The 115,343-nt window shown below is 47.8% G+C and carries 99 protein-coding genes, 4 tRNA genes and 1 pseudogene (2 of these 104 cut by a window edge); 43 read left to right on the top strand and 61 right to left on the bottom strand.

Annotated elements, in window-relative coordinates:
- The 20 genes from MHM94_RS04190 to MHM94_RS04095 all read right to left on the bottom strand — a co-directional run.
- Window positions 1-1,076 carry the 5' portion of an ABC transporter ATP-binding protein gene (locus MHM94_RS04190; protein WP_235419068.1) on the bottom strand. It extends 841 nt beyond the left edge of the window, so 1,076 of the gene's 1,917 nt are visible here — the first part of the coding sequence; the start codon lies at window positions 1,074-1,076; the stop codon falls past the left edge of the window.
- The gene (locus MHM94_RS04185; protein WP_235419069.1) at window positions 1,063-1,329 is read right to left on the bottom strand and encodes a glutaredoxin family protein; all 267 of its coding nucleotides are present in this window, start codon (window positions 1,327-1,329) and stop codon (window positions 1,063-1,065) included. Before MHM94_RS04185 ends, MHM94_RS04190 begins: the two co-directional genes overlap by 14 nt.
- The gene (rlmKL, locus tag MHM94_RS04180; protein ID WP_235419070.1) at window positions 1,304-3,424 is read right to left on the bottom strand and encodes a bifunctional 23S rRNA (guanine(2069)-N(7))-methyltransferase RlmK/23S rRNA (guanine(2445)-N(2))-methyltransferase RlmL; all 2,121 of its coding nucleotides are present in this window, start codon (window positions 3,422-3,424) and stop codon (window positions 1,304-1,306) included. Before rlmKL ends, MHM94_RS04185 begins: the two co-directional genes overlap by 26 nt.
- Window positions 3,425-3,477: 53 nt before the next feature.
- Window positions 3,478-4,005 carry a cell division protein ZapC domain-containing protein gene (locus MHM94_RS04175; RefSeq protein ID WP_022943964.1) on the bottom strand — a complete coding sequence of 176 codons (528 nt, stop codon included), beginning with the start codon at window positions 4,003-4,005 and terminating at the stop codon, window positions 3,478-3,480.
- 130 nt (window positions 4,006-4,135) lie between these two features.
- Window positions 4,136-5,146 (bottom strand): quinone-dependent dihydroorotate dehydrogenase, encoded by a 1,011-nt coding sequence (gene pyrD / locus MHM94_RS04170; RefSeq protein ID WP_235419071.1) that lies wholly within the window; start codon window positions 5,144-5,146, stop codon window positions 4,136-4,138.
- A gap of 74 nt (window positions 5,147-5,220) precedes the next feature.
- Window positions 5,221-10,059, bottom strand: coding sequence for an NAD-glutamate dehydrogenase (locus MHM94_RS04165; protein ID WP_022943966.1), 4,839 nt, complete (start codon window positions 10,057-10,059; stop codon window positions 5,221-5,223).
- A gap of 197 nt (window positions 10,060-10,256) precedes the next feature.
- Complete coding sequence (locus MHM94_RS04160) at window positions 10,257-12,575, bottom strand: MMPL family transporter (RefSeq protein WP_022943967.1); 2,319 nt, start codon at window positions 12,573-12,575, stop codon at window positions 10,257-10,259.
- A 2-nt stretch (window positions 12,576-12,577) separates the two neighbouring features.
- Entirely contained in the window at window positions 12,578-13,576 is a 999-nt protein-coding gene (locus tag MHM94_RS04155) for a YCF48-related protein (protein WP_152440677.1), read from the bottom strand.
- Window positions 13,577-13,651: 75 nt separating this feature from the next.
- A complete protein-coding gene (locus tag MHM94_RS04150; protein WP_022943969.1) occupies window positions 13,652-15,019 on the bottom strand; it encodes a DUF1329 domain-containing protein in 1,368 nt (455 codons plus the stop codon).
- A gap of 12 nt (window positions 15,020-15,031) precedes the next feature.
- Window positions 15,032-17,119 (bottom strand): DUF1302 domain-containing protein, encoded by a 2,088-nt coding sequence (locus MHM94_RS04145; RefSeq protein ID WP_022943970.1) that lies wholly within the window; start codon window positions 17,117-17,119, stop codon window positions 15,032-15,034.
- Between the two features lie 243 nt (window positions 17,120-17,362).
- Window positions 17,363-17,584, bottom strand: coding sequence for a DUF2835 domain-containing protein (locus tag MHM94_RS04140; protein WP_026110974.1), 222 nt, complete (start codon window positions 17,582-17,584; stop codon window positions 17,363-17,365).
- 1 nt (window position 17,585) lies between these two features.
- Window positions 17,586-20,195, bottom strand: coding sequence for an aminopeptidase N (pepN, locus tag MHM94_RS04135; protein WP_235419072.1), 2,610 nt, complete (start codon window positions 20,193-20,195; stop codon window positions 17,586-17,588).
- A 55-nt stretch (window positions 20,196-20,250) separates the two neighbouring features.
- Window positions 20,251-21,726 (bottom strand): Na+/H+ antiporter NhaC, encoded by a 1,476-nt coding sequence (nhaC, locus tag MHM94_RS04130; RefSeq protein ID WP_045978717.1) that lies wholly within the window; start codon window positions 21,724-21,726, stop codon window positions 20,251-20,253.
- A 142-nt stretch (window positions 21,727-21,868) separates the two neighbouring features.
- Window positions 21,869-23,899, bottom strand: a complete 2,031-nt coding sequence (prc, locus tag MHM94_RS04125; RefSeq protein ID WP_022943974.1) for a carboxy terminal-processing peptidase — start codon at window positions 23,897-23,899, stop codon at window positions 21,869-21,871.
- A gap of 16 nt (window positions 23,900-23,915) precedes the next feature.
- Window positions 23,916-24,560, bottom strand: coding sequence for an RNA chaperone ProQ (gene proQ / locus MHM94_RS04120; RefSeq protein ID WP_022943975.1), 645 nt, complete (start codon window positions 24,558-24,560; stop codon window positions 23,916-23,918).
- 15 nt (window positions 24,561-24,575) lie between these two features.
- Window positions 24,576-24,854: a hypothetical protein gene (locus MHM94_RS04115; protein WP_235419073.1), complete on the bottom strand. Its 279-nt coding sequence runs from the start codon at window positions 24,852-24,854 to the stop codon at window positions 24,576-24,578.
- Window positions 24,854-25,312, bottom strand: a complete 459-nt coding sequence (locus MHM94_RS04110) for a GAF domain-containing protein (protein ID WP_022943977.1) — start codon at window positions 25,310-25,312, stop codon at window positions 24,854-24,856. The genes MHM94_RS04115 and MHM94_RS04110 overlap by 1 nt, the downstream gene beginning before the upstream one ends.
- Before the next feature lie 143 nt (window positions 25,313-25,455).
- Complete coding sequence (locus tag MHM94_RS04105; RefSeq protein ID WP_022943978.1) at window positions 25,456-25,842, bottom strand: hypothetical protein; 387 nt, start codon at window positions 25,840-25,842, stop codon at window positions 25,456-25,458.
- A gap of 116 nt (window positions 25,843-25,958) precedes the next feature.
- Window positions 25,959-26,049: transfer RNA gene (locus MHM94_RS04100), tRNA-Ser, on the bottom strand.
- A gap of 44 nt (window positions 26,050-26,093) precedes the next feature.
- A tRNA-Ser gene (locus MHM94_RS04095) sits at window positions 26,094-26,184 on the bottom strand.
- A 226-nt stretch (window positions 26,185-26,410) separates the two neighbouring features.
- Here MHM94_RS04095 and MHM94_RS04090 point away from each other — a divergent pair.
- The 5 genes from MHM94_RS04090 to MHM94_RS04070 are packed head-to-tail and all read left to right on the top strand — an operon-like array spanning window position 26,411 to window position 28,448.
- Complete coding sequence (locus MHM94_RS04090) at window positions 26,411-27,076, top strand: Bax inhibitor-1/YccA family protein (RefSeq protein ID WP_022943979.1); 666 nt, start codon at window positions 26,411-26,413, stop codon at window positions 27,074-27,076.
- Window positions 27,077-27,132: 56 nt separating this feature from the next.
- Window positions 27,133-27,486 (top strand): sulfurtransferase complex subunit TusD, encoded by a 354-nt coding sequence (tusD, locus tag MHM94_RS04085; protein WP_130145235.1) that lies wholly within the window; start codon window positions 27,133-27,135, stop codon window positions 27,484-27,486.
- Complete coding sequence (tusC, locus tag MHM94_RS04080) at window positions 27,483-27,839, top strand: sulfurtransferase complex subunit TusC (protein WP_138508381.1); 357 nt, start codon at window positions 27,483-27,485, stop codon at window positions 27,837-27,839. Before tusD ends, tusC begins: the two co-directional genes overlap by 4 nt.
- On the top strand, window positions 27,836-28,105 hold the full coding sequence (locus MHM94_RS04075; RefSeq protein ID WP_022943982.1) for a DsrH/TusB family sulfur metabolism protein: 270 nt from the start codon (window positions 27,836-27,838) through the stop codon (window positions 28,103-28,105). The genes tusC and MHM94_RS04075 overlap by 4 nt, the downstream gene beginning before the upstream one ends.
- Window positions 28,106-28,118: 13 nt before the next feature.
- The gene (locus MHM94_RS04070; RefSeq protein ID WP_138508472.1) at window positions 28,119-28,448 is read left to right on the top strand and encodes a TusE/DsrC/DsvC family sulfur relay protein; all 330 of its coding nucleotides are present in this window, start codon (window positions 28,119-28,121) and stop codon (window positions 28,446-28,448) included.
- A 35-nt stretch (window positions 28,449-28,483) separates the two neighbouring features.
- On the opposite strand, the gene MHM94_RS04065 is transcribed toward MHM94_RS04070, so the two are convergent.
- From MHM94_RS04065 to MHM94_RS04050, 4 genes are all read right to left on the bottom strand, one after another.
- Window positions 28,484-29,650: a lipase family protein gene (locus MHM94_RS04065; protein ID WP_045978711.1), complete on the bottom strand. Its 1,167-nt coding sequence runs from the start codon at window positions 29,648-29,650 to the stop codon at window positions 28,484-28,486.
- Between the two features lie 51 nt (window positions 29,651-29,701).
- Window positions 29,702-30,133 (bottom strand): DUF6795 domain-containing protein, encoded by a 432-nt coding sequence (locus tag MHM94_RS04060; RefSeq protein WP_022943985.1) that lies wholly within the window; start codon window positions 30,131-30,133, stop codon window positions 29,702-29,704.
- A 336-nt stretch (window positions 30,134-30,469) separates the two neighbouring features.
- Complete coding sequence (locus MHM94_RS04055) at window positions 30,470-31,690, bottom strand: amidohydrolase family protein (RefSeq protein ID WP_235419074.1); 1,221 nt, start codon at window positions 31,688-31,690, stop codon at window positions 30,470-30,472.
- An 8-nt stretch (window positions 31,691-31,698) separates the two neighbouring features.
- Entirely contained in the window at window positions 31,699-33,084 is a 1,386-nt protein-coding gene (locus tag MHM94_RS04050; RefSeq protein WP_151172850.1) for an amidohydrolase, read from the bottom strand.
- 441 nt (window positions 33,085-33,525) lie between these two features.
- Between MHM94_RS04050 and MHM94_RS04045 the strand changes: the two genes are divergently transcribed.
- Window positions 33,526-33,885 carry a DUF3718 domain-containing protein gene (locus tag MHM94_RS04045; RefSeq protein ID WP_022943988.1) on the top strand — a complete coding sequence of 120 codons (360 nt, stop codon included), beginning with the start codon at window positions 33,526-33,528 and terminating at the stop codon, window positions 33,883-33,885.
- 52 nt (window positions 33,886-33,937) lie between these two features.
- On the opposite strand, the gene MHM94_RS04040 is transcribed toward MHM94_RS04045, so the two are convergent.
- Window positions 33,938-34,618 (bottom strand): hypothetical protein, encoded by a 681-nt coding sequence (locus MHM94_RS04040; protein ID WP_045978707.1) that lies wholly within the window; start codon window positions 34,616-34,618, stop codon window positions 33,938-33,940.
- A 126-nt stretch (window positions 34,619-34,744) separates the two neighbouring features.
- Between MHM94_RS04040 and MHM94_RS04035 the strand changes: the two genes are divergently transcribed.
- Both MHM94_RS04035 and MHM94_RS04030 read left to right on the top strand, forming a co-directional pair.
- Entirely contained in the window at window positions 34,745-35,623 is an 879-nt protein-coding gene (locus MHM94_RS04035) for a fructosamine kinase family protein (protein ID WP_138508373.1), read from the top strand.
- A gap of 100 nt (window positions 35,624-35,723) precedes the next feature.
- Window positions 35,724-35,927: a CPXCG motif-containing cysteine-rich protein gene (locus MHM94_RS04030; RefSeq protein ID WP_022943991.1), complete on the top strand. Its 204-nt coding sequence runs from the start codon at window positions 35,724-35,726 to the stop codon at window positions 35,925-35,927.
- Window positions 35,928-35,938: 11 nt separating this feature from the next.
- Here the strand turns inward: MHM94_RS04030 and MHM94_RS04025 are convergent, their stop codons facing one another.
- Window positions 35,939-36,568 (bottom strand): riboflavin synthase, encoded by a 630-nt coding sequence (locus MHM94_RS04025; RefSeq protein ID WP_022943992.1) that lies wholly within the window; start codon window positions 36,566-36,568, stop codon window positions 35,939-35,941.
- A 70-nt stretch (window positions 36,569-36,638) separates the two neighbouring features.
- On the opposite strand from MHM94_RS04025, the gene MHM94_RS04020 reads away from it, so the two are divergent.
- The 4 genes from MHM94_RS04020 to MHM94_RS04005 all read left to right on the top strand — a co-directional run bounded on the left by MHM94_RS04020 (window position 36,639) and on the right by MHM94_RS04005 (window position 39,286).
- A complete protein-coding gene (locus MHM94_RS04020) occupies window positions 36,639-37,991 on the top strand; it encodes an MATE family efflux transporter (RefSeq protein ID WP_235419075.1) in 1,353 nt (450 codons plus the stop codon).
- On the top strand, window positions 37,966-38,988 hold the full coding sequence (locus MHM94_RS04015) for a DUF3080 family protein (protein ID WP_235419076.1): 1,023 nt from the start codon (window positions 37,966-37,968) through the stop codon (window positions 38,986-38,988). Before MHM94_RS04020 ends, MHM94_RS04015 begins: the two co-directional genes overlap by 26 nt.
- 115 nt (window positions 38,989-39,103) lie before the next feature.
- Window positions 39,104-39,180 (top strand) — tRNA-Val (locus tag MHM94_RS04010).
- A 29-nt stretch (window positions 39,181-39,209) separates the two neighbouring features.
- Window positions 39,210-39,286: transfer RNA gene (locus MHM94_RS04005), tRNA-Val, on the top strand.
- Between the two features lie 91 nt (window positions 39,287-39,377).
- On the opposite strand, the gene MHM94_RS04000 is transcribed toward MHM94_RS04005, so the two are convergent.
- From MHM94_RS04000 to MHM94_RS03985, 4 genes are all read right to left on the bottom strand, one after another.
- The gene (locus MHM94_RS04000) at window positions 39,378-39,869 is read right to left on the bottom strand and encodes an arsinothricin resistance N-acetyltransferase ArsN1 family B (protein ID WP_235419077.1); all 492 of its coding nucleotides are present in this window, start codon (window positions 39,867-39,869) and stop codon (window positions 39,378-39,380) included.
- Between the two features lie 50 nt (window positions 39,870-39,919).
- Entirely contained in the window at window positions 39,920-41,947 is a 2,028-nt protein-coding gene (locus MHM94_RS03995) for a methyl-accepting chemotaxis protein (protein WP_151172853.1), read from the bottom strand.
- 171 nt (window positions 41,948-42,118) lie between these two features.
- Window positions 42,119-42,526, bottom strand: coding sequence for a VOC family protein (locus MHM94_RS03990; RefSeq protein WP_235419078.1), 408 nt, complete (start codon window positions 42,524-42,526; stop codon window positions 42,119-42,121).
- 204 nt (window positions 42,527-42,730) lie between these two features.
- Complete coding sequence (locus tag MHM94_RS03985; protein ID WP_235419079.1) at window positions 42,731-42,937, bottom strand: hypothetical protein; 207 nt, start codon at window positions 42,935-42,937, stop codon at window positions 42,731-42,733.
- A 213-nt stretch (window positions 42,938-43,150) separates the two neighbouring features.
- Here MHM94_RS03985 and MHM94_RS03980 point away from each other — a divergent pair.
- Window positions 43,151-43,405: pseudogene (locus tag MHM94_RS03980) on the top strand (transposase); the annotation flags it as partial.
- 482 nt (window positions 43,406-43,887) lie between these two features.
- On the opposite strand, the gene MHM94_RS03975 reads toward MHM94_RS03980, so the two are convergent.
- The 5 genes from MHM94_RS03975 to MHM94_RS03955 form a co-directional block, all read right to left on the bottom strand.
- The gene (locus MHM94_RS03975) at window positions 43,888-44,562 is read right to left on the bottom strand and encodes an alpha/beta hydrolase (protein WP_235419080.1); all 675 of its coding nucleotides are present in this window, start codon (window positions 44,560-44,562) and stop codon (window positions 43,888-43,890) included.
- 38 nt (window positions 44,563-44,600) lie between these two features.
- On the bottom strand, window positions 44,601-47,228 hold the full coding sequence (locus MHM94_RS03970; RefSeq protein ID WP_235419081.1) for a DEAD/DEAH box helicase: 2,628 nt from the start codon (window positions 47,226-47,228) through the stop codon (window positions 44,601-44,603).
- Window positions 47,229-47,236: 8 nt separating this feature from the next.
- Window positions 47,237-48,181: a DUF1837 domain-containing protein gene (locus tag MHM94_RS03965; RefSeq protein ID WP_235419082.1), complete on the bottom strand. Its 945-nt coding sequence runs from the start codon at window positions 48,179-48,181 to the stop codon at window positions 47,237-47,239.
- Between the two features lie 169 nt (window positions 48,182-48,350).
- Window positions 48,351-48,671: a hypothetical protein gene (locus MHM94_RS03960; protein ID WP_235419083.1), complete on the bottom strand. Its 321-nt coding sequence runs from the start codon at window positions 48,669-48,671 to the stop codon at window positions 48,351-48,353.
- 114 nt (window positions 48,672-48,785) lie between these two features.
- Window positions 48,786-49,436 (bottom strand): hypothetical protein, encoded by a 651-nt coding sequence (locus MHM94_RS03955; protein WP_235419084.1) that lies wholly within the window; start codon window positions 49,434-49,436, stop codon window positions 48,786-48,788.
- 584 nt (window positions 49,437-50,020) lie between these two features.
- On the opposite strand from MHM94_RS03955, the gene MHM94_RS03950 reads away from it, so the two are divergent.
- Entirely contained in the window at window positions 50,021-50,836 is an 816-nt protein-coding gene (locus MHM94_RS03950; protein ID WP_235419085.1) for an MliC family protein, read from the top strand.
- Here the strand turns inward: MHM94_RS03950 and MHM94_RS03945 are convergent.
- The 3 genes from MHM94_RS03945 to MHM94_RS03935 form a co-directional block, all read right to left on the bottom strand.
- On the bottom strand, window positions 50,833-51,192 hold the full coding sequence (locus MHM94_RS03945; protein ID WP_022944011.1) for a VOC family protein: 360 nt from the start codon (window positions 51,190-51,192) through the stop codon (window positions 50,833-50,835). The two genes, MHM94_RS03950 and MHM94_RS03945, sit on opposite strands and share 4 nt — an antisense overlap.
- Window positions 51,193-51,285: 93 nt before the next feature.
- Complete coding sequence (gene glnS / locus MHM94_RS03940; protein ID WP_045978694.1) at window positions 51,286-52,962, bottom strand: glutamine--tRNA ligase; 1,677 nt, start codon at window positions 52,960-52,962, stop codon at window positions 51,286-51,288.
- Window positions 52,963-53,047: 85 nt separating this feature from the next.
- Window positions 53,048-53,440, bottom strand: a complete 393-nt coding sequence (locus MHM94_RS03935; protein ID WP_235419086.1) for a VOC family protein — start codon at window positions 53,438-53,440, stop codon at window positions 53,048-53,050.
- A gap of 92 nt (window positions 53,441-53,532) precedes the next feature.
- Here MHM94_RS03935 and MHM94_RS03930 point away from each other — a divergent pair, with 92 nt between their 5' ends.
- The 4 genes from MHM94_RS03930 to MHM94_RS03915 all read left to right on the top strand — a co-directional run bounded on the left by MHM94_RS03930 (window position 53,533) and on the right by MHM94_RS03915 (window position 59,561).
- Window positions 53,533-53,958, top strand: a complete 426-nt coding sequence (locus MHM94_RS03930; protein WP_138588228.1) for a CBS domain-containing protein — start codon at window positions 53,533-53,535, stop codon at window positions 53,956-53,958.
- Window positions 53,959-54,042: 84 nt separating this feature from the next.
- Entirely contained in the window at window positions 54,043-55,107 is a 1,065-nt protein-coding gene (locus tag MHM94_RS03925) for a DUF3083 family protein (protein ID WP_235419087.1), read from the top strand.
- A gap of 230 nt (window positions 55,108-55,337) precedes the next feature.
- Window positions 55,338-56,468: an efflux RND transporter periplasmic adaptor subunit gene (locus MHM94_RS03920; RefSeq protein WP_022944016.1), complete on the top strand. Its 1,131-nt coding sequence runs from the start codon at window positions 55,338-55,340 to the stop codon at window positions 56,466-56,468.
- A 3-nt stretch (window positions 56,469-56,471) separates the two neighbouring features.
- Window positions 56,472-59,561, top strand: coding sequence for an efflux RND transporter permease subunit (locus MHM94_RS03915; RefSeq protein WP_045978691.1), 3,090 nt, complete (start codon window positions 56,472-56,474; stop codon window positions 59,559-59,561).
- A gap of 27 nt (window positions 59,562-59,588) precedes the next feature.
- Here the strand turns inward: MHM94_RS03915 and MHM94_RS03910 are convergent, their stop codons facing one another.
- The 10 genes from MHM94_RS03910 to recC all read right to left on the bottom strand — a co-directional run bounded on the left by MHM94_RS03910 (window position 59,589) and on the right by recC (window position 72,258).
- Entirely contained in the window at window positions 59,589-60,209 is a 621-nt protein-coding gene (locus MHM94_RS03910) for a TetR family transcriptional regulator (RefSeq protein WP_045978690.1), read from the bottom strand.
- 73 nt (window positions 60,210-60,282) lie between these two features.
- Window positions 60,283-61,074 (bottom strand): SDR family oxidoreductase, encoded by a 792-nt coding sequence (locus MHM94_RS03905; protein WP_235419088.1) that lies wholly within the window; start codon window positions 61,072-61,074, stop codon window positions 60,283-60,285.
- The gene (locus MHM94_RS03900) at window positions 61,071-61,571 is read right to left on the bottom strand and encodes an Mpo1-like protein (protein ID WP_235419089.1); all 501 of its coding nucleotides are present in this window, start codon (window positions 61,569-61,571) and stop codon (window positions 61,071-61,073) included. The genes MHM94_RS03905 and MHM94_RS03900 overlap by 4 nt, the downstream gene beginning before the upstream one ends.
- Window positions 61,572-61,633: 62 nt before the next feature.
- The gene (locus MHM94_RS03895; protein WP_081604450.1) at window positions 61,634-62,278 is read right to left on the bottom strand and encodes a DUF2589 domain-containing protein; all 645 of its coding nucleotides are present in this window, start codon (window positions 62,276-62,278) and stop codon (window positions 61,634-61,636) included.
- Window positions 62,275-62,541, bottom strand: a complete 267-nt coding sequence (locus MHM94_RS03890) for a hypothetical protein (protein WP_235419090.1) — start codon at window positions 62,539-62,541, stop codon at window positions 62,275-62,277. Before MHM94_RS03890 ends, MHM94_RS03895 begins: the two co-directional genes overlap by 4 nt.
- Window positions 62,531-63,187, bottom strand: a complete 657-nt coding sequence (locus MHM94_RS03885; protein ID WP_235419091.1) for a DUF2589 domain-containing protein — start codon at window positions 63,185-63,187, stop codon at window positions 62,531-62,533. Before MHM94_RS03885 ends, MHM94_RS03890 begins: the two co-directional genes overlap by 11 nt.
- A 58-nt stretch (window positions 63,188-63,245) precedes the next feature.
- Window positions 63,246-63,611 carry a hypothetical protein gene (locus MHM94_RS03880; protein ID WP_235419092.1) on the bottom strand — a complete coding sequence of 122 codons (366 nt, stop codon included), beginning with the start codon at window positions 63,609-63,611 and terminating at the stop codon, window positions 63,246-63,248.
- A 2-nt stretch (window positions 63,612-63,613) separates the two neighbouring features.
- Window positions 63,614-65,446: an exodeoxyribonuclease V subunit alpha gene (gene recD / locus MHM94_RS03875; protein WP_235419093.1), complete on the bottom strand. Its 1,833-nt coding sequence runs from the start codon at window positions 65,444-65,446 to the stop codon at window positions 63,614-63,616.
- Window positions 65,439-69,008, bottom strand: a complete 3,570-nt coding sequence (gene recB / locus MHM94_RS03870; RefSeq protein WP_235419094.1) for an exodeoxyribonuclease V subunit beta — start codon at window positions 69,006-69,008, stop codon at window positions 65,439-65,441. The genes recD and recB overlap by 8 nt, the downstream gene beginning before the upstream one ends.
- Window positions 68,995-72,258 carry an exodeoxyribonuclease V subunit gamma gene (recC, locus tag MHM94_RS03865; protein ID WP_235419095.1) on the bottom strand — a complete coding sequence of 1,088 codons (3,264 nt, stop codon included), beginning with the start codon at window positions 72,256-72,258 and terminating at the stop codon, window positions 68,995-68,997. Before recC ends, recB begins: the two co-directional genes overlap by 14 nt.
- Before the next feature lie 230 nt (window positions 72,259-72,488).
- On the opposite strand from recC, the gene MHM94_RS03860 reads away from it, so the two are divergent.
- On the top strand, window positions 72,489-73,046 hold the full coding sequence (locus MHM94_RS03860) for a DUF6795 domain-containing protein (RefSeq protein WP_022943770.1): 558 nt from the start codon (window positions 72,489-72,491) through the stop codon (window positions 73,044-73,046).
- Window positions 73,047-73,202: 156 nt separating this feature from the next.
- Here the strand turns inward: MHM94_RS03860 and MHM94_RS03855 are convergent, their stop codons facing one another.
- Window positions 73,203-74,252 carry an alkene reductase gene (locus MHM94_RS03855; RefSeq protein ID WP_235419096.1) on the bottom strand — a complete coding sequence of 350 codons (1,050 nt, stop codon included), beginning with the start codon at window positions 74,250-74,252 and terminating at the stop codon, window positions 73,203-73,205.
- 125 nt (window positions 74,253-74,377) lie between these two features.
- On the opposite strand from MHM94_RS03855, the gene MHM94_RS03850 reads away from it, so the two are divergent.
- Both MHM94_RS03850 and MHM94_RS03845 read left to right on the top strand, forming a co-directional pair.
- On the top strand, window positions 74,378-74,962 hold the full coding sequence (locus tag MHM94_RS03850; RefSeq protein ID WP_235419097.1) for a TetR/AcrR family transcriptional regulator: 585 nt from the start codon (window positions 74,378-74,380) through the stop codon (window positions 74,960-74,962).
- Window positions 74,963-75,123: 161 nt separating this feature from the next.
- Window positions 75,124-76,008: a patatin family protein gene (locus MHM94_RS03845; protein WP_138590220.1), complete on the top strand. Its 885-nt coding sequence runs from the start codon at window positions 75,124-75,126 to the stop codon at window positions 76,006-76,008.
- 33 nt (window positions 76,009-76,041) lie between these two features.
- Here the strand turns inward: MHM94_RS03845 and MHM94_RS03840 are convergent, their stop codons facing one another.
- The 6 genes from MHM94_RS03840 to MHM94_RS03815 all read right to left on the bottom strand — a co-directional run bounded on the left by MHM94_RS03840 (window position 76,042) and on the right by MHM94_RS03815 (window position 81,926).
- Window positions 76,042-76,482 carry a nuclear transport factor 2 family protein gene (locus MHM94_RS03840; RefSeq protein ID WP_138590222.1) on the bottom strand — a complete coding sequence of 147 codons (441 nt, stop codon included), beginning with the start codon at window positions 76,480-76,482 and terminating at the stop codon, window positions 76,042-76,044.
- Window positions 76,483-76,749: 267 nt separating this feature from the next.
- Complete coding sequence (locus MHM94_RS03835; RefSeq protein WP_235419098.1) at window positions 76,750-77,067, bottom strand: hypothetical protein; 318 nt, start codon at window positions 77,065-77,067, stop codon at window positions 76,750-76,752.
- Between the two features lie 86 nt (window positions 77,068-77,153).
- The gene (locus tag MHM94_RS03830) at window positions 77,154-78,578 is read right to left on the bottom strand and encodes an alanine/glycine:cation symporter family protein (RefSeq protein ID WP_235419099.1); all 1,425 of its coding nucleotides are present in this window, start codon (window positions 78,576-78,578) and stop codon (window positions 77,154-77,156) included.
- 124 nt (window positions 78,579-78,702) lie between these two features.
- A complete protein-coding gene (secF, locus tag MHM94_RS03825) occupies window positions 78,703-79,602 on the bottom strand; it encodes a protein translocase subunit SecF (protein ID WP_235419100.1) in 900 nt (299 codons plus the stop codon).
- A complete protein-coding gene (secD, locus tag MHM94_RS03820) occupies window positions 79,595-81,424 on the bottom strand; it encodes a protein translocase subunit SecD (protein WP_235419101.1) in 1,830 nt (609 codons plus the stop codon). The genes secF and secD overlap by 8 nt, the downstream gene beginning before the upstream one ends.
- 76 nt (window positions 81,425-81,500) lie before the next feature.
- On the bottom strand, window positions 81,501-81,926 hold the full coding sequence (locus MHM94_RS03815; protein WP_235419102.1) for a hypothetical protein: 426 nt from the start codon (window positions 81,924-81,926) through the stop codon (window positions 81,501-81,503).
- A gap of 236 nt (window positions 81,927-82,162) precedes the next feature.
- On the opposite strand from MHM94_RS03815, the gene MHM94_RS03810 reads away from it, so the two are divergent.
- Window positions 82,163-83,449, top strand: coding sequence for a Glu/Leu/Phe/Val dehydrogenase (locus MHM94_RS03810; protein WP_235419103.1), 1,287 nt, complete (start codon window positions 82,163-82,165; stop codon window positions 83,447-83,449).
- Here MHM94_RS03810 and MHM94_RS03805 read toward each other — a convergent pair.
- Window positions 83,436-84,017, bottom strand: coding sequence for a TetR/AcrR family transcriptional regulator (locus tag MHM94_RS03805; protein WP_022943758.1), 582 nt, complete (start codon window positions 84,015-84,017; stop codon window positions 83,436-83,438). The genes MHM94_RS03810 and MHM94_RS03805 overlap by 14 nt on opposite strands.
- A 387-nt stretch (window positions 84,018-84,404) precedes the next feature.
- On the opposite strand from MHM94_RS03805, the gene MHM94_RS03800 reads away from it, so the two are divergent.
- From MHM94_RS03800 to MHM94_RS03765, 8 genes are all read left to right on the top strand, one after another.
- Entirely contained in the window at window positions 84,405-85,595 is a 1,191-nt protein-coding gene (locus MHM94_RS03800) for an efflux RND transporter periplasmic adaptor subunit (RefSeq protein ID WP_045978677.1), read from the top strand.
- Window positions 85,596-85,603: 8 nt separating this feature from the next.
- Window positions 85,604-88,777: a multidrug efflux RND transporter permease subunit gene (locus tag MHM94_RS03795; RefSeq protein WP_235419104.1), complete on the top strand. Its 3,174-nt coding sequence runs from the start codon at window positions 85,604-85,606 to the stop codon at window positions 88,775-88,777.
- A gap of 207 nt (window positions 88,778-88,984) precedes the next feature.
- Window positions 88,985-89,569, top strand: a complete 585-nt coding sequence (locus MHM94_RS03790) for a PilZ domain-containing protein (protein WP_235419105.1) — start codon at window positions 88,985-88,987, stop codon at window positions 89,567-89,569.
- Window positions 89,570-89,687: 118 nt separating this feature from the next.
- Window positions 89,688-90,728 carry an agmatine deiminase family protein gene (locus tag MHM94_RS03785; RefSeq protein WP_235419106.1) on the top strand — a complete coding sequence of 347 codons (1,041 nt, stop codon included), beginning with the start codon at window positions 89,688-89,690 and terminating at the stop codon, window positions 90,726-90,728.
- Window positions 90,725-91,624 carry a carbon-nitrogen hydrolase gene (locus tag MHM94_RS03780; protein WP_235419107.1) on the top strand — a complete coding sequence of 300 codons (900 nt, stop codon included), beginning with the start codon at window positions 90,725-90,727 and terminating at the stop codon, window positions 91,622-91,624. The genes MHM94_RS03785 and MHM94_RS03780 overlap by 4 nt, the downstream gene beginning before the upstream one ends.
- Before the next feature lie 13 nt (window positions 91,625-91,637).
- Window positions 91,638-95,111 (top strand): transcription-repair coupling factor, encoded by a 3,474-nt coding sequence (mfd, locus tag MHM94_RS03775; RefSeq protein ID WP_235419108.1) that lies wholly within the window; start codon window positions 91,638-91,640, stop codon window positions 95,109-95,111.
- On the top strand, window positions 95,108-95,914 hold the full coding sequence (locus tag MHM94_RS03770; RefSeq protein WP_235419109.1) for a CsiV family protein: 807 nt from the start codon (window positions 95,108-95,110) through the stop codon (window positions 95,912-95,914). The genes mfd and MHM94_RS03770 overlap by 4 nt, the downstream gene beginning before the upstream one ends.
- A gap of 19 nt (window positions 95,915-95,933) precedes the next feature.
- On the top strand, window positions 95,934-96,185 hold the full coding sequence (locus tag MHM94_RS03765; protein WP_022943670.1) for a hypothetical protein: 252 nt from the start codon (window positions 95,934-95,936) through the stop codon (window positions 96,183-96,185).
- Window positions 96,186-96,197: 12 nt separating this feature from the next.
- On the opposite strand, the gene MHM94_RS03760 is transcribed toward MHM94_RS03765, so the two are convergent.
- The 3 genes from MHM94_RS03760 to MHM94_RS03750 form a co-directional block, all read right to left on the bottom strand.
- Window positions 96,198-97,571: a hypothetical protein gene (locus tag MHM94_RS03760; protein WP_235419110.1), complete on the bottom strand. Its 1,374-nt coding sequence runs from the start codon at window positions 97,569-97,571 to the stop codon at window positions 96,198-96,200.
- A 112-nt stretch (window positions 97,572-97,683) separates the two neighbouring features.
- Entirely contained in the window at window positions 97,684-100,386 is a 2,703-nt protein-coding gene (locus tag MHM94_RS03755; protein WP_022943668.1) for a TonB-dependent receptor, read from the bottom strand.
- A 576-nt stretch (window positions 100,387-100,962) separates the two neighbouring features.
- Window positions 100,963-101,454: a hypothetical protein gene (locus tag MHM94_RS03750; protein WP_235419111.1), complete on the bottom strand. Its 492-nt coding sequence runs from the start codon at window positions 101,452-101,454 to the stop codon at window positions 100,963-100,965.
- 310 nt (window positions 101,455-101,764) lie between these two features.
- Between MHM94_RS03750 and ccoN the strand changes: the two genes are divergently transcribed.
- From ccoN to ttcA, 11 genes are all read left to right on the top strand, one after another.
- Window positions 101,765-103,198: a cytochrome-c oxidase, cbb3-type subunit I gene (ccoN, locus tag MHM94_RS03745; RefSeq protein WP_022943666.1), complete on the top strand. Its 1,434-nt coding sequence runs from the start codon at window positions 101,765-101,767 to the stop codon at window positions 103,196-103,198.
- A gap of 10 nt (window positions 103,199-103,208) precedes the next feature.
- The gene (gene ccoO, locus MHM94_RS03740; RefSeq protein WP_022943665.1) at window positions 103,209-103,829 is read left to right on the top strand and encodes a cytochrome-c oxidase, cbb3-type subunit II; all 621 of its coding nucleotides are present in this window, start codon (window positions 103,209-103,211) and stop codon (window positions 103,827-103,829) included.
- Between the two features lie 5 nt (window positions 103,830-103,834).
- On the top strand, window positions 103,835-104,020 hold the full coding sequence (locus MHM94_RS03735; RefSeq protein ID WP_045978669.1) for a CcoQ/FixQ family Cbb3-type cytochrome c oxidase assembly chaperone: 186 nt from the start codon (window positions 103,835-103,837) through the stop codon (window positions 104,018-104,020).
- Complete coding sequence (gene ccoP / locus MHM94_RS03730; protein ID WP_022943663.1) at window positions 104,017-104,985, top strand: cytochrome-c oxidase, cbb3-type subunit III; 969 nt, start codon at window positions 104,017-104,019, stop codon at window positions 104,983-104,985. The genes MHM94_RS03735 and ccoP overlap by 4 nt, the downstream gene beginning before the upstream one ends.
- 122 nt (window positions 104,986-105,107) lie before the next feature.
- The gene (locus tag MHM94_RS03725) at window positions 105,108-105,599 is read left to right on the top strand and encodes a FixH family protein (RefSeq protein ID WP_026110935.1); all 492 of its coding nucleotides are present in this window, start codon (window positions 105,108-105,110) and stop codon (window positions 105,597-105,599) included.
- Complete coding sequence (locus MHM94_RS03720) at window positions 105,600-107,984, top strand: heavy metal translocating P-type ATPase (RefSeq protein WP_235419112.1); 2,385 nt, start codon at window positions 105,600-105,602, stop codon at window positions 107,982-107,984.
- Entirely contained in the window at window positions 107,981-108,154 is a 174-nt protein-coding gene (ccoS, locus tag MHM94_RS03715) for a cbb3-type cytochrome oxidase assembly protein CcoS (protein WP_022943660.1), read from the top strand. Before MHM94_RS03720 ends, ccoS begins: the two co-directional genes overlap by 4 nt.
- The gene (locus MHM94_RS03710; protein ID WP_022943659.1) at window positions 108,141-108,812 is read left to right on the top strand and encodes a sulfite exporter TauE/SafE family protein; all 672 of its coding nucleotides are present in this window, start codon (window positions 108,141-108,143) and stop codon (window positions 108,810-108,812) included. Before ccoS ends, MHM94_RS03710 begins: the two co-directional genes overlap by 14 nt.
- 37 nt (window positions 108,813-108,849) lie before the next feature.
- Window positions 108,850-109,605 (top strand): FNR family transcription factor, encoded by a 756-nt coding sequence (locus MHM94_RS03705; RefSeq protein ID WP_022943658.1) that lies wholly within the window; start codon window positions 108,850-108,852, stop codon window positions 109,603-109,605.
- Between the two features lie 103 nt (window positions 109,606-109,708).
- Complete coding sequence (gene uspE / locus MHM94_RS03700) at window positions 109,709-110,632, top strand: universal stress protein UspE (RefSeq protein WP_045978667.1); 924 nt, start codon at window positions 109,709-109,711, stop codon at window positions 110,630-110,632.
- A 121-nt stretch (window positions 110,633-110,753) separates the two neighbouring features.
- Window positions 110,754-111,665 carry a tRNA 2-thiocytidine(32) synthetase TtcA gene (gene ttcA / locus MHM94_RS03695; protein WP_022943656.1) on the top strand — a complete coding sequence of 304 codons (912 nt, stop codon included), beginning with the start codon at window positions 110,754-110,756 and terminating at the stop codon, window positions 111,663-111,665.
- 42 nt (window positions 111,666-111,707) lie between these two features.
- Here the strand turns inward: ttcA and MHM94_RS03690 are convergent, their stop codons facing one another.
- Both MHM94_RS03690 and MHM94_RS03685 read right to left on the bottom strand, forming a co-directional pair.
- Entirely contained in the window at window positions 111,708-112,358 is a 651-nt protein-coding gene (locus tag MHM94_RS03690) for a DUF2987 domain-containing protein (protein WP_022943655.1), read from the bottom strand.
- Window positions 112,351-113,166, bottom strand: coding sequence for a glucosaminidase domain-containing protein (locus MHM94_RS03685; RefSeq protein ID WP_235419113.1), 816 nt, complete (start codon window positions 113,164-113,166; stop codon window positions 112,351-112,353). Before MHM94_RS03685 ends, MHM94_RS03690 begins: the two co-directional genes overlap by 8 nt.
- Window positions 113,167-113,327: 161 nt before the next feature.
- Here MHM94_RS03685 and MHM94_RS03680 point away from each other — a divergent pair, with 161 nt between their 5' ends.
- Together MHM94_RS03680 and MHM94_RS03675 are read left to right on the top strand one after the other, a co-directional pair.
- Window positions 113,328-114,623: an anti-phage deoxyguanosine triphosphatase gene (locus tag MHM94_RS03680; RefSeq protein WP_045978663.1), complete on the top strand. Its 1,296-nt coding sequence runs from the start codon at window positions 113,328-113,330 to the stop codon at window positions 114,621-114,623.
- A 90-nt stretch (window positions 114,624-114,713) separates the two neighbouring features.
- On the top strand, window positions 114,714-115,343 hold the 5' portion of the coding sequence (locus tag MHM94_RS03675) for a DUF481 domain-containing protein (RefSeq protein ID WP_022943652.1). Its footprint extends 462 nt past the window's final position; the window shows 630 of its 1,092 coding nt (coding positions 1-630); the start codon lies at window positions 114,714-114,716; its stop codon lies beyond the right edge, outside the window.

Here is a 115,343-nt window from a genome sequence, read left to right as displayed (position 1 = left end):
TTGCCGACCCCATTAGGGCCGACGAGGCCAACACGGTCACCACGCATCAATAACGTGGAAAAGTCATCAACTATCACTTTATCACCAAAGGCATGGCATAAATGCTTGGCCTCGGCAACTAACTTGCCTGAACGTGCTGCGGTTTCAATATTTAAATCAACTTTGCCGACTTGCTCTACCCGTTGTTTACGCTCTTGTCGCAGTGCTTTCAGTGCGCGTACGCGGCCTTCATTACGCGTGCGTCGCGCCTTAATGCCTTGGCGGATCCACGCCTCTTCTTCTGCCAGCTTTTTATCAAACTCGGCGTTTTGTTGTTCTTGCACCTTTAAATCGTGGGCTTTGCGCTCTAGGTAAGTTGCATAATCCCCTGGATATGAGACCAACTGGCCACGATCCAAATCGAGAATTCGGGTTGCTAAGGCGCGGATAAAGGCACGGTCATGCGAAATAAAGATAATCGCGCCTTTAAACTCTTTCAAAAATTGCTCTAACCACTTAACCGATGCGACATCCAGGTGGTTGGTGGGCTCATCCAATAGCAGTAAATCGGGTTCACCAACCAGGGCCTTCGCCAATGCCACTTTACGCAACCACCCTCCTGAAAGAGTGGCTAATTGCGCGTCTGCATCTAATTCTAATTGCCCCAGTACGAGCTTAATTTTGGAATCAAATCGCCAGCCATCTTGGGCTTCGATCTCGGCAGAAATACTTGCCAGACGCGACAATGCTTTTTCATCATCGGCATGCTCAGCAAGCTGTGCGTTTAAGGCATGAAACTCTTTAAGTAATTTAGCAACGGTGGGCAGGCCATCGGCCACATAGTCGAATACGCTGCCCTCACTATCACGGGGCGGATCTTGCTCTAGGCGCGCGATTTTAAGCTCACCTACTTGATTAATGTCACCATCATCAAGAATGACATCACCGCTAAGGACTTTTAAAAAAGTCGATTTTCCGGCGCCGTTACGGCCAACGACACACACACGCTCGCCCTGCTCAATAACGGCATTGGCACCGTCAAGTAACGGATGAGTTCCATAGGCCAACTGGCCGTTTGTTATTCTAATAAGGTCCATACTGCTCTATCAATTTATTGATTGCCTGCTGGTCAAAAGGCCATCCCAGCTCGGCCTCGGGTCGATGTGCCAACGCCATAACGGGAATACGCACTTGGTAAGCGCTAAGCCACTCGGGATCATCGATGATGTCACGCAATTCAATAGTACTCACTTGTGGATGCTGCACCAACATTGCTTGCGCTTGCTCGCACAGGTGACACCCTTCGGTGTGATATAACACCACCTTAGCCACGGCGAATGACCCAGGCATTGTGAATATGTTTGTTACGGGCAAAATCTGCAGACTGCGTCTGCTCAGTGATATTTTCAACAACCAAGCCTTGTAAAGCCAATGCGTCTTCGTCCATCTTAAAACCACGTTTATTGTTCGAAAACACTAAGGTGCCATTTTTTGCCAATAACTTAGCTGTGTCTACCAATAGGCTGACATGGTCACGCTGTACATCAAAGCTTTCCTTCATGCGTTTTGAGTTTGAAAAGGTTGGCGGGTCGAGAAAAATAACATCGTACTCACCGCGCGTACGTTTTACCCACTCTAAACAATTGCCATGCTCAAAACGATAGCGCGGGCTCTTTAATTTATTCAATGCGAAGTTACGCTGCGCCCATTGCAGATAGGTTTTCGACATATCCACGGTGGTCACTGATTTAGCTCCGCCCAGCGCCGCTTGCACCGAGGCTGTGCCTGTATAGGCAAATAGGTTCAGCACCCGTTGATCTTTGGCGATATCGCGAATGTATTTACGTGCTAAACGGTGATCGAGGAAAATACCGGTATCAAGATAGTCATATAAATTCACCTCAAACAGCGCGCCATACTCGCTAATCACTTGGGTGCGACCTTGATTCGCTTGCGCTTGGTATTGACTGTCACCTTTTTGCCGCTGTCGCACTTTCAAGGCAACATTAGCTGGCGCCAGCGACAGCGTCTCACAGGTTAACATTAATACATCCTGCAGACGTTTCTGGGCGACGCTCTCATCGATGTTCTTTGGCGCAGCATACTCGTAGATCACCGCACTATCTGGATAGACATCCACGGCGACATTGTATTCAGGAATATCGGCATCATAAATACGATAAGCGGTGATTTGCTCTTGCTTGAGCCACTTTTTCAAACCTTGGCGGTTCTTTTTCAGGCGATTGGCAAAGGCCACCGACTGCTCAAAATGCAGTGGTGTTTTATCCCCTTTATGCCCTTGGGTCTGCTCTTCGGTAATGTCGTACAGTGCCAATACCGTATCGATGGGGCCATTTTTAAACTTGTATTGCTTGTGCTTAACTAATTTAAACAGCTTTAATAGTTCTGCATCACTTACTAGCAAAGCGCTGCGCCAGTGACAAAAGCCCTGTTTGAGTTGATGCCCCAGCTGGCGATACAGGGCCAAAATTTCGGCCATCGATCCCAAGCGCTCACCGTAAGGTAAGTTCGCAATGACCACACCTGGGCGTTTACACGGCGCCTTCATATTGGCCAAATCACCGGTGTCAAAATCGATATACTCGGCGGCTTCGGCGCGCGCGGCATTGTCTTTAGCCTTGGCAATGACGTTGGGATTAATATCATGACCAATGAGCCAAGGTTTAGCGCTGTCGTTAATCTCATCGCGCAGAGACTGCTTTAATTCTTTAAATTTGACCGCTCGGTGACTGGGTAAACGTTCAAAGGCAAACTGCTCACGTTGCAAACCCGGAGCAATGTTTTTTGCCATTAGCGCCGCTTCAATGAGTAAGGTGCCAGAGCCACAGGTGGGATCAAACAGCGGTTGCGTGGTGTCATCTAGCCAGCCACTGCGCATAATCAACGCGGCCGCTAGGTTTTCCTTTAAGGGAGCTTTACCCTGAGCGCTACGGTATCCACGCTGTGAAAGACGAGGACCTGAATAATCAATGTACAGCGTCAGCTTATCACGATTCAGCTTTGCCACCACCCGTACGTCAGGGTGCTCTTTGCTAACATTTGGGCGGCGCTCATATAAGTCGTGGAAGTAATCACAAATTGCGTCTTTGATAACAAGGCCACCAAACTGACTGTTTTTCAGCTGGCGGTTAGTGCCATTAAACTCCACGGCAAAAGACTGATCCGGCCCAAAATACTCTTGCCAAGGCTGAAAGCGAGCAAAATTATATAACGCGGTTTTGTCTTCAACACCACTGCCCTGTTGCAATTGCAGCATGACCCGAGTAGCAAGGCGCGTCGTTAAACAAATGCGTTGAGCAGTAAGGCTATCAGCACTGAACTCCACCGCGCCGACACGCTGTTTTTGTACTTCGGCGCCAAGCGCGCTGAGCTCTTGCTCGAGTAACTGTTCAATGCCTATGGAAGTAAGGGCAACAAATTGCAAAGTGACTATCCTATCTCGTAAATTCGCCGAGATTGTATCATAGCCGAGGAAGGTTAAGCGCGCTTTTGTTGGTTCTGAGCGGATAAAATAGGATGAATTCGGTTGTTCAGTACCTTGATAACCTCAAACTGTTTTAAGCTAAGATTTTCATCAAGTGCGAAGTGTGGTTCCAAGCACAAACAAACACTGGCGCCATCGGCACAATCAACAATGAGAAACTGGCCGCTTTGGCACTGTGAAGTAAGGCTAACAATGGCTTCTTGGTTGATATCTCGGCCGGTGTATGGCGCAAAAAACCAACTTTTAGCGAGCACAGGCTTGAGGTAGTGTTTTACCGCTGTGGCGTTAAGTGCTATTTGACAAATCTGCGCATCACTCCACAGATTAAAGGTACTTAGATACTCACCCACTTGCTTATAAAAGTCGGCGTCAAGGAGGTTAAATTGGGGCTCACTCAAGGCTTCATCTGTCAGCTGGCGCAGCTTATAGGGCGTGCAAAACTGCATCTCTCCCATATCGAGCACTAAGCGATTTTGCTCACTCGAAATTTGCCATTGCCAATGTCGTTGTGCCTGTAACATGTTGCCCTCTAAATCCGTAAAAGCCTTTGTACACCTACCTTATAACTTTGGATTATAGCGTTAGTTGATCCCATGTAAAATAGATTCTAAGAATATTTTATGAGGGATCAAACACTAACATAACTGATCCTTATAAGGCGCGAACGATCCTTTTCACTAAAGCCGGACCTTCATAGATAAAGCCGGTATACACTTGCAGTAGATCAGCACCGCCATCAAGCTTTTCCTTGGCGGCTTCGGCACTGTCAATGCCACCGACACCGATAATAGGTAAACGCCCTTGCGATAACCGTTTGATCTCTTTAATAACCTCTAGAGACTTAGCCCGCACCGGACGTCCTGATAGTCCGCCAGCCTCATCGGCATATTGCAAACCCGCGACAGCGCTGCGCTCTAAGGTGGTATTAGTCGCAATCACCCCGTCAATGCGGTTGTTCAATAACGATTGGGTGACCTGCTCGACTTGAACACTGTCTAAATCCGGTGCAACTTTAACCAGCATCGGGACTTGTTTATGGTGTTTGGCTGCCAAGTTTAGCTGTTCATTTTTCAAACTCGACAACAAGTCATCGAGCGCTTCGCCGTATTGCAAGTCACGCAGCCCTGGGGTATTTGGCGAAGAAATGTTAACGGTTATATACGAGGCATGTTCAAAGACTTTGCGCATGCAATGGATATAGTCGTCCTTGCCCTGCTCATTAGGCGTGTCTTTGTTTTTACCTATGTTGATCCCTAAGATGCCATCATAATTGGCGGCTTTGACATTCGCCACTAAGTTATCAACGCCTTTATTGTTGAACCCCATACGGTTGATCACCGCATGTTGCTCTGGCAAACGGAAAATGCGCGGCTTGTCATTTCCTTGCTGAGGTCGCGGAGTCACCGTACCCACCTCAATAAAACCAAATCCCATCTGGGCGAAGGCTTCAATGCATTCGGCGTTTTTATCTAATCCAGCCGCCAACCCCACGGGGTTTTTAAATTCAAGGCCAAGGAAATTAACCGGTTTGTCTGGAACTGACTGGGACCACGCCATGGATAAGGGCGTGTTGGCATAGCGGCTTAAATTAGACAATGCGAAGTCATGCGCCCACTCAGCGTCTTTAGTGAACATAAACCGACGCGCTAAATCATAAAACATGGAACCCCCAAAAAAATACCCCAGACAAAAGCTGGGGTATTCTACAGAGTTTTACTGCTTTTTAACAGCGGCGCTTACGCCCGTTGATCACAGTTGTGTGCAAGCAACATCAATTCCCGCAGTGCTACTGAGAACTTGGCAAAGTCATGGCTTTGCGAAGTCTTAAATTCGCTAAGCATTTGTTGCCAGCGATGCAATACAGCATTATTTGCTTCCATCCACGCGTCAATTTGCGCATCCACATCTTGCTCTTTGTCATCGAAGCTGCGCAGTACCACATCGGTTAATGTGCGTTGCTGCCAATCGAGCTCTTCGCGATAAGATGCACGCGCCAAGGCTTGCCAATGGTTTTGCACTGGCTGATGAGTGATTTGCGTTAAGAACCAGTGCAAGCCCATGCGCGCACCCAGCTTGAAGTAGGTGTTTGACACCAAGGCTGTGTTGCGCTCGGTTTGCGCGGCCACTTCGGCCAAGTCCATGGTGGAGAACAAGCTCGATAGTGACACAATACGCATCGCCAATTGAGCAGGTACGCCTTGATCGGCTAGGCTCTTGGCGTTTTCGCGGATTTGCTCGCTCTCATCACTTACCATGTAGCTGTGTAAGTTATCCGTCAAGTCTTTAAAACAAGGCGCAAAATGAGCGATGGTTTGCTCAATAGTCCATGCTTTATTACGGTGACGTAAGAACCAACGTGTTACTCGGCGTACAGTACGACGTAGCTGATACAGCATTTCTGTTTGCACTTCAGCATCTATCTTATTGTCGAGCGCTTCGATTTCCGACCAAGTCTGCGGCATATCGAAAATCTCGCGAGCAATGGAGTAACATAAGGCGATTTCAGCGTCTGATGCGCCCGTTTCTTCGTGCATACGCACCATGAAGTTTAAGCCCATGTCGTTGACGATGTTATTGGCCAACTTAGTAGCAATAATTTCGCCACGCAACGGGTGGTTATCCATGGCTGAATTGAACCGCTCACGCAGTGGTACAGGGAACGACTGGACCAGCAGCTGACGATAGTACGGGTTCTCAGTGATCTCATCGGTGACTAAGGTTTCTTTAAGCACCATTTTCGCATAAGACACCAACACTGACAGCTCTGGACGAGTCAAATCTTTACCCGCAGCAGCGCGCTCAGCAAGCTCTTCGTCAGTAGGTAAGAACTCAATAGCACGATCGAGCTTACCGTCTTTTTCAAGCGCGTGGATAAAGCGGATCTTCTCTTTTAATGTCGATGCGCCCTTAGATTGCGTCACGGAGATAGTGTGAGTCTGACGGTAGCAATCCTGTAGTACTAGCTCTGACACCTCATCGGTCATTGCGTACAACAGCTCGTCACGTTGCTTCTTAGTGAGCTCTCCTTCACCCACTAAGGAGTTCAGTAGGATCTTGATGTTCACTTCATTATCAGAACACGCCACACCGCCCACGTTATCGATAAAGTCGGTATTAATACGTCCACCTTTGGCCGCAAATTCAATACGACCAAGTTGAGTAGCGCCTAAGTTACCGCCCTCACCGAAGATTTTCGCGCCTAGTTCACCGCCGTTGATACGCAATGCATCATTTGCACGGTCGCCAACATCTGAGTCTGTCTCAGACTTAGCCTTCACATAGGTGCCAATGCCGCCGTTCCACAACAAGTCGACTGGCATCTTCAGGAGCGCTTTGATTAGCTCATTAGGCGTCATCGCCGCTTTCTTAGTGCCCACCATCTTCTTGATTTCAGGCGTTAAGGTAATCGACTTAGCACTGCGGGCAAAGATACCACCGCCTTTGGAGATGAGTTCACTGTTATAGTCTTCCCAGCTCGAGCGCGGTAATTCAAACAAGCGCTTACGCTCGTCCCAAGATGTTGCAGCATCGGGGTTCGGGTCGATGAAAATATGCATGTGGTTAAAAGCCGCCTGCAGACGGGTATGCTTCGAGAGCAACATGCCGTTGCCGAATACGTCGCCGGCCATATCACCGATGGCAACCGCTGTGAAATCGTTGTTCTGGCAATCAATACCAATTTCGCGGAAATGACGTTTAACAGACTCCCACGCGCCTTTTGCGGTAATCCCCATCTTCTTGTGGTCATAACCAATCGAGCCACCGGAAGCAAAGGCATCACCTAGCCAGAAGTCATATTCGCCAGCGATCCCGTTGGCAATATCAGAGAAGGTGGCGGTGCCTTTATCGGCGGCGACCACTAAGTACGGGTCATCTTCGTCATGACGTGTGACATTCTCTGGCGGAACAATGTCGCCATGTACGATGTTATCAGTGATATCGAGCAAACCACGGATAAAGATTTTGTAGCACTCTTGCCCTTCTTTAAAGAAGGCTTCACGCTCACTTGGCAGTTGCTTACAAACAAAACCACCTTTTGAGCCAACAGGCACAATAACGGTGTTCTTAACCTGCTGCGCTTTTACAAGGCCCAAAACCTCGGTACGGAAGTCTTCACGACGGTCTGACCAACGCAATCCGCCGCGCGCTACTTTACCGCCGCGAAGGTGAACACCTTCAACACGTGGTGAGTAGACAAAAATTTCAAACGCCGGCAGTGGCAATGGCATCTCTGGAATCAAGCTTGGCTTGACCTTGAAAGAGATATACGACTTGAATACGCCGGTGTCATCTTTCTGGTAATAGTTAGTGCGCAGTGTGGCGTTGATCATATCAACGTACAAGCGAATGATGCGGTCATCATCAAGGTTGGCAACGTTCTCGAGCGATTCATACACCTGAGCAACGAGCTTCTCCAAGGCTTTTTCGCTGCCTGGTGCTTTCACTGAGAACTTTTTCGCAAACAGCTTCACGATTTGTGTCGCAATATCTGGGTAGTTAGCGAAGGTGCTTTCAATGTAAGTCTGCGAGAACGTCACTCCGATTTGGCGCATGTACTTGGCATAAGCACGCAAAATCGAGGCTTCGCGGCCCGTTAAGCCACCATTGAGCACTAAACGGTTAAAGCCGTCGTTTTCCAGGCGGTTATTCCATACATCGGTGAGCGCTTTTTGGAAACGCGCAGATACTTTGTCAAAGTCAGCGATCTCTTTGTTGTCGAGCAACATTGAGAAGTCCATAATCCAGTTCACTTGGCCGTCTGAGGTTTTTACTGCATACGGCGTTTCACCGATAACGCGTAAGCCAAAGTTTTCTAACATCGGCATCACGTCAGACAAATGGATAGGCTCGTCTTTGTGGAACAACGACAAACGAACAATATTCGAGCTCACTTCTTCTTGTGGGCGGTAGAACAACATCTCTAGTTTGTTGTCGTCATTGAGCAGCTCAAGCTTTTCAATATCAACCACTGCGGCACTTGGCAACACTTGGTCTTTATACGAGCTGGCGAAGGCGTTGGCATATTTACGGTTTAATTCGTTACCGCGCGCTTCGCCGTTGCTGCCTAATAGCGCTGATTGTAGTTTGTCTTCCCAAGTACGGGCTGCTTCTACTAAATTATTTTCGATTTCTTTCACGTCGTAATCTACGTCACTGTTGTTAACTCGCACAATATAGTGGGTACGAGCAAGGCTGGACTCGGAGAAATAGGTGGTAAAGCTGACTTTCTCATCGGAGCCAAAGGCATCAGCAAGAATTTGCTGCGTTTCACGGCGCAGTGCAGTGTTATAACGCTCACGTGGTACATACACCATGCACGAGAAAAAGCGTCCGTAAGTGTCTTTGCGCACAAACAGGCGACACATGTCGCGCTCTTGAATATGTAAAACCCCCATGGCTACATCCAGTAGCTCTTGTTCGCGGGCTTGTACTAGCTCATCACGAGGATAGGTTTCGAGAATATTAAGGACCGCTTTGTAGGCGTGGGTGCCCTCGGCAAAGTCGCTCATCTCTAGAACACGACGAATTTTCGACTTTAACACGGGTACATCGGCCGCACTGTTGTTGTAGAAACTGGATGAGAACAAGCCAATAAAGCGGTCCTCGCCAATGACGTTGCCGTCTTTATCAAAGCGCTTCACACCGATGTAATCGATGTGTGCAGGGCGATGCACTCGCGATACCGAATTGGTTTTCGTTAATACCAACAAATTATTGCTGCGTGCTTCTTTGCGTGCGATTTCTGGCATATTAGAAAGTAACCGCACTTGCTCTTCGTCAGAGTTCTTCATTAACCCTAGACTTGTGCCTTTCACACCGCTGAGCTGATGATCACCTTTTACCGGCTTAAGTTCGTATTGACGATAGCCCATCAAGGTAAAGTTATCGCTGGCCAGCCACTCTAGAAATTCAACCGTTTCGTTTAATTCGGTTTTATCGACATTGTGTGGACGCTTAGGGAGATCGTTAATCACATCCAGCAACTGCTGACGAATGGGTTGCCAGTCTTCAACAGCCACCGACACATCATTAAGCACAGAATCAAGCTCTTCTTTAAACGCTTTAATTTCCGCGTCATCGGTCTGGCGATCGATTTCAATAAAGAACACGGTTTTGGTCGAGCTCGACTCTTGTTCCGCTTTTAAGTTTGAGAGATTAGTAATAGTGCCATCTTTATCGCGCTGAATTTTCAATGGCGTATGCAGTAATAAGTGAGAAGCGATGTTCGCGCGGTTAAGTGCCATGCGAACTGAGTCAACGAGAAACGGCATATCTTTAGCAATGATCTCGACAATGGTATGCGAGGACTGCCAGCCGTGCTTAGCAACTTCGGGATTGAATACGCGGATAACAGCATCATCGCCTTTTTTACTCTCTAACGAGTTCCAAAGGCTCAACGCTGCGCCGTAGAGGTCACTGTCGTTTCGGTGTGTCAGATCTTCATTCGACATGTTGCGATAAAGCGCCTTGGCGAATTTGTCGACCAGTGACACTTTGTCTGCGTGAACTTTGCTTTGAATAAGCTTGCTGACGTTATTAAGAATAACGGAAGCGTGACCATCATTTTGTGTCATTGTGTGTTCCTTAATCTATACCGCCTTGTGAACGGGTGACTGAATAGCGTGGAGTCAGTTAAATTCTAACGCTTTTGCAGCTAATAAAAAGCCTTTTCGATGAAATCAGACCAATGATTTCAGCATGTTGGCATTCTATTCACAAAATATAGATAGAAATGGCCGGTTAAGGCCATTTCTGTACACAAGTATTCACATTATTTTTTCTGGTCAGACCAGAGGAAGGCACCAATTGCTGGCAAAATGAGCACTGCACCGAGCATATTCACTAAGAACATGAAGGTCAGCAAGATGCCCATATCCACTTGGAACTTCAATGCAGAGAAGATCCAAGTGCTCACTCCCACCGCCAAGGTAATACCAGTAAAGAGCACGGCACTGCCTCGCTCAGCTAGGGCATTTCGATACGCTTCACTTAAGTGCACGCCTTGTTTGAGCTGAGTCATCATTGACGAGAGAATATAAATACCATAGTCGACACCGATACCCACCCCCAGTGCAATGACGGGTAAGGTCGACACCGTTAGGCCTATTTCCAGCCCCACCATCAGCGCCTGCGCCAACGTTGAAACAATGTATAGCGGCAACACCACGGCGATAGTGGCGCGCAGTGAGCGGAAGCTCAATAAACACAATACGATCACCGCACCGTAGACGTACAGCATCATCGGCGTTTGCGCTTTCGATACCGATTCATTCGTTGCCGCCATCACCCCAATTGGTCCGGATGCCAGTCGGAATGACACTTTGTCTGTGCCAAATTCAGCACCGTATTCTTTCACTGCAGCCACTACGCGCTCTATGCTCTCGGCCTTGTGATCTTCCATAAAGATGATCACTGGCATCACCGAGCAATCGCCATTGAGAAGACCTGAACTGGTTTCCACCCGTGAAGTTGCTTGCACGAGAGAAGCGCTATTGCGTGGTAGCGTTTGCCACTTCAAATTGCCTTCGTTGTAACCGGCATTCACGGCTTTAGCGACACTGGCTAGAGAAACACTGCTTTGCACCCCAGGGATATTATCCATACGCCATTGGAATTGGCTGATACGGTCCATCACTTCGTGCTCGGTACAAGCTGCTGGGTAGGCTTCGACAATCACTTTCAAGATATCGACAGATATACTGTAGCGATCAGAGATGAGGAAGGTGTCTTGGTTGTAACGCGCCTCCTCGTGTAGCGCCGGTGCCCCAGCGTGTAAATCGCCTATGCGCATGTTTTGTGACTGCCAGTAGCCAAATGCAAACAACACAGCGGTGCAAATTAAAATAGCCGTCGCATTTTTCTTGTTAGTGGTGGCAACCAACAATTCACGGAGCTTAAATAGCGCGTTCTTATTGGCATTATCGGCTTCTAGTACCGCGAGCTTTGAAAAGGTCAGATAAGACGCTATCACAGGCAACAGAAGCAGGTTAGTGAAGATGATCACCGCCACACCTAAACTGGCTGTAATCGCCAACTCGCGAATAATACCGATGTCTATCGCCAGCAAGGTTAAGAAGCCCACCGTATCCGATAGCAAAGCAATGCCGCCGGGGATCAGTAAGGCTTTAAAGCTTGATTGCGCAGCGGTTTTGGCATCACTGCCTAACTGCACTTTCTTGGCAATGCCGTTGATCATCTGCACACCGTGGCTCACGCCAATAGCAAATACCAAGAACGGCACTAAAATCGACATTGGATCAAGGCCAAAGCCAAGTGTTGATAGCAGCCCCATTTGCCAAACCACAGCAATAATCGAGCAGCCTATTGGCAGCAGTGTGAGCTTGAAGCTTTTACAAAACAGCCAGACCATCACTAAGGTAATTGCGATGGCGATAGCGAAGAAAAGAACCACGTCTTTGGCACCCTCAGCAATATCACCGGCCATTTTTGCAAAGCCGATAATATGGATGCTGACGTTGTCAGTGCTTAAAGGAGTGCGAATTTTACTCTCTAATTGCTCTGCAATATCAAGAGTGTCGAGCTTTTCACCGGTTTGTGGGTCAAACTCCATGAGCTGAGCGCTGACCATGGCACAGGAATAGTCCGAGGCCACCATGCGCCCTACAACTTTGGCCTTTTCAATATTTTCTTTTACTCGTGCAAGGCCTGCTTTGTCGGCACTGAAGTTTGCAGGAATAATAGGGCCACCGCTGAATCCATCTTCAACCACCTCAACAAAGCGCGCGCTTGGAGAGTAAATTGAATTAACCAGTGGGCGGTTAACCCCAGGGATGAAATACAGTTGGTCGTGTACCGCTTTTAATTGGGTAAAAAATTCCGGGTTAAAAATATCGCCACGCGCATCACACACGGAAATGAGAATGCCGTTGGCGCCACCAAACTGCTTCTCGTGTTTGGTATACACCTTCATGTATTGGTGATTAAGCGGGATATTCTTATTGAACGACGCATCTAATTGCAGTTTAGTTGCCTGCCACGCCAAGGCCACGGTGGCGATAATAAAGGCCAAGATCACCCACATGCGATGGCGGAATAAACTGCGCTCTAATAATTCCACTAAAGTTTGCATGATTAGTTTAACTCCTTGGTTTGAATGCCCGCTTCCGTTGCTAGAATCAACTTACCAGCAAACTCCGCACCATCCATCACGGCTTTACCATCAGCGCGTTGACGCGCCTTGAGCTGGTTCTGTTGCATGTTTTCTAAGCGGTAAATCACAGCGGAGTTACCAAAAATATACACCCCACCCTTGTTGCTTTCGACGATGCTGTTCATGGTTGCTTGCTCTTGCGTACGCAGTGCTTGCCACTGGCCGCTTTCGCCTCGTTTAAATGCATTACCGCGTAACCCAGCAACCAGTATTTCGCCTTCGACCTCGGCAATATCGAAAAAGGAGCCATGATATATCTCCTGTTCCCGTTGCCAGCTTTGACCCTGGCTGGTGCTATGCGCTATCAGTCCCATTTCACCTGCAATGTAAAGCCCTTTGGAAGTCTCAGCAATGCGGTTAAAGTGCGGCAAGATGGAGCTAGTTTCTATCTCATAACCTTCTGGATCGTTGACCTTCAAATCATTGAGGTAATCCCTGTCTTCGGGGTAAAGAAGGCTATCTAAAAAGCGTTTAGTCCAGTTTTGGCCACCATCTTTGGTCTCAAAGTACATTCCATAGGCACCCACAGCAACGCCGTTTTGCTTATCGAAAAAGTGAATATCCAAGCACGGTTTATCAAGATCAGGACGATACTGCAGCAACTGCCAGCTGGCGCCGCCATCGGTGGTGCCTAAGATGCTGGCATCGTGACCACATGCCCAGCCTTGTTGATTATCAATAAAGAACACCGCTGTCAGCAGAGTATCAATAGGACTGGTGGCCTGCTGCCATTGCTCGCCATCATCGCTGTATACAATGGTGCCATGTTGGCCAACGGCGATAACGCGTGATTCTGTGGTGGTGATATCGGTAAATAACGTGCGCGTGGCACTGTCAGCCTGATAAGCCGGTTGTGGTGTCTCTTGTTGCGCGCTGACGCCAAGAGGCAAAAGCAACACCGCCCAAAGCAAGTACTTCATATCTAATTGAGCCTATAGAGGGTTAACGTGAGAGCCTCAGGCCTGCAGCAGCAGACCTGAGGAGTTCCGAGGAGATTAACGGCGCCCTTCGCGACGAAGTGCATTAGATGTAAACTCGTTGTCTTGGAACGACTCAGAGAAGTCGTACATTTTCTCTTGGTTATCTAAGCCAATAGCCAAGTAACGACGTGAGTTTAGGTCGTGATAAACATCCAACGTACTCCAGTGCGTTGGTACTTCGTAATAGTTCACACCGTGGGCCATGGCTACACGATACATTTGGTCGCGGTTATCGTATAAATCGGCGACCGAAATCTGCCAGCTGTCCTCATCGATGTAAAACACGCGTTTCTTGTAAATGTGGCGAGTGCCTTCTTTAAGCGTCGCTTCAACCACCCAGACGCGGTGTTTTTCGTAACGCACATGTTCTGGATTAACGTGACCAGGCTTAAGAATGTCATCGTACTCTAGCTCATCGCTATGCAATTTATAGCTGTTATACGGAATGTACATTTCTTTTTTACCTTTGAGTTCCCAGTTATAACGGTTCGGTGAGCCGTTGAACATGTCGAAGTCATCGGTAGTACGCAAGTTATCAGACGCTGTTCCCGGTGCATCGTATGCAACATTAGGGGCACGGCGAACACGGCGTTGACCGGTGTTATACGTCCATGCTTGGCGTGGTGTTAGGATTTGGTCCATGGTTTCGTGCACTAACAACGCGGTGCCTGCAAGGCGCGCTGGCTCGGTGACACGCTGTTTAAATTTAAACAGAATATTCGACTCTTGCAGCTGCTCCGGTGTGGCCTCTGGATCCGAGTACTTCACTAACAACTGCTCATCAAAACCAATCAGGTTGTACGAACCCGAGGCTGTTGGCATGGCTTGACCACCATAACGAGCAATCGATAAACCACGGTAGCGCAACAAGTGGTTCCACACCGCCTCTAAGCCGTTTTCCGGAATTGGAAATGGCACACCGATAGCGGTGTTTTTGATGCCGTTACCGCCTTCAATCAACTCCGCTTCAGTGGCATACTTCTTCGTTGCATCGTAATAAAACTGCGGGAAAGATGCACTACGGCGAGTCGGATAGATATGCATTTTGAAGGTGTCAGGGTACGCCTCAAATAAGGCTATCTGACCCGGGCTCAAGAATTCCTTGTGCTGTTCCAAGTTTGACTTATCAATGGTGACAAGGACCTGGTCATCTGCATAAGGGTCAGGGTGATGCATCCCTTGCTCATAATTCTCTGGAGCTTTAGTAATACCACCATCCCAAGCAGGGATAGAGCCATCTTCATTACCTGCTTTAAGTGCACCAATAGGTGTCAAATCCGCGCCCAGGCGTTCAGCCTGCTCGGGTGTTATTTTTGCCTGTACTGCAGAAGTGGCAAAGATGCCACAAAAGGCTGCTGCAATGAGGGTAGGTTTAGTTAACATGCGTGTACCCTTTTAAATTGAATATTTAATATTAAACGACACAAAGTCTCGGTCTGAGAAGTTATTCGTCGCACCACCGCCCCAAAAAGAGCTATAGCCTACGTCGAAAGACCAAGTATTTTGATAATTAAAGTTCAGGTTAATCCCCAACGATTTTCTATCTTCAATAAACAAGTACATTGGGTCAGGTGTAATGCCATTGACGTCGTGGGAGAATACGAACTTAGGTGAAAAGTTTACGCCTGAGAAGAGATTGAAGTAATCCCCCTTGGCAATAAGACGATATCCCCACGCCGAAGCCGTTGGGAATGGATTTGTTTCTGGGCCATTGGATAGCGCCATTTGCAACGCGGTGTAGTCAGCCGCAGGTCCTTGAATGACGCCACTGCGTCCAGTCCCCGCCACATTCAAACGCAGCTCATCGTACTCTGGCATGTTATTAACACGCACCCCGCCGACTTCACCAACAACGGCCCAGCTGTCAGCACCTAGATAAGGGCCAAACAGGTGTGTGGCGGTGAATTGTAGCTGTGCCGTGTTGCGCAAGATATAACCCTGTGCCGTTTCACCTGGGCCTACAACCGACGTCGCATCGCCTGGGCTCAACTGTGAAATACCCGCAAATTCTGGACGTAACCCGGCAACAGCGAGTTGCTCAGGCATACCGGCATATAGAAGCTCTACGTCATCCACTTGCAGTGGTTCATCCTGACGAAACGCAAATTCGCCTGAGAATGCTGTCTCGCCTAACGCCGTGTTAAAGCTCAAGCCATACAGTTTAATGTCTTCTGGATAAGCTAATACCGCTTTGGTAAACGCTTGCAGATCGGTGACGTTGTCTTCTGTGATTTCCGTCGTCGCCAACATGGCTAAATCATCGCCAATGGCGGTAAAGTCCGATACTTGTCCAGAGATAACTGGGCGGCGGCTATGATAATTGATGTAGTAAAGCGCTACTTCAGTATCATTAAAGTCAGGCATAAACATACCTAGGCGCAAACCATACTGGCCGCCATCATCGGGCTCAGTCTTACCTTTGTGACCTTTGCCTTTTAGTGCCACCTTAGTGGGGTATGCCAAGTACATATTAGCCAGTAACTGTTGCCCCGCTGCTGAATTAGGGTCAATACCCTGCGCCGCTGCGGCCATCTGCCAATCACTGCCAAGGTTGTTGAGGCTCTCGGTTAAAAAGGCAAGGTCAATATCTGGGTTGGAGGTGAAACCTAACTGTACGTTTTGGTTAAAACCGTTTTCCGAGGCAAAATCGTTGGTCGAGAAATAACTTCCCGATGCTGGTAGACGAGTTTCATGCCACTCGTACTGATAGAAACCTTCCAGATAGATGTTATCGGTAATACCTAGTGACGCCCATAACATGCCGACGGGAATAAAGGCTTCTTTTACTTCAGCACCCGGTGCCTTCAGACGGTCGATATCTACAGGGTTAACATTGATACCATGTGATATCAGGGTACTTTCACCCCAGTTTACAACTTGTTGACCTAAACGCACAGAGAGCGGGTTGCGACCTTCATTGAAATCGAAATCGGCCCAAATGAAGGCATCAAGCAAACGAAAATCAGCACAGACTTGCTCTTTGGTTTCGTCATAGTCACAGGGATCAACCTGCTCCCCTGAGGTAGGGTTGGTGTAAGCAAAGTCACCATCCATCAAAGCGAAATCATAAAAATACATGAAGCGCGAGAAGAAACCGTACATGTCGCCATTGATGGCTAACTCATGTGTGCCCTTTAGCTGCTGTGAAAAGGTATCGCCACTATCAAAGTTTAAGTTACCCGCATCACCATTATTAGAGTAAGCGCCAGGTTGGGCCCACACATCTGCAGATGAATAGATTGGATTCAAAGCGGCGTTATAACCGGTCCAGTCAAAGCGTGGATGGTTACTTTTACCTATGTTGGCGTCGAAGTTTCTATCTTCCGTACGAATGCTTTGTCCGTATGAAAATGTCGAGTCGAAGTTAACATCGAAGTCCCCGACTGTAAAACTGGCACTGTGTGCGGCGCTACTCATGCCGAGCATCGCTCCCCCTACACAGAGCGCTAAACGATGCTTAGCAAATAGTGGCTGTCTTATCATTGTTGCTTCCCCCCTTTGCGCGGGTAATTAAGATCAAGTTATTGTTTTTAGTGTAGTCTTATACATTAGAAAGGATACGCGAAATTTACAAACAATCTAGATTAATGGCCTGTAATAAGCGTTAATTTTCCTTTATCTGCGCTAATGGTATGACATCCTACCACTATTTTTATACATGACAATAACGTTAACGACAAATGCAATTTACAACTGTTTAAAAATAGCGCACATAAGCAGGTTGAATTAGTGAACGCGCTCTAAGCGAATAAACTTATTATTCGCATCCAATAACAAGCGAAAACGCCCACGGATGCCGATTTGTGACATATAGGGAAGCAGTTTGTTAGCCGGGAAACGAATTTTTCGCCCGGCGTCATCAATGACTTGTACAGCAGAAATCCGGCCTTTGTAATAGGCCAGACACTGGCTGTAACTCATAGATAGCGTGAAATAAAATTCTTTAATCTCATTCACTGAGGGCTTTATCTACCTTTTCAAATAAATCTTTGCTGAGTTTTGGTAATACCTTTAAACGCTCTAGTTGCTCTTTCATCAACTGCTGACGCGTACTATCAAAACGTCGCCATGCCAACAACGGCGTGATCAGGCGCGAAGCGTTCTGTGGATTAATATCATTGAGCTTCACTAAGGCATCACCCAATAGCGCGTAGCCCTGCCCATCTTTGGCATGAAATTGCGTTGGGTTACTCATCGCAAAGGCACCAATAAGAGCACGTACTCGATTGGGGTTACGCCAACTAAAGTGAGGGTGTTGGTATAAACGAGTCAGATTGGCGAAGCTGTCCGAGCCTTTGCGCAGGGCCTGAAGATTAAACCATTTATCCATCACAAGAGTATCATGCTGCCAACGCGCCGCGAACTCGTCTAACATAGCGCCACTGCGAGGGTGTTGAGCAAGGATCAACGCTTTTATCGCCGCCAAAGATAAAGTCATTGAGCCCTGATGTGCCTGAGTCTCAATAAATTCGAGCTGCGTATCTACGCGCGCTAAATACCCCATACAGGTCGCAAGTAACGCTCGCTTGGCAACGCTTTGTTGCGATTGCTGCTTATCGTCGCTGAGTTGGGTCACTACTTCGCTCAGCGGCACTTGCAAGTGCTCGGCAATTTGTTGCGCAAATGCCTCAGTCACCGCAGTGATGGCATCAACAGGAACTTGCTCAAAATTAGCACTCAAGGTATCAAAGCTAGGTAGCTGTAATAGCTCTGCGACTAACGCCAGATCATGTTCTTGACCGGCTAGTGCGGCATTAAGTAAGTCACTCAACGTGGCTAACACTGCCTCATCAAGCTGGGCTTTTTCGCCCCGCCCAAGCTCGTCTAGGATACACCCGCTTAATGCACTTTGCTGCGCATCCCAGCGGGAGAAGTCGCTGCTAGCATGGCGCACTATATGCAATTGATCGCTAAGGCTCTGCTCAAACTGAACTTTAACCGGCGCGGAGAAATCCTCAAACAGCACCGCTACGGGTCGCTCGGTGATGTTATCAAACACGAACTGCTGTTCACTTTGGTGTAACTGCAATACGTTATCAGCGACGCCATGCGCATTTAAGCTCAATGCCTTACCTTGGCTATCAAGCAGTTCAATCGCCACAGGGATGAGCAAATTATCTTTGCTTGGTTGATCTGCTGTCGGGCTATGATGCTGACTCAGGGTGAGTACATATTGCTGCTGTTGCGCGTCGAACTGTTCCTGAACATGCACTTGTGGGGTACCCGATTGGCTGTACCAGCGTTTAAACTGAGAGGCATCAAAGCCATTCGCATCACTCATAGCGCTAATGAAATCATCACAAGTCACCGCTTGGCCGTCATGACGCTCAATGTAGCACTGCATGCCTTTTTGGAAGCCTTGCTCACCCAGCAATGTATGCAGCATACGGATCACTTCGGCGCCCTTATCATACACCGTCACGGTATAAAAATTATTCATTTCTAATACCTTCTCAGGGCGAATAGGATGAGCCATTGGCCCCGCATCTTCAGCGAACTGATGTGTGCGCATCACCTTAACCGCATCAATTCGGTTGAGGGCTCGTGAGCCTAGATCACTGCTAAACTCCTGATCTCGAAACACCGTCAATCCCTCTTTCAAAGAGAGCTGAAACCAATCCCGACAAGTCACACGGTTACCCGTCCAATTATGGAAATATTCGTGACCGACAATAGATTCAATCAAATGGAAATCGCGATCCGTTGAGGTTTCTGCATTGGCGAGCACACATTTCGAGTTAAAGACATTTAACCCTTTGTTTTCCATCGCTCCCATATTGAAAAAGTCGACCGCCACTATCATGTACACATCGAGGTCGTATTCAAGATTAAAGCGCTGTTCATCCCATTGCATTGCCCGCTTGAGCGACGCCATCGCATGCGGGGCTTTACTTAAATTCCCCTTATCTACATAGAGCTCTAATGCCACTTCACGACCAGAGACGGTTGTGTAGCTATCGCGTAATACGTCGAAGTCCCCGGCTACCAAGGCAAATAAGTAGCTTGGCTTTTTAAAGGGGTCTTGCCAAGTTGCAAAATGGCGACCATCAGCCAAGTCACCGCTGGCAATCTTGTTGCCATTTGACAGTAGGTAGGGGAACTGGGCTTTATCCGCTTTGATGGTGACCTCATACTCGGCCATAACATCGGGTCTATCAAGGAAGTAGGTGATTTTACGAAATCCCTCAGCTTCACACTGGGTGCAATAAGCACCGTCTGATAAATACAGACCTTCTAATGAGCTATTAGTTTGTGGCGAACAGGCCGTTGTTATCTCTAGTACAAAGTGTTGTGGCACATCGCGCAGCAGTAATTGCTCATCGTTAATGTCGTAATTGGTGAATATATGACCATCAACTTTAACCTCTTTAAGAGATAAATCTATACCATCTAACACTAAGTCGTTTGCCGGGTTTGCCTCATTGCGACGCACCTCGGAGCGGGCATACACTGTGGTTTGCGTCGGTTGTAAATCAACGTCCAAGGTGAGGGTATCAATAAAAAAATGAGGGGGTTGGTAGTCTTTTAAATACTTCGCATTGCCATGCTGGGAGGTCATATAGGACAGTCCTCTGTTGCTCATAGTGGGCATCAGGTGATGCCCACATTATAGGTTATTCGCTACGTTGCGCTTGTGTTTCAGGCTGTAAGTGTTTTGGCTCTAGCTTTAAAATCTTAATACCGAAATAAGCATAGATCACTGCTAACACTGGATTAATCAAATTAAAGAAGGCGTATAGAGCGTAATCAAATGGGTTAATTAGCAGTACACTTTGCATGTAGGCACCACAGGTATTCCAAGGGATAAGTGGGCTGGTTATAGTGCCGCCATCTTCTAACGTACGAGACAAATTCACTGGGCGTAAGCCCCGTTTTTTGTATTCTTCTTTAAACATTCGACCCGGCACGACAATAGCAATGTACTGATCAGCAGCGACTAAATTGGTGCCGATACATGTGGCGATAGTGGATGCGATAAGCGAACCTGTGGATTTAGCTATTTTTAAGATGCTGCGCACAAACACATCTAGCAGGCCGGTCTTTTCCATGATAGCGCCGAACATCAACGCCATCATAATGAGCCAAGTGGTGGTCAACATCCCCGACATGCCGCCGCCAGAGAGCAAGCTATCCATTTTTGCATTGCCAGTTTGAATAGCAAAACCGTCAAAAAAGGTTGCCCAAACTAGCTTAAAATAGCCAACTAATTGGCCTTGGGAGACATCCACTTGGCTGGCTAATAATTCGCCTTGGAACAGCAGCGCCCACACCGCGCCTAATACTGCCCCAATAGAAATTGCAGGGAATGCCGGCATTTTGCGAATAGCCAGTGCCAACAACACCACTAAAGGCACCAAGTTGACGATGCTAATGTTAAAGTTGTCCTGCAACAGCCCGACCATGTTATCTATGCCTGCGGTATCGCTGCTCACATCGGCGTTAAAGCCCATAAAGATGAAAATAATCACGGCTATCACAAAACTCGGAACCGTGGTCCAAAGCATGTGGTGGATATGAGTAAATAAGTCGGCCCCTGCCACTGCTGGCGCTAAGTTAGTGGTTTCCGACAGTGGGCTGAGCTTGTCACCAAAGTAAGCACCGGATATAACCGCACCGGCGGTGACCACAGGATCTAAGTCTAACCCATTGGCTACCCCGAGTAAGGCCACACCTATGGTGGCTGCGGTAGTCCAAGAACTGCCGATACTCATCGCCACAATTCCGCATATAACGCAGCTTGCGGCATAAAACCAATGCGGGTTAATAATTTGTAGGCCGTAATAAATGAGCGTCGGCACGGTGCCCGATAGCAGCCAAGTGCCAATCAAGGCGCCGACCATCAAAAGTATTAATATAGCGCCCAAGGAGATAGTGATGCCTTTAATCATCGCCTCTTCAAGGGTTTTCCAGGTATAGCCGTTTTTTAAACCGATCAATGCTGCGGTGAACGTCGCAAACAGTAAGGCTATTTGGTTGGGGCCTGACGACGAGCTGTCACCATAGAGATACACCGCTGCGCCGAGCAAACAAATAAGCACGACGATGGGGATCAATGCATCAAGAAACTTGGCTTCTTTGGTGGTTGTCACAATGATTCTCCTGCCCTCGCCTTAAGCACAACACACGAGGGTTATTGTTATTATCAGCGCAAAGAGTACCAGAGGAAAACATTTTTAACACCGTCTAAACGACAAAAAGGGCGCTCAAAGCGCCCTTTTTCGTGGTTTTTGGTTACTTATTGTTCTTCGCCAATCGCCCTTGTTTAATATAATCTTGGGTGATCAACGCCGCCTCTTCCAAGAATGGGTCGAATTCATCTAATACCTCAGGGGCATCATCAACGTCTTCCACTTTTTCCAATCCTAGACGCGCAAGCCGCTCATTGGTGCGCTTCAAAGCAAGCTCTTTGCGCTCATCACGTTGGTCAAGACGCTCTTTCTCATTCAAAGAGATGAATTTACGATCTTTCTCTTCTTTGTACTTTTTGATGTCTTGCATCACGTAATTGAACTCAGGCTCACTGGCAACACGCTTATCGTGCTCCTTCGCCAAATAATTGATGGTGCCATCAAGGGTATCGACCATCGCGTAATTAGCACGGACAATGCTATCCCATGGCAACGCGTTGTCTTCTTGGCTCTCTCCCCACTCTGCGGGGTCTATCGGAGAAGGCAACTCAATATCAGGGACCACGCCTTTGTGCTGGGTACTGCCACCATCAATACGGTAGAACTTAGCGATGGTGTACTGCACGCTACCCAGTGGGTTGTCGTACAAGTCGTAGTTGCGTCCCAAGCCTCGGTGTTGCTGTACCGTACCCTTACCAAAGGTTTGCTCACCAATGATCACCGCACGACCGTAATCTTGCATAGCCGCCGCGAAAATTTCCGATGCCGATGCACTGTAACGGTCCACTAGCACAGTCAATGGGCCATCGTAATAGGTCACGCCATCTCGGTCTTTTTGCTGCTCAATTCGCCCGTTAAGAGTATGAATTTGCACCACCGGCCCTTGATCGATAAACAAGCCTGTCAGCTTGGTGGCTTCGTACAAGGAGCCGCCACCATTTTGGCGTAAATCAATAACTACGCCATCTACTTTTTGCTCTTTTAACTTGACCAGCTCGCCTTTAACATCCTCAGAGAGGTTGTTATAGAAGCCTGGAATTTCAATCACGCCAATTTTGCTGGTCAGCTCAGAATAGCTGGCTTCGAACACACTCGATTTCGCTGCACGATCTTCAAGACGCACTTTATCACGCGTGATCTCTACGACTTTGGGCATGCCGTGGTCGTCTTTCCCCTCTAGGTACTGCAACCGCACCACAGTGCCTTTAGGGCCTTTAATGAGATCAACGACATCATCTAAACGCCAACCGATCACATCAACGAAATCGTCTTCCCCTTGAGCAACACCGACAATGCGGTCTTCGGGGCTGATTTCACCGGTTTTATCCGCTGGGCCGCCGGGCACTAGAGAGCGAATAACGGTGTAGTCTTCGTCGTAACTGAGGACCGCGCCAATACCTTCGAGTTCAAGATCCATGTCCATCTTGAACTGCTCAGCACGTCGTGGCGATAAATAGGAAGTATGAGCTTCAATAGAACGCGCGAACGCGTTCATAATAATCTGGAAAGCGTCTTCGCTTTTTGTTTGCACTAAGCGTTTTAACGTGTAGGTATAGCGTTTTTCCAATACCTCTTTAATGCCTTCCCAGTCTTTGCCGGTCAGCTTCAAACGCAGCGCATCGTATTTGACCTTTTGTCGCCATAACTCATTGAGTTCTTCCTGCGTTTTCGCATAGGGCGCCTGTTCACGGTCAAAGTAATATTTGTCGTCCTTAGTGAAGTCAAATTCATTCTCAAGTAAAGACAATGAATAGTCGTAGCGCTCGAAACGACGCTTCATACTAAGGTTAAATAAGTCATAGGCAAAATCGAGTTTGCCGGATTTCAATGCATTATCAAACTTATCACGATATTGCTCGTACTTAGCAATGTCCTGCTCTAGGAAGATAGTGCGATTGAAATCCAACGATTCAATGTAACGGTCGTACATTTGCTCCGACAGTTCATCATTGAATCGTATTGGCTTGTAGTGTGCACGTGTGAAGAGATTCGTCACTCGTTTACTTGCTGTACTGTGTTGCGACTCCTGCTGTAGGGTCGGCAAATCAGCCATGGTGACCTTATCCAGTGAGGCTAAGGCCGGTGCTGCTACAAGGGCAGCGACCAGTGGGATGAGTGAAAACGACTTACTCATGCACAACTCCTTCTTTTTATACTAGGTATAAGCTATCTGCTTTAGTTTTTACCTGCATGCCGGTGACTAATTCAACGTGGATATCATCTTTGTTGACTTCAGTGATAGTACCGTTGACTAGCGCCTGACCTAGTTTAACTTTAACTTTGGTATTAGCCTTGACCTTGTCGCTTGGCAAAGGTTCAACTTTGTTACTACGACGCGGTGCAGGTTCTGCATTCTTTTTGACTTTAGCGCCTTTAGGGTGAGGCTTACCAGGTCCACTTGGACGTTTTTTGTAACCCTTTGTATCACCGTCTTTAGCACCACGAGCAGGCTTTTTACGTTTAGCCATTTTTGCGCGGCTTTGCTCAAGCGCAGTTTTTGCATGCTCAACGTGCTCTTGCTCTACTTTTTCTGCTTGGTTGCCATCTAAATCAACGCGGTATTCATTATTAACAACCGCTTCAAGGTAGCGCCAGTGTGAAGTGTACTTTCTCAACGCTTGACGAACTTGCGTTTTGCTGACCTTTTCACTGCCTTCAATACGCTCAGCAATGTCTTTAAAAATACCGACTTTAAGTGGCTTAATGCCTTCTTTTTGTTTAAAACAATTGGGAAATTCCTGGTATAGGAATTCCAATACTTCGTTTATGTCTTTTAGCTTGTTTGTGGTTTCCATTTCTAAACCTTAAATTTACATCTGCTCGTCTTGCGCCGAGTCGACATAGTGTTCAACCCAGTCCATTAATTCTTCGTGTTCAGCATCGAGAAGCGCGGTGTCTCCGCGTAATTGCTCCCAAATACCGTTAATTATTTCATCTATGCGTTCGCAGCTTAGATCATCATCCAAGCGTTCCCATGCATGGTGGATTAGTTCGTTGTAACGCTCAGTAACGAACTCCTCTTCCCCTTCCCAGTCGCCAATATCGGACTGTGCGAAAAGGTAGTCATGTACACTAAGTATGTCTTTCATTACAGGTATTTTTCGATGCTGTGAACTAGCTTCTCAAGGCCCTGCTTATCTTGCTCATCGAACCGTCCCACTGTAGGACTGTCGATGTCAAGAACGGCAATGGCATTTCCTTGCTTTTTCACCACCACCACAACTTCAGAGTTTGACGCCGCATCGCAGGCGATATGCCCGGGGAATTGATGAACGTCAGTTACCAGTTGAGTGGTGTCTTCAGCAACAGCAGTACCACACACACCTTTTCCAACTTCAATGCGTACACACGCTGGTTTTCCTTGGAACGGCCCTAGCACCATTTGTTGTGGCGACTCCAAAATGTAAAACCCTGCCCAGTTTATATCCTCTAAAGACATAAATAACAGCGCACTAATGTTCGCCATATTAGCAATTTGATTGGTTTCATCACTGACCAGCGCGAGTGCTTGCTGTGTCAGGGATTCATAAAAGGCTTCTTTACTCATTCACACTACTACTTCACATAGAATACGCAGTGTTTAAGGTACTCTTTGTGGCGCGCAAATGAAACCTTTTATCATGAAAAAAGTGATGCAGTCGCTTGAAAAAACGCTGATTGATTATTTTTACGCCATGAAGATAGGTAAGATTAAGCTTCGCGGGCGCTACCCCGGCGCAGGGCAAACAAGAACAGTCCACTCCCAAGTGCCGCCATCAGTGCGTTGACAATGAGTAAAAACCCCGCCTGCGCGCCAAAAGCATAACTGAACAACGCCCCTCCTAGTAGACCTAATGTGAGTACGCCGCTGTAATGCACTTTATTGTACTTGTACATCAGCAAATAACCGGGGACGACAAACACAGCCATCGCCAATCCCAAGATATGGGCGTTAGCAATAGCAGATAACAATACGGCAAAAAATAGCTGCGCACCGTTTTGCTGTGCCCCTAAGGCGTAATAAATGCCTAACACCACACCAATCAATACCGGTGCTAATAAGGAATATAAAACTGCTTTTGCGAGGGTGTGTTTCATAATGGTGACTGCTGAACATGATTTATGAAAGCATTGCAGATCTGCAAAATCCTGCCAATAGCGACGTTAGTCGTAGAAAGCAAAAAGGCCTCAGCATATGCTGAGGCCTTTAATAGTGGCGGAGAGATAGGGATTCGAACCCTAGATGGGCTATTAACCCATGCCGGTTTTCAAGACCGGTGCATTCAACCGCTCTGCCATCTCTCCTAAAGCGGTACTTAGATAACTGCGTCACCTAAATAAAAATTAAGTGGCGGAGAGATAGGGATTCGAACCCTAGATGGGCTATTAACCCATGCCGGTTTTCAAGACCGGTGCATTCAACCGCTCTGCCATCTCTCCGCAGCGGCGTGCATATTAGTGAAATGCCTGACGTTTGTGAAGTGTTATTTTAAAATAATGTTCTAAATGGCTATTTTTTATCATAATCGCACAGCAATCGAACAATTTGCGAATTTTGCAGTCTATTGAAAGGTAAAGGTTTGCCCATATATAGAAGACTTGGTAATCTTTAACTCAGGTGCCCTCGGGTACTTCGAGGATCGATTTCAATTTAAGGAGTTTCACAATGGCGTTTAATAACTCGTACAGCTCGGCTAAGCCGGTGATGTCGACCATTGAGACAAATAAGGTTTTAAAAAACACTTACTTTTTACTCGCGATGACGTTGGCATTTAGTGCTGTGACAGCGGGTATTTCAATGGCGCTTAACCCACCGTTCTTTACCGGTATCGTTTGTTCACTGATTGCCCTCGGCATGTTGTTCATTATCAACAAAAAAGCAGACTCTTCAGCGGGTGTGCTACTGACCTTTGCCTTTACCGGTATTCTTGGTTTCGGCCTCGGTCCGATGTTGAACCACTATGCTGCGATGGCAAACGGCCCAATGCTGATCATGCAAGCACTTGGCTCAACGGCACTGATCTTCTTTGGTCTTTCTGCTTATGCACTCACGACTAAGAAAGACTTCTCCTTTATGGGCGGTTTTTTGATGGTTGGCTTGGTTGTTGTGATTATCACCAGCATCGTTAATATCTTTATCGGTAGCTCGATGGTGTTCATGGTCACTAATGCAGCCGTTGTGCTTATCATGTCAGGCCTCATCCTGTTTGATACCAGCCGCATCATTAACGGTGGTGAAACTAACTACGTGCGTGCAACTGTGGCGTTGTACCTAAACGTATATAACTTATTCACTTCGTTACTGCACCTACTTGGCGCAGCTGATGACTAATTAGCAATATTTGCTAAAATGAGCCCCATTCATTGGGGCTTTTTTGTGGATGTAATTTGGCCAGCTTCGTATTATCACTGCATAGCGCACCGAGTGATGCCATCACTTTGGTGGCGCTCAAACGCTTTGTTGACAATGCCCTCTCGCTTGGGCACCAAATAAAAACGATTTTTCTCTATCAAGATGGGGTTTATCATGCGCTGGATCAGTTCGATGTCAGTAGCGATGAGTTCGATGTCGCAGCGCTGTGGCAGCAGCTATTTGATAGCGGAATTGAATTGAGCCTGTGTATCACCGCAGCTAACAAGCGCGGCATTGACACCGAGCAGGTTAAACTATTTACCGTCTCGGGACTTGCAGAGTTTGCCATGCTCGCCACTGACGCCGACAGGTGGGTACAATTCAAATGAATAACATCTTAGTCATCTCTAAACACGGGCCCTATCATCAGCAAAGTCTGCGCGAGTCCTTAGATATGGTCCTTATTTTCGCCGCTATTGATCAGCAGGTTACCTGGTTACTAGAAGGCGCAGCAGTACTCTCACTAGTGAAAAATCAACGCCCCAGTGCGCAGCAACAAAAAGACTTCACTAAAGCCATCGGCATGTTGGAAATCTATGATATTGAATCTGTCTATGTGTGCGCCGATGCGCTGAACGAGCATGGCTTGAGCACAGATGACCTGGCGATAGAGGTGCAAATCGCCTATGACAATGACAAGCGTGCATTAATCAAGCAAGTGGATAAGGTAGTGACTTTATGAGCAAAGGTACATTATTCATTGTGCGTAGTGCACTTAGCGAGCACCCTACTCTGAGCAGCATCATTAGCAAGGAAGACGGCGTGTTACTACGCGCTGAGGCCTGTTACAATGCATCGGCTTTTGTAGGGCTGGGTGTGGCCACTTATGCCCTTGAGCAAGATGTGAATGCCTGTGGCGGGCACCATCGCACAACAGGTGTCACCGTGATTAACGATGCGCAATGGGTCGAATTGACCTTACAATACCAACGAACAATCAGTGAGTAAATCAGTGAGCAACATGATTGAATTCAACGGCCAAGAAATAGCAACAGACAAACAAGGCTATCTGCTCGATAGTAGCCAGTGGCAGAAAGAGTTAGCTCCAGTTATCGCCGCGCAAGAGAATATTGAACTCACAGAGGCGCATTGGGAAGTGGTTATGTTTGTCCGTGACTTTTATCAGGAATTTGATACCAGCCCAGCGATTCGTATGCTGGTAAAGGCCATGGCAAAGAAGTTGGGTGAGGACAAGGGTAATAGCAAATACTTGTATAAACTCTTTCCCAAGGGGCCGGCAAAACAAGCAACTAAAATAGCCGGTTTACCCAAACCGGCTCGATGTATTTAATACTAAAAACGCTCGCAGTTGCGAGCGTTTTTATTTTAATCTAAGCCATTAAGGGCGCCACGCACACTGCGATACAGGGCTCCCATGGTCGAGTCGAAGACCCACTTAATCATGTTATAAGTTAGCTCAAACGCTTTGCCCACAACCTTGCCTGCGAAAACCAGCATATGCCCTAATAAACCCAAGGTTTGCTCGGCAAAACGCGCAGATGCCTTCGCTACCTGTTCTAAGGTACGCGCGACCATATCATAGAACGTTAACGAACTGCTGATCGCCGCTTGCGTTACCACTGCCGTGTAATAGCCGGAGTCTTTCAACAAAGTGATCAACGCTGAGCTTATTTTATCCGCCCAATGGCTTGAGAATGAAGCCTGAGCTCTGTCTTCAAAACGAAGACGCACAGGCTGGCTCAAGAAATTATCTGAGCGCTGCTTTAAGGTGGACCAGTCACTGGCGCTAGCGGTATTTAAGTAACCCGGAGTGCCATCGAGCTTATGGGCCGACACGTTAAGGCCTTGGCCATCGTCGAGGCGGAATTCACTGCCATTAAACGGCGCGTGAATAAAAGGCCAAAGCGGCACTTTAGGAACCGGATCGGCACCATGAGTAGAGCGGTATATATTCTCTAGCTTCGTAGTGGTTGAGCGGGCAAAATCGGTCTTACCTACACGCGGTGCGCCAAAGGTATATAGTTTAGTTGGCAAAGAATACTCGGTGTTCACCCAATCAGCGGTCAATTGTGCCAACGCCCCGCCTAAGCTGTGGCCAACACAATGCACAACACCTGTATTGCCGGCTTTGCGGTTACTATCAACAAACTGAGCAAACGCCTGCTTCATGGAGTTGAAGGTTTTATTAAATCCGGCGTGTACCATTTTATTACTGCTGCTGGCGCTAAGACCACAGTTTAAGTCTGTCAGTCCATCACGTAATGAGGCAGTACCACGAATCGCAATAACGCTATCGCCGGCAAACTCGTTGATGCCTTTACCAACAAAAGCAAAGCCCGTGCTTAAGCCGAACAGATGAGAGAAAAAACCACCTGAGACACCGTCAACAACACTGTCACCGGTGACAAACTCAAACGAGTTACGTAGATTAGGGCCAACGATAGAGCGCACATCTAGCACCTTACTTGCACCTTTAGCACGGTACGCCATGGCGGCGAGTTCAGAGGCCTGACGCGGGGAAAGAGTGTTCATAATTACTTAATTCCTTGTATGAGTATTTTTTGCGTCGCTAAACCGCAGCGATCAGTCTAAGTTGCAAACACCATAAATAGTTTGGTATCTGCCCGGTACATCTTTAAATTCAAAGTCGTATATTTTTTCTTCACGCCCTATATCACAGTGCAAATCTTTAAGTTTGGCGGCAACAATGTCATTTCCTTCAACTTGACCAATCAACGTGCCCCAGAGCGTGTATTTCTTATCGTCAACAATGACATAAATTGCTTGCGCGATGCCTTCGTTATCGAACATATTGCCCGGCTTTGACGATTCAATATTTTTTTCTTCAAAGTGAAAACGGCCCTTCTCGTCAGTGGTCACACTGTCACTGTAAACGTCGCCATAACTAATATCGCGGTGAATGGTCATGTGCGCCAGCGCATCACCGTTGTGTTGCACTTGGCCATACACTTCGGGTGATAACTGTACGGTGTGTTTTTTAAAAATTCCGAACATAGCGAATACCTTTATAGAAAGTACTAACAGTGATATACCAACGAGTACAGTGACCGAGAGCTTAAGCTGTCGGTACCACGACCCAGATTCAACATTGGAATTGTCTATCAAAGCGAAGCTCCACATAGTGAAGCGCAACGAGGAAGGGGGACATACCTATGCAGTATGGCGATTCTTCCCTGAGCGCGATTCATTCCTTGGCTAAATGCAAACGCACATAACCTGTTTGAGTATGTTCACATATTGTAAACAACACTGTGAGCAAAACTCAATCACTATTTGGCATAAAAAAAGGCGCTCTTATAGCGCCTTTTAATACTTTCTCATACTAATGACTTATTTGCTGTAAGCCCTTGGCATCTCACTATCCGTGGTATAACGCTCACGTAATTTATCATGGCGCGACTGAGTTGAGACCTCAGTACCGTTTATCCACACTTTTTCAATGCGAGTACTGAACTCGAACGGATCAGCACTCCAAAGTACCAAATCAGCGGGTTTACCCGGTGCAATTTGCCCTACATCTAAATTAAATGCCGAGGCAACATTACTGGTGATCGCTGCCAGTGCCCCTTGCGCTGTCATGCCATATGACACGGCATTGCCCGCATCAAATCGCAATTGATACAAGTTGTGGGCGCTATCTCCAGCAATGGTCAGGATCACGGTGACGCCTGCTTGCTCCAATTTCGCAGCGTTCTCTAAATGAGCGTGCATCGAGTCAAAACTACCTGGCAGGTTATCCATGGCACTGATCACCACAGGTGTATCACTGTCAGCAAGCTGCTCGGTAATTAATACGGCATCTTGCGCCCCGGCAAAAACCATGTCGACATCAAAGCGTGCTTTTACTTTGAGCAGCTCTAACATATCCGATGCCCGCGACACATCGATCACTAGCGGGATCTCTTTGGCAAAGACAGCATCGAGGATTTCTGCCTCTTTGCCTTTGGACTTATCGTCGTCTTCATCACGTTCACTGTGCTTTTCTAGCGTATCAATCAGTGTTTGCAGCGACAGCGCACGTGAGCCTTCATGTTTAGCTCCAAGCTTTACATATAAGGCCACGCCTTGGCGGGTTACACTGTCAAATTCGCCTGATAACGACACCAATGACGCCAGGCCGGCAAAAATATCATCGCCACCGTAGGGTGCAATCACATTGCTGGTAATACCGCCTTTGCGTGCATAAGGGATTAAGCTAGAGCGCGGATTGAAGGCTAAGCTTGGGTCGAAAGTCATTGTCGCTTTTTTGTCACCGCCATCACGCGAGTCTGCAACGGCACTGACCTCCACAAGGCCTAAGCCGTTCAGCGAGCCAATAAAGCCCGGTGTGAGAATTTTATCCTCAGCATCAATAATGGTGTCGGCGCTCACTTCACTGGGGTTCACAGCAACAATGTTACCGTTTTCTATTACCACTGTTGCGTCTTTTAATACGCCCTGCTGTGCTGCGGTATAGACCGTGGCATTGGTAATCGCCAGGCTTTCAGCGTACGTTTGCGTGCTCATTACGAAGGCGGCGCTAATTGCTGTCAATTTAAATAAGTTCATCATACAACTCCTTAGCGTTGGCCTAACATAAAGTCACTTTGTGCTTGGTATTTTTCATCGTTACGGTCATACACTTTGGCACCGTCGATAAACACCTGCTCTGCTTTGGCATACACACTGAATGGGTTTTGATTCCAAAGTACCACATCGGCTTGCTTGCCTGCGCTTAAGGTACCCGTTTTATCTGCTACGCCCAGTGATTTTGCTGCATTTGAGGTGATCCACTTAATAGCATGCGCTTCATCAATGTCGAAGCCATTATCATTGGCGCGATACATGACTTTCGCCGCTTCTTGGTTTAGGCGCTGAATTGTGGTGTCAGAGTCTGAATGCACAATAGCGCAGGAATTTTTAACCGCATCTACGATGGCAACATTCTCTTGTACCATGTCATAGGCTTCCATTTTGAATCCCCACCAATCTGGCCACAGTGCGGCACAGTTGCCATTCTCAGCGAGTAAATCAGCGATTTTGTAAGCCTCGATACCATGGTGGAACGTGCCTGAGTGGTAGCCAAACTCTTTACCTAAATCAATCATCATCGCCATTTCTTCAGCTTTATAGCAATGATTGTGAATGAGGATGTCACCGTCCAATACCGCACTGAGCGTATCTAACGTAATATCACGCTCAGGCGCTTCTACGTTCTTACCCGCATCGTAGTCCGCTTCATACTTCTCCCAAGCACGCTTGTACTCAGTTGCGTCAATCCACGCCTTACGGTAACCCGCCATGTTGCCCATTCGCGTTGATGGCAACACACCTTTACTGCCATAAACGCGCTTAGGGTTCTCACCACAAGCCATTTTTAAGCCATAGGGTGCCTCAGGGAACTTCATTCCCTGCATAGTGTGTGCCGGTACATTTTTTAGCGTCACGCTGCGCCCACCGAATAAGTTCGCTGAGCCTGGCAAAATCTGCAAAGTGGTGATCCCGCCTTCACGGGCACGGTTAAATCCAGGGTCTTGCGGCCACACTGAATGCTCTACCCACACGGCTGCGGTGTTAGGGCTGGTCATTTCATTACCATCTTGGTGTGATTCTACCGCTGGACTTGGATAAGCACCGAGGTGGGAGTGGACATCAATGATGCCAGGTGTCACCCATTTGCCTTGTGCGTTGATGGTGACATCGGCTTGCACGTCCAGGTCTTTGCCTACCTGCTTAATTTGCCCATCAACCATGTACACATCGCCGGCATCGATGCGCTGACCATCACCCGTTAATACTGTGGCATTGGTGATCAACGTCGATTGACGTGGCATAGGCTGATAAGTACTTGGATAGGGGTTCTTTTCGATAGATATTTTTTCGCCTTGCGGACCGTCACTTTGCTGGCAACCGGCTACTGCCAGCGCCACTGCAACAGCGCTTAGGCTTGCTGTGTATTTACGCATTGTTTTCATCACTCCGTTTTTTGCGTAACTTTAACCAATCATTGCGCAAAATGCGAAAATTTAAGGTTAATGAACAGTAAACTGAGATGAAAAAGAGAGGGTTATGGGTACACGCTTGGCAAAAATGATTAAATAAAAAACAACAGTGCCGACGCCTTGAGGTGGGTTATCCTGACACCCGCAGTTACATCTGCCGTGACACAATCCCAGCGACTGATGAGGATGAGCCGTCAAACTCGAAAAAGCGTCACCCTTTTCAACAAAAAAAGCAAAAAAAAGTGTGTCCAAATAGGGTCGCCAATACCTTGAAAAATGGTGCGCTTTGCGCCCTTCGACACACTTGACACAGATGCTTACATTCGGAGACACCTTATTCATGCTATGAACAATTATGTGGCGCATACTTACATTGCACCCGACGAATGTACTAAGGAGAATACAATGAAACGCACCGCATTATTAACCAGCGCTTTGGCCCTTGGCCTACTTTCAACTACAGCCTCTGCAGATAGCTCAAAATTTGTAGCTGCCGATAACAGCGCTGGTACCGAGTTGTGTATGGCAATTACTAAAAACAGCCCTCTGAAACTGCGCCGCTCCATGAAAGAACATTACGTTAATACCTACACCATGGAAAACAAATTAGCGTGTAATGATTTAACTGTTCGCCAATTTGCCAGCCTCTATGGCTTCGATCGCAGCCTCAAAGTACTCAATATAGAGCGCCTAACTGAAACCTCTATTCGCGATTTAGCAGCCAAAAACGACACCGATTCTTTTATGGTGTACGGCTCAAAGTAATATCACCTTTGATTCCATCCCTGGAAGTAAAGCCCGCCAATGCGGGCTTTTTTTACAGCCAATAAGCAAGCGCACCGAACGCACCGCCAAAGACCCCTCCCCATACCACTAACCAGCCTAAGTGAGCGCGGATCATCGTTTGAATAATCTCTTTGACCATGGCTGGGGTTAACTCATCTAAGCGCTGGCTTACCAGTTGCTTAACCTGCGCCTGCAAATCGCTACCACCGCCTAGTTGCGCAATAATCTGCTCGCGTGTTTGTTCATCTTGTAGCATTTCTGCGATGGCCTCACGCATTTTATCAGCAAACGGCTCACGCATCGGCTCGAGCGCTGCTCGACCACCAAACATACCGAGCATGGACCCAAACTGTGACTGCTCTATCACCTGTACCAACTTATCAAAAGCCAGCGACATATCCAGATGGTTAATTAATGCGTCCATTTGCGGCGCTGGCATCTGCGCTGAGGCCTTTTTAAGGTTCTCAGGAGATAGAAACTGCTCTTCAATGAGCTCATGTATCCCTTGTTTAAACGCATTAAATTTAATCTGCACCACACCTGAGCCGTACAATAACGGCACTTTTTCGAACAGCATATGCACGGCAAGCCAATTGGTTAGTGCGCCTGATAACGCAAATAACCCCATGCTCAACAACAGTGGCTGCTCTAGGTGCCACCCGACTAATGTAACAATGAGGGCAATCAATGACGTTACACTGCTTTTATTCACGCGTTCACTCCTTCTAAAATCGCTGCACACTATTTTAACGTGGGATTAGACTTTGCGGAAAATTTTTGCATCAATCAACAACTTTGCCATACTCATATCACCGCACTCTAAATTTGCTAACTTGCCATGTGGAACGCCGTCGCCCAAGTAATTAGTGATACCTTAGCTACTCCTTTCGAAATCACGCAAAAACAGCAATTAAGTAATTCCTCGGCCGATATGCTATTTCGTATCAGCGATGGGCAACATACATTTTTTGTTAAAGTTGCCCCGCTCAGTGCGCTGGAGCGTCTTGAGTGCGAAGCGCAAAGCTTGTCGCTATTAACACAAGAGTCGTTGTTTTTGGTGCCGGACTGCTTAGCCACAGACACCACACTGGAGTTTGCTTTTAATATTATAGAGTGGCTCGATTTTAGTGATCCTACCCCTCCCAACTGGGCAAAAATGGGTGAATATCTGGCGATGATGCATCAAAAGCACGAACAGGCCATGTTTGGCAATGAACAAGACAATTTCATTGGCGTTACTGCGCAACCCAATCGATGGCACAAAAAGTGGGATGTATTCTTTAGTGAAGAACGTATCGGCTGGCAAATGCAGTTACTGGCGGAAAAAGGGTTTCACTTTTGTGATATCGATACGTTAGTGGATTGTGTTAAAGCGCGCTTGCACAGCCACAACGTGCAACCGTCATTATTACATGGGGATCTGTGGCGCGGTAATGTCGGCTTTGTTAACTCCGTCCCATGTCTATACGATCCAGCCTGTTATTACGGTGATAGAGAAGCGGATATTGCTATGACACGGTTATTTGGCCCTTTCCCAGACGCCTTTTATACCGCTTATAACGCACACTACCCGCTGGCGCACGATCATCGCTCCCGCGAGGGAATATACAACCTCTATCACCTGCTTAATCATGCCAACATCTTCGCCGGTCATTATTTGACGCAGGCGCGTGACAGTATCGAAACCATAATTCATCAACAAAACGGTGGCGATTAATAGCACAATTGCGCCTTTTCACTGCGTCAAATTAGTCGGAATTCGTAGCAAAAACGCACTATACTCAAAGTATGTCATCAGACTGTCATACGAGGCGGCTATGAAAGACTACAGCCTACAGCGCATTCGCTGTCCCCATTGCGGCAATCATATTTTTGTTGATGTCGATACATCTTCAGGGGATCAAGACTACTACGAGGATTGCTCAGCGTGCTGTAACCCTATTCACCTTAATATGCACATCGACTACGCCTTAAACAAAGTACAGTTAAGGGTCGACGCCGACGATGAGCAAATTTTTTAACCTGCGCATTGTTAGGGTTTGTGTTGTTGTAGGTAACGCTGCACCGTATTGACTATGGTGTAAGTCTGCTGGTCTACCTCAATATTAAAGACACTGCCAGTGACTGCCTCGCCAATATTGGTAATGCTTAAGGTTTCAGGAATAAGATGCAGCCAAAAGCCCTGTTCACTGAGCTCGCCCACGGTAAGGCTTGCGCCATTAACGCACACAAACCCTTTATATAAGACGTAGTCACGCCACTTCTCATCCAAGGATAAATGCAAGCGGCAGTTATCTTCACTGTCTATACGCTCAAGTACTTCACTGGTGGTGTGAATGTGCCCAGAGACAATATGCCCGCCTAACTCAGTGCCAAAGGTGACTGACCGCTCAAAATTAACTGCGTGGCCTGGTCGCAACTGGCCTAAGTTGGTGAGAGCCAAAGTTTCATCAATTACATCGAAATGCACTTGGCCGACAACATCACCGGCGGGGCTTTCTACTTTAACAACGGTAAGACAACAACCATTGATGGCAATGCTGGCCCCTAAGTCTAGGTGTTGTAAGTAATTTTTATTCACAGAAAGTACTAACCGCAGAACCGCGTCTTCGAGCTTTGCAGCAACGACATGAGCTTGGCACTGCACTATTCCGGTAAACATCGCTATTCCTTTTTTTCATATCACACACAGGATACACTTACCTTTTATCTTATCTGATGTTTTCTCTCTTATGAAGTTTTGTACTTGGGAGGCTGGGCGTTTGTTGCGTTTGGCCGCACCGGTGTTTTTTGCACAAGTTACGTTGGTATTAATGTCGGTCGTCGACACCATTATGGCTGGCCAAGTAAGTGCCGTTGACCTAGCCGCTCTTTCAATTGCGACCGGATTGTGGAACCCCATGGTACTGGCACTGTTAGGCGTCTTATTGGCACTCACTTCATTAGTTGCTCATAGCTTTGGGGCAAATGACGAGCCGGCAATTCGTAACCATTTTCAGCAAGGCTGTTACTTAGCCGTGCTGCTCTGTTTAGCCGGCGTCGCGATTGCGCAATTGGCGCCGGTGCTCATTGCACAACTCGATACTCAAGCCAGCGTAAAAGTACTGGCTCAAGATTATATCGACTATATCCAATGGGGCCTGCCTGGGTTCTTTGTTTACTCGCTGTTTCGCAACGTGGCTGAGGGGAAGGCCTACACCGCGCCTGCATTTTATATTTCAATTATCGGTTTGCTGGTGAATATTCCCGCCAATTATATATTTATACACGGCCACTTCGGCGCACCTGCGCTCGGAGGTGCTGGCTGTGGTGTCGCTACGGCCCTCGTCTTTGCGGCCATGGGCAGTGCTCAGTTTATTTATAGTTTAATAAGTAAACGCATCGATGGACCAGGTTTGTTTCGTCATTTTGCCAAGCCTGACGGCAGAGCTATTTGGGCGATGTTTAAACTCGGCGTGCCGCTGTCATTAGCGACCTTTTTCGAGGTGACGTTATTTGCTTGTATTCCTCTATTTATTGCCTCGCTGGGGGCTATCGCCGTCGCCGGTCACCAGGTCGCCGCTTCGGTCACTACCTTGTTGTTTATGCTGCCAATGAGCTTATCGATGGCAGTGGCCATTCGCTTTGGCAACCTATACGGACAGCAGGACTTTGTTGCACTTAAACGCTGCATGAGTACAAGTTTTGTGTTGTCCATCGCCATCGCGGCATTGGTTGCCTTAGTCACTTATCTGCTGCGTTTTGATATCAGCGCCATATACAGTGATAACCCCGAGGTAATAGCACTTGCCGCAAGCATTATGGTGCTCGCTTGTTTTTATCAACTACCGGATGCACTGCAAGTGGTTAGCAGCGGTATGCTCAGAGGGATCAAGCATACCAGCCCAATTTCATACATTACCTTCATCTCTTACTGGCTGATCGGCTTTGCTCTAGGCTACGTACTAGGTCGTACTGATTACATCGTGCCAGCGATGGGACCGCAAGGGTTCTGGTTAGGGATCATTGTCGGCTTATCTTGCGCTGCGGTACTGCTTATTTGGACTCTCAGGAGGCGACTTGCTCAGGCTCCTTTTAATTTTTAGTTTGGTTGTGCTCGCTGGCTGCGCCGAGGGGCCCGAGCAGGTCCACGAAGAATATCGTGCGCGGCTCGCTAAATTTTTACCCATTAATGAAGCACATACCCTAGCCGTTGAACGCTGGCCCGAGTTTAACGCAGAGCCTCTGGACAGCGGCGTGCGCATGGGCATTTTGGAGCTTGGCCAACTGGGCCATTGTCAGCTTGCCACTGACATTGCCGGGCGCAACAACCAACTGGGTAAAGTCGCCACGGCCAGTGAACGCTTTAAGTATCACCTGCGCTTTTTACAACAAGTGGACGCCTGCCTACAACACCCCGATAGCGAGACATTAAGTCCATCGCTTATCGCTGCTCTTGAGCAGGAAAAACAATTTAAAACACGCACCCTGAGCCAAGCGTTCAATAACTTGCTGGCCCAAGAAAAAGAGCTTAAACACCTCTTTACCTTTTCGCGCAACGCGCTCGATTTTGACGAACAAGCGGGTCGCGTAAATAGCCAAAGTGCGCTGACCCAACTTGCCAATATTGCCGATAATCTTGCCCAGAATGATGTTGAAGATATTGATACCGCGCAACTGACGCAGGCGCTCGAGCAGCTAAACCGCAGTGATTATATAGCCAAGTTACTGCGCGCAACGCGCGAGCAAATTGCCCTAAACAATGCCCTAAGCGCCGAGCTTGAGCGCATCAAGTTACCCGGAGATATTTGCGCTGCCCATAAAAATAACCGTAATAGCATGATAGTGCATAATATCTTTAACAAGTTCTACATTGGCCAACTGCAAGGCTTTCAAAGCCACCTCGCCGGCAGGTTACAGCAATTACAGCCTCTTTTTACCCGCATACTGCAATTTCAGCCAGATGAAAGCCATATCAAGGCACAGTTGCTAGGCACTCATGGCGAGCCGAGCTTGCTTGCAGAGCTTAAAACATCGAGCCGCCGCCATGTAACCTGGTGGCAAGCGTTTTACAAACACTGCGATTTAACACCAGGTGAGTAAAATAACAGCAAACAAACAATAATTCCTTGAAAGTTGCTTGATTAGCTTCGTTTCTCGCTATATATTACACCGCGTTGTCAACGCCGTAACGTTTTGCCTTGATAACAAAAATTGTACGACCGTAGCTCAGTTGGTTAGAGCACTACCTTGACATGGTAGGGGTCGGTGGTTCGAATCCACTCGGTCGTACCAATTCTCAAAAAATACATCTCGTATTCTGTACGACCGTAGCTCAGTTGGTTAGAGCACTACCTTGACATGGTAGGGGTCGGTGGTTCGAATCCACTCGGTCGTACCAATTTATTTTCCAGCCTTTATTAATAAATTCAGAAAAATTTATTTCTGATATTGTATATTCAAGTGCCTATACAGAGTAACTCGAATAGAGCTTAAGCCTGTAGGTGAATTTGCCAATAGCCAACGTCCAGCCATTGCTCAAATTTGTACCCCACTTTTTCAAAATGCGCGACCTTGTGCATGCCTAACGCCTGATGCAAAGCAATACTCGGGGGGTTAGGTAACGTAATGCCACCGATAGCGGTATGCACCCCCTGCGCGGTGAGTGTCTCGAGCAGTGCGCTATAGAGCTGGCGCCCTATTCCTTGGCCCTGATGTTGATGCGCCACATACACGCTCGTCTCGACAGCAAAACGATAGGCGCTGCGCTCCTTCCATTTACTCGCATAGGCGTACCCTTTGAGTTCACCGTCTTGTACATATACCAGCCAGGGTAAGTTAACCGCTTTAATGCTTGCGATCCGCTGACTCATAAGCTGGGTATCAACAAGCGACTCTTCAAAAGTAAAGGTGGTGTGGCGAATATAATAGTTATACAGCTCGGCGATGGCCTTAGCATCTTCAGGCGTGACGTGTCGTAACAAAAGTACCTCATGAGAAGTAAAGGAGCCCGAAGGCTCCCATAAAAGTAGGCTTACAGCTTAAACTGATTCACCGTGGCATTTAAAGAGCTCGCTAAAGCGTTTAAGTCTTTCGCCTCATTCGCCAAGGTGTCGGCATGGTGTGCGGTATTATTAACAAGGTCGTTAATAGCACTCAAACTGGTGTTGATATCCTCAGCAACAATACTTTGCTCTTCAGTGCTGGTCGCTATTTGGTGACTCTGATCAAGCACATGCGCCACCGACTCCCCTATTTGCTCTAGCGATTGCAACACGGCTTGGGTTTGTGTGACCGAGCCCTGAGCCCGCTCTTGGCCCTGCGCCATCATATTTGAGGCCTTATCAGCAATGCTTTGCAGTTTATCAATCATAGTGCGAATATCGTCGGTCGACTCTTGTGTACGACTCGCAAGCGATCGCACCTCATCTGCCACCACGGCGAAACCGCGACCTTGCTCGCCAGCTCGTGCGGCTTCAATTGCAGCATTGAGCGCCAGCAGATTAGTTTGTTCGGCAATGCCGTTAATCACATCGATCACCGCGCCAATATTATTGGTTTCCTGCGCCAAGCCAGTGACTACTTGTGCGGCCTCGCCAATGTGTTCAGCTAGCTCATGCATCACCTGCTGTGACTGATTTGATTGCGAACGCCCTTGCTCACTGACCTGTTGCACCGATGCAGCGGCATCATTGGTTTGATTGGCGTTACGAGAAATTTCATTAACTGTAGTGGCCATTTCGGTCACCGCCGCACTGACACTGTCGACTTGTTGCTTCTCTTTTTGAATTTCACTGTTGGTTTGCCCAGAGACTTGTTGCAACTGGCTGGCGGCGGCACTTAATTGCTCTGCCTGCGCAGCAGTGTTCAGCATCATCGCCCGCAGCTTATCGATAAAGGTATTCATGTGATGGGCAAGCTGGCCCACCTCATCGTTACTCGAGATATCAATACGCCGCGTTAAATCGCCCTCACCGGAGGCAATATCACGCATAATATGGGTTAAGGTGGTGATAGGCTTGGCAACTAAATGAGTCACCCAGAAAATCATCGCTACAATAATGGCTAGAATCACCACCACAGCGATGGACGCCGACATCACCGCATCATTAACGGGCTCTTCAATTAAGCTCACCGGAATAAGCACCCCCAAGTGCCAATCGATCACCGGCTTATCGAGCTTTAGGCTATTGAATAAAGCATAAAACTCTTGGCCTTTAAGGGTCACCTTAACAATGCCACTGTCGTTGTTGGCTATCGCGCTATTAAGCGTATCAAACCCTTGAGTTTGCTTGAATTGTTGCTCAAGAGCACTCAAGTTATCTTTACCTTCACCGGTATCTGTTATCGACAATGAATGCCCTGTACGCTGCGATAAATGCACCACATTTAAATCACTGTCGAGCAAAAAGCCAAAGCCCTCACCTTGGAAAGTAATGTCCTCGACAATGTCTTTAATGGCATTAATTTGTAAATCAACCCCACCTACACCGACCAGTTCTTTGGCGTCATTGTAAACCGGCTGCTGCACCACAGCGGATGCGTCTCCCGTGTTGATGTCGACAGAGATAGCGCCAACATAAAGTTGACCTTTATTCAGCGCATCTTGCCACCATGGGCGCTTATACGCATAGTAAGGGCGACCATCGCCATACGCTGAGGTACGCTCATTTTCTTTGAAGTATTCACCGGTGTGAGCCGAGGCAAAAAACGCAGACAAAATATTACTGTCGCGACCGCTAATACGGATAAAATTATCGTTCAGTAGTGGATAATCAGGTAAAGAGGATAACGCCACACCGCGCTCACGGTAGTTATCGAAAAAGTCGACCATATGCGGGCTGGTCACATAGGTTTCAACTACCTTGCCGTATTGCGCAAAAAACGACTGCATCGACAAACGCTCAGCATCTAAGTAATTTTGTACTTCGCGCTCAACACTATTTCGAGATAAAGACGCGATATGGTTAATGAAGAACACGGCCACGGCAACCATTAAAACGCTCAAGGTGCCACCGATCAGCAATAAAATCTTCTGTCGTAAGGAGAGGTTGTTTAACATAAGAATAATTATTATTTTGTTAAGCTAAGCTTCTATAAAAACACATCCTTACGCCCTTGACTACGTTACTATGACCAAAAAGTGAATAACCGCACAATATTTGACCAACCTTAATAGTGCTACCGCCGCACCGTTTAGCCCCCTGCCTTTGCCTAGGCTAGGATTGTACACCTACTGTGATAAATTAAGCTGCCACGACACACCATACCGGTCATTGAGCCAACCAAACCTATGGCTAAAGGCGTAGTTATCCAAAGGCATTAGCTCTGTGCCGCCCTCGGCTAAGGTGCGAAAGATGCTCTCGATTTCGCTCAATGATTGGCACTCTATGTACAACGAGATGGAGGGGGTAAAACTAAATGGGTGGCTAAGGTGGCTGTCGAGGGCCATAAATTCTCTGCCATTGATATGAAACTTTGCCTTTTTCACACTCCCCTCGGGTTCATGCTCGTCGGCGGTGTAATACTGCATATCGATGATCTCAGCATCGCAGAACAACGAGGTATAGAACTTAATCGCCTCCTCGCACTTGCCCGCCTGATCGCCAACAAACATCAGTGAAGTTAAAATGGACTTCATCTCTGCCTCCGTTCTATTCGATGATACTGGGCACCTTATTTGCAGGCCTCAAGCCTATTACCGCCAAGCACTTTATTTTCGTTTACTGCGCAAGTAGGTGAGAAAAACCAATCGGCTTAATTTAGGCTTTATCACCCCCCTAATTTAAGGGGGTAGCGAAGTGGACTGCATCTAGGATTAGCCGTCGCACTTGGGGTATGAATACTACTGCGTAGGTTCTTTTGGTTGCATTAAGTTCATAATGGCAAGGTATACCCAGCCGCCAACCCAAGTAAACCCTAAAACAAAAGTAACCACGGCACTGGTTAACCGCGAACGATTTTGCTTTGCCGCTAACCTAATGGCCAAAATGGCAGGTGCAACCGCTGTTAACAGAAGAACATAAACCAATACATCACCACCGATGCTCATATAATTCCCTTATATTTATAATGATTACCCTAACCAATAGGCCCTGTAACGCCAAGCTAAGGATTAACAACTTTGTTCCTATATTAAAACATTGCGCTGTAAACACCAAATTCAAACCTGAACCGACAATGGCTCAGAGTGCCAATCACTATTCAATGCGGTGTTACACCGGCGCTTAAATTATCGGGCTTTTTGATATACCGAGCTTTCTTGCCCATGAATCGGGAAAGCGATCGCTATAAGGGCCTCAGAACCATCCAGGGCGGCAGGCCCCAAGTGAGGAGTGTGCTGTACATAGCAATGATGTCTGCGGTGCAGTGTAATCCGGTGTCTAAAACCACATATCAGCGCCTGATTGCAGCCAGGAAACCGAAAAAAGTGGCTATCATTGCGTGTGTCAGGAAAATGCTGGTGATCTTAAATTCGATGCTCAGAGATGGGGTAATGTGGGAAGCGCCAAAAGCTTAAAAAGAACTATTGACGCCATAGTCTCTTGTATGGATAATAACTCCATATTTTTATTCTTTTAAACCAGTTTAGGGTAATGTGAGACCCAGGCTTAAGCTGCAACTTAAGCTTTCCATGCGGCAGTTCGATTGAGCGCTGGCTCCTCAGTTGAGAGGCCAATTACAAAACCCGCTATTAAACTAGGCAAACTCCAAGGCGGGACAAAATCCCACATATAAATCTTTTGTTGGGGATCATAGCTTAGAAGAATAACACTTAAGATACTTACCAAAGAACAAACTATTCTCCCGCCTGATAGAATGCACAGCGCTATAAGTAACCTGGCTATTAAAATGCGTTGATTTGATATTTAAATTGACACCTTCGAGCTACACATAACGCCCACATGAAACAAGCCGAATACGGAAGTTGCCTTGTGTTAAGTTGGACCAAAGCGAAAACACGAGACGACTGGAGTGTTTGGTTCGTTTTTAATGCACTTATTACATGTTTGCCGCATTTGTGATGGCTTTTGCACATGCTACAGGATTTGACTGTGCTATAAAATGCCCACCTAAAACCTCTATTTCTGTAAAGTTGGAGCACAATGATGCCAAATAATGAACAGAGCGGCTAGCAATCAAAAGGTCCTTGCTTGGGCTTATATAAGTCACAGGACAAGTAATTCTCTTGGTAGGCTTATCCAAACGAGCGATATTCCTCAGGCGTTCTTTTAACTTTTTGTTATCAGTATGCCCGAGCGAATGGAAAACAGGGCTTACAAGCTGAATACCACCTGACATATTAAAGCCGACAATATAGACCAATAACCTTGTAATAAAATTAGGCCTCAAAAATGAGATTGGAACTATAGAAGCTAAGCGTGAGTAAATGGATGGCTTAGAAACAAAGCTAGCCAAGAATACTAAGCCTTTGACTCGCTCTCCAAGTAAATGACAGAGTTCATATGCCACACGACCAGAATATGACTCTCCAACTATCAAGACGTCTTCATCGGAGTGAAGGGTTGCGATTTCTTGAGCTTGCCCATAATACGATAGAGATGAAATTGAAGAATAAGAAATTACTTCAACGCTTAACGTCGAAGGTAATTCTTTCATTAAGTTTTTAAAAAGATAGCCTGTACCGTCAAGCCCAGGAAGCAGAATAATTTTCATTTTATATTGTAACGCTTGCGTCAGGTGCGCCGAAGGCGTCACCTGGACGCTCTTGTTATATTACGTGAAGCTCCGTAGCCTGCTCTATTCAGATACCGGTTAAACAAGGGATGAAGTTTATTCCTATCTATACTTTTTAAGGATTCTTCTACAGATTTATTGTCTTGGCGTTTTATTAATGGTTTTATTTTTAATGCTATAGATCTATTAATTCCAAGAGTCATTAATTCAAGAACAACCGGATCATAACTTCCCATTTCAAGCATTGAAGGTAAGTTCAAGATATATGAGTTTTCTTCTTTCTCATCATCAGTTAAGAAGCTTGATACAATATCAGCCCATATCATCAGGTATTTGACAGCGATAAAAGTAATGTTTCGGCTTATGTGTTTAGTCACATATCTAGCGGCTTTATCTACATTATCTTCACTTTCACTACTGCCTTTAAGTTGTTCTTTTACAAAATACGTATGCCGTTTTCCTGTCATCCAGTTGTGACAGTCTTTAACTAATAGACCTAGGCTTATGTAGTCATCATAGTTTTTTATATTTGCATTAATTTCGCCTTCAATGTCAAAGATAGTGTTTAATCGATCCATTACAGACCATAATTGGTAATAGTAACTCTTATCCTTGAAATCAGCTTCTTTGGTGTTTTGGCCATTCTTTTCATAGGGAGCCTTTTCTATCAGCCACTCTCCGACCCCATTTGTACACACTGATTGATAAAATTTATTTTGAAGTATAGGGTCGATGAAAGGATTCTTTTCAATGAGGGAACTTGGTATTGATAGGCCCTCTGATAATTCTGATAGCGAGTTCTTTATTGCTTTTGCTTGATCGTTTCTTAGTTCTGATGCTGAGGTTATTTTTTCCAGTTGAGATTTGTCTACTTGATACAAAGAACGCAAATATGAAATTAGCTGATATAAATCCTTTTCGAACTCAAATTCAGCTAGCTCTTCTCGGCTAAGGCTAACCGTGCTTGGTAAAATGTCTTTATACTTATTAATCGATGTCAATGTCGCAGAAGAAACGGATTTCTTTACTTCCGTAGTTAGCCTATCTTCACCCCACTCATCGTCTTCTACATCGATGCAATACACTTCTCCATAGAGTTTTGTGCTTACACGCCCAGCTCTTCCTATTAAGTTGAAAAACTCAAAATTACTCATTTCATCAGAGTCAACCTTAGGATTTATGACAAGTAATCTGTCAGCAGGTAAATTCACACCTTGTACTAGCGTTGAAGTGCAGACAATATTTTTAATCAGGGACTTAGAATATAACTCCTCTATTTCTTGCCTTGCTATATCTGGTAGGCCAGCATGATGGTATGCAACACCTAACCTTAATGTCCTAATTAGTGAGTATTTCGGATGAACCTCATCAGCTAAAAACTCAATTAAATCTTTAACTTTTTGATCAGCACCTTCGACTATATCAGGATTGTTTAACCCTATTACAGGAGCAACTTTCTGTGCCCACTTTTCTGATGAGTACCTAGTGGGTGAGTAAATTATATTATGATCATTAGGGTCGAATAGCGCCATAATTGCGGCCAACGCATCACCTTTGTTTCTTTTTGCTTTTGAATAGAGAGCTGATTTTAAATCTATCTCGCCTTTCAATATATTACCCGTAGGGCTTGCTATTTTGTAGTTTGCTTTTTTGTTTCTTGGTGAAAGGGTTAATGCAACTTTTAGTTGAAAAACTGGAGACGAAAAAGACTTATGATCAATTAGTTCGATGTCAGCAATACTATTGATAGATTTAGATAATTGCTCAATAAATGGACCCGCTACTACAAATTGACATGCAGGCCATTTATTAACCATTCTATAAAGTGAATTTTCAAATACTGAACCTCTAGAGCGATCTTCTATATTGTGAGCTTCATCAAGAAATACTAGTCGGGGCACTTGGAAATCACTATCTTGGAATATTTTCAATGTTCTTTCAGGGGTAAGTACGAATATTGAAGGTTTTGAATCTTCCACTTCACGATAAGTAGTAAAAACATGAGCTTTTTCACCTAAGAGATATTTTATATCATTGCTAACCTGGTTAATTAATGCTTTCGTAGGTACGACATATATAATACTTTTCTCGGAGTTTTCGACTATCTCTGAAATATACTTTTTGATAATAAATGACTTTCCTGCAGATGTCGGAGCAGAAATAGCCACATTTTTTAGACTAGTGAGAGAATCCCAAAGCTTTGCCTGAAACTTTGTGAAATATACTTCAGTTTCATCCGAGAATTTCTGTTCTAATTCGGCACGATTTCCTGCCAACTCAATGTTCAGAAGAGAGCCAAAATCAATTTTGTATTTTTTATCATGAAATAACTTTGGCAAATGCATGCTAGATACAATATTCCCTGATCTAGATTGCATTATGTAGCAAGCTTTTATATATGCTTCATTGTCAGGATCTGATAAGTGAAGTAATGCACCAAACGCACTTGCTAAGTTCCTTTCTTTATCTTCCTCACCGAGTGCGCCTATGGAGGCTAACCAAGTAGCTTTCTTTATTTTTGTTGAAGGAATGTCGATGTCACACTCATCTATTTCTCTATTCTTTAGAAATAATTTATTGAGAAGATTATCGAACACCTCGATAAAAACTGGATGAGAAATAGCGGCATTATATGAACTACTCATTTTTATCCCTAAACTGTCTTTGACTTATATTCTATGCCGTGTATTGCCTTGTACAGGGAGTGTTTGAAACTTGATACATTATTAAGAGGCAATAAGAATATATCAAGGTAGACCTTCTCCAGCTCTGAGTAATTGTCTAGCTTCCCCTTTATTAAATCGTATGCTGAGTCAATTCTTTTTTGTGCCCACTGTATAAATAAGGCTTCAGCCTCTGATTTATTTTTTGCCATTTTCTCAATTTTTGATATTTCTTTGCTTTCGAATACGAGAAGTACAGGGTGAGCTTTGTTACAGGATTTATACTCCTTTGTTCCTGGTGTGAATGCCTCAAATAAACTTTCGAGCTGTTCAATGTCAAAGTTCTCTGAAATATTCGATCTTGCAATGAACAACTCGTGGTCTAATGTGCTACTTGTATAGTTTTGATGGAATCTATCAAGGGAATCTAATGAACTATCTAATGCATTTGAAAAAGATTGATGGATCTTTGATTCTCCAATAAGAATTGCCATATCGTCTCTATACTCCCCAAAGAAAATCCCATCTCCACCTTTGACTTGATCATTTGGGTTGGTTAGTAATGATATTTTGTGCGAAATAAGTGGTGTACTTAAAATTGCTTCAGCGAGTATATAAAGTAAAAGCTCACCATATTTACCATCCATGTCAGGGTTTGTTTCTCCAAAGAAAGAAACAGCCTTTCTGAAAGCATTTACTCCTTTTTTGTTAAACCTTGCTCTTTGTTTTGAATCGTAGACGTAATGTTCAATAGAATCAGCGATTGAATCTACTACAGCAGTTAAGTCTTGTTGAGTACCTGAGAAGTCAATTGAATACAGCCGAGTTACTGTTTTATCTTTCTCTATAATAGGATGTGCTTTAAGGTGCTCATTAACCCAGTCATGGTCACTACTTTTTAGTTTTTTCCATTCTATATTTTTTAAATCATCCATTTAAGAAATATCCATGTGATACTGAATAGTTGATGAAGTGATATAACGCCGCGTTAAGTGGTGAACAACGCTACCACTCAACCTAAACCATTGTGCCGTAAACACTAAAGCTGATTCAAACCAGAAATGCCAAGCGTTGTGAATCCGTCTTAAACGCTTTGTTAGCTGTTTACTGGATATTTGGATAACTCCCGTGAGGAAGAAAATAGCGTTCAATAAGGTCTTCATAAAGCGAATGATAGCAATTAGAGTCATTCAATGTTGTTCTCGTTATTTCTTCAACGCTAATTGTACTTTCGTCATCAATACCGTCACTGCACATCAAATGAAGAGTTTCTGCAGTTTGTGTGTGACTAATAACACACATATTTTTTATTCCTCCATAATCGGAGGTTTTAGCATTTAAATTATCAACATTTTTATAAAATACATCATGCTGGGGATGGTTCTTACCACCATCAATTTTCACTACGTATAGATACTTACTCACAAATCCTCCTTAAATATACTACTTATCCGAAGTTACCTTACAGCTAACGCCCGCATTTGCGGCTGGTTTGGAGCGCATCGGAAAACCAATCCGACAACATGCGCTTGTTAGATTTCACTCGCACGGCTCTACCGGAATAAACAAAAAGCTTAAACCGGCCTCAACGGTTCGCCATTTAAAATCATAACTACCTTTCAATTTTATGGGCGGCCCATATGGCTTTTGAGTCCTATAAACCAGCTCCGTGCCGGCTTTATAACTTCGACCCTCACGGAAATCGAAGTCTTTAGTGTCGTTCGAAAATTCATCCTGATTGATGTAGTGAGGGTGGTCCGTGGCCACCAATAGGAAACCCACATCCACAAAACCATCATAGCACTCGAGATTATGGAGGTCCTTGAATACATCGTATCGATTGTTGGGCTCACGGTGATTCAATTTCTTGAAGAACTTTAGCTCGATCGCACAGGAGTGTTTCTCTCCGGTTTTGACGTTCTCCAAAGAGAACCAAATATCTATCTTGGCTTTCTCTGTTTTACTCTTCTCAAATGTTCCGCCAGCCAGCGTCACATTTTTCTCAAGTTCAATATTAAATCTTTCGTCTGGCGTCTCCTCGTATAACTCACCGAGCGTTTTTAATATTGACGCAAGCTGCAACTGTAATGACGCCTCGTTAGATACTTCAATGCGCTGCCCCGTGATTTTTCCGCTTAGGCGATCATATGCAATTTCTACGATCTGCTTGATTCTGTCCTCATGATTCATGCGATTCGGTTCCAGTGAAATCTAACAGCTTATTAGCGTGCATTTCGGGTTAAACCAAATAACCTTTGGCTACTGAATCACGCTAATGTTCATTTATTGTTAATAAAGTCATTAAGTTAGCAGCTGAATGTCGCCATGTCGATACGCAGTTGTGTGGTTGAAAACGCGCAATGAGATAATCGTGCCGGATTTGGGTCGTCATGAAAACAAACAATGAAATAATTTCAATAGGTTACAGTCAACATTGACTTATTCGTGCCTGATATTACTTTACATAACGTGCCTTGTTTTTGCTTCTTTGATATATACCACCTACAACTGTACATATATACAGTTCGCTGTGATATTGCCATGTCTTCGTCTCCATTTTTAGAATCTGTAAGGGCTGAGTTAAGAACAAGACGCTACAGCTTACGAACCGAAAAAGTCTACTTAATGTGGATAAAGGGTTTTAAACTTTTAAATGGTTAAATATACTGAGAGCTCTGGCGCCGCCTAAAGGAGCAGCGCAACGTATTGCGCTATTCACCCTCTATTAATACCCCTTTTCTATAATTGCGTTTTTACTCTCGCTATTGTTAATTATGAAGCGTTTAGCCATTGTTACCGCCGTTCTGACTCTTGCCGCCTGTCATGTTGCTACCGCACCAAGCGGTGAATCTCCACCAGCAGAAACTCCCTTACCTACCCAATGTACCCAAGCTAATCTCAATGCAATTGAGCAGCTAGTCAGTACTGGCGATGGCAGCGGACATGGCCCGGATATTGGCACTGCGGAATGGGCAAACAGTGTGGAGTATCGTTTAGATATTAATAACCGTGCAGATAAGCCGCCATTATTAACACCGAAGTGGTGCCAATGGGTGGCAAGCCAAGCGAACACCTCAGCCAGCTTTAACTGTAAGCAAGCACAAAGTGATATCGCCCGCCACGTATGCCAGTCGCCAAGGCTGAGTGAGTTAGATGCGCAATTGGCTAACACCTTCGAAAAAGCACTGGCACAATCCGATAGTGACAAACATAAAAGCACGTTACGGGCCATGCAACGTGGTTGGATAAAAGGCCGTGATGCATGCTGGCAAGCAGATAACGTAAAACAGTGCATTATTGATGCCTATCAGCATCGCAACGCTTCACTGCAAGTGCAATATCAACTCACCACGGCTGTGGATCATCTTCAGTATGATTGCGAGGGCAAACAGGTGAGTGTTGATTTTTATGATACCACGCCACAATTTATTGCCCTGCGCGAGGGTGAGCAACAATGGCTGATGCAGCGCGTGATTGCCGCCAGTGGTGCTAAATACCAAGGCCGCAATCAGGTTTTTTGGCAAAAAGGCGATAGTGCCTTTGTGCAATGGCAGTACAACACGCCCATGCAGCAGTGCACTTTACGCTAAGCAGGCTCCGACCACACCGCAAACTCATTACCACTGGGCTCCACAAAGTGAAACCGTCGCCCGCCAGGAAAGTCGAATAACGCCGTGGAGATCTCGCCTCCCGCTTGCTCTATCTTAGCTTGGGTTTGCGCAATATCGCTGGAATAAAAAACCAATAATGCGCTGCCTTTGCTGGTCTGAGCGTTTAAGTCGCTACGATAAAAACCGCCATCGAGCCCTGCTCCGCTAAAGGCTGTGTAATCTGGGCCGTAGTCAGTAAATTGCCATGCAAAAACTTGGGTAAAGAATGCTTTTGTGGCCTCGAGGTCACGCGCAGGGTATTCCACATAGTTCAGCATTTCGTGATTATTTTTCATCCTTGTCGCCTGCTATAAAACAAAAAAGGTGCGCTAAGCATAGCGCACCTTTTTTATTGGTTCTACTGGGTTGCGTATTAACGCATTAAGGCCCTACTGGCCTTTGTCTTGTTGCTCAATCTTGGCCCAAGAATCACGTAGCCCTACGGTTTGGTTAAACACTAAGTGTGCAAAGTGATCGTCACGGCAGAAATACCCTGTACGCTCAAACTGATAGCCTTTCAGTGCTGCGGCTTCGCTTAAGCTAGGCTCTAATTTGGCGTTTTTAACCACTTTTAGTGACTCTGGGTTAAGGGCATCGGTAATGTCCTCTGCCGCACCTGGGTTAGGCACATTGAATAAGCGGTCGTACTGGCGCACTTCGGCTTCAATACAATGGCTGGCACTCACCCAGTGAATAACCCCTTTAACCTTGCGGCCATCGGCTGGGTTTTTGCCTAATGTTTCCGGATCATAAGAGCAATAAATGGTGGTGATATTGCCTTGCTCGTCTTCGTCAATGCGCTCTGCTTTAATCACATAAGCATTACGTAAACGCACTTCTTTGCCTAGCACTAAGCGCTTAAACTTCTTATTCGCTTCAACACGGAAGTCTTCACGCTCAATGAATACCTCGCGGGTAAATGGCAACTGACGCGAACCCATTTCTTCTTTGTTCGGATGATTAGGCGCATCGAGCATTTCCACTTGCTCTTGTGGGTAGTTTTCGATCACGACGCGCACCGGGTCTAATACCGCCATGGCACGCGGTGCGTTTTCATTTAAATCATCGCGAATACAGGCTTCAAGCATACCCATTTCTACTAGGTTATCTTGCTTGGTTACACCAATGCGCTTACAGAATTCACGGATAGAGCCTGGGGTGTAACCGCGTCGGCGTAGCCCGGCAATCGTTGGCATACGCGGATCGTCCCAACCATCAACATGACCATCGACCACCAACTGATTAAGCTTACGCTTACTCATAATGGTGTACTCAAGGTTCAGTCGTGAAAACTCGATTTGCTGTGGGTGGCATTCTAAGCTGATATTATCTAACACCCAGTCGTATAAACGGCGGTTGTCTTGGAACTCCAAGGTACACAATGAGTGGGTAATGCCTTCAAGCGCATCGCTAATACAATGGGTAAAGTCATACATTGGGTAAATGCACCACTTGTCACCGGTTTGGTGGTGGTGAGCAAAACGAATGCGATAAATAATCGGGTCGCGCAGCACCATAAAGGAACTGGCCATATCGATTTTGGCTCGCAGTACACACTCGCCCTCTTTGAACTCGCCGTTTTTCATTTTTTCGAATAACGCTAGGTTCTCCGCCACAGGTGTATCGCGATAAGGGCTATTTTTACCCGGCTCTTTTAACGTGCCACGGTACTCGCGAGCTTGCTCGGGTGTTAAGAAACACACATAAGCGAGGCCTTTCTCAATAAGCTCAACAGCGTACTGATACAACTTGTCAAAGTAGTTAGAAGAGTATTGAATCTCACCGCTCCACTGAAAACCCAACCAGTTCACGTCTTCTTTTATTGAGTTCACATAGTTGATGTCTTCTTTTTCTGGGTTGGTATCATCAAAACGCAAATTACACAGCCCGTTGTAGTCTTGTGCAATGCCAAAATTCAGGCAAATAGACTTGGCGTGGCCAATGTGTAAAAAGCCATTTGGCTCGGGTGGAAAACGCGTGTGCGTTTGCTGATGTTTGCCTGAGGCTAAATCTGCGTCAATGATGTTACGAATAAAGTTCGTTGGGCGATTCTCAATCTCCGCCATTGGGATACTTTCCTCTGAATTCTGCGTGACTTATAACCCACGCATTATGACAAATACTGCGCTTAACTTACAGCTTTTAGTAAGGTCACACCAGCTTTAATTCAACGGTGTTGCCGTCTGGGTCAAGAATGTATAAAGAACGACCAAAACCAGTGGCCCCGTAGCGCTCAGCGAACTGCAACGACTGGTTTACGCCTTTGGCTTTTAAGGTGCGGATCACCGCCTGTTCGCTCGCGGCGCTGATTTGCAAGCAAAAATGCGCCAGTGGCGAGGTGCGCACCTGCACCGTTTGCTTGCTATCTAAGCTACCCTGAGTGCTAAGAATATCAATCAGGGCCTGGCCGGCACGCAACTGATACAACCCCTCTTGCTCCAATAGGCGCTCTAACTGAGCGCCAAGTACTTCCTCGTAAAATGCGCGCATGCGAGGTACATCATCTGTGCGCAGCACAACATGGTCTAGCCCGTGTAATTGCATTGAATGCTCCTTTTATTGATTAGGATCTAATCACTGTGCGTCACGCTAAGCTATGCTACAGAGACATTCATTACAACGCTAAAGGAGCCGTGATGCAATTGCATACTGCTGCAGATTTAATGACCCCAGCGCCGCTGACCGTAACCGCTGATGCCTCGTTGCATGATGCCCATGCATTAATGCGTGAGCACAATATTCGCCATATTCCCGTTACCGATGAGCACGGCACCCTTATTGGCATGCTGACGCAAAAACTGATGATTGCCCAAGTGATGCGCATTATTTCAGTGTTTGGTGCACCGGCACTTGAGCGCAAAGAGAAACAAACGCAAGTGGGCGATATTATGCTTCAAGATTTTGATACCGTGGCCCCCGGTGATGCTTTAAGTGATATCGCCGAATTTTTTCTCAATAACCGCCATGGCTGTATGCCGGTGGTTGAGGAGCAAAAACTGCTCGGCATACTCACCTCTTCAGACTTTGTGCGCCTAAGCGTTGAGCTGTTGAAAAAGTCATAAAAGTTTAATCTAGCGCAACATCGCTGACATTTATCTGCCCTACACTTGAGGCGAGTTTAACAAACCTAGGAACAAGGAATAACCATGGCTTCACAGAATCAACATCGCGTTTATATACCGACCAATGCTCGCGCCAACCAGTATATTCTCGCCGAGTTTAAACCGGATGATGATTTTTACGCCTGCTTTAGCGATTATCGCAGCGCATATCAGCGCGTTGCCCGACAACTGTTCGCGTTATGTGACGACTCCGAGCTCTACAATGTGCATATGCTCGTCAACGACAAGCTGCCCATTGTGCGCTTTCATGAAGAGGCATATTGCTTAGAGACTCAACGGCAGCAGCTGTTCTTTTATAATCCGCGATATCACGAGGCTCATCAGCTACATGGCTGCTGCGAAAGCCGAGCACGCAAAGTACGGTTGCTATTCCTCGCTACAGGTGAAGACATTCGTGCCCATTCTGCCGATTTTCACCGCCGCGTTGCCAAGGTGCTAAGTGCACTGCAAGAGCAACTTCCCGGCGATGCCAATAAGTTGAAAGTGCGTGACCATCAGCACCTAACCTATGATTTGTTCGCCCGCGCCAAAGGGCATAAAGAGAGCTACGGGTATAAACTTAGAGCATTGGCTCCGCGCTATGAAGCCCGTGGCTGCCCCTTACCCAGCCATCGCGACCTGACTTATGCGCGTTTTACTTTGCCACTCACACGGCAGTTAAAAACGCAGCTATTGGATGCCAGCGCCACGGATTACGGAAACTTTTATAGCCACATTGAAGATGCATTTATCAGCGCCTGTGAAGCCAAGCGCCTACCGCGCCGCGCAATGGTGGCCAATGGCCGCACACCGCTTATTCGCCACCGTGATATCGACACCAGCGCTCACAATGAAGAACTGGAAAAGCTCAGCTTTGAACCCGGCAAAGGCGAAACCCAAAGTCATGTGCTCTTTGATGCCGCCAACTTGGTACAGAGCATTGACTTTGTGATTGTTGCCGGCGTTGAGGATCATCATGATATGGGCTATGGCCGCTTTATGAATCAAGTCGAGAGCGTGATCAAGGCGCTGTGCAATAGCTTACAGGTGAACCCAGAGCGCCAAGATATCAACACCCGCTTTTATCAGCACCTGAGCTACAGCCTATAAGTGCACGATGCGAACAATAAAAAGGCCGCTATTGAGCGGCCTTTTTTGTTGCTTGGCTCAGCCCCTTACCAGCCTAATTTAGCGTATTATCCCCTCCGCAAAAAAGACTTTTTTACGCTTTATATCAACACCTTAAAAGTAAACGAGATAGTTTACCTTGCTTACATACATTCATGTATGTATATTCCTGCTCTAGTCGGTTTAATAAATTGTTCAGCTAAAGGTAGGTTATGAATGTAAAAACGCTGGTCGCAGTCACAGTACTTGCGGCGCTTAGCTTAAGTGGTTGCCAGGAGCAACCACAACAACAAGCCCAAACGGCCCCCGCTGCCGTTGAAGTCGAGGCCATAACGTTGTCGCCACAAAGTATTGACCTCAGCACCGAGCTGGTTGGCCGCACGGTCGATTTTCGTCAAGCTGAGATCCGCCCTCAAGTAAGCGGTATTTTGCAGGCGCGACTGTTCGAAGAAGGACAAATGGTGAGTAAAGGAGATGTGTTGTATCGGATTGACCCCGCTCCCTACCAAGCTGAACTTGCCAGTGCCAAAGCGGCGCTCGCCAAAGCCCAAGCCAGTGTTCGCAACAGTGGCATGAAGGCCGAACGTATCAAAGGCTTATTAGGCAATAAATCGGTCAGCCAGCAAGACTATGATGATGCCGAAGCCACCTTGCTACAAGCAAAGGCCGATTTAGCAGCAGCCAAAGCCGCTGTACTGAGCGCCGAAATTAATCTTGATTACACCCAAATCCGCGCCCCCATTGACGGTCAGATTGGTCGCTCTAGTGTTACCGAAGGGGCCTTGCTGACAGCCAATCAAAGCGCAGCGCTGTCGATAATTCGCCAGCTTGACCCTATTTACGTAGATATGACGCGCGCCGCCTCCAAGTTATCTTCTTTGCGCAGTGCCATGCACCAAGGCAACCTCAGCCAAAACCCCGAGGTTAAACTGAGATTAGAAAATAACGACTGGTATGCGCTCTCGGGTGAGCTGAAGTTCTCCGAGGTAAGCGTTGACCCATCAACGTCTATGGTCACCATGCGCGCAGTGTTCCCCAACCCCAATGGTGAATTGCTGCCAGGCATGTTCGTGCGAGCGCAGTTAGCTACCGGCCAAGATGATGACGCCTTATTGGTACCGCAAAAAGCCATTGTGCGCACGCCCAAAGGTGAGGCCACAGTGATGGTGGTCAGCAAAGAAGGCACGGCGCAAACTCGCGTAGTTGAGCTCGGTCAAGAGATAAACCAAAGCTGGCAAGTCCACTCCGGTCTACAAGCCGGTGACCAAGTGATCGTCGCCGGGCTGCAAAAGGTTCGCCCCGGTAGCAAAGTGACAGTGGCAAAACAGGACACGGGGGCATAATTTATGGCTAATTTTTTCATTGGCCGGCCTATTTTTGCTTGGGTGATCGCCATCGTGATCATGCTTGCGGGCCTGCTATCGGTAAAACAGCTGCCCGTTGAGCAATACCCTAAAGTTGCGCCACCGGCGGTCAGCATTAATGCCAGCTACCCTGGTGCCACCGCACAAACAGCTGAAAACGCCATTACTCAGGTGATAGAGCAAGCCATGAACGGCTTGGACAACCTCATGTATATGTCGTCACAAAGTGATTCAGTGGGCAATGTCAGCCTGACACTCACCTTTGAAACCGGCACTGACCCCGATATTGCTCAGGTTCAGGTGCAAAACAAACTGCAACGGGCAATTCCTCTGTTACCGCAAGAAGTGCAGCAGCAAGGGGTTTCGGTGGCCAAGTCTAATGGCAGTTTCTTAATGGTTATTGGCTTTATCTCCGAAGATGGCTCGATGAACCGCGAAGACATCGCCGACTATGTGGTTTCTAATGTTAAAGACCCAATTAGCCGCACCCCAGGGGTGGGCAATGTCACCGTATTTGGCAGCCAGTATGCCATGCGTATCTGGCTTGATGCGCAAAAGCTCAACCAATATCAACTGACCCCCACCGATGTCACCGCAGCCATTAAAGTGCAAAATAATCAGGTGACAGCCGGACAACTCGGCGGCGCCCCGGCGTTACCCGGGCAGCAATACAATGCCGCCATCACCGCGCAAAGCCGCCTCAGTAGCCCTGAAGAATTTGGCCAAATCCTATTACGGGTTAACGAAGATGGTTCACGAGTGCAGCTTAAAGATGTGGCTCGCGTTGAGCTCGGCGGTGAAGACTATTCCGTTATGGCGCGCTATAACGGCATGCAAGCAACGGGGATCGCCATCGAGTTGGCCACCGGAGCCAATGCCCTCGATACCGCTGAAGCGGTGCGCGCTCGCCTTGACGAACTAAAGCCTTATTTCCCGGAAGGGTTAAAGATTGAAGTGCCCTACGACACTACGCCGTTCGTTGAGCTTTCTATTAGCTCGGTGGTACAAACACTGTTTGAAGCCGTGCTGTTAGTGTTTGTGGTGATGTATTTGTTCTTGCAGAACTTCCGCGCCACCTTAATTCCGACCCTAGCGATTCCTGTGGTCTTGCTTGGTACCTTTGGCATTATGTCGGCGATGGGCTTTTCGATAAACACCCTCACCATGTTTGGTATGGTGCTGGCCATCGGCTTGTTGGTGGATGATGCCATTGTTGTGGTCGAGAACGTTGAGCGGGTCATGAGCGAGGAAGGCTTGGGGCCTGTGGAAGCAACGCGCAAGTCCATGGGACAAATCACCGGCGCCTTGGTGGGCATAGGCTTGGTGCTCTCTGCCGTATTTGTGCCGATGGCCTTTTTCGGCGGCGCGACCGGGGCTATCTATAAGCAGTTCTCTATTACCATCGTTTCGGCCATGGCGTTATCGGTGTTGGTGGCGATTATTTTCACGCCGGCCCTGTGTGCCACCATTTTGAAGCCCATCAAAGGCGATCATTTGGAAAAAGGCGGCTTCTTTGGCTGGTTTAACCGTACCTTTGATCGCTCTAACGACGGTTACCAAGGGGCAGTAGGTGGCCTGCTTAAGCGTCCGGTGCGCTCAATGGCATTATATGGCGCGATTATCGCAGTGATGGCATTGATGTTTGCCCGTCTGCCCTCGTCATTCTTGCCCGATGAGGACCAAGGTATCTTTTTAACCATGGTGCAGCTGCCAAGTGGTGCCAGCCAAGAGCGTACCGAAGAAATAATGACTAAGGTCGCCGATTATTATCATGGCGAAGACTCAGTACGCTCGGTGTTCACCGTCAGCGGCTTTAGCTTTGCCGGACGCGGACAAAACGTCGGCCTTGCCTTTGTGCGCCTTAAAGATTGGAGTGAGCGCGACGACAGCCAAAGCGTACAGGCCACTATCGGTCGGGCGATGGGGTATTTTTCTACCATTAAAGAGGCGCAAATTTTTGCCTTTAACTTGCCTCCTATTCAAGAGCTAGGACAAGCCACTGGCTTCAACCTGTTCTTGCAAGATAGGGGCGCCTTAGGCCATGACGCGCTACTGCAGGCCCGTAATCAACTGTTAGGAATGGCGGCGCAGCGCCCTGAGCTGATGGCTGTGCGCCCTAACGGCATGGAAGATGCGGCGCAGTTACAGGTGGATATCGACCAGCTTAAAGCGCAAGCGTTAGGAGTCTCAATTAGCGAGATAAACCAAGCGTTGTCTATTGGCTGGGGCTCACGTTACGTCAATGACTTCACCGACCGAGGCCGTGTTAAAAAGGTTTATGTGCAAGCCGATGCCGAGTACCGCATGACCCCGGAAGATTTAAGCCATTGGTATGTGCGCAATAATGAAGGTGAAATGGTGTCCTTTGATACCTTTGCCACCAGCCGCTGGGTGTATGGCCCGCAACGCTTAGAGCGTTACAACGGCATCTCAGCCATGGAAATTCAAGGTCAGCCAGCACCGGGATACAGCTCCGGCGTGGCGATGCAAACCATGGCCGAGCTGGTTGCTCAATTGCCACCGGGCATTGACTTTGAATGGACTGGCACCTCTTACCAAGAGAAAATGTCTGGCTCCCAGGCGCCGATGCTCTATGCCTTGTCGATTTTGGTGGTGTTCTTATGTTTAGCCGCTCTTTACGAGAGCTGGGCTATTCCATTTTCGGTGATTATGGTGGTGCCGCTGGGGATCATCGGGGCGCTCAGTGCCGCCTTCTTGTTCGGTCTTCAGAACGACGTGTATTTCCAAGTGGGCTTGTTGACCACCATGGGCTTGGCATCTAAAAACGCGATTCTCATCGTCGAATTTGCCAAAGACTTGCAGCAACAAGGTCGTTCGGTGATCAACGCCACGCTCGAAGCCGTGCGCTTGCGTTTACGGCCCATCATCATGACCTCTCTGGCGTTCTCGCTCGGGGTCTTGCCATTGGCGATAAGCTCCGGAGCCGGCTCGGCCAGTCGCAATGCCATTGGTATTGGCGTACTTGGCGGCATGCTCAGTGCTACCTTCTTGGCTATCTTTTTAGTTCCCGTGTTTTATCTCGTGGTGCAAAAGCTCTTTGTTCGAAAGTAACTGCACCCAACCCCAAAGCCGGACTTTTTAGTCCGGCTTTTTTATGCCTAAAAACAAGGTATCAAGGAGGGCTTGCGCTTGCTCGATAAGGTCAATATAACCTGGGTGTTGCAGGAATTTACTGATAAGGCCACCGACGAGGGAGTTCATCGCCGCTGCGGCGACTCGCGGCTCAATAGCGGGGTTAAGCTCACCATTTTCCAATGCTCTGGCGAACGCCAGTGTGAGTGTGTCCTGCACTTCTTGATTGAGTTGTTCTTGTTGTTGTACTGCGGGGTTAAGCTCGTCAACATACTCACAGCGATGGAACACCACCGTTAGCACGCGATGATACTGGGGGTCTTGTTGCACGATCACCAAGGCGCGATGCATTACGTCTTTTATTTGCGCCAAAGCGCTCAGATCATTGGCACTTTGCAGCTCACTGAGCATTTGTCGAAACGGCAGACGAATACGGTCTAACATGGCGTTGAACAGATCGGCTTTGTTGTCAAAATGCCAATAGATTGCGCCGCGCGTGACGCCTGCGGCGCTGGCGATGTGTGCCAAGGTGGTCCGTGACACACCATGCTGGTAAAACTGATGCTCGGCGGCATCTAAGATAGCACTGCGGGTTTGTTCGGCATCAGCCTTCGAACGCCTGACCATGGCCTTGCTCGATTAAGAAATAATGATCGCAATATTAACATAGTTGCTACCTGAACCAACAGCCATCGCGGTGTTATCGATACTCCAGTCGGGCGGTTAGGCGATTAAATAACCTGGGGAAAAAACGCTTGATGGTGGGTGCCCAATAACTTAAGCCTTGGCCAATCACCACTTCTTGCTTTTGCTTTTCAATCGCGGTGATGATTTCTTGCACACAGGCGCTCACCGGCATACCGTTTTCAATCGACTGTTCACTTTGATTTTGCGCCACCCCTTTCCCGTTCAAGGAGTTATGAGCAATGCGGGTTTGCACCGAGCCAGGACACACGGTGAGGCAATGAATGCCGTCAGCGGCAAGCTCGGCGCGAATGCAATCCATAAAGCCGACCACCGCATATTTGGAGCCGGAATAACCGGAGCGAAACTTAGAACCGACTTTGCCCGCGACGCTGCTGATTGCCACGATCATCCCCTGCTTTCGAGCCTGCATTTGCGCAACCACCAGTTTAGTGAGGGCCACAGTGCCAAAGTAGTTGACCGCCATTAATTGCTGGTAAGTAGCAAAGTCGGTGTCGGCAAATAAGCTACGTTGCGACACCCCACCATTATTAATCAAAATATCAATATCACCGATGGCTGCAAGCTGCTCGGGGAGCTCTTTGAGTAGGCTCTCAGCGGCGCTCAAATCCAAAGGTAAGACAACATGTCCCTGCCCCACCAAGCTATTTTTCACCTGCTCAAGGGCTTGCTCGTTGCGCGCCGATAACACCAGCTTAGCGCCTTTGGCCGCAAGTTGTTTAGCCAGCTCCTCACCAATGCCCGATGATGCGCCGCTTAACCACACCCGTTTGCCATCTAAGTTCATTTTATCGCTCCTGCTTGGTGTTCAATTTGCGCTTGCAGCTCTTTGCAAAGCCCCATTAAAAATAAGGCTTCAACGACAACAAATAAGGGCCCAATAACCAAGCCGATTAAATCATCCACAAAGGCAGGTTTTTTGCCTTCGTAATAGTGACCGACAAATTGAAATACCCAGCCCACGACGAATAATCCGATACCAATGGACAGCCACAGCCACGTGCTAAGCATCGCCACGGGCGCAGCCCCGAGCAGACCCAGCACCAACAATGCGCTCATTAGCAGGCCTAGCCTGAGGGATAGCTTTAAATAATAAAGGCAGGTAATACTCACGACCAACACAGCTGGAGTGAGGCTGAGCGCTAAAACGGTAAAACTCGGGCGGGAGAGCAGCACCAGCAAGGCATACACGATTAAGGGTATGCCGATAAAATGGGTGTATATATTACGTTTATCACGATGATAACGAGCGTAATTACTTAATTGGGTAACCAAGGTTTTCATGGTGTTAGCACCTTTTTTATTATTAACCTTGTGCTCAGTTTAGAGTAAAACCCCTAACTTGCCTATATTTTTGGCTCGTCTCGCTCGCCCTCATCAAGATTGCCAGTGGCATGGGTATTCATGCGTACTAAATTGGGCTTGCGCTCACTCGCAGCGGCGCTCTTTAATGGTCCCTGCCCCGGTGGAGAATTAGGCTCATCAGACACTGGCTCACCGTTTTTAAAGGGTTGGATCATATTGGCGTATTGTTCAATGAGCCGATGCATTCCCTCTGGTGCTTCACAACGCGTAAACTGCATCTCCACATCAACAATATCGGTTCGCCGCCGGTTACTGTCGCTGGTTTTCGGCGAAAGGTTCACCTTGAACGCCACTCGCTCAGCATTGAAACCGTCCACTTGGTGCGTCGCCCGTTTCAACTCGCTTTCACTGATTTGAATCGACATATCAAAACGCATTTTGTCTAAGGCTATGCCTTGCGGCTGTACTAAAGCAATAAGCGGCACATACATATCGTGTTGCTCGTCGACTTGCACTTTCACCATTTTCGCCGCTAGCGAGCCATCCTCTTGAGTATCGAAGAACTGCTGCAATTGCATCACATATTGTTGCGATATCATGGTCCCGGTGGTGTTCACCGCATGGTGGATCCCCCGAGTGATATCGGTGAGCATTTGCGCATTCATCTTTTCTTTGCCAAACATCATAAGTCCTTACTATCAATGACATTGGGAGTGCGCAGCCGCTGTAATAGCTCAGTGTTGAGAAAATGACTTTGAGCATGCAGCTGCACGTTAACATAGGCGCGCGTATCACCTGCGCGCCCAGAGTGCTCGGAATGTAACAGCACCACATTGGCCTGTTTGGTGTGACAGTTCGTAGACCAATAACGACTTGGTATTGGCCATAATGTACTGATAGCCTGCCAACACCGCCGCCAAGCACTTTTTAGCTTCACCTTAGCCGCCATCCTTTTTACCATCTTTATCAGAAGGCGGTGCGATTTCAGCTTTCGTGTCCGCAGGTAAGGCATCAGTAGCAGACGGTTTACCCTCGCCAATAACCACGGGCTTGGTAGCCGCATCGGTGAGAAAATCAATAACCCGCATTAATGCTTCAGGCGGCCCTTGGCGTTTTACTGCGGTATGAATTGAATATTTAGCTCGGGTGTCGGTTTTACGGGTTTGCTCGGACTTATGAGACACCTTGCCATGCACTTTAACCGAGAATGGACCCCAGCCCATTTTTGCCTCAAAGCCACCCTCACCACTGGTTTCGCTGTGGCTTTCTTCTGATTGTGTCACTTCCAGTTCAAAGTCAATTGACCCTTCTTCGACACAAATATTGGGGTGGGTGATCGCTGCAAGTAACGGCACCCGCATGGTTTTACGTATGGTGCCCTTGAAGTTACCTTCGGTATCCACTTGGGTTTCATCGTATTCGAACTCAACGTTCACCGCCTTGCCATCTTTAATGCACACGGTCATCAAAAATTCGGCGTAAGTCCGACTTGCCTGTACTTGGGCGGTGATCATTGCATGCAATGGCCCCCCTATCATGCGATCCAATGGCAAGGCATTAATTACCGAGCCAACGAGTCCTGTATCGATAGCCATAGTTCTCTCCTTTTGTTCCTATTTGCGCTATTGCCATTAAAAACTAGGAGTCGCTGGCTTAACTCGTGCTCTTATGTAAGCCCTTGTAATAAAAGTAGCGCCGGATAAGCATAAAGATCACCGTGGCGCCGATGACGGCTGACATCAGGTGGTGTATCAGTAAGTGGCCGACAATAAAGGCCGGGATATCGTCGAAGGAGTCGATCAGCAGCAGCTTGAGTATTAGCGCCACATAAACGCTAAGATGCAAAAGAAACGCGACTTTAAATAACCGCCTAAACCCTCGCTTCATACTCGGATGAATAGCCACCACTCCCAAGCGCAGCAGTAGCCATGCGCACAGCGCAATGGCCATGGAAACCACACCTAACCCCAATAAAGAGGTTTTAATAAGCACCACCGCTAAAATGACATAAAACCACATCGCTAACACTCACATAAACGCTGATACAACCCCGATGCCCGGCGCACTGGCGTGGCGATGGCATGAGCCAAAGTGCGCGCATCACAGATCAATTCAATATGCGCCTTGGCACGGGTCACACCGGTATACACCAATTGGCGATTAAGTCCTTGGCCGCCCCGATGCAGCGGCGGCAGCGCCATGGCGGTATGGGCAAACTCAGAGCCTTGTGACTTGTGAATGGTCATAGCAAAGACTTTATCAAATTGCGGTAAACGCCCCGGATAGAATGCCCTGGCCTCGCCCTGCGCGCCCATAAAAACGGCCTGAGGCTCGCCGTTGTCATCCGCCATAATAATGCCAATATCACCGTTAAACAGGTTAAGCTGATAGTCGTTCTGAGTGATCATCAACGGCATACCGATATAAAAGCGCTGCTGCACATTGATTTCCCCTTGCTGAGCGAGGTGATGTTCAATGCGTTGGTTAAGCGCATGCACACCAAAGGGCCCCTCTCGCAGTGCGGCAAGTAACTGGAAACGAGCAAATGCGTCATGCACCTGTGCGGGCGTTGCCCCGGCTGCAATCAATGCTAAGTAGTGGCTGTACTGCTCGGCGCAGCGGGCAATGAGTGTGCTGTAAAACCCCTCATCCAAAGGGTAATAACTAATATCACTGGCGCGGCTTTGCAGCAGGTATCGTGCTTTTTTGCTATCGGCTGTGTTAATTGCATACGCCAGTTGGCCTATGCCGCTGTCGCCATCGAAGCGATAGCTGTGCTGCAAAAAGGCAACATGATCGGTTAACGCATAAGGTGATTGCTGGCCACTGTGATAAGAATGCTCACCGCATAAATAGCCAAGTTGCTCGGCGCGCTGGTCACTGTAGTGCGGCAGTTGGCCAAGGGCACATTCACTGCAAATATCAGCCATGATATTGCCCGTGTCCACCGAGCTCAGCTGGTCTTTATCGCCCAATAAAATCAATCGAGTATGCGGTGCTAAGGCGTCTACCAATTTGCTCATCAGGCTAATATCGACCATGGACGCTTCGTCGACAATCACTAAATCGGCATGCACCGGATTACCCCGATGATGGCGAAAATGATTGGACATGGGCACCGTACCTAACAACCGATGCAGGGTTTGCGCTTGCTCGGGAATACTCTCTAATACCGCTTGGTCGGTCTCGGCTAAGTCGCCTTTTGCTCCTTGAATAGACTCGCTTAGGCGTGCTGCTGCTTTGCCGGTTGGAGCAACCAGTTCAATGTGCAAAGGGGCTTGGGCATAGAGCGATTGTAAAATCGCTAACAAACGCGTCACCGTAGTAGTTTTACCTGTCCCCGGACCGCCGGTGATCACACAAAACTTACTGGTGGCCGCCAGAGCACAGGCCACTTTTTGCCAATCAGGTTCGCTGTTTTGATTGTTAAAGTAATGCGCCAACAGCGCTTTGAGCGCCGGCAAGTCAAGCTCCAAAGGCTGCTTAGCTAACTGCAAAAAGCGCGCGGTTAACTGCGCTTCGTAGCCATCATAGCGCGCCAGATAGACGCGCTGCCCATGTATGCGCAGCGGTTTTTCAGCCCCAGTACACGGCAAGGCATTAAGGCAGCCGAGGGCATCGAAGTCAGGCGCAAAAAACGCGGGCACTGGCGCGCGGGTATCGAGCTCAAAGGGGTTGTCCCAGTTCACACTGTGCAAATCTAAGCAGGTATGCTGCTCATGCATAGCTTTGAGCAACAGCAGGATAATATAAAACCCCTCGCTGTAAGGCGGTTGCTGTTCATCGACGAGTAACGCCGCCAACTCGACATCCACGGTACGCACTTTACGCTGTTCTAACAGTACCTCAAGCATAGTGCGCTCCTTTGGCGAAAAGCCCGTCTAAGGTGTCGATTTCAGCAACACTGAATGGCCGATAGTACACTCCGTGTCCCTCGGGCATCGCTCGTAAAAAAGTATACACCATGCCACCTAGGTGCTTAGTGGGGTCATAATCAGGCAATCGCGCCGCCAGCAAGCGGTGCAATGCCACCATATAAATCGCCCCTTGGACATGATAGCTATGGGCATTCATGGCGTGCGTTAAGGCTTCATCGTTATAATCATCGGCGCTCTCACCGAGGTAATTCGATTTGTAATCAAGCACGTAATAGCGCCCCTGATAGCAAAAGATTAAATCAATAAAGCCTTTTAGCACGCCTTTAACACGTTCAAAATCAAGACCAAAGTCATAGCCAAACAGGCTTATCATGGTGGCATTAAAATGTTGGGCATCAAGCTCATTGAGCGCGAGATGAAACTCCATCTCCACTAAACAATCATCGCTTTGTAACTGCCCCAAATAAAGCCCTGACTCGAGTATGGGGCAGCGCATAATCGCCGCCATCCAGCTGCATAGCAGCGCGTGCCAGCTCTCATCCAGTGCGTATTTATGCAGGGTATAGGTGATCACTTGCTCAAGCTCTTCCATGGCCTGCGTCTCGCCGGCGAGCACGCCGCGAAAAGAGATTTGCTCGAGAATATCGTGCAGTGCACTGCCAGGCCCCGGGCCTTTGGGGAAATCATAAGCCGTTAGCTGCGCCACCGGGAGGGCCTGCTTAAGCACTAAACTTTGCTGCAAACGGTGATCCTCATCATCACCGCCACTGTGGCTGGTACCATGATAATCACTGTGCTTGAAGCTCAAGGCGCTAAAGCTGGTGGCCCGCCAGTTGCGCTCAATAACCGCCTGCTGGGCGCGCACATCGCGCTCAACGACCGCGTTTTCCTGCACCAGATTCTCACCCGATTGATAATGATCAGCATCGGTTAAACTCATGTCCGGGTAAGGCGCGAGTCGAGCCTGCAGCAGCTCACGAACATTCTCCGTGCCCTCAGCGCCCGGAAACAACAAGTACCCTAGCGCGCTTTGCAGCAGTTGCGAGCGTTTATGCTTACCCAAATTATAAAGCCCTAAAGCACAATGATAGATGGGCCGGGTCAAGGCCACATACAATAACCTTAAGTCCTCGGCTAAGCGCTCACGCTCGGCGCGCGCAAGGTTCTCTTGTTGTTTAGATAAATCTAAGTACAGCTGCCCTTGGTGGTGATAATAAGCGGCGCTGGCGCTGCGGAAATTGACCGCAAACGGCATAAACACAATGGGGTATTCTAACCCTTTAGAAGCATGCATGGTCACGATTTGCACCAGCTGGGCATCGGACTCCAAACGCAGTTGGGCGCTGTCACCCTCACTGCTATCACGGGTCAATTGCTGGTGAAAATACTTCAGCAACCGCGCCGTGCCATCCAGTTCAAGTTGCTTATGTTGGAGAATTTCACCGAGATGACGAAAATCCGTTAATAGGCGCTCAACATCCCACCCTTGCTCGGCCCATACTTGCGGTAATTGATTTTGCCATAACAGCTGCTCGAGCATTGCCAACGCGCCGTCGCGGTACCAACGCCGCTTGAGCTCAGCGAAGTGCTGCAATTGTTGCTGCCACTGCTCGGCATCATCGCTCAGTGCCAGCAGTTGGGCGCTATTGAAGTTATAAAATGGCCCCGCCAGCAAGCCGCGCAGTGCGCGCTCATCATAGGGACCGTGTATAATCGCCAATAAGCGGTAAAGGTGTTGCGCCAGCGGTTGCTTAAACACACTTTCGCGGGCTAGATAAACACTGGCAACACCTTGGCGAGTAAGCGCCTTTTTCATCAGTGCCGCTTCACCCCTGTCGCGTACCAAGATGCAAAAATCGCCGGCACACGGGGGCGTCTCACCTAGCAGCAAGTCTCCTTGTTGCGCCGCAGCCAACAAAAAGTGAACCCGCTTTGCAAATGCCTCGGCCAAGGCGCTTTGTCCTTGCTCTTTCGATAACACCTCAGCACCGCTGCCGTAAAAGACAAAATCCATGGCACCGAGCGCCTCGCCTTTATATAACAGCGCTTTATCCTTGCCATTCGCTTCCACTTCTTGATAGGGAATGGCATCGTTAAAGATAAAGCTCTGCGGGTGACTGCTGAATAAGTTATTGACACTTTCCACTAATGGCGTCGCCGAGCGGAAGTTTTTTGCCAAGGTATATTGCTGCTGCGCGCTCAGTTGTTGCTTGGCATCGATGTAGGTAAAAATATCGGCGCCACGAAAGCCATAAATGGCCTGCTTGGGATCCCCTATCATGGTGAGGTTAGTGAACTGTTCATCGCTGGGACGATAAATAGTGCTGAAAATACCATACTGAATGGGATCGGTGTCTTGGAACTCATCGATCATCGCCACTGGGTATTGGCGGCGAATTTGCTGTTGCAGCTGGTTGTCGCTGTCATTGTGCAACGCATCATAGAGCTGACTAAGCAGGTCATCGGGGGCGATAATGCCGGTGCGTGCTTTGTTGCTCTGCACATGGCGGCGCACATAGGCGAGCGCCAAGACACATATCACCTGCGCAAGGCGCTCACCCAGGCCTTGGCTAAGCTGCGCCATACGTTCAAATTCCACCACCAAAGGGTGAGAAAAGGGTTGGCCATTTTTCTTGTAAATGCTGGGGTCCTCAAGGCTTTGCGCACTCCATAAGCTAAAGGAGTGCTTGGCCGCACCTAAACTCAACTGGGTGTCATCATTGTCGCTAAACGCTGCCAAGCCCGCCAAATTACTTTTATGCTTAGGTTTGGCATTGCCTTTGATATCGCTGGCGGCAATGGCATTGAAAAAATCGCCCTCGCGCAGTGCCTGTTTGAACTGGGGCAAAGCCTTAAGGTATTCGCTTTGGCATTGCCACAATTGGGTCAGCTCAGCCTCAGGGTCATCAATGTGTGGTTGTAACTGCAGCTGTTCGCGATTAATGAGCGCACGCAGCTCTTTTAGCAGGCTATGTGGCGAGCTGTAATGAGCGAGGACCGCCTGCGCTTGCTCTGCACGCAGCGGATACACAAACTGTCGCCAAAAATCGAACACCGCCTGCTCATGCAGCTCACTCTCATCCAGGGTGAAGCGCAAATTAAAGGCCATGTTCGATTCAAACGCATGTTGTTTAAGCATGCGCTGACAAAATCCATGAATGGTGTAAATGGCGCTTTCATCCAAGGATTTCGCCGCCATATCCAGACGATTAAATGCCTGTTGACGGTCGTCAAGCTGCGCTATCAAGTCACGCAAGAGCTCATCGCTGCTGTGCTCCCCTAGCAGCATGTTTTTTGCCATGCTAATGCGCGAGCGCACCCGGTCTTTGATTTCACTGGTGGCGGCCTCGGTAAAGGTCACCACCAATATTTGCTCCACCGTCAGCGGCTCGCCTTGGTTGCCCTGGGCATCTTCATACAGACCCAACAAGTAGCGTAAATACAACCCGGTGATGGTATAGGTTTTACCGGTTCCGGCACTGGCCTCAATAAGCTGTTGTCCATCAAAGGCAAGGGTGACAGGGTTAAGCGTCTGCATAGCGTTGCTCCTCGCCTAATTGCGCTATGGGTTGCAACAATCGCGTACTCCAGTCACAGAATTCCTGCTCGCACTGAAAAAGGTCGGCAAAGTCAGTGGCGATGTAAGGGTCACTGCGCTCGGCGACACCCACATACGGGCTGCCGACGAACTTAATATTGGCTTTATTCATATCTTGGCTTTGTATCCATTCCCAGGCACTGGCGGGGAAAAATGCCACACTGCTTTGATGGCTGCTAGTAAAGAGTTCTAGCCAAGGCTCTAATAATTGTTCGGCACGCTCAGCATTCATCGGGGCAAAAGACACTTGTTCGTCTAAGCCCATCACCACGGTGGTGACCGCCTCCCCACACAGCTGCGCGAGTAAGTGATAAATAAACCCTTGGATCCTATCCTTCGCTTTAATACTGGCGCTGCGATAAAACACCTGTTGACTGCCATAGAGGTGCGCTAACCAACCTTGCAGGCGCACTCCAGAAACCGTGATATCCACTTCCAGCATTTGCGCCATTTGCCCTTGCGTACGCAGCTGAACCTGCTCTGCCAGTGGGCTGATACGACTACGCAGTTGCTGCAAGGTCAATGTCGATAACACACCTTGGGGCAGCACCCCGCGCTGGATAATTTCCTCGTCACTCGGAGCGCTACCGTGCAATTGTCCTTCGAGCAGCTCATCGAGCAATTGATAACGCGATAAGGCATCTAAATCGAAATGCTCGATATCTTCATCGTGTGCATCAATGCCATCTATGCGCACCCCAAGTACTTGTTGATAAAAATAACGTTGTGGGCGAGTAACACACTGCATCAAAGTATCGAGCTCGCACAGTTGTGGCGCTGTGACAGCCAAAGGCTGAAGCTGTTGTTTTTGCTCTTGTGCGGCTGTTAACGGCAAGGCCCACACCGGATTAAAGCTTTGCCAACGGCTGTCCTTTTGATAATACTGCGGATGAAACGGCTGCAGATGATGCTGCATCACTAATCGGCTTGTGAACGTATCATCGCTGTCTTGCCAGCAAAAGCTGCGGTCTAAATATTCACACAGCTCACTGACTAATACCGAGGGCATACGGGGACTGTTATCGCGGCTAGAGCGACCGATATAACTAAGATATAGGCTATCTCTGGCGCTCAGCAAGGCCTCTAAAAATAAATAGCGGTCGTCTAGGCGACGTGAGCGATCGCCTTTGCGTCGCTGGCTGTAAGGCACCAGGTCAAAACCAATAGGCTGTACACTGCGTGGGTAATCGGCATCGTTCAACCCCAAGATACAGACCTTTTTAAAGGGCACGGCGCGCATCGGCATCAGCGTACAAAAGTTAACTTTACCGATTAAAAACCGCTGCCCCACGCCTTTTTGTTCGACACCTTGTTGAATCAAGGTGGCGAAGATCCGTGCCGAGATGAGCCCTTGATAGTCACCATTATCATAGTGCTTTTCAATGTCACTATAGAGGCCATCTAACAAGGCTAAGTCTGCGGCACTTAAATGCTCTACTGCCATCACTTCACTGGCAATTGCGCGCAAGCTGGTACACTTATCCAATAAGCTTGCATCACCACTAAGTGCCTGCTTGGCCTGCAACAACACATTGATAAAGGCCAAGAGTTTGCTCAATGTATCACTGGCCATGCCCTCAACTGCGTCAGCCGGATAAACCCCATGATAAGGCGCATCGGTGGCCGCGATGCCTAACAATAATCGCTTTATTCCCAAACGCCAGGTGTTGAGATCAATACTTGGCAGGTTGAATTCTTGTTTGTGCGCGCCATCAATTCCCCACTTCACCCCGACTTGCTCAAGCCACACTTGGCACTGTTCGAGTTCGCTGGCGACGAAGCCGAAATGCTGGCTAATGGCCTCAATGTATAATAAATCCATCAATTCACTGACACCAAAGCGGCTAAATGGTAGATTCACCAAGCTCACCAAGGCATTAACAATAGGCTGCTCTTGGGCAATGGATAAGTCGGCAATGGCATAGGGAATATGGCGCTCGCCTTTAGCGCCACCAAACACCGCTTCAATAAAGGCGCTGTACTGCCCGACATCAGGCATCATCACAATGATATCTTTGGGTGTTAGGGTTGGATCGCGGGCAAACTCAGCAAGTAGATGGTCGTGTAAACACTCCACTTCACGCAAAGCCGTGTGGCAATTACTTATTAACAGGGAGTGATCTTGTTGCGCCAATGCTATCTTGCCCTGCTCACTGATAAACCAGTGTGGGTCTTGCGCTAGGCTTTCTCCTTTGAAAGCTAATTCATATACCTCTTGCTGTAGACGACCCAATAAATGCGGCGCAAATTCATCATCGAAACCATCCAGCCACTTGCCATCTAATTGCAGCAGTTGCTCTAGGTAATCGCGGCCAAGCTTACCCCATGATGCCAATAATGGATTACCGACGATAAAATATTGTTGCTCAGATTCAGCCGCGTCGACATTAGGCTTACGTTGATATTGAGTGTGTATTTTAGCCAGCGTTTTCTCATCAACGATATCGCCCCAATAATGTTCACTGGGGTTGAACAGAAATATCAACACATCCGTGTGCTCACTGAGCGCCTGAAAGATCGCTAGCTGCGATTGCGCCAAAGCGGAGATACCAAACAAGCAAATACGTGGCGGCAGTTGCAACTGCCCCGCCGCCAGTGCATCCAGTAATCCTTGGTGCATATTAGCGCGATGATATGGGCTTTGCTCCAGCTCTTGAACACGTGCAACTAAAGCGCGCCAAAGATCGGGCTGCCAAGGTGCATGGCTAATATCAACGTCATCTAGTTGGTCTTCGCCCGCTTGCCAACTAGCCAACCACTGTGGTCGATACATTAGATAATGGTCGAACACATCAGCAATTTTTTCACACAGGGCATAGCGTTTGTGACCATCATCGTCACCTTCAAGGTAGCGCATCAGGGGTTGGTAATGAGCCTGTGTTAATTTTTGCGGCAACAGTTCGTAGAGCTTCCATGTCATATTGGCTTTGTTAAACGACGACTCTGGCGGAACATCAGGCAAAGCTTGCTGGTACAAAGACCAGATAAAACTCGAAGGTAATGGAAAATCGACCTGTGCACATACGCCTAACTGCGCTGTAAGCTCAAGCTTCAACCATTGTGACATTCCTGGAGAATGCACCAATACTTGTTCTTTGTGGAAAATATTAGAACTGCTGGTATTAGCCAGCAACGCACAGAGCTGGGCGCTGAGAATCTCCATACGGTTTGACTGTATTATATGCAGCATGCGTTATCGGTATTATTGGAATGCCTAGATAGCCAGTGTACGCAATTTTAATGACGGGCACTAGGTTGACATCACAGTGTATTTTCACCTTATTGGTTATTGTTAAGCGGCTTCATTGTTGCACCTAAGTTAATAGCAAAATATTCGGTAACATCTTGAATTTGCATATTTTAGGAACATAGATTAAGTTATAACCACAATGGAATGAATTAGCACACAGGAGCGTGCCAATGCGATTGATTGCTTTCAGCCTTTTTTGTGCCGGCTTACTTGCTTGCTCAGTGACGCTGCTTGGTGATTTTGGGCAACATCGCCCACTTATCTCTGATTTAGTGACCCAATCTCAAACCCTATCCCCGCAAGTGAAGGGGAAGCTTGCTTTGGGCGGCTCTGAGCTGGCCAATGTCGAAATTACCCGCACCTTATCGGTGGGCGATCAGCAATTCGTTAGCCGCGCGAAAACAGACAGCAGCGGACACTTTTACTTTGCCCCCATGACCACAGAGCACCCTGTTTTTGGCGAGCCTCCGGAGCGCTTATGGCAGGACATCAGTGTGCGCTACCAAGGCCAACAGTACGTGTTATGGTACACCGCCATTGACCATGAATTAGACAACTTCGTGCTTCAAGAAACCCTATCGCAGTTGCAGTGTAATTTGCTCTCCGCTGAAAATGAGTTCAACATCAGCGATAAGCGCCGCCCTAGCCTGCCCGTGAATGTCTACTCGATATGTGATTTACATGTGCAAAAATCGGCACAAAAAAAAGCCGCTGTTATCAGCGGCTAAGTCGGGGTCTAATCAGAGTTCAAGCAACACATACGTCATTACTTGCCACTCATAGTAAAGCGCCAAAATTGCAAATTCATGACAAGGGTCATATTTTTGCATTTTCTTCGCTCACCACCAAAAATATAGCGGCACTGCAAAGCTAGCGCAGCCTTTTTAGTAAAGTTCAGCCAACATATCATCAGTGTATGGCGTGAGTGGTTTTTGCGCTTTCACTTTGGCGACCAAATCAGGGTTAGCAATAAAAGGACGACCTAAGGCTAGTAAATCGAACTCTTCATTACTGATTGCCTCAGCGCCTTGCTCCGGCGTATAACTGCCAACACCTACCAAGTTCCCGTTATAATGTTTACGTAGATATTGCGAGGCACTGCCGTTGCCACCAAGATAAGGGAAACGCATGCTGTCATCGAAAATACCCAAGTGCAGATACGCAAGATTTCGATGATTAAGCTGCTCCAGTAAATAATCGAACACGGCGGTATCTTGCTCATCGCCCTCATCGAGCAGGAAGTACGCCCCAGGGGATAACCGTAAACCCACTTTCGCAGCCCCCACACGCGCGACGACAGCGTCGACCACCTCAAGTGCAAAACGTGCGCGATTGGCAGCATTGCCGCCATAGTTGTCGTTGCGTTGGTTGCTACTGTGGTGCAGGAATTGATCAATCAGGTAGCCATTGGCACCATGGATCTCAACGCCGTCAAAACCAGCCTCTATCGCGTTTTCTGCCGCTTTAGCATAATCAGCCACAAGCTGTTCGATTTGCGCCTCACTCGCGGCTTTTGGTGTTTGGTAACTTAATTCACGCATGCGCGGCACAGTGCCTTCGATACCAATCGCACTGGCACCGAGCACATCTCCTGCAAAAAAGTGTGGATGAGCGACACGGCCAACATGCCATAGTTGGCAAAATATCTTGCCTCCTTGCTCATGCACTTGCTCAGTGACATTGCGCCAACCTTGTATTTGCTCACTGGTGAATATACCCGGGACATTCGGATAGCCCTGGGCATCAGGGCGAATAATCGTGGCTTCACTAATGATCAACCCAGCATCAGCGCGACGAGCATAATAGGCCGCCATTTTTTCCGTTGGTACGAGATTATCATCCGCCATACAGCGCGTAAGCGGCGCCATAAGAATACGATTTTTAAGAGTCAGTTCGTCATTTAATGCATAAGGTTGTAAAAGAAGATCGGTCATATAAAGCATATTTATTTTTTTGAATGTATATTCAACGTATGGATTGTTGAATGCTAATTCAAGTAAATATTGAAAATAAATGGTACCATGTTCGTTATCTTAGTTAGCAGCATCATGTCGTTTTTATGCGCAGCGCCGAATTTGACCGAGCCCACGTTTTACAACAAGCCATGCAAACCTTTATGGAGCATGGTTACAGCAAAGCCAGTATGCAAAAACTAACCCAAGCAACGGGGTTGCATCCAGGCTCTATCTATTGCGCATTTGGCAGTAAAAAAGGTCTGTTTATCGAGGCGGTGAGTCACTACCATCAGCAAAAACAACAAGCGTTCGACACCATTTTTAACGCCCAACGCCCGGTTGTTGATAGTTTGCGTGAATTTATCGCCAACACGGTCACTGAGTGCATGCAAAAGACCTGTGCGAAGGTATGTTTACTCACCCGCTCTTTAAATGAAATAGAAGGCCAAGACCCGGAAGTGGCCAATATTATTGCACAAAACCTCAAGCAATTAGAGCAGAACTTAGCTGCGCAAATTCGCCGCGCTCAGCACCAAGGTGAAGCCGTGAACCAAGATGACGCGATGAAGCTAGCGCGCTTTTTGGCCATGGGTATTTACGGCATGCGCACCTATGCGTTTACACAGCCAGACGAAGCCCTGTTAACACAAATGGGCGAACAACTTTTAGCCGCTATTATTGTTGATTAACTTGAAATTCATCGCTATCGCCCATAATACAGCTAATATTCCACATTCAGTGGGGGATGAAACACAATTGACCAAAGCTGACGGCGAAAACCTCTGCACGTAATTGGTTTTGGTGAAATGTGTACCTCTTCACACATTAATAATTAATAGAAGAGTACAATATGACAACACATATACGCTCCGCACTCATCGCCGAAGGCGGTGGACAAAAAGGCATTTTTACCGCCGGCGTACTCGATGCTTTCCTAGAAAAGAAATTTGCGCCCTTCGATTTAAAAGTCGGCGTTTCTGCAGGCGCCCAAAATCTCGCAGCTTACTGTGCTCGGGCACGCCAATATGCACAAACAGCGATTGAGCACCTCACCACAGAGCAACAGTTTTTTCGACCGGCCCGGTTTTTCACCGGTGGTAACGTCATTGACCTAGACTGGTATTTTCATCAAGTTGAGCACAACGGCAAGGTGCGCTTCCCCACTGAGCCTAATAACCTCACCCCAGAGAGTAATTTTTATGCGGTGGCTAGCCACTACGACTCGTTTGAGCCGCATTACTTACATACTTGGCATGAGAATATGTTTGCGCACCTAAAGGCCTCAAGCGCTATTCCATTTCTGTATCGCCCCGGCGTAAAAGTCGAAGGCCATGGCATGATGGATGGCGGCGTTGCCGACCCCCTGCCGGTGCGGTGGGCTCATGAAAAAGGCGCGAAAACCATTTGGGTGATCCGCACAGTTGAAGCTCATGATGATGGCAAGATGCCGGTGTTGGAGAGGCTTAAACCTATTATGAGGCGCATAAACCAATCGCCACGGATGTTTGAAATTTATCATCACTATCAACAGCGCTACGCCGAGGCTGTTGAGTTTATGAGGTCACCACCTGAAGGTGTTAACGTGGTTCAAATAGCCCCAACTCGGCCATTACAATCTATGGTGTTAGGCTCAAGCATCGAGACTTTAGAAGAGGACTATCGCCTCGGTTTTGAAGTTGGTTTAAAAGCAGTCAATCGTTGGAAAGAGCCCGAGCCACAATCTGAGGCAGTATAATAAGGCCTCGGGTTGCGCTGCTCAATGGTAAAGCTAAAACATGGTATTAGTATTTTTGGCTTGCTCAGGAATGGCTTGAATGACATCCCAGTGCTCAACAATTTTGCCATTTTCCACACGAAATATATCAACAATGGCACCGCCATTCGGCTGCGGCCAATGGTAACTTTTAACGTGTAATACCACCAAGTCGCCCTCAGCTATCACCCGCACTATTTCACCACTGGGTCCGGCGCTTTTATCTCGTTTAGGCAAGCTGCGCAATAACGCCCGCAGGCCTTCTTTACCATCTGCGACCATGGGGTTGTGTTGAATATAGCGCGGACCTAGGTACTTATCGATATGTGTCGCGTCTTCAGCTAGTACCACATCGGTATAAAAATCGATGACCAGTTGTTTGTTTTTGGTCAGTTGGCCTTCAGCCAGTGTACTGGTGCTGAATAAAATCATGAGTGTAATGAGTATTTGCTTCATCGCTGCCTCTTATGCTTAAAAAGTAACCCGCTCCATGTTGTAAAATGAGCCTACAGCGCTCGTTTTATGGGTTGGGGTTGCATGTTGCCAGCTTAGAATAAACTCAAAAACATCCGATGAGCAGTGAATTTCATTAACAGTAGTTTTAATTAATCTGAATGAAATTTATCGACAAAAACCTAGGTCTGAACGGCGTTTTTAATCATCGCCCTATTAAGTAGTGACAGCGCTAGCCATCACCACCTAAAACAGAGGAAGGTTGAACGGCTAGTCTGCTTGCGCAGTTAGCCACAGGTAATCATGCGGCTTAAAAAGTACATAAACAATGGCGAGCATAATTCGCGGACCACGTAAGTTTGAACCTCCGCTTAGCTGCGCCGTCCCTTCTGCTGGTACGTTAATACGCACTTTATTAGAGCGGCACCAGTCCACTTTTAAATAAACTTCTTTTTCGCCTGGTGGCACATCAAACTCAACACTTTCGCCATTACCAATTTTACCCAACGCCTTACCTTCACACATAACCGTGTACTTTCTAGCTCTATCTGCATAGCCACTATCACGACTAATTCGTAGTTTACTCATGGTTTTCCTTAACACCTTAACGGCGACAGTCATCAAAGCCGTGAGTGTAACAAAAATTGCCATGAATAACGTAAAATGCTTTTAGCTCAGTTATCTATACTTTTCTCTTGCCAAATTCCTGACTCTGTTTGCCCCTGTATCTTGACCTTTGCTACGCAAAATTCAGGAGCTTTACCCTGCTTACGCTGGCGGTGGTAGTCTGATGTAACGCGTTTAATTGTCGGCGTAAGCTGCACAATCGCGACGATATTGACCAATGTCATCAAGCCTAAGGCCATATCTGCTAAACTCCATACTTGCTCAAGCTTGGCACTGGCTCCCCATAACATCATCGCTAGATAACTGAGCATGTACAGGCCTCTGCCCATACGATTATCCAGTGCAAAAAGGTGCAAGTTGCTCTCGGCATAGGCGAAGTTTGCCACCACTGAGGTAAATGCAAACAAGGTGATTGCCGCCGCAACAAAATACACACCGGCATCGGCCATATGCGCGGTCATGGCATCCTGGGTGAGGCGAATGCCCTCCATATCGCCGCTGATGGGGATATCCGCCAGTAATATAATCACCGCCGTGCAGCTGCATAGCACTATGGTGTCGAAAAACACCCCTAGCATTTGTATATACCCTTGTGTGGCTGGGTGATTCGGTGTTGGTGTTGCCGCACCCGCTGCGTGGGGAACACTCCCGGCTCCAGCCTCATTGGAATAAAGGCCGCGCTGAATGCCATTTTTAATCGCCGCTCCGAGCGCCCCAGCTCCCGCTTCTTGCAGGCCGAACGCACTGTGCAAAATATCATTGAGCATCGCCGGCACCCGTTCAAAACTGACCATCGTCACTACCACTGCGCTAAACACAAAAACTAACCCCATTAGCGGCACCACCCGCTCTGCGAAACGGGCAATGGCCTTAAAGCCGCCGGCGATGATACTGCCTGTGACTAAGGTGATAACCAAACCGGTATAAAATCGGTCCACGCCAAAGGCATGATGCAACGCATCGGTGATAGTGTTGGTTTGCATGGCACTAAAGCTAAAGCCATAACCGAGAAACAAACACAGCGCAAAGGCAATGGCTAGCCATTTTTGCCCCAACCCCATTTGAATGTAGTACGCAGGGCCGCCGCGAAACTCGCCTTGGCTATCACGTACTTTATATACTTGTCCTAGTACGCTTTCGGCAAAACCGGTGGCCATACCGAGTATGGCAATCACCCACATCCAAAACACGGCACCACTGCCGCCCAAAGAAATAGCCACTGCCACCCCGGCGAGGTTGCCAGTGCCGACACGAGCACTTAGGCCGGTGCACAGCGCTTGAAATGAGCTTATCTGGTTTTTGTGAGCGTGTGTGCTGGTTCTTAATAGCGCAAACATATGGGTAAAATGAGTGAGCTGAATCCCTCTGAGCGAAATCGAAAACCACACACCAGCAAAGAGCAGTAAATAAATAAGGATCTGCCCTTCTCCCCACAACAGCGCATTTACGCTGGCTATCAATGACTCTAGCAATGCTCACTCCAAGTGCTTGTAAAACTGCTTGTTTATGTCACTTTATACTAGGCTATGGAGATAAAAATGCGACTTTAGGCGGGATATAATCTAGGAGGCTAAGCCTCCTAGAAAGAGAGTAACGCTAAGGTTGAGCGAGTTGACGTTTTACCTCATCACTGTCTTGGTTGGTGTAGTTTTCGGCGCTAAGCCCTAACCAATGCGGCACGGTGGCACTGATGAACACCGATGACCAAGTGCCCACCAGCACACCCACAAACAAGGTGATGGCAAACCCTTGCAGAGGCGGCCCTGCCAACGCCCAGATACTGATAATCGTCGCCAGTGTGGTCATTGAGGTAATAAGTGTACGACTCATGGATGCGGCAATGGCGATATTGATACTCACCGCCACCGACTGTGCGGGCTTTGCGCGGACAACCTCACGCACCTTATCACCGATAACAATGGAGTCATTGAGCGAATAGCCAATGATGGCAAGGATGGCAGCTAACACGGTTAAGGTGAAAGGAATGTCAAAAAGCACCAGCACCGCCAGCGTCAGTGCAACGTCATGCACCAACGCCAAGGTGGCCGACAGCGCTAAACGCCATTCAAAGCGACAGACTAAATACAGCATCACCGCTAGGGTTGCGAATAACAACGCCATCAGCCCCTGGTCGATGAGCTCGTCACCGGCCTGTGCACCTAAAAAGCTGCTATCCAGTAGCACCAATGCGTTGTCACTGACCCAGGTATCGAGCCACTTGGGGTTGCTCTGCCCTTCGCTCGGTGGTTGAAATAATTGGTATTGATTATCACTGTGTGCACTTAATTGAAAATCGCCACTCAGTAAGCCCTCTAATTGGTGTTGTAGTTGCTGTTGAGTGAGCGCCTCTGGCGCCTGAAATTGATGCACATAACCGCCAGTAAAATCTTGGCCAAGCGGTACTCCTTTGATGGCAATCACAGTGCCGGCGAGTACCAGCATAAGCATACTGATCGCCATTCCCAGATGGCGTAATCGTGTTAAATAATTAGCCATGACGCACCTCCTTCGCCGCTGCGAACAACCAGTGTGACAAGTAAGAAGACACCAATACACCGCTAAATACACTGGTGAGAATGCCCAGCGCTAACGTAATGGCAAAGCCTTTAACTGGGCCATAGCCCACACCGATAAGCACTAAGGCACTGATAAATGTCGTTAAGTTGGCATCAATAATACTGCTCATCGCGCCTTGATAGCCACGTTTAAGAGCTTGTAAGCGGGTTCTGCCTAAGCGCAGTTCCTCCTTGATACGCTCAAATATAATGACGTTGGTATCCACCGCCATGCCAATAGTCAGCACCAAACCGGCAATCCCAGGTAGCGTTAATACCACGCCGGGTAGCAGTGACATTAGCCCCACCAAAGCAATTAGGTTAATTGCTAATGCAAGGTTGGCGACAACCCCTAAACGCCGGTACCACAGCAACATAAACGACAATGTTAGCGCTAAGCCCAATAACAAAGCGTTAAAACCGTTCTCTATGTTTTGCTTACCGAGGCTGGGAGTCATGGTTTGCTCTTTGACTATGGTAATGGGTGCTTCTAATGAGCCTGCGCGCAATACTAAGGCTAAGTCTTGAGCTCGTTGCCAGGTACCCAGCCCAGTAATACTAAAACGCGTTCCCAATGCTTCGTTAATGGTCGCCACAGATATCACCTGCTCGCGCATTCGCACCTCACCTTGGGCATCCGCTACATATTCACTGTACAAGGTAGCCATGGGTTGACCTATGTGCGCACGCGAGAACCGATTAATTTTGTCTCCCCCTGCTGAGGATAGTTGCAACTGTACCATCGGCTGCCCCATTTCATCTCGACCGGCTTGAGCACCGGTGATATCTGCACCCGTGAATATTGCTTTACTCTCTATGGCAATGCTGTGCCCTTGCTCAGTGCGCACCCGCTTACCGCCAATTTCTTGCAGGCCGTGAAAAGAAAGCTGTGCAGTGGCACCAATAATACGCTTTGCTTCACTGGGGTCTTGCACACCGGGTAGCTCAATACGAATAGCCCGCTCGCCTTGGCGTTGCACCACAGCTTCGGTTATGCCTAGCTCCTCGATGCGCGAGCGCAAAGTAGCCAACGCTTGTGTCATATCTGCCTTAGCAAATTGCTGTTGCTGCGCATCCAGGTAGCGTAAGGATACTATTTCTAAGCTGCCTTGATGGGCGCTACCGATATCCAGTTTTGGATAGGCCGCCTGCAACTTATCAGCCAATTGCTGTAAGTGTGCTTGGTTAGCTGGCGCTGCCACTAAGCGTACTTCGTTATTTTGCGGCGAGTGTATTTTTATGCCCCGTAAACGCGCTTTAACTCTCAGCGTATTGGCCTCTTCGGCAATGCTCTTTAACCGTGTGGCGAGTGCTTGGTCAGTATCCACTTGCAATACGAATAGCACCCCTCCCCCTAAGTCCAGACCGAGCTTCATCGGTGCTAATCCCAAACTTTGAAGCCACTGTGGTGTGCTGCTTTGGCTGACAACTTTGACCTGCTCATGCCCATGCTCACGCAATATACGTGCGGCTTCGGCACTGCGTGCGGGATCCGTTAAACGGATATCAAAGCGTTGCTCGCCAGCATCATAGTGCGCCTTTGCGAGGGTAAAACCAGCCTCTGTCAACTCTGCTTTAATATTAACGGTATCGCTGTGGGTGGGCACAGACGCCACATGCACTGCAGCATGATCAGGGTAGATATTGGGAAGCGCACTAAGAAAAAGTACTAAAATAACACTAATAACGGTAAATAAGCGCAGCTGTCTGCTCAGCGCCGACGCGCCTTTGACTCGCTCTTGCGAGTGAGGTTGTTGTCTCATTGTGAGTCCTTTTCGCTTGCTCAGCAAGCGTGTTAAATCTTGATTTCGGTATTAATAGAACGAAGGTTGATTTAACTCAGGACTCGTAGTGAAGTCGGCTACGATAAATTAAGTTCGCGGCCTGACAGTGATTGATAAGGCCACATTTTTTCTGCTCCCTGGCGATATACCAAGGCTTAAAATGGCTGGCGGGTGGCGCCTTAAAGCGCTGTTTAAACGGCGCAGTGTGTTGCGCCAATGTGTATGCCAGCAAGTAAAGTGGTTGTTGCTCCGGGTGTAAAAAATAGCTGGGGTGAGTACGCATAGCGCGCTCTGGCAATTGCGCGGGGTGCGGTGCTGGGCGCTGGTGCTCTGAGGCGCCATCGGCGCTGACATCATCAAAACTGCACTGCATGGGTTCTTGCACCATCAACGAGCAGAGCGGTGATTCGGCTGCTGTGGTATGGGTATGGGCAAGCGCGGATGCACTGCTCAAAAGCAGCGTCATTAACACGATGACCATAATTATACCGTTGCGCATGGGTGCCTTGTACTTATATTTATGCTCGGCCAGTTGCCGATATTGAATGCCTCTTAGAGATAGGGTTGATTTTATCTATTTCAATCCCAGAGATTAAATAACCTTAAAAAGTGAACCACAAACGCTATATAGACGTTTGATTTAGGTACTAAAAATAATTGCTCTAAATAGTTCGACCTTGCTCTTAAGCAAAATCGAATCATGCCAATGGAGGCCCAATGAGTAGCACAACTTTTGACGACGCAGTGACACGATTAAAACGCATCGGGGATGCCATCCAGTGCTCACAACAAGTTCTCAACACGCTCAGTCACGCGCAGGCAATGATGCACGTGAACGTTGAAGTGCGTATGGATGATGGCCATGTTCAGTATTTCCCTGGCTACCGTTGCCAGCACAACAATGTGCTCGGCCCGACCAAAGGCGGTATTCGCTTCCACCCCGAAGTTGACAGCGAAGAAGTACAAGCCCTAGCGCTGTGGATGACGCTCAAATGCGCTGTCGTCGATATTCCATTTGGAGGCGCTAAAGGCGGTGTGAGTGTCGACCCGAAAACCTTATCTCCTTTTGAACTTGAACGCTTATCACGCGCCTATGTGCGCTCTATGGCCGATTTTATTGGCCCTGAGCGTGATATTCCAGCACCTGATGTGTATACCAATGCCCTTATTATGGGCTGGATGATGGATGAGTATGAAAAAATTACCCGAGTTAAGAATCCCGGCGTGATCACCGGTAAACCATTGGCTCTCGGCGGCAGTATTGGCCGCGACGATGCCACTGGGCGCGGCGCTTACCTATGTATTAAAGAATTGGAAAAACGTGACAATCTCGACCCTCAGCAAACCACAGTGGCAGTGCAAGGCTTCGGCAACGGCGGTTATCATGTTGCCCGTTTACTCGCTAACGATGGCTATAAAGTGGTGGCCGTTAGTGACTCTAAAGGAGCTATTTATCGCCAAGAAGGTCTCAACGTTGATAGCGTCTATCAGCAAAAGCAAGAACATAAAGAGCTCAAAGCGGTCTATTGTGAAGGCTCAGTGTGTGAAAGTCAGGACTACGACACCCTCTCCAATGAGGAGCTGCTGCACTGCGATGTCGATATTTTAATTCCCGCTGCATTAGGCGGCGTGATCACCGCTGAGAATGCTGAGCAAGTCAAAGCACGGTATATCGTTGAGATAGCCAATGGCCCGGTGACCAGTGATGCCGACAGTATACTAAAACAACAGGGTGTCATTGTGATCCCTGATATTTTGGCCAACGCCGGTGGTGTGACTGTCAGCTACTTCGAGTGGGTACAAAACCGTTGCGGTTACCAATGGTCGCGAGAGCGGGTTGAGCAAGAGCTAGAGCAAGTGATGCGCCGTGCATTTGCGCGCGCTAACGAGCAAGTACAGCGCCAAGAACTCGATTTTCGCGATGCGGTCTATGCCGTCGCACTCAAGCGCCTCAGTGACGGTATTGAAGCACATGGCACGCCCGATTATTTTAATGGCGAGTGAACATCCGACAGGTAAGCTCGACTAACTGGTCGAGCTTTTCTTTTTCCACCGGCGGTTTCCACTTGATGAGCTGCTCCCAATATGCCAACTTTTTCATGCCCCCGTAGAACACGGCAGCAGCAATTTCGGCGGGCGTTTCACCCAAAGCACCTTGCTGCTGCGCCTCATAAAACCATGAGTGCAAACCTTGCTCAAAACTTTGAAACCGCTCTTGCAGCTTGGCCGCGCGCTTTTTCGAACGCAACGATTCAATCATAACAATGCGCGAAAGGGTCAGGTAGTCTTTGTCTTGTGTCAATCGTAAGCCGACATGGGCCTGTGCTTGCAATTGCTCTTTTATCGGGGTTTGCGCGCAAAAATGGTTTTCTTGCAGTGGACGAATACGCTCTATGAGTAGGTCCACCACACCATCAAATAAATGCTCTTTACTGGAGTAATATTTATACAACGTGCGCTTTGATACCTTTGCCTTGCCCGCCACCGCTTCCATAGTGGTACCTGCAAGGCCGTGTTGTGCAAATAATGCGATAGCAGCGGTGATCACCGCCTGCTGCTTATTACTACTCATATTCCGCCCCTCAACGATTTGCTGCGCAGTATAACGGAACCAATGATTATTCGCAGCAATAGTAAACGAAGATGTATACCTGAGATGAAAATAAGTATACACTTTCGTTTACTCAGTGCTAACACCCGTAATTAAATATGTAAAAATTTTCGGCTGTCATCTACACTGAGCGTTGGCGGTCGTGCCACGATTTGTGTCTTCAATGTTGTACTCATGCACAGCAATGCCGATACACTTGAGCGCATGACATGCACCAAAAAAAGCCTGCGCCCGCATAGAATAACCGCGAATTGTCACCTCGGTGTGGCTTGGCAACTCGCCTGCGAGAGCACGCTATAACAACGTCTGACCCATATCATTCAATTTGCAAAGGGAAACGCTTTACTCATGCGTCGTTATTCTATTACTACTGTATTACGTCCAGTTACACTGGTGTTCAGCTCTTTATTATTGTTAAGTGCCTGTGAGCAGCCAGCACAACAATCACAAGGGGGCATGCCTAATGCCCAAGTCGAAACCATTACCGCCAAAGCGGTGGATGCGCCTTTTATTATCTCTGTACCAGCCACGGTATCAGGCTCGAAAGAGGTGGAGATACGTGCTCGGGTCAGTGGCGTGCTGGAGTCTCGAAACTTCTCTGAAGGTCAAACGGTCGATGCCGGCCAATCCCTGTTCACTATTGATCTTGCCCCCTACCAGCTCGCTTATGAGCAAGCCCAAGCAGCTGTCAATGCCGCTCAAGCGCGGTTAGAGCAAGCGCAGCGAGAAACCAAGCGGCTGAAAAAATTACGCGAAGACAAATCAGTATCACAGCGCGATTATGATAACGCCATTTCCAGTGTTCAAATCGCCACCGCTGATTTACAGGCCAGCAAAGTGCAGCTCCGTGAGGCAAAATTAAACTTGGACTATGCCCAAGTCAAAGCTCCCGTTGCCGGGGTAATGGGCCGAGAGTTAGTCTCTGAGGGTACCTTCGTGCCAGGGCCCGAGTTACTGCTGACCTATATTACCGAATTAGACCCTGTCAGAGTGCGTTTTGGTCTTTCAGAACGTGAGCAACTTATGATGCGCCAGGCACAGAAAAAGGGCGAATTGAGCTTACCTGAAGACGGCCAATGGCAAACACGCCTACGTTTGCAAGATGGCAGTGAGTACCATCACGGTGGCGAGGTTAACTTTACTGATGTGCGCATCAATCCTAATACCGGCACCTCAGAGTTTCAGGCTATTGTGCCCAATCCTGAATTTAGTTTGCGCCCTGGTCAGTTCGTGCAAGTAGAGCTTATCGGCGCGGTGCGTAACAACACCTTCGTGGTGCCCCAACGTGCGGTATTGGATAATGGCACCGGCAAGTTTGTGTACGTTGTCGGCAAGAATGAACAAGGTGCCACCATCGCTCGCCCCGCTCCAGTGCAAGTGGGCGAATGGTATCGTAAACAAAACGGTGACAAGACTGAGAACTTATGGATTATTCGCAGCGGCATTAATGCCGGAGATGAAATTGTTGTCGAAGGCATGGCGCGCATTTTCTTCCCAGGTATGCCCATTACCGTGTCTAATCAGCAACAGCAGGGATAAGCAGCATTATGTTCTCTCGTTATTTTATTGATAGGCCGATTTTTGCTTTTGTGATCAGCATTGTCATTGTCCTTGCTGGTTTAGCTGCCATGCGTGCCTTACCCATAGCTCAGTATCCGGAAATTGCCCCTCCTGTAGTGCAAGTCACAGCCAGTTACCCTGGCGCTTCCGCCGAAGTTTTGGAGCAAACTGTGGCGGCGCCGATCGAAAATGCCATTACCGGTGTTGAGGGCATGATGTATATGTCTTCAACCTCCAGCAGCGCCGGCGCAACCACCATCGAGGTGACCTTTGAAATCGGCACTGATGTCGACCAAGCCGCTGTGGATGTGAACAACCGCGTGAAACAGGTTGAGGCTCGCTTACCAGAGGAGACTCGACGGCAAGGCGTGGTGGTGCAAAAGGGCTCGTCGAGCTTTTTGCAAGTGCACGCGTTTTACTCCCCTGATGGATCACGCTCATCATTGTGGACGTCGAACTATGTCACCCTCAACATTCTCGATCGTATTAAACGCATCCCTGGCACTACCAATGTACAAATATTTGGCGCTAAAGATTACGCCATGCGAATCTGGTTACGCCCTGACTTAATGAGCCAATTGGGCGTCACCGTGGATGAAGTGGCCAATGCGATTCGGGTGCAAAACTCGCAATATGCGGCGGGTAAAATTGGTGCGACCCCGACTTCCAAGTCACCGCAATCTTTGGTTTATAGTGTCACCGCTCGCGGGCGCATGTCTGAGCCACAAGAATTCGAGAATATTATTGTCCGCTCGAATCCCGACGGCAGCAGCCTGCGCCTTAAAGACGTTGCGCGAGTTGAGCTCGGCTCCAAGGATTACAACTTTAACGGCACCGTCAATGGCAAAGAAGCGGTGCTGTTGGGGATATTTCTGCAGCCCGGCGCAAACGCGCTGGACGTAGCGAAAGAAGTCAATGGCGTGATGGCTGAGTTCAAACCACAGTTCCCTATGGGTCTTGAGCATGTGGTCTCTTACGATACCACCCGCTTTGTCGAGGTGTCCATTCGTGAGGTGGTAAAAACTCTGGCCGAGGCCATGCTATTGGTATTTCTGGTGGTGTTCTTATTTTTACAGAACTGGCGTGCCACACTTATCCCTACGTTAGCGGTCCCGGTCTCGTTATTAGGCACCTTTGCTGGCATGTATATGTTGGGTTATTCCATCAATACGCTAACGCTATTTGGCATGGTGTTATCTATAGGTATTGTGGTTGATGACGCCATCGTGGTGCTTGAAAATGTTGAGCGCATCATGCACGAAGAGCATGTCAGTGCTCACGAAGCAGCTATCAAGGCGATGCGAGAGGTTTCTGGGCCAGTGGTAGCCATTGTTTTGGTGCTGTGTTCAGTGTTCGTGCCGATTGCTTTTCTGGGTGGGCTAACCGGTGAACTTTTCCGCCAATTTGCGATTACCATCTCTATCTCTGTGAGTCTCTCTGGTGTGGTGGCGTTAACCATGACTCCGGCGCTGTGTGTGATGATTTTAAAGCATGAGCATAAACAAACAGCTGGTTTCTTCATTTGGTTTAATAAGTTCTTCAGCGCGGTGACCCATAAATATGTGGGCGCGGTAGGGTTTATGGTGCGTCGTGGCGTGCTTGGGCTGGTGTTAATGATAGCCATGGTCAGCGCAACCGTTAGCATTTGGCAAAAAACGCCGAGCTCCTTGGTGCCCGATGAAGATCAAGGCTTCTACATTGCCGCTGTTTTTCTACCGGATGGTTCATCACTAGAGCGCACCGCAGCGGTGGTTGACGAAGTAGTCGCGGCGGTTAAGTCCAACCCCGCCAACGAAAATGTCGCCGCTTTTACTGGCTTTGACTTTATCGGGGGCGGCTATAAAAACTCCGCCGCAACCTTATTTGTTACACAAACCCATTGGGATGACCGCGAGGTCGATACCAAGGCCTTAGTGGCAGAGTTGTTTGGCAAAACCGCACACATCAATGAAGCCTTAGTGCTGGCTTTTAACCCCCCGGCTATCTTCGGCTTAGGCACTACCGGTGGTTTTGAGTTTTACATTCAAAATAAAGGCGCAGGTGGCCCAGAAAAGCTTCAACAAGCCATGCAGCTGGTTATGAATGAAGCACAAAAAAGCCCGATTGTCGGCAGCGTGCAAACCTTGTGGCGCCCCGACGCTCCACAGCTAAAAGTGGATATAGACCGGGAGCAAGCGCGAGCTATGGGAGTCAATATTAATGATGCTTTCAATACGCTGGCCGGTACGCTGGGTACTTACTATGTTAATGACTTCAATAAGTTTGGACGTGCATGGCAAGTATTGATGTCTGCTGATGCCGAATATCGTATGCAGCCGCAAGACATAGGCCGAATCTACGTCAAGAGTCACTCTGGTGACATGGTCCCGATGTCGGCTTTCACCACGGTGGAATTTACCCGGGGGCCGGACAGCTTGAGTCGTTATAATAATTTACCCGCCGTAAAGTTGCTCGGTGAAGCTGCGCCAGGTTACAGCTCCGGGCAAGCGATTGCCGAAATCGAACGTATTGCCGAGCAAGTGCTGCCAGCGGGTATGACCTATGACTGGACCGGCACCGCGTTTCAAGAAAAACGCAGTTCTGGCACCACCGGATTAGCATTAGGATTAGCGGTGATCATGGTGTTTTTGATTCTTGCAGCCTTATACGAGCGTTGGTCACTGCCCTTATCGGTGATGCTGGCTTTGCCTTTTGGTACCTTTGGCGCACTGATTTCAATTTGGGTGGCAGGGCTCACAAATGATGTCTACTTCCAAATTGGTCTGGTCACCCTACTGGGCTTAGCGGGTAAAAACGCCATTTTGATTGTTGAGTATGCCTTGCTCAAACATCAACAAGGTTGGAGCGCTGCCGCCGCCGCATTAGAAGCAGCCCGGCTGCGTTTTCGCCCCATAATTATGACCTCACTGGCCTTTATTCTCGGCGTTGTGCCCTTAGTGTTGAGCTCCGGTGCTGGCGCCGGTGCCCGCCACAGTGTGGGAACCGGGGTGATGGGCGGGATGATGGCCGCGACCTTCCTAGCCGTGTTCTTTGTCCCACTGTTCTTCTATTGGCTTACTGAGCGCCGAATTGGTGAAAAACGCTCACGCCAAACGCTGAGCGAGGAAATCGCAGCGCAACATAAAAAGGAGCAGGTAGAAACTGACGAAGGTCTACTTTAGCCCCTGCCAAAAAGTCTCTCAAAGGCGCTGTTATAGCGCCTTTTCTTTTAAATCTTGTCAATGACAGCTACTATAGAAAAATCAGCAAGTTAAAACTTACTTTCGGCAGTAGGGTAAGGACTAATGGCAGCGCTGCTCATAGTGCTGTGCAACAATGACTGTGCCGACAAGGTCTTTTAAGTAATGTGGTTGAGATAAGTGAGCAACATGAGCAATGAAAAAAGCGAGTTATTCGCCGAGTTTTTTCAAATTCAAGAAAGCGTGAATGTCGTCGTAGAGAGCATAGAATCCGCCCTCGTTCCCACCGACGCCGACGCTCTAGAGCGCGATATCCCGCCGCTTTTTCGGCTCGCCAATGAAGTCAATACGCTCGAACAATCAGCGCTGCGACCACTGCGACTGCTCGGTGAAACCGCCAATGAACTCGCCCACTACTTATCACTGCAGTCCCGTAAAATCGATCTCATTCTTAGCCATATTTTGATGCAGGAAAGTACCGACCAACCCAATGAACGCTGCCAAAGTTACGGAGGCTCAGGGTTTACCTTACGACGTGAACAGCCAATGGAGGTTGGCCAATATGTGCGGTGTAAGTTGTTTTTAGAGCAAGAGGCCGCCGCCATCTATTGCTATGGCGAAGTCATTGAGGTTGACACCCAGAGTGATGGCTGCTTGCACAAGATTCTTTTTGCTACCATTCGCGAGCAAGACCAAGAGCTTCTCGTACGTGCCAGTTTACACGCTCAGACTCGACAACTGAAAAAGCGCCATGAACAGCAACGCGAAAATTAACGCTTAGATACCTACCCGTTTCTGGCGGAGCTCTATGATAATAATTCCGCGCCTTATTTAGCTGACATTCAAGCTGTAAGTGCTAAACTAGCGGCTTGTTTTTCTGTGATTCATTGAAATGACGTTTAGACTCCTCCCTGAGTGGCATCAGCAGGATGCCGTGATGTTAACCTGGCCGCATTCGAATACCGATTGGGCGGCGAATTTGGTGGCTGTTGAGAGCGTGTATTTAGCGCTGTGCGATCATATTAGCCAACGTCAAAAGCTGCTTATCGTTGTCGACAATGAAGCCCTTGAAGCCCATATCCGCGCGCGATTAACGGCACAACACACCGATTTGAATCAGGTGCGTTTTGTCCGCGCTCAGTGCAACGATACGTGGGCGCGCGATCATGGACCGCTGACCTTAAGTGATGGCACTGGGCTAAAAGCCCTCGACTGTCAGTTTACCGCTTGGGGCGGTAAATATGCAGCCGAGAAAGACAACGCCATTAACCAGCAAGTATTCGCTCAGGCCCTTAGCGCTCAAGTAAACGTAGAGCGCAGTGAATTTATCCTTGAAGGCGGCGCCGTTGAAATCAACGAGCATGGGGTTCTGTTGAGTACCCGTCAATGTGTTCACAATGAGAACCGCAACCAACAGTTATCGGCCGCACAAATCGACAGCACCTTAGCGCAACTACTAGGAGCACAAAAAATCCTGTGGTTGGAGCACGGCTACTTAGCTGGCGATGATACCGACTCCCACATTGATACTTTAGTGCGTTTTGCTCCAAATAATGTGCTGGTTTACGTGCATTGCGACGACCCTAACGATGAGCACTATCAGGCTTTGGGCGCGATGCGAGAGGAACTCGTGGCACTAAGAGGGCTCGATAATGAGCCTTATCACCTTATTGCCCTCCCCTGGCCCAGGCCCATCACCAACGCCGAGGGTCAGCGCTTACCGGCCACCTATGCGAATTATTTAATTATCAATGGCGCGGTGTTGGTGCCAACCTATAACGACCCACATGATGCCGTGGCGCTTAAGCAAATCGCCAAGGCGTATCCTGAGCGTGAGGTGATCGGTATCGATTGTCGCGCGCTGATTGAACAATTTGGCAGCTTACACTGTATAACCATGCAACTACCGCATGGCTTTTTGGAGGAACGATGAGCGCCCCAACCCAACAATTATTGCGCGTTGCCTTGGTGCAACAGCAAAATACCGCCGAGCGTGATTACAACCTAACACAGTCTATTAACGGCATTCGTGAAGCAGCCGCGCAAGGCGCCCAGTTGGTGGTCCTGCAGGAACTTCATACTGGCTTATATTTTTGTCAAAGCGAAGATGTCGAGCAATTTGATTTGGCTGAGACCATACCTGGTCAGAGCACGCAAGTCTTTGGCGAGCTTGCAAAAGAGCTCGGGGTGGTGATTGTTGCTTCACTGTTCGAGCGTCGCGCCGCCGGCTTGTACCACAACACTGCCGTGGTGCTGGAAACGGATGGCAGTATTGCTGGTAAGTACCGCAAAATGCATATTCCTGATGACCCCGGGTTCTATGAGAAGTTTTACTTCACGCCCGGTGATTTAGGGTTTGAGCCAATAAAAACCTCGCTTGGCACCTTAGGGGTGTTGGTGTGTTGGGATCAATGGTTTCCAGAGGCAGCGCGATTAATGGCTACTAAAGGTGCTGAAATCTTGATTTACCCGACCGCCATTGGCTGGGATAAAAATGATGACGCCGCTGAGCAACAACGCCAGCAAGATGCTTGGGTTATTTCCCAGCGCGCCCACGCAGTGGCCAATGGTGTCTATGTTATCAGTGCCAACCGCACCGGCTTTGAGGCCGATCCAAGCGGCCACAGCGCCGGAATCGATTTCTGGGGTCACTCATTTATCGCTGGGCCGCAGGGTGAGTTACTGGCCAAAGCCTGTGATGATAAACCCGAAGTATTAGTGGCAGAGCTTGATTTACAGCGCGGTGAAAAAGTCCGTCGCATTTGGCCCTACCTACGCGATCGCCGCATCGATCATTATGGTGATTTAACCAAACTTTATCGCGATTAAAACGGAGTATTCCATGCAGTTAGCGCAGTTCATTGAATTGCCTTGGGTAAAGACACAACAAGACAAAATAAAGTGGGGCCAGCTACATGGCAGTGCCCTCGCTCTAAGCATTGGCGAAGCGGTTAAGCAACATCAGCAGTTAGTGGTGTTAGTGACACCGGACACCCCCAGTGCGTTGAAGCTAGAGCATGAATTACATGCTACCTTGAGCCGTGATGAAGTGATGGTGTTTCCTGATTGGGAAACATTGCCTTATGATCATTTCTCACCTCATCAAGACATTGTCTCTACCCGGCTGCATACCCTCAGTCGTTTGAACAATATCAGCCACGGCGTGCTGATTGTGCCCGTTGCCACACTCATGCTGCGTGCTGCGCCGAAAGAATTTATTTACGGCAATGCCATTGTTTATCAGGTTGGTGACACGCTTAACATCGACAAGCTGCGCAAACAGCTTGATGATGCCGGTTACATCCATACTCAGCAGGTGATGGCCCATGGTGAGTATGCGGTGCGTGGCTCGGTGGTCGACTTATTCGCAATGGGTCAAAACGCGCCTGTGCGTTTTGATTTGTTCGACGATGAAATAGACAGCATGAGTCACTTTGATGTCGACAGCCAGCGCTCCAGCGATAATATAAGCCACATCAATTTATTACCGGCGCATGAATTTGGCACCACGGATAGCGACATTGAACGTTTTCGTATCCAATACCGCGAAGCCTTCGGTGCCAGTGCCGAGCAAGACTCGGTTTATATGCAAGTCAGCAAAGGCGCCCTGCCCGCCGGTATTGAGTACTACCTGCCGCTATTTTTTGAGCACTTGGGCACCTTATTTGATTATCTACCCGAGCAAGCGGTATTGATGCATATGGGCGATACCCAACATGGTGCCCAGCAGTTTTTAGATGATGTGCACAGCCGCTATGAAAGCCGCAAGGTGGACCCTTTGCGACCGCTGTTACCACCTAACCAGCTCTACTTGCCCATTGAAGAGTTAAACCAGCAGTGCAAAGCCTATCCGCGCATTGATTTATCGCAAGCGAAGCTGCCAACCAAAGCCGGCTACTTTAATCTTCCCTGCGAGCCGTTGCCCGCGGTACGCATAGATCATAGTAAGCAGCCTCCTTATGGCGCCTTTTTAGATTATGCCGTAGAGCAAAAGCGCCAAGGCGCGCGTATCGTGCTGTGCGTAGAATCCGATGGCCGTCGTGAAGCGCTACTGACGTTGCTCAAACCCAGCGGCTTGAAAATCCGCGCCTTTGATACCTTGGCACAATGCCTAGACAGCGACGCGGATATTTCTTTACTGGTGGCACCTTTTGAGCAAAGCGTGGTGCTAACTCACAATGCCCGTGTCAGTTTAATCACCGAACAAGAACTGCTCGGGATCCGCGTGTCACAACGCCGCCGTAAACATAAACACCAGGCCAGCAGTGATGCGCTGATCCGCAACTTAGCGGAACTCAAAGAAGGTCAGCCAATCGTCCATTTAGACCACGGTGTGGGCCGCTATGTGGGCCTAGAAACGTTGGACGCAGCAGGTGTTGCCACGGAATTCGTCACCATCATGTATGCCAATGACGCCAAGCTCTATGTACCGGTATCGGCATTGCATATGCTCAGTCGTTATTCCGGGGGAGAAGAAGCCAGCGCGCCATTACATAAACTTGGCTCTGATGCTTGGGAGAAAGCCAAACGCCGCGCTGCCGAGAAAGTCCGTGATGTGGCCGCTGAGCTGCTCGATATCTATGCCAAACGCCAAGCTAAGCCAGGCTATAAGTTTGCTCTCGATGATGCTGGCTATCGACAATTCAGCGATAACTTTGTGTTTGAGGCCACCGACGATCAGCAAAATGCTATTGATGCCGTGCTCAGCGATATGCAAAGCAAAAATGCCATGGATCGCTTGGTCTGTGGTGATGTCGGTTTTGGTAAAACCGAAGTGGCGATGCGCGCAGCCTATACTGCCGTTGCCGACTCTAAGCAAGTGGCGGTATTGGTGCCCACCACACTGTTGGCGCAGCAGCACTTTGAGAACTTCCGTGACCGCTTTGCCGACTTCCCTGTGGAAGTCGATATTTTGTCACGGTTCAAATCCACGAAAGAGCAAAATGCCACCTTAGCCAAAATAAAAGATGGCCAAGTCGATATTGTTATCGGCACCCATAAGTTGTTGCAAGAAAACATTAAGTTCGCCGACCTTGGTTTACTTATTGTCGATGAAGAGCACCGTTTTGGGGTGCGTCAGAAAGAAAAAATTAAGGCCCTGCGTGCAGATGTCGATATTCTCACCCTAACGGCCACGCCAATTCCGCGAACCCTAAACATGGCCATGAGTGGCATGCGTGACTTATCCATTATTGCCACGCCGCCAGCCAAACGTTTAGCGGTGAAGACCTTTGTGCGCCAACGAGACGATGACATGATCCGTGAAGCTATTTTGCGGGAAATTAAACGCGGTGGTCAGGTGTATTTCCTCCATAATAACGTTGAAACCATCGAGCGCACTGCCGAGGATATTCGCAAAGTCGTGCCTGAAGCCAGTGTCGCGGTCGCTCACGGTCAAATGCGTGAGCGTGAACTCGAAAGCCTAATGAGCGAGTTTTACCATCAACGCTTTAATGTGTTGGTGTGTACCACCATCATAGAGACCGGCATTGATATCCCCAGTGCCAATACTATTATTATGGACCGCGCGGATCGTCTCGGCTTAGCGCAATTGCACCAGTTGCGTGGGCGCGTCGGCCGCAGCCACCATCAGGCCTATGCCTATTTGCTCACCCCGGGCCCTAAAGCGATGTCGAAAGACGCACAAAAACGCTTAGAGGCCATCGAGTCCCTTGAAGACCTCGGTGCGGGCTTCACCTTGGCCACCCATGACTTAGAAATTCGCGGCGCCGGTGAACTACTTGGCGATGAGCAAAGCGGGCAAATCCAGACCATCGGATTTAGCATGTACATGGAGATGTTAGAGCAAGCGGTGGAAGCGCTAAAAAATGGCCAAGAACCCACCCTAGATAAGCTGATTAAGTCGCATACCGAAGTCGATATTAAACTGGCTGCGCTATTGCCCAATGATTATATCAGTGATGTTAATCTGCGCTTGGGGCTTTATAAGCGTATCGCCAGTGCCAGTGATTTTGATGCCCTTGATGAGCTGAAGGTCGAACTTATTGACCGTTTCGGCCTACTCCCTGATGCCACCAAGAATTTATTTGCCGTGCAGCAACTGAAAATCCGCGCTGGGGCCTTGGGTATCACTAAAGTTGAGGCCAACCCCAAAGGCGGGTACTTTGAATTTAGTGAACAAACCAAGGTTAGCCCCGAGTTTATTATTGGTTTAATTCAAGCTGATCCACAGCACTATAGAATGGAAGGCGCCAATCGGTTACGCTTTATGATTGATGAAGCCAATGCTCAAGAGCGCTTAAAACTGATCACCGCGATGATTGCGGATTTCGAAGCCAAGGTAGGAAGTAAATGATAAGAATAATGGCCACGCTGATGGCAGCCTGTTTTAGTAGCCTGAGTTACGCCGCCGATGGGCGCTGGTTCGAAATTGAGGTGTTGGTGTTTAGCCAACCTGATGCGTTAATCAGTGAGACCTTAGCGAATGACAATGCCAAGCTCGATGATTATCACAGTAATGACGATATTATCACTGAGGGCTATATCACGACGCTCACCAAGCAGTGCTTAGCGGGGCAGATTGACCCACCCACTACGCCTGCCAAACCTCTGCTTGCAAGTGACAACCAAGTATCCGCAGCGTGTGAATACAGCAAAGAGGATTTTAGCGCACTGACCCGTTTACCTCAGGTCGTCGATGGTGAGGTGTATGAACATACCGACACGCCTTATGTACTAGCCCAATCGCAATTGCAATTTAGCGATAAGCGTGATCAACTGGCGCGCATTGGTAGGCAAGTGCTTTTGCACACAGGTTGGCGCTTTCCTGGGCAATCGAAACGAGCGGCCCCTAAGTTCCGCTTGTACGGGGGGGAGCTAATTGCTCGAGTGCCAAAAAATGTGCCTAATAGCGCAGATTTTTTGAGCCCAATACGTCCGGAATATAACTTAATTTGGCAGTTAGATGGCTTTTTAAAGGTGCATCTAAACCATTACCTCTATATTACCTCGGCGTTAACATTGCGTCAGACTGGGGATACAGAAACACACTTGAGTGGCGAGTTTTCGCAATTTCGTCGTGTTATTTCCGGCGAAATCCATTATTTTGACCACCCACAACTAGGCATGCTGGTGCAAATAAGGCGCTTTAACCATTAATTCAATGTGAGGAAAAACAATGAAAAAATCTCTCTTTCTCTCTTTAGCCACCGTGCTCACCTTGAGTGCCTGCTCGAAAGTAACGCTGGAGAATTACGAGCAACTGTCTGTGGGCATGGATAAAACCGAAGTCGAAGCCCTGCTCGGAGAAGCTGATGCGTGTGAAAAGAAAGCGCTTCACACTAACTGTATTTGGGGCTCTGAAAGCAAGAATATCCAAATAACCTTAGTTTCCGACAAAGTAACACTCTATTCAGAAAAGGGGCTGTAACGAGGCCACGGCTCACGCACTGGGTGAGCCGATTTTTTCTAGGGCAACTATTTGTGAGCGATTGAGTGTGATCTTATAGCGCTGGGCCTGAGCCTCGTGATTATCATCACGCGTCACGAGTACCACGTTAATTTGATAACGCCTTTCAACGGCATGCTTGCGGATTTTTTTACCACTGTACTCGTATACTCGCCCTTCCCCTTTACGTAAGTAGCGCACCATCGGCGCCATGCTAATGTTGATGCTCTGGTGCAAGGCATCGTAGCCTGGCATAAAGGTGTTCACGGGCACATCACATTCAAAGCGCATATACATCCATTGCGCTGCCTGCTTATTTTGCTGTCGACGCTTAGAGAAGATAGCCGCTATCTCTTTGGGGATCCGCGTTGGTCTTATATATTCCAACCAGACCTTTTGTTTCGCCACTTTCACTTTCGTAGTGGAGTTATAAAAAGACTGTAACCATTTAGCACGGCCCATAATAATACGTCGCCAAATAATACGCGTGATGTCTTCTTTAAAGATCTCCCTGAGCCCGTAAATGGTGCCTAATAAAGCGACTAAACCGATAGTTACCTGAGTGAAGTTGGTCCGTGCAGTTAGAACCAATAACATGACAAAGGCCATCATAATCGCGGTGACCGAGCCTTTAACCACTCGTCTTAATAAGGTGTTTAAGTTTCGAGTTTCTCGTCTGAGCACCACCCCATGCTCGATTAAACGTTGCAACAAATGCATTTTATTCGCTAGCCGATTGGGGTCATCCACAGTGGATACAGAGTTATAACGTTTGTGTTCGCGGTAGCCGTTTTCTGCCTCACAAAACTGAAGTAATTGCTTGCGCTCAACAGCATGCTCACTGCTTTTTGGTCCCTTATCAAGGAGCTTTAAAATCACTTGCTCAGCGTGCCAGCTAAGAAAGTTGTCGGCATTGTAAAAAAACGACAATAGCTTTTCTTCTTTGGGCTTATACCGCCGTAAACGCTTTAACAGCCGCTCAGTTTCTTGTTGCATGGCTTGAACACGAATAAAAAATGCATCCGGCTCCTTTATGGCCAACGCTTCATTAACATCGGTATCTAACGCCAACCTTACCTGATAACAATACAAGTTGAGGTTCTGCCGATAGTCTTGCTCATCGCCTCGATTTTTACTTATAAAACGACTGCGCACCAAAGGCAGGTGGATGCCACTGGCGTTATAAGCCATGCGCGTTTTTACATGGTTATGATAAAAGCTTTCTTCACTTAAAGTATTAGGATTGATCCCCATTTCATTGGGAATGCAAAGATACAACTCCACGAGCGAATGAGACTTTGGCAACAGCGATTGACTGATTTGCAGCCTGAGGCCTTCATCTTGTTTGAAGCTAATATGATGATGCAAAGTAGCCGTACCTGAGTTGCTGAATTCAACTTAGTTATACCATTGTTTAGACACATAAAAAATGCCCATCAGCAAGCTGATGGGCATTTTATCACTCGTAGCTTGGCGCAGTTTAGAACTTAACGTTCACACCTGCGAAGAAGCGACGACCTAGTACATCATAAGTGTACGGGTCAGTGTTTGAGTCATTGTTACCTGAGTAGTATGGAGGTTGCTTGTCAAACAAGTTGTTCACACCACCTGTCAAAGTAACCATGTCAGAAACGATGTATGAACCGCTTAGGTCATGATAAGTCACGCTTGGCGTAGTTGGTGCGTAACAAGCTGCTGGGTCTGCCAAACAGTTTTGGCTATCCATACCGTTAATGTAACGAGCTTGATACTGCATATCCCAGTTATCACCAGCGATGTTTAGAGTGAAGTTAGACTTCAACTCTGCAAAACCACCGTCGCCAGCTGTAATTAAGCCAGCATAATCAGTGATAGTGCCGTCTACTTCAACAACATACTCATCAAGAACTGTTGTGTCTAAGCTTGTGCGCCAGTTAAGACCTGCTGCTTCAAACGTGTACGCTAGGTTAATATCGTAGCCAGAAGTTTGCTCTGAACCGATATTTTGTAGCTGGTTATTGAATTTAACACGGCCAGTTGAGTCCATAGTAACGTTTGCTGACTGACATAGTGCGCTATTCGCGTTGTCAGTTGTGGCAAGACACTGCTGAAGGATCGTCTCTGAGCTCACGCTAGCAATCGCATTTTCGATTTCGATATCGTAGTAATCGAAAGTCATTGAGAAACCTTCGAACCAGCTTGGCTCGTATACAAGGCCTGCAGTTAGCGTATCAGCTTCTTCAGGAGTCAGGTCTTGGTTACCACCTACAGTTACTTCCGCTTGATCTTGCGCACCTGGGAAGGTGATCTGCTCGAATGACGGAGAGTTACCAGAGTATAGCTCGTCAACCGTTGGCGCACGGAATGCTGTTGAAACAACACTACGTAGCATTAGCTCTTCGTTAACTTTCCAAGTAAGACCTAGTTTCCATGTTTCATCGCTACCGAACGTGCTGTAGTCGAACGCTCGGATTGCTGCGCTTAGGTCAACCATTTCAGCAAAAGGCACGTCTGCAAGAAGTGGTAGAGCGAATTCTACATATGCTTCGTTTACATCGAAGCCACCTGAGGTAGGTTCAACTGGTGGATCGTTGGCCAGACCCTGTGCTGTTAGTGAATCAGGCGTGTACCATGCTTTTTCTTGACGACGCTCTACACCTGCTGCAAATGCTGAGTAACCCGCTGGCATTTCAAACATTTCGCCAGATACAGACGCAGACAAGATGAATAGTTGGCTACCGCCGTTGTTTACTTCGGTGTAAACGTTTTTACGGAATTCTTCCGACACCCAAGCTGCTTGATCGATTGGGTTGAAAGTACCTTCAGTAATTTGGTCTTGGATAGCACCCATGTTGTGTAGGTTGCTTAGCTTATCAACTGAGTCGTTACGACCAAAGTTAGCTGATACATCCCATGCGTAATCGCCAATGAAACCTTCCGCACCAATTACTGCACGAACTGTGTCTACAGACTGTTCGAAGAAACGTGCACCAGTATCGCTCATACGGCGGCCGTAAGAGATTGTGTCACCGTATTGGTAATTTGTTTCTTGAGTTACATAGTTACCATCAGCGTCTTTATCTAGGTAACCGTCACCATCAAGGTCTACACGCTTGTCATAGCTTTGGCTTAGCAATGCATCGCCCATCGCTTCTGTGTAGTCAAAGTCAAACCATACTGGCTGAGGCGCCATTTGCTGCTCTGACCAACGCTTGGTGTAGGTGAACTCACTGAATAGGCGAGTGTCATCAGTTAGGTCATAAGTAGCGATACCAGTTAGGTTTAAACGCTCCATTGGCGTGTAAAGGTAGCTAGCTGGTGAGTAGTTGTAAGCATCTTCGTTGCCGTAACGATGATATTCACCGCCGCGACCAGTTACACCATTGTCGTCAATAAGTGAAACTTCAATGTCTTCGCCTTTAGCGTTAACAGTTTTACCTTTTTCACCATTGCCGTTCCAAATGTGACCGCCTTCGTTGTACGAAGAACCTGTGCAATATAAGCCATTTGCACCTTCAGCAAGAGGACAGGTAGAGAAATCACGATCGCCTTGAGACGCTTCACCACGATCTGTGTATTGCATGCCGATTACAACGTTACCACGGTCAAAAGAACTACCTAGTGTAACGTCGAATGAGCTTTCTTCTGCATCACCTTCACCGCTCATCGCAGTGTTAAGGTTCATGTCTAGACCTTCGAAGTTGTCTTTAAGGATGATGTTAACAACACCCGCTACCGCGTCAGTACCATATACTGCAGATGCGCCATCTTTCAGTACTTCAACTGATTTAATCATTGATACTGGGATAGTGTTAAGGTCAACAGTTGACGCTGCACCAGTACCAGAGTTAATCATACGACGACCATTTACAAGTACTAGCGTACGCTGAGAACCAAGACCACGTAGGTCGATACGCGCGTTACCGCCTGAACCGTTGTTGATACCTGGGTTGGTCATGGCACCGCCGGTCGCAGTCATTTTTTGCAAAACGCTGTCGATGCTGGTTGCGCCCATCGCTTTGATGTCATCGGCGCCAATCAATGTAACTGGGCTAGCAGTTTCCATGTCGGCACGCTTGATGCGTGAGCCGGTCACTTGAATTTTTTCAATTGCTTCAGCTGAAGAATCTGCCGCAATTGCTTGAACACTTGAGAACATAGGCAGTGCCGCAGCAACGGCTAGCCCTAGTTGTGTCTTTTTCATATTAAACCCTACTTGTTGAATTTTTACCCATATCGGGCCGATAGCAGTTCATTTTTATATGAAGGTACTGCATAACGAGACGCAACTTAGGACTATTTAAATGAACGATAACTGAATGGGAGATTTAATTTTAACCCGACCAGGCTATAGGTATATAGATACATTACCCATGTAAAGAAATGTTATAAATGTATCAACCCACAAACCAGCAAAAGCAGGCCACCTACCCTACTTTCATACACTTATTTGACTAATGAAACTATGTGTACGCATTTTGTAATTCAATGTAACCAGCAGTAATTGTTTTAACTTAAATGATTATTTACAACCTATACACACAAACTTATTACCCCATTCAAAAACCTCCACTATTTTTTATAAGCGCACAGCGATCGCAATCAACGTGAGAATGATGCAAACACTTAACTTGAACGAATTTAATACAGGTTTGGATGATTTTTTATGCATATCACTTCACAGACACACATATATTCGCTGCGCAATAAAGACTTGTCGCACCAGCTTAGCGACACCGAGTGAGCCAGTGCCTTCGCCTTTTAATATGCTGGGGTCGAGTTAATATGCTGGGGTCGAGATAAATTGGAAGTGATGAGTTTGCTGTTGAGTGTTTTGTGCAGTTTTAACAACAAGTTGCCAGCGCATTGTTGGTTCACTGCAACTCCCTACTTGAGTGCTTGCAACCCAATTGCCCGCGTCCACTTTGTTGAACAAAACCGGGATACGTCCCATGTACATGCCAACACCCTCTAGGTGCGCTTTAATTACTTGAGTGTGCTCAGGCAGTGTTAGTTTTATCGCGAACGGATTCTCAGGGTGAACCTGTTCAGTGCTCAAGGCAAAGGTAATGTCTTGATGTGTTTGCTGCTGATACTCGCAACAACTGGTATTCGTACTGAGATTTTCTATACTTGTCGTCGAGTCGCTGTCACAACCAGCGATAAGCAGTAATGTGCAGATCAGCACGCCAACACCAGAGCAAAGGGGGTGGCCGCTTGGGCGGTATTTTTTTTCACGCTCAAAGCGTGGTGAAGTAATCGATTCTGTCACTGTATTACGTACTTGTAGCTAACACATTATTCGGCTGATGCTTTATTACACCAGAAGTCAGTTAAATTTTCCCCAACTTCTTGGGATAATTTGATTGAAGTCATTATTTTAGCCATTTGCGCTATCTTTTTAAGGTCAAAAATTTTATCATTTCGGCCGAAAATAATAAGCGTGTTTCGAGTGTGTTTTCTGAAATGCTCAAAGTGTTGAGGGTTTTAGATAGCGGGCTTGGAGCACAATCAGTAGGGCCTATTCGCATAGAATAGGTAATTCATTTCTAATCGCATAATAATGCAGCGGAAACCTGACAATGAGCCAAACAGTAGCATCACAAACTGAGTACAACTATAAAGTTGTTCGCCAATTCGCTATTATGACAGTGATTTGGGGCATCGTTGGCATGAGTGTCGGTGTTCTGATTGCCGCCCAGCTTGCCTGGCCAGCGTTGAACTTCGATACCCCATGGCTAACTTACTCTCGACTTCGTCCGTTACATACGAACGCAGTTATCTTCGCTTTCGGCACCAGTGCCCTTTTTGCAACGTCTTACTACGTTGTGCAACGCACCTGCCAAACCCGTCTTTTCTCCGACAAACTCGCGGCCTTCACGTTCTGGGGCTGGCAACTTGTCATCGTACTTGCAGCAATTACCTTACCGATGGGTATTACTAGCTCAAAAGAGTACGCTGAGCTTGAGTGGCCAATTGATATTCTGATTGCCGTCGTGTGGGTCTCGTATGCCGTGGTGTTCTTCGGCACGCTAATCAAGCGTAAGGTGTCACACATTTACGTGGCAAACTGGTTCTATGCTGGTTTCATTATCACGGTCGCCGTTTTACACATTGTAAACAGCATGGCCGTGCCTGTATCGCTGACCAAGTCATACTCCATTTATGCCGGTGCGGTTGATGCCATGGTGCAATGGTGGTACGGCCACAACGCTGTAGGTTTCCTACTGACAGCGGGCTTCCTTGGTATGATGTACTACTTCGTTCCTAAACAAGCGGGGCGTCCTGTATACTCTTACCGTTTATCGGTTGTACACTTCTGGGCACTTGTCTCTCTTTACATTTGGGCTGGTCCTCACCACCTACACTACACGGCTCTGCCAGATTGGACACAGTCGCTAGGTATGGTGATGTCGGTGATTTTATTCGTACCTTCATGGGGCGGCATGATCAACGGTATCATGACCCTATCGGGCGCGTGGCACAAATTGCGCACTGACCCAGTACTGCGTTTCTTGGTGGTATCACTGTCATTCTACGGCATGTCGACTTTCGAGGGCCCGATGATGGCTATCAAATCAGTAAACGCCCTATCTCACTACACTGACTGGACCGTAGGTCACGTACACTCTGGTGCGCTTGGTTGGGTAGCGATGATTTCTATTGGTGCAATCTATCACCTAATCCCGGCATTGTTCGGCCATGGTCGTATGTACAGCATCAAGCTGGTTAACACGCATTTCTGGCTACACACTGTGGGCGTTGTTCTTTACATCGTGGCAATGTGGATTTCAGGTGTAATGCAGGGTCTAATGTGGCGTGCAGTGAACGAAGACGGCACCTTAATGTACAGCTTCGTACAATCACTAGAAGCGTCTTATCCCTTCTACATCATGCGTTTCCTAGGCGGTGTATTCATCGTAACGGGTATGTTGGTTATGGCTTATAACTGTTATCGCACCATTGCTGCCAAAAAAGGCGCAATCGCTGACGATACACAGGCACAACCAGCTTAAGGGGTAGATGATGAGCAATAAAAACTCTAGCAACAAACACGAAATTGTTGAAAAGAACGTCGGCCTGATGGCCATCCTAACGGTGTTCGCGATTAGCTTTGGTGCACTTGTGGAAATCACCCCGCTGATGTTCCAAAAAGACACCACTGAGCCTGTAGATGGGCTACGCCCACTCACAGCGCTTGAGCTTGAAGGCCGTGATATCTATGTTCGTGAAGGTTGTTACAACTGTCACTCACAGATGATCCGTCCTTTCCGTGACGAGGTAGAGCGCTATGGTCACTACTCAGTGGCTGGTGAGTCGGTATGGGATCACCCTTTCCAATGGGGCTCAAAACGTACCGGTCCTGACCTTGCACGTGTAGGCGAGCGCTACTCTGACGATTGGCACTACGCCCACCTTATGGATCCACGCGCAGTGGTTCCAGAGTCAAACATGCCAGCTTTTCCTTGGTTGGATGAAAACGTACTTGATGGCGAGTTAACGGCTAAGAAAATGGAAGTATTCCAGGATTTTGGCGTGCCTTATACGGATGAAGACATTCAAGGCGCCAAAGAAGCGGTGCAAGGCAAAACCGAAATGGAAGCCTTAATCGCCTACTTGCAGCAACTTGGCACACACTTGAAGTAATTATTATGGATTACGGCACGTTCAGAGGCATTTTAACTCTGGTAATAATGGTACTTTTTATCGTGATTGTGTTGTGGGCATTCAGTAAGCGCAGTAAGAAGCGCTTCGACGACGCAGCCAACTCGGTGTTTGAAGACGAAAAGAAACACCAAAACACAATCACACATGAGGAAAAGGAGTCTGAGAAATGACTAGCTTTTGGAGTATTTGGGTCATCGTGTTAACAGTGGCCTGTCTAGCTCTCATTTTTGCTCTACTAGTTTGGAACTTGAAAAACTACGTGGGTGTAAAAGAGGGTGAAAGTTGTGGCCACGAATTTGATGGCATTGAAGAGGTGAATAACCCACTACCAAAATGGTGGACATACATGTTCTTCGCCACCTTTATTTGGGCAGTGTTTTACCTTGCTGCTTACCCTGGTTTAGGTAACTTTGAAGGCCTATTTAAGTGGAAAAGCTCGAACCAAGGCATTACGTCTTTAGAAGAGTCAAAGCAAGCCGTCAGTGAAGCCGAAGAAAATGGCTACCGTATTCAGCTTGACGATGAAATTCGTGCCGCTGAAAAACGCTATGGCCCTATCTTTGAGTCTTTTGCCAAGCGTGATGTACTTGACTTAGCAGCGGATGAAAAGGCGTTAGAAATTGGTCAACGTTTGTTCTTACAAAACTGCGCGCAATGTCACGGCTCTGATGCTCGTGGCGGTGACGGCTTCCCTAATCTGACCGATAATGATTGGTTATATGGTGGCTCGCCAGATAAGATCAAAGAAACGTTACTGCACGGTCGTGTAGCAGCCATGCCAAGCTGGGAAGCTGCATTGGGTGATCAAGGTATCAAAGAGATGACCGCCTATGTACTTAGCCTTTCCGGACGTACAGTTAACCAAAAAGACGCTGAAGCCGGTGCCGCTAAGTTCGCTATGTGTGCTGCCTGTCACGGTGCTGATGGTAAAGGCTCTGTTGCTCATAACCTGCCGTTTGGGGCACCTAACCTTACCGATAACATTTGGTTGTATGGTAGTGGCTCTAAACGTTCAGTAGAAGAGACGCTACGTAACGGTCGCGCTGGTGTCATGCCCGCTTGGAAAGAAATTCTTGGCGAGGACAAAGTTCACCTGTTAACGGCATACGTATACAGCCTGTCTCAGGAAAAATAATCGCTTAGATTAATTGAAATCAAAAAAGCCTCCTAATTTGGAGGCTTTTTTTTGGGAATTTTTGTTCTAATACCGTAAAATAGCAGCCACTATTCGGCAATATGAAGTGCGTTATGAAAGCAGTGTCTCCCCCTTGGTATAAGCAGTTTTGGCCTTGGTTTCTGTTGTTTTTCCCATTAGTAACAATAATAGCCTGCATCGGTCTTATCACCTTCGCTGTTGGCAACGGCCCTGATATGGTAGTGGACGATTATTACAAAAAAGGCAAGGCCATCAACCTCGAGCTGAGCAAGTTTAATAAAGCCAAAGCGCTCTACTTACACGGCGACCTTGATATTGACCAAGAGCGTGTGGTGTTCCGCTTTACCAAAGGCGACGCATCAAAAGTTGCAGCGCTCAATATCGGCCTGTATCACCGCACCATTGAAGAAAAAGATATTCGTTTTAGACTCACGCAAAATGCCCGTGGTGAATTCACGGCGCTATTAGACTCCCCGATCCCACAGGGCGCTTACACTGTGTTTATTACTCCTTTTGATGACAGCTGGAAGCTAAAAGAAAATATTCAGCTGCCCTTGAACGGCACCGTAAAAGTTGACCCTGAGTATAAGTAAATGAGCGCAAAGACGTGTTTTCACTGTCTTGAGCCAGTTCCGGCTGGCTTTAATGAATCGGTCACCATTCAAGGTCATGCGCAGCCCATGTGTTGCATTGGCTGTAAAGCTGTCGCCCAGACCATCGTTGACCAAGGCATGACTGATTATTATAAGTATCGCACAGAGTCTGCCGGTAAAGTCGAACAGCTTGTGCCAGAGCAACTTGCACTTATAAAAAGCTACGACCAAGAAAGTATTCAGCAAGAGTTTGTGGCTCATCAAGGCGACGATAAAGAGGTGCTGCTCAGTGTCGAAGGGATCAGTTGTGCTGCCTGCGCTTGGCTTATTGAAAGGCAGCTGCTCGCCCATCAGGGCGTAAAACGCGTTGATGTTAATACCTCCACTCATCGCGCCATGGTGGTGTGGAACGATGAACAGGTCAAACTCAGCACCTTGATCACCAGTCTCGCTGAGATCGGTTATAAGAGTTACCCTTTTCAAGCTGATAGTGAAGCGGCACAAAAACAGGCAACAGCTAAGAGCTTTATCCGTCGTCTTGGCGTCGCAGGCCTGATGACCATGCAGGTGATGATGTTCGCCTTTGCCATGTACTTTGGCATGTTCTCAGGGATGGAAGATAACTTCGAGCAATACTTCCGTTGGATCAGTTTAACCCTTGCTACGCCCGTTATTTTTTACTCTGCACTGCCCTTTTTAACCAATGCCATCAGTGGTCTTCGCGCTAAACAATTGAATATGGATGTCCCTGTATCCTTGGCGATATTTGGTGCCTATTTTGCCAGCTGCTATGCCACACTGACTGAGCAAGGCGAAGTGTATTTCGAATCCATTTGTATGTTTACCTTCTTGCTGTTACTGGGTAAATATTTAGAGTTTCGCGCCCGCCTTAAAGCCAGTGAATTTACCGCTAACTTGCAAAAATTACTGCCCCTAACAGCGCGTAAAGTAGAGAATAATGAAGAACATATAACCAGTGCCAAACTCCTCTCTCTAGGTGATATCGTACGCGTCAAAGCCGGCGAAACCATTGCCGCTGACGGCGTGGTGATTGCGGGGCATTCCAGTGTTGATGAGTCAATGATGACCGGCGAGCACCACCCTGTGACTAAGCGCGTAGGCGACCAAGTCCATGCTGGCACTCTCAACCATGACGGCGTATTGACGATAGAGATCAACAAAGTGGGCCAAAACACCTTGGTCAACCAAATCATCAAACTGCAACATTCAGCATTAAGCCAACGCCCGCGCATTGCCCAAGTAACCGACAAGGTTGCCCAGTGGTTTGTTGCCTGCTTACTCGTTTTTGCCTCGATTACCGCAGTAGCTTGGTACAGTATTGCTCCCGAGCACGCCTTTTGGATCACCATTGCGGTGTTGGTTGCAACTTGCCCATGTGCACTGAGTTTGGCCATCCCCACCGCACTAACATGTGCCGTGGCTAACCTCACCAAGCGCGGGGTGTTAATCAAACAGTCTCATGTGTTAGAGACAGCCACCAAACTCACCAAGGTGGGCTTTGATAAAACGGGCACCCTGACACTAGGGCGCTTTGTTATTGATCACACGGAAATACTAGATAACGCCTACGACGAGCAGCAAATACATGCATTAGCCATCGCTTTAGAAGCGTATTCCGAGCACCCCATAGCCAAAGCGTTTACCGAGAGTGCGAGTGCTGCTGCCCAACTAGTCATCACCGATGCCCAAGTACACACAGGTTTTGGGGTGGCTGGTATTTGGCAAGGTCAGCGTGTGCACATTGGTAAAGCAAGCTGGTTTGCAGGCCCGCAACCTAAAAATGCGCAGGCGGTGTTGTATGTAAACGAATCCGCCGTGGCCGCATTCTTTTTACAAGATAAAGTAAGAGAATATGCACAAGAGCTGCAACAGGAATTAAAACAACAAGGCATTGAGCGCGTGATGCTCACTGGCGACCCCTCCGATAAAGGTGCCCAATTAAGCCAGCAACTGCAATTAGATGCATGTCACAGTGCGCTGCTGCCACAAGACAAATTGGCACTAATGCAATCGTGGCATAATCAAGGAGATATCTGTGCCATGGTTGGCGACGGCGTCAATGACAGTCCGGTATTTAACGCTGCGCATTTATCGATTGCGATGGATAGCGGCGCCGATATTTCGAAGAACACCGCCGATGTGGTATTGTTAAACAGCGATTTACGTTCGGTGTCTAAGCTTATCACCATTGCCAAAAAAACACGCCGAATTGTTCGTCAAAACTTGGCACTGTCGCTGTGTTATAACGGCGCTATATTGCCTTTGGCAGCGATGGGCCTCGTAGCGCCGTGGATGGCGGTCATAGGTATGTCTGCCAGCTCCATTATTGTTATTACCAACTCGTTGCGACTATTACGCCTATGAGCATTATTTATGTGTTAATCCCTATCGCTATTTTGTTCGTGATTATTGCCATCGGCATTTTCTTTTGGGCAGTCAAAAGCGAGCAATTTTCCGACTTAGATAAACAAGGCCACAGCATTCTCTTTGAAGACGACAAAGAAGAGCACGACAAGAGCAATGAGCGAGATTAACTTTATTGCTGCTTTGCTTATGGGTCTTGCCGGCAGCGGCCACTGCGTTGCTATGTGTGGCGGTATCGCCGGTAGTTTTCAATTGGCCAGTAAGGACCTTAATGCCGTCGGTGCAGCCAGTGCTTACAACATAGGTCGGTTATTTAGCTATACCCTAGCGGGTGCCCTTGTAGGAGGGCTAAGTGCTGCCTTTGCCAAGCAGAGTAACACCCTCAGCCAAGTATTAAGCTTATTCAGCGCAGTCTTTATGGTTTTGGTTGGCCTGTACGTGATGCGGCTATTTAATGCCCTTGGCCCAGTTGAAAAAGCCGGACAATGGGCTTTGTGGCGCCATATCGTCAAATTAAACCGCTACCTAATGCCAATTAATACCTATCCCAAGGCCCTGGGTTATGGTGCACTTTGGGGGTGGCTGCCATGTGGTTTAGTTTACAGCGCGCTAACTTGGGCTATAACCAGCCAAAGCGCGATTAATGGCGCACTATTTATGTTATGCTTTGCGCTTGGGACACTCCCTGCCATGTTGGCATTAGGATTAGGCGCCCAATTTATAAAGCGTGGCCTCAATCACCCATGGGTGCGCCTAGCACTTGGTAATCTATTACTTTGGTATGGGTTGTATAGCCTTATTGTTGCAAGCCAACCTCTACTGACGTAGATTTAACACAAACATTCAGTTCACCTTGGATAGTAAAATGGACGTAAAACCAACCCTTTCAGGTAAATACGCAGGTAAGTCAAACTGTGCCATTAGTTGCACAAACTGCTCTATTTCCCAACTGTGTCTGCCGTATAGCCTCAATGGCGATGAAATGGATCGTCTCGACGATATCATTGAGCGCAAAAAACCGCTGCACAAGGGAGATTTCCTGTTTGAATCTGGGGACGAACTGAAGTCCATTTTTGCCGTGCGCAGTGGCTCGTTTAAGTCCTTTACTCTATCAGAGCAAGGTGAGGAACAAATCACCGGATTCCATTTGGCGGGCGACTTAGTTGGTTTTGATGGTATTCAAACCATGAAACATCAAAGCTTCGCCCAAGCCTTAGAAACATCTATGGTGTGCGAGATCCCCTTCGCTACGCTCGACGAATTAGCAGGGAAGTTACCGAAGCTGCGCCAGCAGATTATGCGCTTAATGAGCAACGAAATTAACTACGACCAAGAAATGTTATTGCTGCTAAACAAAAAAACGGCTGAGCAGCGCCTGGCCTCTTTCTTGTTCACCTTATCACGCCGCTTCAGCGAACGTGGGTTCTCAGCCAGAGAGTTTCGTCTCACTATGACGCGCGGTGAAATTGGTAATTACTTAGGCTTAACAGTTGAGACCATCAGCCGCTTATTAAGCCGCTTCCAAAAAGGGGGATTCATTCGTGTGGACGGTAAGTTCATCACCATTGAAGATCATGAAACCCTGGCCCACACGGCTGCGATAAGTTTGCCAAGCGATTGATCTAACTCAAACTCACAGACTGCGCCCCCTTTTCAATTGCGTTAATTGCGTTACACTGAAATGGTGTATATTACAATTCGCTTGGTAATGCAGGAGGCGCACAATGGATAAAATTAAACGTATTTTAGCTGTGGTTGATCCCACCGTGGAGCAGCAACAGAGTTTGTCTCGGTCTATCGAACTGGCGCGAAAAAGCGGTGCGCAAATCACCGCCTTCCTGTCCATCTATGATTTTTCTTATGAAATGACCACAATGCTCAGTGCCGAAGAGCGCGAAGCCATGCGCAAAGCGGTGCTCAGTGAAAAAGAGCAGTGGTTGAAAACCCTCACTCACCAATACCAAGATGTGCAATTTGACACCAAAGTGGTGTGGCATAACCGCCCTTTCGAAGCCATTATTCGCGAAGTGCTCGGCCATGATTATGATCTAGTCGTCAAAGGCACACACCAACATGACACGCTAAAATCGGTGATCTTTACGCCTACCGATTGGCACTTGATCCGTAAATGCCCGGCTCCTTTATTGCTAGTGAAAGACCATAACTGGCCAGTTGGCGGTGCAGTGGTGGCTGCGGTTAATGCTTCCAGTGATGATGAGCAACACCAAGCGCTTAATCAACGCATTGTTCAAGACGCTAAATTTATTGCCCAACTTGCTCAGGGCGACCTGCATTTAGTTAATGCTTACCCGGCAACACCGGTGAATATTGCCATTGAGATCCCGGAGTTTAATCCCTCACAGTACAATGAAACGGTGAAAGAGCATCATCTCAATTCAACGCGAGAATTAGGCGCTCAACATGGTATCGCTACGCATCATCAACATGTGGAGGAAGGTTTACCGGAGGATGTGATCCCTCGGATTGCGAAAAAGCTCGACAGTGAACTTGTGGTGATGGGCACCGTGGGCCGCACCGGTCTCAGTGCAGCTCTTGTCGGCAACACTGCAGAGCATGTTATCGATAGTCTCGATTGTGATGTCCTGGCACTGAAACCCGATGGCTATCACTCCCCGCTTGAGGACTAATCTTCACCCATTACACACTATCTGTCATTTGGGCGGCGCTAATGCCGCCTTTTTCTTGATGCCGCTGCACTGTATGCCTATAATACGCGCCTTTAAAATGAGCCGTAACAAGGGTGTCTAGGTGTCGCATTCAGCACAAGCCAAAGCGCAATATAACTTCAATAAACTGCAAAAGCGGCTACGCCGCCATACAGGTCAAGCCATTGCTGACTTCAATATGATTGAAGAAGGCGACCGCATCATGGTGTGCTTATCCGGCGGTAAAGACAGCTACACCCTGCTCGATATTTTACAAAATCTACAACGCTCAGCGCCGGTACGCTTTGAGCTGTTTGCGGTGAATTTAGACCAAAAACAACCCGGCTTCCCTGAGCATGTGCTGCCCGAATACTTGGACGGCTTAGGTATCGAGTACAAAATTGTTGAGGAAGACACGTACTCGATTGTTAAAGATAAAGTGCCTGAGGGTAAAACCACCTGCTCGCTGTGCTCGCGCTTACGACGTGGCATCTTATATCGCACCGCTAAAGAGCTCGGAGCAACTAAAATTGCTCTGGGCCACCACCGTGATGACATGATTGAAACCTTGTTTTTAAATATGTTCTATGGCGGAAAAATGAAAGGCATGCCAGCCAAGCTAATGAGCGATGACGGCCAACACATGGTGATCCGCCCACTGGCCTATTGTAAAGAAGCTGATATCAGTGCATACGCACAACAAAAAGAGTTTCCAATCATTCCTTGCAACTTGTGTGGCTCGCAAGAAAACTTACAAAGACAGAACATCAAGGCGATGCTGCAGCAGTGGCATAAAGAATCACCTGGGCGTATCGAAAGCATCTTTACCGCCATGCAAAACGTGGTGCCCTCACATATGGCTGATACTTCGCTGTTTAACTTTGCACAGCTGCAAACCGGTGAAGTAATAGATGGCGGCGATATTGCGTTGGATAAAGCCCAGTTCGACACACCGCCTATGCCCGAAGAAGAACACTCTGACAGTGGTGTAAAAATTCAAGCCATTGAGCTGTAAGAGTATAATAAGGCCGCTTTTCAAGCGGCCTTATTCCTTTCTCTACTGCGCTATCCATGGCGTAATTCGATGAATCTGCGTACCTTCTACTAAGGTGTTATTATTGTCTTGCCACTGCTGCTCAATCGGCACCTTACATTGCAAGCCTTGGCACTGCCAGCTGTCTGGCACCTTCGCCGGCAGCGTATCAGCAAAGTGTAGCTGCACCCCTTTATGTTCCGGTAACAAAAACGGCATCAGCGTACCGACAAAAAAGCCAGATAAGTCGCCAATTAAATCATCAAACTCTTGCTCGATGGTATAAGCTTGCGCATAGGTTAATCGTGTAAACGGTCCTGGCGCTTCAATTTGCATACTCAACTGGCACTGCCCTGATTGTGGCGTGGCTATGACCATAGCTTTGTGGGTATCGAGTTGCTTGTCAAAGGGCAAGAACAGTTGCCCGTTATCATCATAAGTTAAAGGAAAGCGTTCGCGCTCGGTCACGATTTTGCCTTCCTTTAGTACGCAATTTTCTGCATTTTCATAGGTTTTTAAGTAAAAGCCGACTTTAGCGTGTTGGAAATTGCCCTCGTTGACAACCTCCATACGGTCGTAAAAGCCATCGTAAGACATCACCACAGGCTCATCTGTTGGCTGCGCATTCACAGCCATTGAACACATTAGTGTGGCAATAAAAAGGCATTTATTCATCGAAGTAAGTCCTATTATGGTCAATCATCGCTTGCAGCTCTTCAATATAGGCTTCACCGCGCTCAGAGTAAGACATCAACCCATACGTCAGCGCCTTGGCATCAATTGGCTGTTGTGCTTGACGTAAGTCGGCGCGAATATCGCGTAATTCACGATACGCGCTGTTGGTGTTGATATTGTAAAAATAGGCATTCACCGCCTCTTGCACTGACTGATACACAGCAACCTCATGTTTTGCCCCTTGGTTGCGGCGCTTTGGCACCATACCGCAGCCCTGACTAAAGCACCATTGCCCAAAAAAGTTAAGTCCGATGCGGGCAAAACGTGAGGTGCCCCATGCCGACTCATTGGCCGCCTGCATCATGACTAATTCTTTGGGGATCACATCTACTCTGCGCAATGCCTGGCGCAGTGATAATTCACTAATTTGTTCATCTCCCAGCCCATATTCAGCGAAAATATCGCTGACCTTATCAATCTGCACATCAGTAAGTGGCTCATCAAATTGGGTCATCATCAGGGCAATTTCTAACACTGCACGCTGTGAGCGTAACTTGGCATTCGCTTTTTCAATAGGCTCGCGAATAAAGTCGAAGAACGCCGCCTTTTTCTGTTTTACATCCTTTATCGCAGCAAAATTAGGTAGCTTAACGTTGTGCAGAGGTTTTTCCGGCACTGTTGGCTTTTCCACAGTGGGCTGCTCCTCACGTGGCTGAGTGTCTGCGACACGGGTTCCCCATATGAACGGGTACAACAATGCAGTCACACAGATTATTACGGTTATTAGCAGTCCAAGCTTTTTTATCATGAATCCTCCACGAGCCCCCAAGGCCAGATCAAAAAACGCGGCATTATATCGCGAACATGGTTGTTTTAAAAACGCAATCTGAACACTCGGGTGATTGAAAAGACTTTGTTTTATTTATAGTTTACACTTTGCACAGTGCAAAGGATCAGATTGAGGAAGCCATGCAGCATATCTGGCAACAACGGCGCGCCGATGAACACAAACACCGCCCTAATGACAATCGCTCACCTTGGCAAGTGGATCGCTCACGTATTATTCATGCCGCAGCGTTTCGCCGCCTGCAGGCCAAAACCCAAATTATGGGTATTGGCCTGAATGACTTTTATCGCACTCGCTTAACCCACTCTTTGGAAGTTTCGCAAATTGGCAGCGGTCTATTACGTCATCTCAGCCGACAACATCCAGATATTACTTGTCTTCCTGATGAGTCATTACTTGAAACCTTGTGTTTAGCCCATGATATTGGTCATCCACCATTTGGCCATGGCGGTGAAATTGCCCTGAATTATATGATGCGCGAACACGGAGGCTTCGAGGGCAATGCGCAAACCTTGCGAATCGTCGCGAAGTTAGAGCCCTACACTCAGGGCTACGGCATGAACCTAACCCGACGCACTTTACTGGGGTTTATAAAGTATCCAGCGCTTATTGATACACTTTGGCACACTCACCCAGAGCAAAACGCCAAACAACAATTTATAAAAGCGCACGATTGGCGCCCGGCGAAAGGCTTATACAATGATGACCAAGATTTGCTTGATTGGATTTTAGCGCCGCTCGATGACTCACAACGCCAACGCTTTACCAGCCATGAGCAGTATGATGCATATCGCCACAAAACCCGTTATAAATCACTCGATGCGGCCATTATGGAGTTGGCAGATGACATTGCTTATGCGGTGCATGATCTTGAAGATGCGATTGCCACCGAGCAAATCACTGTCCACGATTGGCAGGCTCATGGCGAGCCAGCACTTGCTCAAATCGATTGTCCTTGGCTAGATGACAGCCGCATCACTGAACGGCTTTTCTTTGGCTGTGAAGCGCAGCGCAAAGACATCATTGGTGAGTTAGTTAACTTGTTCATTACCCAGTCCCGACTTGAGCAAACAGACAGCCGCTTTGGGTGCGATATTTTGCGCTATCAAGTGACCCTGCCCAGCGCTTACATGAGTTTATTAAACGCGCTCAAACATTTTATTTATAAACGTCTTATTCGCGCCCCCCATATGCAGCAAATTGAATTTAAAGGACAAAAACTAATCATGGAATTATTTGCCGCATTTGCCAGTGATCCCCTACGCTTGCTGCCGGAGACAACCGCATTGAGTTATCGTAAAGCCGAGCAACAGGGCGATAATCCTTTACGCGTGCTATGCGATTACCTCAGTGGCATGACCGATGAGTATGCATACAAAACTTATCAACGGTTGTTTGCGCCGACCATCGGTGTTTAACTACATAATAGGAACACAGCAATTGCTTTATGTTCGTCTAAACTAATGAAGCAATAACGAAAACGTCTGAGTATTCAAGGACCGACACCAATGCATTACCCTTTATGCTTACTGGCGTTGCTCATAAGTACTAGCAATAACGCCAACACAACCAGTTCGTTGCCTGATACCTTACTTGAGGAGCGTCAGGTCGTTATCAAACAAGCCGATAAATACGACTGGTTACGCCTAAATTCCGGAGAGTGGCTTAAAGGAGAGCTGAAATCGCTCTATGACAAAAAGGTGGAATTTGAAAGCGATATTCTCGATACCCTGATCATTGATCAAGAAGATATTTATATGGTCATATCTGGGCGCTCTCACAGCGTGCGCTTTAATGACGGCACAGTGCAACAAGGGTCGCTGAATATATCCGGTGGCTATGTGGTTGTGGGAAACAGTCCTTCGCAATATCGCTATCAAGACTTAGTTTCTATTGCTCCTAGTGCCGAAGACGAGCTAAGCGCTTGGTCTATCAAGGTCGGCGTAGGCGCGAATTTAAGCAGAGGGAATACCGAACAAACCGAGCTCTCGGCCAGTGTTGATATAAAACGTCGGACGGCCAGTAACCGGTTACTCATTACCGCGCTGGCAGATCGCACAGCAAACGACGATAAGGTGACTGAAAACAATGTTCGAGCGAATGGCACCTTTGATTGGTTTTATACCAGCTCACTGTAC

The sequence above is a fragment of the Pseudoalteromonas sp. CNAT2-18.1 genome, assembly GCF_022347865.1.
Taxonomy (GTDB): domain Bacteria; phylum Pseudomonadota; class Gammaproteobacteria; order Enterobacterales; family Alteromonadaceae; genus Pseudoalteromonas; species Pseudoalteromonas ruthenica.
This window is presented reverse-complemented; position numbering and strand designations above follow the sequence as displayed.

Coding starts and splice junctions, on each gene's coding strand:
- MHM94_RS04185 (WP_235419069.1), bottom strand. CDS start 1,329: ATGCCTGGGTCATTCGCCGTGGCTAAGGTGGTGTTATATCACACCGAA.
- MHM94_RS04175 (WP_022943964.1), bottom strand. CDS start 4,005: ATGTTACAGGCACAACGACATTGGCAATGGCAAATTTCGAGTGAGCAA.
- pyrD (WP_235419071.1), bottom strand. CDS start 5,146: ATGTTTTATGATTTAGCGCGTCGGTTTATGTTCACTAAAGACGCTGAG.
- MHM94_RS04165 (WP_022943966.1), bottom strand. CDS start 10,059: ATGACACAAAATGATGGTCACGCTTCCGTTATTCTTAATAACGTCAGC.
- MHM94_RS04160 (WP_022943967.1), bottom strand. CDS start 12,575: ATGCAAACTTTAGTGGAATTATTAGAGCGCAGTTTATTCCGCCATCGC.
- MHM94_RS04155 (WP_152440677.1), bottom strand. CDS start 13,576: ATGAAGTACTTGCTTTGGGCGGTGTTGCTTTTGCCTCTTGGCGTCAGC.
- MHM94_RS04150 (WP_022943969.1), bottom strand. CDS start 15,019: ATGTTAACTAAACCTACCCTCATTGCAGCAGCCTTTTGTGGCATCTTT.
- MHM94_RS04145 (WP_022943970.1), bottom strand. CDS start 17,119: ATGATAAGACAGCCACTATTTGCTAAGCATCGTTTAGCGCTCTGTGTA.
- pepN (WP_235419072.1), bottom strand. CDS start 20,195: ATGACCTCCCAGCATGGCAATGCGAAGTATTTAAAAGACTACCAACCC.
- prc (WP_022943974.1), bottom strand. CDS start 23,899: ATGAGTAAGTCGTTTTCACTCATCCCACTGGTCGCTGCCCTTGTAGCA.
- proQ (WP_022943975.1), bottom strand. CDS start 24,560: ATGGAAACCACAAACAAGCTAAAAGACATAAACGAAGTATTGGAATTC.
- MHM94_RS04115 (WP_235419073.1), bottom strand. CDS start 24,854: ATGAAAGACATACTTAGTGTACATGACTACCTTTTCGCACAGTCCGAT.
- MHM94_RS04110 (WP_022943977.1), bottom strand. CDS start 25,312: ATGAGTAAAGAAGCCTTTTATGAATCCCTGACACAGCAAGCACTCGCG.
- MHM94_RS04105 (WP_022943978.1), bottom strand. CDS start 25,842: ATGAAACACACCCTCGCAAAAGCAGTTTTATATTCCTTATTAGCACCG.
- MHM94_RS04090 (WP_022943979.1), top strand. CDS start 26,411: ATGGCGTTTAATAACTCGTACAGCTCGGCTAAGCCGGTGATGTCGACC.
- tusC (WP_138508381.1), top strand. CDS start 27,483: ATGAATAACATCTTAGTCATCTCTAAACACGGGCCCTATCATCAGCAA.
- MHM94_RS04075 (WP_022943982.1), top strand. CDS start 27,836: ATGAGCAAAGGTACATTATTCATTGTGCGTAGTGCACTTAGCGAGCAC.
- MHM94_RS04070 (WP_138508472.1), top strand. CDS start 28,119: ATGATTGAATTCAACGGCCAAGAAATAGCAACAGACAAACAAGGCTAT.
- MHM94_RS04065 (WP_045978711.1), bottom strand. CDS start 29,650: ATGAACACTCTTTCCCCGCGTCAGGCCTCTGAACTCGCCGCCATGGCG.
- MHM94_RS04060 (WP_022943985.1), bottom strand. CDS start 30,133: ATGTTCGGAATTTTTAAAAAACACACCGTACAGTTATCACCCGAAGTG.
- MHM94_RS04055 (WP_235419074.1), bottom strand. CDS start 31,690: ATGATGAACTTATTTAAATTGACAGCAATTAGCGCCGCCTTCGTAATG.
- MHM94_RS04050 (WP_151172850.1), bottom strand. CDS start 33,084: ATGCGTAAATACACAGCAAGCCTAAGCGCTGTTGCAGTGGCGCTGGCA.
- MHM94_RS04045 (WP_022943988.1), top strand. CDS start 33,526: ATGAAACGCACCGCATTATTAACCAGCGCTTTGGCCCTTGGCCTACTT.
- MHM94_RS04035 (WP_138508373.1), top strand. CDS start 34,745: ATGTGGAACGCCGTCGCCCAAGTAATTAGTGATACCTTAGCTACTCCT.
- MHM94_RS04030 (WP_022943991.1), top strand. CDS start 35,724: ATGAAAGACTACAGCCTACAGCGCATTCGCTGTCCCCATTGCGGCAAT.
- MHM94_RS04025 (WP_022943992.1), bottom strand. CDS start 36,568: ATGTTTACCGGAATAGTGCAGTGCCAAGCTCATGTCGTTGCTGCAAAG.
- MHM94_RS04020 (WP_235419075.1), top strand. CDS start 36,639: ATGAAGTTTTGTACTTGGGAGGCTGGGCGTTTGTTGCGTTTGGCCGCA.
- MHM94_RS03995 (WP_151172853.1), bottom strand. CDS start 41,947: ATGTTAAACAACCTCTCCTTACGACAGAAGATTTTATTGCTGATCGGT.
- MHM94_RS03990 (WP_235419078.1), bottom strand. CDS start 42,526: ATGAAGTCCATTTTAACTTCACTGATGTTTGTTGGCGATCAGGCGGGC.
- MHM94_RS03985 (WP_235419079.1), bottom strand. CDS start 42,937: ATGAGCATCGGTGGTGATGTATTGGTTTATGTTCTTCTGTTAACAGCG.
- MHM94_RS03975 (WP_235419080.1), bottom strand. CDS start 44,562: ATGAAAATTATTCTGCTTCCTGGGCTTGACGGTACAGGCTATCTTTTT.
- MHM94_RS03970 (WP_235419081.1), bottom strand. CDS start 47,228: ATGAGTAGTTCATATAATGCCGCTATTTCTCATCCAGTTTTTATCGAG.
- MHM94_RS03965 (WP_235419082.1), bottom strand. CDS start 48,181: ATGGATGATTTAAAAAATATAGAATGGAAAAAACTAAAAAGTAGTGAC.
- MHM94_RS03955 (WP_235419084.1), bottom strand. CDS start 49,436: ATGAATCATGAGGACAGAATCAAGCAGATCGTAGAAATTGCATATGAT.
- MHM94_RS03950 (WP_235419085.1), top strand. CDS start 50,021: ATGAAGCGTTTAGCCATTGTTACCGCCGTTCTGACTCTTGCCGCCTGT.
- MHM94_RS03945 (WP_022944011.1), bottom strand. CDS start 51,192: ATGAAAAATAATCACGAAATGCTGAACTATGTGGAATACCCTGCGCGT.
- glnS (WP_045978694.1), bottom strand. CDS start 52,962: ATGGCGGAGATTGAGAATCGCCCAACGAACTTTATTCGTAACATCATT.
- MHM94_RS03935 (WP_235419086.1), bottom strand. CDS start 53,440: ATGCAATTACACGGGCTAGACCATGTTGTGCTGCGCACAGATGATGTA.
- MHM94_RS03930 (WP_138588228.1), top strand. CDS start 53,533: ATGCAATTGCATACTGCTGCAGATTTAATGACCCCAGCGCCGCTGACC.
- MHM94_RS03925 (WP_235419087.1), top strand. CDS start 54,043: ATGGCTTCACAGAATCAACATCGCGTTTATATACCGACCAATGCTCGC.
- MHM94_RS03920 (WP_022944016.1), top strand. CDS start 55,338: ATGAATGTAAAAACGCTGGTCGCAGTCACAGTACTTGCGGCGCTTAGC.
- MHM94_RS03915 (WP_045978691.1), top strand. CDS start 56,472: ATGGCTAATTTTTTCATTGGCCGGCCTATTTTTGCTTGGGTGATCGCC.
- MHM94_RS03910 (WP_045978690.1), bottom strand. CDS start 60,209: ATGGTCAGGCGTTCGAAGGCTGATGCCGAACAAACCCGCAGTGCTATC.
- MHM94_RS03905 (WP_235419088.1), bottom strand. CDS start 61,074: ATGAACTTAGATGGCAAACGGGTGTGGTTAAGCGGCGCATCATCGGGC.
- MHM94_RS03900 (WP_235419089.1), bottom strand. CDS start 61,571: ATGAAAACCTTGGTTACCCAATTAAGTAATTACGCTCGTTATCATCGT.
- MHM94_RS03895 (WP_081604450.1), bottom strand. CDS start 62,278: ATGATGTTTGGCAAAGAAAAGATGAATGCGCAAATGCTCACCGATATC.
- MHM94_RS03890 (WP_235419090.1), bottom strand. CDS start 62,541: ATGGCGGCTAAGGTGAAGCTAAAAAGTGCTTGGCGGCGGTGTTGGCAG.
- MHM94_RS03885 (WP_235419091.1), bottom strand. CDS start 63,187: ATGGCTATCGATACAGGACTCGTTGGCTCGGTAATTAATGCCTTGCCA.
- MHM94_RS03880 (WP_235419092.1), bottom strand. CDS start 63,611: ATGTGGTTTTATGTCATTTTAGCGGTGGTGCTTATTAAAACCTCTTTA.
- recD (WP_235419093.1), bottom strand. CDS start 65,446: ATGCTTGAGGTACTGTTAGAACAGCGTAAAGTGCGTACCGTGGATGTC.
- recB (WP_235419094.1), bottom strand. CDS start 69,008: ATGCAGACGCTTAACCCTGTCACCCTTGCCTTTGATGGACAACAGCTT.
- recC (WP_235419095.1), bottom strand. CDS start 72,258: ATGCTGCATATAATACAGTCAAACCGTATGGAGATTCTCAGCGCCCAG.
- MHM94_RS03860 (WP_022943770.1), top strand. CDS start 72,489: ATGCGATTGATTGCTTTCAGCCTTTTTTGTGCCGGCTTACTTGCTTGC.
- MHM94_RS03855 (WP_235419096.1), bottom strand. CDS start 74,252: ATGACCGATCTTCTTTTACAACCTTATGCATTAAATGACGAACTGACT.
- MHM94_RS03850 (WP_235419097.1), top strand. CDS start 74,378: ATGCGCAGCGCCGAATTTGACCGAGCCCACGTTTTACAACAAGCCATG.
- MHM94_RS03845 (WP_138590220.1), top strand. CDS start 75,124: ATGACAACACATATACGCTCCGCACTCATCGCCGAAGGCGGTGGACAA.
- MHM94_RS03840 (WP_138590222.1), bottom strand. CDS start 76,482: ATGAAGCAAATACTCATTACACTCATGATTTTATTCAGCACCAGTACA.
- MHM94_RS03835 (WP_235419098.1), bottom strand. CDS start 77,067: ATGAGTAAACTACGAATTAGTCGTGATAGTGGCTATGCAGATAGAGCT.
- secF (WP_235419100.1), bottom strand. CDS start 79,602: ATGGCTAATTATTTAACACGATTACGCCATCTGGGAATGGCGATCAGT.
- secD (WP_235419101.1), bottom strand. CDS start 81,424: ATGAGACAACAACCTCACTCGCAAGAGCGAGTCAAAGGCGCGTCGGCG.
- MHM94_RS03815 (WP_235419102.1), bottom strand. CDS start 81,926: ATGGTCATCGTGTTAATGACGCTGCTTTTGAGCAGTGCATCCGCGCTT.
- MHM94_RS03810 (WP_235419103.1), top strand. CDS start 82,163: ATGAGTAGCACAACTTTTGACGACGCAGTGACACGATTAAAACGCATC.
- MHM94_RS03805 (WP_022943758.1), bottom strand. CDS start 84,017: ATGAGTAGTAATAAGCAGCAGGCGGTGATCACCGCTGCTATCGCATTA.
- MHM94_RS03800 (WP_045978677.1), top strand. CDS start 84,405: ATGCGTCGTTATTCTATTACTACTGTATTACGTCCAGTTACACTGGTG.
- MHM94_RS03795 (WP_235419104.1), top strand. CDS start 85,604: ATGTTCTCTCGTTATTTTATTGATAGGCCGATTTTTGCTTTTGTGATC.
- MHM94_RS03790 (WP_235419105.1), top strand. CDS start 88,985: ATGAGCAATGAAAAAAGCGAGTTATTCGCCGAGTTTTTTCAAATTCAA.
- MHM94_RS03785 (WP_235419106.1), top strand. CDS start 89,688: ATGACGTTTAGACTCCTCCCTGAGTGGCATCAGCAGGATGCCGTGATG.
- MHM94_RS03780 (WP_235419107.1), top strand. CDS start 90,725: ATGAGCGCCCCAACCCAACAATTATTGCGCGTTGCCTTGGTGCAACAG.
- mfd (WP_235419108.1), top strand. CDS start 91,638: ATGCAGTTAGCGCAGTTCATTGAATTGCCTTGGGTAAAGACACAACAA.
- MHM94_RS03770 (WP_235419109.1), top strand. CDS start 95,108: ATGATAAGAATAATGGCCACGCTGATGGCAGCCTGTTTTAGTAGCCTG.
- MHM94_RS03765 (WP_022943670.1), top strand. CDS start 95,934: ATGAAAAAATCTCTCTTTCTCTCTTTAGCCACCGTGCTCACCTTGAGT.
- MHM94_RS03755 (WP_022943668.1), bottom strand. CDS start 100,386: ATGAAAAAGACACAACTAGGGCTAGCCGTTGCTGCGGCACTGCCTATG.
- ccoN (WP_022943666.1), top strand. CDS start 101,765: ATGAGCCAAACAGTAGCATCACAAACTGAGTACAACTATAAAGTTGTT.
- ccoO (WP_022943665.1), top strand. CDS start 103,209: ATGAGCAATAAAAACTCTAGCAACAAACACGAAATTGTTGAAAAGAAC.
- MHM94_RS03735 (WP_045978669.1), top strand. CDS start 103,835: ATGGATTACGGCACGTTCAGAGGCATTTTAACTCTGGTAATAATGGTA.
- ccoP (WP_022943663.1), top strand. CDS start 104,017: ATGACTAGCTTTTGGAGTATTTGGGTCATCGTGTTAACAGTGGCCTGT.
- MHM94_RS03720 (WP_235419112.1), top strand. CDS start 105,600: ATGAGCGCAAAGACGTGTTTTCACTGTCTTGAGCCAGTTCCGGCTGGC.
- ccoS (WP_022943660.1), top strand. CDS start 107,981: ATGAGCATTATTTATGTGTTAATCCCTATCGCTATTTTGTTCGTGATT.
- MHM94_RS03710 (WP_022943659.1), top strand. CDS start 108,141: ATGAGCGAGATTAACTTTATTGCTGCTTTGCTTATGGGTCTTGCCGGC.
- MHM94_RS03705 (WP_022943658.1), top strand. CDS start 108,850: ATGGACGTAAAACCAACCCTTTCAGGTAAATACGCAGGTAAGTCAAAC.
- uspE (WP_045978667.1), top strand. CDS start 109,709: ATGGATAAAATTAAACGTATTTTAGCTGTGGTTGATCCCACCGTGGAG.
- MHM94_RS03690 (WP_022943655.1), bottom strand. CDS start 112,358: ATGAATAAATGCCTTTTTATTGCCACACTAATGTGTTCAATGGCTGTG.
- MHM94_RS03685 (WP_235419113.1), bottom strand. CDS start 113,166: ATGATAAAAAAGCTTGGACTGCTAATAACCGTAATAATCTGTGTGACT.
- MHM94_RS03680 (WP_045978663.1), top strand. CDS start 113,328: ATGCAGCATATCTGGCAACAACGGCGCGCCGATGAACACAAACACCGC.